Source organism: Agrobacterium sp. A3-95, from assembly GCF_053521785.1.
On record NZ_JBNWDR010000001.1, the window covers coordinates 613,564 to 728,493 of the forward strand.

109 protein-coding genes and 2 tRNA genes (2 of these 111 cut by a window edge) are annotated in these 114,930 nt (G+C 59.0%); 49 read left to right on the plus strand and 62 right to left on the minus strand.

Annotated elements, in window-relative coordinates; translation table 11 throughout:
• The 3 genes from ACQZ5Y_RS03080 to ACQZ5Y_RS03090 form a co-directional block, all read right to left on the minus strand.
• Positions 1-709: the 5' portion of an ABC transporter ATP-binding protein gene (locus tag ACQZ5Y_RS03080; RefSeq protein WP_013635505.1), read on the minus strand. 449 nt of this gene lie to the left of the window's left edge; 709 of the gene's 1,158 nt are visible here — the first part of the coding sequence; it begins with the start codon at positions 707-709; its stop codon lies beyond the left edge, outside the window.
• A gap of 179 nt (positions 710-888) precedes the next feature.
• The gene (locus tag ACQZ5Y_RS03085) at positions 889-1,986 is read right to left on the minus strand and encodes a polyamine ABC transporter substrate-binding protein (protein WP_003515154.1); all 1,098 of its coding nucleotides are present in this window, start codon (positions 1,984-1,986) and stop codon (positions 889-891) included.
• Between the two features lie 151 nt (positions 1,987-2,137).
• Positions 2,138-3,553: a helix-turn-helix domain-containing protein gene (locus ACQZ5Y_RS03090; protein WP_174049187.1), complete on the minus strand. Its 1,416-nt coding sequence runs from the start codon at positions 3,551-3,553 to the stop codon at positions 2,138-2,140.
• Between the two features lie 254 nt (positions 3,554-3,807).
• On the opposite strand from ACQZ5Y_RS03090, the gene aceA reads away from it, so the two are divergent.
• Positions 3,808-5,097 carry an isocitrate lyase gene (gene aceA, locus ACQZ5Y_RS03095; protein WP_013635503.1) on the plus strand — a complete coding sequence of 430 codons (1,290 nt, stop codon included), beginning with the start codon at positions 3,808-3,810 and terminating at the stop codon, positions 5,095-5,097.
• Positions 5,098-5,180: 83 nt separating this feature from the next.
• Positions 5,181-5,438: an SMc00767 family acetate metabolism repressor gene (locus tag ACQZ5Y_RS03100; protein ID WP_003515151.1), complete on the plus strand. Its 258-nt coding sequence runs from the start codon at positions 5,181-5,183 to the stop codon at positions 5,436-5,438.
• 6 nt (positions 5,439-5,444) lie between these two features.
• Here the strand turns inward: ACQZ5Y_RS03100 and ACQZ5Y_RS03105 are convergent, their stop codons facing one another.
• Positions 5,445-6,317, minus strand: a complete 873-nt coding sequence (locus ACQZ5Y_RS03105; RefSeq protein WP_112496688.1) for a LysR family transcriptional regulator — start codon at positions 6,315-6,317, stop codon at positions 5,445-5,447.
• A gap of 83 nt (positions 6,318-6,400) precedes the next feature.
• Here ACQZ5Y_RS03105 and ACQZ5Y_RS03110 point away from each other — a divergent pair, with 83 nt between their 5' ends.
• Positions 6,401-6,748, plus strand: coding sequence for a hypothetical protein (locus ACQZ5Y_RS03110; RefSeq protein ID WP_174049358.1), 348 nt, complete (start codon positions 6,401-6,403; stop codon positions 6,746-6,748).
• Between the two features lie 110 nt (positions 6,749-6,858).
• Here the strand turns inward: ACQZ5Y_RS03110 and ACQZ5Y_RS03115 are convergent, their stop codons facing one another.
• Positions 6,859-8,040, minus strand: coding sequence for a BaiN/RdsA family NAD(P)/FAD-dependent oxidoreductase (locus ACQZ5Y_RS03115; protein ID WP_111799339.1), 1,182 nt, complete (start codon positions 8,038-8,040; stop codon positions 6,859-6,861).
• Between the two features lie 129 nt (positions 8,041-8,169).
• On the opposite strand from ACQZ5Y_RS03115, the gene ACQZ5Y_RS03120 reads away from it, so the two are divergent.
• The 7 genes from ACQZ5Y_RS03120 (at position 8,170) to ACQZ5Y_RS03150 (ending at position 17,104) form a co-directional block, all read left to right on the plus strand.
• Positions 8,170-9,606: a glutamine synthetase family protein gene (locus tag ACQZ5Y_RS03120; protein ID WP_013635499.1), complete on the plus strand. Its 1,437-nt coding sequence runs from the start codon at positions 8,170-8,172 to the stop codon at positions 9,604-9,606.
• A gap of 10 nt (positions 9,607-9,616) precedes the next feature.
• Complete coding sequence (locus ACQZ5Y_RS03125) at positions 9,617-10,903, plus strand: NAD(P)/FAD-dependent oxidoreductase (RefSeq protein ID WP_003515145.1); 1,287 nt, start codon at positions 9,617-9,619, stop codon at positions 10,901-10,903.
• A 26-nt stretch (positions 10,904-10,929) separates the two neighbouring features.
• Positions 10,930-11,280 carry a hypothetical protein gene (locus tag ACQZ5Y_RS03130; protein WP_111794992.1) on the plus strand — a complete coding sequence of 117 codons (351 nt, stop codon included), beginning with the start codon at positions 10,930-10,932 and terminating at the stop codon, positions 11,278-11,280.
• A 137-nt stretch (positions 11,281-11,417) separates the two neighbouring features.
• Positions 11,418-12,893 carry a glucose-6-phosphate dehydrogenase gene (gene zwf / locus ACQZ5Y_RS03135; protein WP_003515142.1) on the plus strand — a complete coding sequence of 492 codons (1,476 nt, stop codon included), beginning with the start codon at positions 11,418-11,420 and terminating at the stop codon, positions 12,891-12,893.
• 10 nt (positions 12,894-12,903) lie between these two features.
• Positions 12,904-13,602, plus strand: a complete 699-nt coding sequence (gene pgl / locus ACQZ5Y_RS03140) for a 6-phosphogluconolactonase (protein ID WP_019564290.1) — start codon at positions 12,904-12,906, stop codon at positions 13,600-13,602.
• A 123-nt stretch (positions 13,603-13,725) separates the two neighbouring features.
• The gene (gene edd, locus ACQZ5Y_RS03145; RefSeq protein WP_003515140.1) at positions 13,726-15,546 is read left to right on the plus strand and encodes a phosphogluconate dehydratase; all 1,821 of its coding nucleotides are present in this window, start codon (positions 13,726-13,728) and stop codon (positions 15,544-15,546) included.
• Between the two features lie 193 nt (positions 15,547-15,739).
• Positions 15,740-17,104 carry a metallophosphoesterase gene (locus ACQZ5Y_RS03150; RefSeq protein ID WP_174049186.1) on the plus strand — a complete coding sequence of 455 codons (1,365 nt, stop codon included), beginning with the start codon at positions 15,740-15,742 and terminating at the stop codon, positions 17,102-17,104.
• A 21-nt stretch (positions 17,105-17,125) separates the two neighbouring features.
• On the opposite strand, the gene ACQZ5Y_RS03155 is transcribed toward ACQZ5Y_RS03150, so the two are convergent.
• The 6 genes from ACQZ5Y_RS03155 to ACQZ5Y_RS03180 all read right to left on the minus strand — a co-directional run bounded on the left by ACQZ5Y_RS03155 (position 17,126) and on the right by ACQZ5Y_RS03180 (position 24,181).
• Positions 17,126-17,482, minus strand: a complete 357-nt coding sequence (locus tag ACQZ5Y_RS03155; RefSeq protein ID WP_034501827.1) for a hypothetical protein — start codon at positions 17,480-17,482, stop codon at positions 17,126-17,128.
• 253 nt (positions 17,483-17,735) lie between these two features.
• Positions 17,736-18,824 (minus strand): ABC transporter ATP-binding protein, encoded by a 1,089-nt coding sequence (locus ACQZ5Y_RS03160; RefSeq protein ID WP_013635492.1) that lies wholly within the window; start codon positions 18,822-18,824, stop codon positions 17,736-17,738.
• Positions 18,825-18,845: 21 nt separating this feature from the next.
• The gene (gene bglA, locus ACQZ5Y_RS03165) at positions 18,846-20,501 is read right to left on the minus strand and encodes a beta-galactosidase BglA (protein WP_038489849.1); all 1,656 of its coding nucleotides are present in this window, start codon (positions 20,499-20,501) and stop codon (positions 18,846-18,848) included.
• A 36-nt stretch (positions 20,502-20,537) separates the two neighbouring features.
• Positions 20,538-21,698, minus strand: coding sequence for a carbohydrate ABC transporter permease (locus ACQZ5Y_RS03170; protein ID WP_003515133.1), 1,161 nt, complete (start codon positions 21,696-21,698; stop codon positions 20,538-20,540).
• Position 21,699: 1 nt separating this feature from the next.
• Entirely contained in the window at positions 21,700-22,713 is a 1,014-nt protein-coding gene (locus tag ACQZ5Y_RS03175) for a carbohydrate ABC transporter permease (RefSeq protein ID WP_162711086.1), read from the minus strand.
• 106 nt (positions 22,714-22,819) lie between these two features.
• Entirely contained in the window at positions 22,820-24,181 is a 1,362-nt protein-coding gene (locus tag ACQZ5Y_RS03180; RefSeq protein ID WP_019564294.1) for an ABC transporter substrate-binding protein, read from the minus strand.
• A gap of 275 nt (positions 24,182-24,456) precedes the next feature.
• On the opposite strand from ACQZ5Y_RS03180, the gene ACQZ5Y_RS03185 reads away from it, so the two are divergent.
• Positions 24,457-25,482 carry a LacI family DNA-binding transcriptional regulator gene (locus ACQZ5Y_RS03185; protein ID WP_013635488.1) on the plus strand — a complete coding sequence of 342 codons (1,026 nt, stop codon included), beginning with the start codon at positions 24,457-24,459 and terminating at the stop codon, positions 25,480-25,482.
• A 9-nt stretch (positions 25,483-25,491) separates the two neighbouring features.
• Here ACQZ5Y_RS03185 and folD read toward each other — a convergent pair whose 3' ends face one another.
• The 29 genes from folD to motA form a co-directional block, all read right to left on the minus strand.
• Positions 25,492-26,391, minus strand: a complete 900-nt coding sequence (folD, locus tag ACQZ5Y_RS03190; protein WP_038489842.1) for a bifunctional methylenetetrahydrofolate dehydrogenase/methenyltetrahydrofolate cyclohydrolase FolD — start codon at positions 26,389-26,391, stop codon at positions 25,492-25,494.
• 77 nt (positions 26,392-26,468) lie between these two features.
• Positions 26,469-28,244, minus strand: a complete 1,776-nt coding sequence (locus ACQZ5Y_RS03195; protein WP_174049185.1) for a GumC domain-containing protein — start codon at positions 28,242-28,244, stop codon at positions 26,469-26,471.
• A 112-nt stretch (positions 28,245-28,356) separates the two neighbouring features.
• Entirely contained in the window at positions 28,357-29,031 is a 675-nt protein-coding gene (locus ACQZ5Y_RS03200; protein ID WP_065688341.1) for a WecB/TagA/CpsF family glycosyltransferase, read from the minus strand.
• Positions 29,032-29,208: 177 nt separating this feature from the next.
• The gene (locus tag ACQZ5Y_RS03205) at positions 29,209-29,745 is read right to left on the minus strand and encodes a hypothetical protein (protein WP_080799389.1); all 537 of its coding nucleotides are present in this window, start codon (positions 29,743-29,745) and stop codon (positions 29,209-29,211) included.
• On the minus strand, positions 29,745-30,113 hold the full coding sequence (locus ACQZ5Y_RS03210) for a hypothetical protein (RefSeq protein WP_003515122.1): 369 nt from the start codon (positions 30,111-30,113) through the stop codon (positions 29,745-29,747). Before ACQZ5Y_RS03210 ends, ACQZ5Y_RS03205 begins: the two co-directional genes overlap by 1 nt.
• Before the next feature lie 29 nt (positions 30,114-30,142).
• Complete coding sequence (locus tag ACQZ5Y_RS03215; RefSeq protein WP_003515121.1) at positions 30,143-30,700, minus strand: rod-binding protein; 558 nt, start codon at positions 30,698-30,700, stop codon at positions 30,143-30,145.
• A gap of 115 nt (positions 30,701-30,815) precedes the next feature.
• Positions 30,816-31,235, minus strand: a complete 420-nt coding sequence (locus tag ACQZ5Y_RS03220) for a hypothetical protein (RefSeq protein ID WP_003515120.1) — start codon at positions 31,233-31,235, stop codon at positions 30,816-30,818.
• A gap of 15 nt (positions 31,236-31,250) precedes the next feature.
• Positions 31,251-32,006, minus strand: coding sequence for a flagellar biosynthetic protein FliR (gene fliR, locus ACQZ5Y_RS03225; RefSeq protein WP_003515118.1), 756 nt, complete (start codon positions 32,004-32,006; stop codon positions 31,251-31,253).
• Positions 32,003-34,090, minus strand: a complete 2,088-nt coding sequence (flhA, locus tag ACQZ5Y_RS03230) for a flagellar biosynthesis protein FlhA (RefSeq protein WP_003515116.1) — start codon at positions 34,088-34,090, stop codon at positions 32,003-32,005. The genes fliR and flhA overlap by 4 nt, the downstream gene beginning before the upstream one ends.
• A 159-nt stretch (positions 34,091-34,249) precedes the next feature.
• The gene (locus tag ACQZ5Y_RS03235) at positions 34,250-34,516 is read right to left on the minus strand and encodes a flagellar biosynthetic protein FliQ (protein ID WP_003515115.1); all 267 of its coding nucleotides are present in this window, start codon (positions 34,514-34,516) and stop codon (positions 34,250-34,252) included.
• Positions 34,517-34,565: 49 nt separating this feature from the next.
• On the minus strand, positions 34,566-35,036 hold the full coding sequence (flgD, locus tag ACQZ5Y_RS03240; protein ID WP_003515114.1) for a flagellar hook assembly protein FlgD: 471 nt from the start codon (positions 35,034-35,036) through the stop codon (positions 34,566-34,568).
• A complete protein-coding gene (gene flbT / locus ACQZ5Y_RS03245) occupies positions 35,027-35,476 on the minus strand; it encodes a flagellar biosynthesis repressor FlbT (RefSeq protein ID WP_003515113.1) in 450 nt (149 codons plus the stop codon). The genes flgD and flbT overlap by 10 nt, the downstream gene beginning before the upstream one ends.
• Positions 35,473-35,817 carry a flagellar biosynthesis regulator FlaF gene (gene flaF / locus ACQZ5Y_RS03250; protein WP_003515112.1) on the minus strand — a complete coding sequence of 115 codons (345 nt, stop codon included), beginning with the start codon at positions 35,815-35,817 and terminating at the stop codon, positions 35,473-35,475. Before flaF ends, flbT begins: the two co-directional genes overlap by 4 nt.
• 34 nt (positions 35,818-35,851) lie before the next feature.
• The gene (locus ACQZ5Y_RS03255) at positions 35,852-36,955 is read right to left on the minus strand and encodes a flagellar hook-associated family protein (RefSeq protein WP_003515111.1); all 1,104 of its coding nucleotides are present in this window, start codon (positions 36,953-36,955) and stop codon (positions 35,852-35,854) included.
• A gap of 3 nt (positions 36,956-36,958) precedes the next feature.
• Positions 36,959-38,437 (minus strand): flagellar hook-associated protein FlgK, encoded by a 1,479-nt coding sequence (gene flgK / locus ACQZ5Y_RS03260; protein WP_003515109.1) that lies wholly within the window; start codon positions 38,435-38,437, stop codon positions 36,959-36,961.
• A 22-nt stretch (positions 38,438-38,459) separates the two neighbouring features.
• Complete coding sequence (locus tag ACQZ5Y_RS03265) at positions 38,460-39,740, minus strand: flagellar hook protein FlgE (RefSeq protein WP_065703824.1); 1,281 nt, start codon at positions 39,738-39,740, stop codon at positions 38,460-38,462.
• 104 nt (positions 39,741-39,844) lie between these two features.
• Positions 39,845-40,516 carry a transcriptional activator Rem gene (gene rem / locus ACQZ5Y_RS03270; RefSeq protein WP_003515107.1) on the minus strand — a complete coding sequence of 224 codons (672 nt, stop codon included), beginning with the start codon at positions 40,514-40,516 and terminating at the stop codon, positions 39,845-39,847.
• A 282-nt stretch (positions 40,517-40,798) separates the two neighbouring features.
• Positions 40,799-41,365 (minus strand): lytic transglycosylase domain-containing protein, encoded by a 567-nt coding sequence (locus tag ACQZ5Y_RS03275; protein ID WP_019564301.1) that lies wholly within the window; start codon positions 41,363-41,365, stop codon positions 40,799-40,801.
• Entirely contained in the window at positions 41,313-42,668 is a 1,356-nt protein-coding gene (gene fliK / locus ACQZ5Y_RS03280; RefSeq protein WP_174049184.1) for a flagellar hook-length control protein FliK, read from the minus strand. Before fliK ends, ACQZ5Y_RS03275 begins: the two co-directional genes overlap by 53 nt.
• Positions 42,665-43,942 (minus strand): chemotaxis protein MotC, encoded by a 1,278-nt coding sequence (gene motC / locus ACQZ5Y_RS03285; protein WP_174049183.1) that lies wholly within the window; start codon positions 43,940-43,942, stop codon positions 42,665-42,667. The genes fliK and motC overlap by 4 nt, the downstream gene beginning before the upstream one ends.
• Positions 43,939-45,225: a MotB family protein gene (locus ACQZ5Y_RS03290; protein ID WP_174049182.1), complete on the minus strand. Its 1,287-nt coding sequence runs from the start codon at positions 45,223-45,225 to the stop codon at positions 43,939-43,941. Before ACQZ5Y_RS03290 ends, motC begins: the two co-directional genes overlap by 4 nt.
• On the minus strand, positions 45,222-45,872 hold the full coding sequence (locus tag ACQZ5Y_RS03295; protein WP_174049181.1) for a hypothetical protein: 651 nt from the start codon (positions 45,870-45,872) through the stop codon (positions 45,222-45,224). The genes ACQZ5Y_RS03290 and ACQZ5Y_RS03295 overlap by 4 nt, the downstream gene beginning before the upstream one ends.
• Before the next feature lie 251 nt (positions 45,873-46,123).
• Positions 46,124-47,416, minus strand: a complete 1,293-nt coding sequence (locus ACQZ5Y_RS03300) for a flagellin N-terminal helical domain-containing protein (RefSeq protein ID WP_019564305.1) — start codon at positions 47,414-47,416, stop codon at positions 46,124-46,126.
• A 306-nt stretch (positions 47,417-47,722) separates the two neighbouring features.
• A complete protein-coding gene (locus tag ACQZ5Y_RS03305) occupies positions 47,723-48,160 on the minus strand; it encodes a hypothetical protein (RefSeq protein WP_003515097.1) in 438 nt (145 codons plus the stop codon).
• Positions 48,161-48,165: 5 nt separating this feature from the next.
• The gene (gene flhB / locus ACQZ5Y_RS03310; RefSeq protein WP_003515096.1) at positions 48,166-49,248 is read right to left on the minus strand and encodes a flagellar biosynthesis protein FlhB; all 1,083 of its coding nucleotides are present in this window, start codon (positions 49,246-49,248) and stop codon (positions 48,166-48,168) included.
• A gap of 126 nt (positions 49,249-49,374) precedes the next feature.
• Complete coding sequence (fliG, locus tag ACQZ5Y_RS03315; RefSeq protein ID WP_003515095.1) at positions 49,375-50,418, minus strand: flagellar motor switch protein FliG; 1,044 nt, start codon at positions 50,416-50,418, stop codon at positions 49,375-49,377.
• Between the two features lie 27 nt (positions 50,419-50,445).
• The gene (gene fliN, locus ACQZ5Y_RS03320) at positions 50,446-50,985 is read right to left on the minus strand and encodes a flagellar motor switch protein FliN (protein WP_003515093.1); all 540 of its coding nucleotides are present in this window, start codon (positions 50,983-50,985) and stop codon (positions 50,446-50,448) included.
• Between the two features lie 64 nt (positions 50,986-51,049).
• Complete coding sequence (locus ACQZ5Y_RS03325; protein ID WP_003515092.1) at positions 51,050-52,009, minus strand: FliM/FliN family flagellar motor switch protein; 960 nt, start codon at positions 52,007-52,009, stop codon at positions 51,050-51,052.
• Entirely contained in the window at positions 52,006-52,878 is an 873-nt protein-coding gene (gene motA, locus ACQZ5Y_RS03330) for a flagellar motor stator protein MotA (protein WP_019564306.1), read from the minus strand. The genes ACQZ5Y_RS03325 and motA overlap by 4 nt, the downstream gene beginning before the upstream one ends.
• Positions 52,879-53,062: 184 nt before the next feature.
• Here motA and ACQZ5Y_RS03335 point away from each other — a divergent pair, with 184 nt between their 5' ends.
• The 17 genes from ACQZ5Y_RS03335 (at position 53,063) to ACQZ5Y_RS03415 (ending at position 67,924) form a co-directional block, all read left to right on the plus strand.
• Positions 53,063-53,842: a DUF1217 domain-containing protein gene (locus ACQZ5Y_RS03335; protein ID WP_003515087.1), complete on the plus strand. Its 780-nt coding sequence runs from the start codon at positions 53,063-53,065 to the stop codon at positions 53,840-53,842.
• A 1-nt stretch (position 53,843) separates the two neighbouring features.
• Positions 53,844-54,578 carry a flagellar basal-body rod protein FlgF gene (gene flgF, locus ACQZ5Y_RS03340; protein ID WP_003515085.1) on the plus strand — a complete coding sequence of 245 codons (735 nt, stop codon included), beginning with the start codon at positions 53,844-53,846 and terminating at the stop codon, positions 54,576-54,578.
• An 11-nt stretch (positions 54,579-54,589) separates the two neighbouring features.
• Positions 54,590-55,996: a flagellar protein export ATPase FliI gene (gene fliI / locus ACQZ5Y_RS03345; protein WP_003515084.1), complete on the plus strand. Its 1,407-nt coding sequence runs from the start codon at positions 54,590-54,592 to the stop codon at positions 55,994-55,996.
• A 3-nt stretch (positions 55,997-55,999) separates the two neighbouring features.
• Positions 56,000-56,572, plus strand: coding sequence for a hypothetical protein (locus tag ACQZ5Y_RS03350; protein WP_013635475.1), 573 nt, complete (start codon positions 56,000-56,002; stop codon positions 56,570-56,572).
• A 238-nt stretch (positions 56,573-56,810) separates the two neighbouring features.
• Positions 56,811-57,203, plus strand: coding sequence for a flagellar basal body rod protein FlgB (gene flgB, locus ACQZ5Y_RS03355; protein ID WP_003515082.1), 393 nt, complete (start codon positions 56,811-56,813; stop codon positions 57,201-57,203).
• A 3-nt stretch (positions 57,204-57,206) separates the two neighbouring features.
• The gene (gene flgC / locus ACQZ5Y_RS03360) at positions 57,207-57,626 is read left to right on the plus strand and encodes a flagellar basal body rod protein FlgC (RefSeq protein ID WP_003515081.1); all 420 of its coding nucleotides are present in this window, start codon (positions 57,207-57,209) and stop codon (positions 57,624-57,626) included.
• On the plus strand, positions 57,623-57,958 hold the full coding sequence (locus ACQZ5Y_RS03365; protein ID WP_003515080.1) for a flagellar hook-basal body complex protein FliE: 336 nt from the start codon (positions 57,623-57,625) through the stop codon (positions 57,956-57,958). The genes flgC and ACQZ5Y_RS03365 overlap by 4 nt, the downstream gene beginning before the upstream one ends.
• Positions 57,959-58,080: 122 nt before the next feature.
• On the plus strand, positions 58,081-58,869 hold the full coding sequence (gene flgG, locus ACQZ5Y_RS03370; protein ID WP_003515079.1) for a flagellar basal-body rod protein FlgG: 789 nt from the start codon (positions 58,081-58,083) through the stop codon (positions 58,867-58,869).
• 20 nt (positions 58,870-58,889) lie between these two features.
• Complete coding sequence (gene flgA, locus ACQZ5Y_RS03375; protein WP_174049180.1) at positions 58,890-59,378, plus strand: flagellar basal body P-ring formation chaperone FlgA; 489 nt, start codon at positions 58,890-58,892, stop codon at positions 59,376-59,378.
• A complete protein-coding gene (locus ACQZ5Y_RS03380) occupies positions 59,375-60,496 on the plus strand; it encodes a flagellar basal body P-ring protein FlgI (protein ID WP_013635473.1) in 1,122 nt (373 codons plus the stop codon). The genes flgA and ACQZ5Y_RS03380 overlap by 4 nt, the downstream gene beginning before the upstream one ends.
• Positions 60,493-61,029, plus strand: coding sequence for a MotE family protein (locus tag ACQZ5Y_RS03385; protein WP_019564308.1), 537 nt, complete (start codon positions 60,493-60,495; stop codon positions 61,027-61,029). The genes ACQZ5Y_RS03380 and ACQZ5Y_RS03385 overlap by 4 nt, the downstream gene beginning before the upstream one ends.
• Positions 61,026-61,742 (plus strand): flagellar basal body L-ring protein FlgH, encoded by a 717-nt coding sequence (gene flgH / locus ACQZ5Y_RS03390; RefSeq protein WP_003515062.1) that lies wholly within the window; start codon positions 61,026-61,028, stop codon positions 61,740-61,742. The genes ACQZ5Y_RS03385 and flgH overlap by 4 nt, the downstream gene beginning before the upstream one ends.
• 28 nt (positions 61,743-61,770) lie before the next feature.
• On the plus strand, positions 61,771-62,271 hold the full coding sequence (locus tag ACQZ5Y_RS03395) for a flagellar basal body-associated FliL family protein (RefSeq protein WP_174049179.1): 501 nt from the start codon (positions 61,771-61,773) through the stop codon (positions 62,269-62,271).
• Positions 62,268-63,005: a flagellar type III secretion system pore protein FliP gene (gene fliP, locus ACQZ5Y_RS03400; RefSeq protein WP_003515060.1), complete on the plus strand. Its 738-nt coding sequence runs from the start codon at positions 62,268-62,270 to the stop codon at positions 63,003-63,005. The genes ACQZ5Y_RS03395 and fliP overlap by 4 nt, the downstream gene beginning before the upstream one ends.
• Positions 63,006-63,377: 372 nt before the next feature.
• Positions 63,378-64,388, plus strand: coding sequence for a flagellin N-terminal helical domain-containing protein (locus tag ACQZ5Y_RS03405; protein WP_174042169.1), 1,011 nt, complete (start codon positions 63,378-63,380; stop codon positions 64,386-64,388).
• 592 nt (positions 64,389-64,980) lie between these two features.
• Positions 64,981-66,324, plus strand: coding sequence for a flagellin N-terminal helical domain-containing protein (locus tag ACQZ5Y_RS03410; protein ID WP_026330633.1), 1,344 nt, complete (start codon positions 64,981-64,983; stop codon positions 66,322-66,324).
• A 262-nt stretch (positions 66,325-66,586) separates the two neighbouring features.
• Positions 66,587-67,924 (plus strand): flagellin N-terminal helical domain-containing protein, encoded by a 1,338-nt coding sequence (locus ACQZ5Y_RS03415; protein ID WP_065703813.1) that lies wholly within the window; start codon positions 66,587-66,589, stop codon positions 67,922-67,924.
• A 196-nt stretch (positions 67,925-68,120) separates the two neighbouring features.
• Here the strand turns inward: ACQZ5Y_RS03415 and ACQZ5Y_RS03420 are convergent.
• A tRNA-Thr gene (locus ACQZ5Y_RS03420) sits at positions 68,121-68,195 on the minus strand.
• Between the two features lie 197 nt (positions 68,196-68,392).
• Here ACQZ5Y_RS03420 and ACQZ5Y_RS03425 point away from each other — a divergent pair.
• The 10 genes from ACQZ5Y_RS03425 (at position 68,393) to ACQZ5Y_RS03470 (ending at position 75,254) form a co-directional block, all read left to right on the plus strand.
• Positions 68,393-68,617, plus strand: coding sequence for a hypothetical protein (locus tag ACQZ5Y_RS03425; protein WP_370647617.1), 225 nt, complete (start codon positions 68,393-68,395; stop codon positions 68,615-68,617).
• Positions 68,618-68,719: 102 nt separating this feature from the next.
• A complete protein-coding gene (gene murA, locus ACQZ5Y_RS03430) occupies positions 68,720-70,012 on the plus strand; it encodes a UDP-N-acetylglucosamine 1-carboxyvinyltransferase (protein WP_025592455.1) in 1,293 nt (430 codons plus the stop codon).
• A gap of 115 nt (positions 70,013-70,127) precedes the next feature.
• Positions 70,128-70,568 (plus strand): DUF2948 family protein, encoded by a 441-nt coding sequence (locus tag ACQZ5Y_RS03435; RefSeq protein WP_013635465.1) that lies wholly within the window; start codon positions 70,128-70,130, stop codon positions 70,566-70,568.
• Positions 70,569-70,699: 131 nt separating this feature from the next.
• Positions 70,700-71,998, plus strand: a complete 1,299-nt coding sequence (gene hisD, locus ACQZ5Y_RS03440; RefSeq protein ID WP_065661368.1) for a histidinol dehydrogenase — start codon at positions 70,700-70,702, stop codon at positions 71,996-71,998.
• 3 nt (positions 71,999-72,001) lie between these two features.
• Positions 72,002-72,475 carry a UPF0262 family protein gene (locus ACQZ5Y_RS03445; protein ID WP_003515052.1) on the plus strand — a complete coding sequence of 158 codons (474 nt, stop codon included), beginning with the start codon at positions 72,002-72,004 and terminating at the stop codon, positions 72,473-72,475.
• A gap of 2 nt (positions 72,476-72,477) precedes the next feature.
• On the plus strand, positions 72,478-72,966 hold the full coding sequence (locus ACQZ5Y_RS03450; RefSeq protein ID WP_065688347.1) for an arsenate-mycothiol transferase ArsC: 489 nt from the start codon (positions 72,478-72,480) through the stop codon (positions 72,964-72,966).
• Positions 72,967-73,176: 210 nt separating this feature from the next.
• Entirely contained in the window at positions 73,177-73,395 is a 219-nt protein-coding gene (gene infA, locus ACQZ5Y_RS03455) for a translation initiation factor IF-1 (protein WP_003493814.1), read from the plus strand.
• A gap of 34 nt (positions 73,396-73,429) precedes the next feature.
• Positions 73,430-74,053, plus strand: coding sequence for a Maf-like protein (locus ACQZ5Y_RS03460; RefSeq protein WP_003515050.1), 624 nt, complete (start codon positions 73,430-73,432; stop codon positions 74,051-74,053).
• 3 nt (positions 74,054-74,056) lie between these two features.
• The gene (yacG, locus tag ACQZ5Y_RS03465) at positions 74,057-74,284 is read left to right on the plus strand and encodes a DNA gyrase inhibitor YacG (protein ID WP_003515047.1); all 228 of its coding nucleotides are present in this window, start codon (positions 74,057-74,059) and stop codon (positions 74,282-74,284) included.
• Positions 74,285-74,432: 148 nt separating this feature from the next.
• On the plus strand, positions 74,433-75,254 hold the full coding sequence (locus ACQZ5Y_RS03470) for a DUF6030 family protein (protein ID WP_174049178.1): 822 nt from the start codon (positions 74,433-74,435) through the stop codon (positions 75,252-75,254).
• A gap of 27 nt (positions 75,255-75,281) precedes the next feature.
• Here the strand turns inward: ACQZ5Y_RS03470 and galE are convergent, their stop codons facing one another.
• From galE to mscL, 3 genes are all read right to left on the minus strand, one after another.
• Positions 75,282-76,313, minus strand: a complete 1,032-nt coding sequence (galE, locus tag ACQZ5Y_RS03475; RefSeq protein WP_174049177.1) for a UDP-glucose 4-epimerase GalE — start codon at positions 76,311-76,313, stop codon at positions 75,282-75,284.
• Between the two features lie 326 nt (positions 76,314-76,639).
• Positions 76,640-77,806, minus strand: a complete 1,167-nt coding sequence (locus ACQZ5Y_RS03480) for a pyridoxal phosphate-dependent aminotransferase (RefSeq protein WP_019564317.1) — start codon at positions 77,804-77,806, stop codon at positions 76,640-76,642.
• Positions 77,807-77,958: 152 nt separating this feature from the next.
• Entirely contained in the window at positions 77,959-78,387 is a 429-nt protein-coding gene (mscL, locus tag ACQZ5Y_RS03485) for a large conductance mechanosensitive channel protein MscL (protein ID WP_003515034.1), read from the minus strand.
• Between the two features lie 216 nt (positions 78,388-78,603).
• Between mscL and ACQZ5Y_RS03490 the strand changes: the two genes are divergently transcribed.
• Entirely contained in the window at positions 78,604-82,113 is a 3,510-nt protein-coding gene (locus tag ACQZ5Y_RS03490; protein WP_003515030.1) for a PAS domain-containing hybrid sensor histidine kinase/response regulator, read from the plus strand.
• A gap of 55 nt (positions 82,114-82,168) precedes the next feature.
• Here the strand turns inward: ACQZ5Y_RS03490 and ACQZ5Y_RS03495 are convergent, their stop codons facing one another.
• From ACQZ5Y_RS03495 to ACQZ5Y_RS03555, 13 genes are all read right to left on the minus strand, one after another.
• Entirely contained in the window at positions 82,169-84,016 is a 1,848-nt protein-coding gene (locus tag ACQZ5Y_RS03495) for a methyl-accepting chemotaxis protein (RefSeq protein ID WP_174049176.1), read from the minus strand.
• 151 nt (positions 84,017-84,167) lie between these two features.
• On the minus strand, positions 84,168-84,869 hold the full coding sequence (visR, locus tag ACQZ5Y_RS03500; protein WP_003515015.1) for a transcriptional regulator VisR: 702 nt from the start codon (positions 84,867-84,869) through the stop codon (positions 84,168-84,170).
• Between the two features lie 58 nt (positions 84,870-84,927).
• A complete protein-coding gene (visN, locus tag ACQZ5Y_RS03505) occupies positions 84,928-85,659 on the minus strand; it encodes a transcriptional regulator VisN (RefSeq protein ID WP_003515014.1) in 732 nt (243 codons plus the stop codon).
• A 372-nt stretch (positions 85,660-86,031) separates the two neighbouring features.
• Entirely contained in the window at positions 86,032-87,714 is a 1,683-nt protein-coding gene (gene fliF, locus ACQZ5Y_RS03510) for a flagellar basal-body MS-ring/collar protein FliF (protein ID WP_003515013.1), read from the minus strand.
• Positions 87,715-87,852: 138 nt separating this feature from the next.
• Complete coding sequence (cheT, locus tag ACQZ5Y_RS03515) at positions 87,853-88,236, minus strand: chemotaxis protein CheT (RefSeq protein ID WP_003515012.1); 384 nt, start codon at positions 88,234-88,236, stop codon at positions 87,853-87,855.
• 14 nt (positions 88,237-88,250) lie between these two features.
• Positions 88,251-88,796: a chemoreceptor glutamine deamidase CheD gene (gene cheD / locus ACQZ5Y_RS03520; protein WP_003515010.1), complete on the minus strand. Its 546-nt coding sequence runs from the start codon at positions 88,794-88,796 to the stop codon at positions 88,251-88,253.
• Positions 88,793-89,182: a chemotaxis response regulator CheY2 gene (gene cheY2 / locus ACQZ5Y_RS03525; protein WP_003515008.1), complete on the minus strand. Its 390-nt coding sequence runs from the start codon at positions 89,180-89,182 to the stop codon at positions 88,793-88,795. The genes cheD and cheY2 overlap by 4 nt, the downstream gene beginning before the upstream one ends.
• Positions 89,182-90,237 (minus strand): protein-glutamate O-methylesterase CheB, encoded by a 1,056-nt coding sequence (gene cheB, locus ACQZ5Y_RS03530; protein WP_013635453.1) that lies wholly within the window; start codon positions 90,235-90,237, stop codon positions 89,182-89,184. The genes cheY2 and cheB overlap by 1 nt, the downstream gene beginning before the upstream one ends.
• Positions 90,234-91,142: a protein-glutamate O-methyltransferase CheR gene (cheR, locus tag ACQZ5Y_RS03535; protein WP_065658355.1), complete on the minus strand. Its 909-nt coding sequence runs from the start codon at positions 91,140-91,142 to the stop codon at positions 90,234-90,236. Before cheR ends, cheB begins: the two co-directional genes overlap by 4 nt.
• 13 nt (positions 91,143-91,155) lie before the next feature.
• Entirely contained in the window at positions 91,156-93,423 is a 2,268-nt protein-coding gene (locus ACQZ5Y_RS03540; RefSeq protein WP_174049175.1) for a chemotaxis protein CheA, read from the minus strand.
• A gap of 16 nt (positions 93,424-93,439) precedes the next feature.
• On the minus strand, positions 93,440-93,805 hold the full coding sequence (gene cheY1, locus ACQZ5Y_RS03545) for a chemotaxis response regulator CheY1 (RefSeq protein ID WP_003493773.1): 366 nt from the start codon (positions 93,803-93,805) through the stop codon (positions 93,440-93,442).
• Positions 93,802-94,101, minus strand: coding sequence for an STAS domain-containing protein (locus ACQZ5Y_RS03550; protein ID WP_013635450.1), 300 nt, complete (start codon positions 94,099-94,101; stop codon positions 93,802-93,804). The genes cheY1 and ACQZ5Y_RS03550 overlap by 4 nt, the downstream gene beginning before the upstream one ends.
• Positions 94,101-95,708 (minus strand): globin-coupled sensor protein, encoded by a 1,608-nt coding sequence (locus ACQZ5Y_RS03555; RefSeq protein ID WP_174049174.1) that lies wholly within the window; start codon positions 95,706-95,708, stop codon positions 94,101-94,103. The genes ACQZ5Y_RS03550 and ACQZ5Y_RS03555 overlap by 1 nt, the downstream gene beginning before the upstream one ends.
• Positions 95,709-96,212: 504 nt before the next feature.
• Between ACQZ5Y_RS03555 and ACQZ5Y_RS03560 the strand changes: the two genes are divergently transcribed.
• The 7 genes from ACQZ5Y_RS03560 (at position 96,213) to mnhG (ending at position 102,697) form a co-directional block, all read left to right on the plus strand.
• Positions 96,213-96,590 carry a hypothetical protein gene (locus ACQZ5Y_RS03560; RefSeq protein WP_003514995.1) on the plus strand — a complete coding sequence of 126 codons (378 nt, stop codon included), beginning with the start codon at positions 96,213-96,215 and terminating at the stop codon, positions 96,588-96,590.
• A gap of 106 nt (positions 96,591-96,696) precedes the next feature.
• On the plus strand, positions 96,697-99,615 hold the full coding sequence (locus ACQZ5Y_RS03565) for a monovalent cation/H+ antiporter subunit A (protein ID WP_174049173.1): 2,919 nt from the start codon (positions 96,697-96,699) through the stop codon (positions 99,613-99,615).
• Complete coding sequence (locus ACQZ5Y_RS03570; RefSeq protein WP_003514993.1) at positions 99,615-99,950, plus strand: Na+/H+ antiporter subunit C; 336 nt, start codon at positions 99,615-99,617, stop codon at positions 99,948-99,950. Before ACQZ5Y_RS03565 ends, ACQZ5Y_RS03570 begins: the two co-directional genes overlap by 1 nt.
• A complete protein-coding gene (locus ACQZ5Y_RS03575; protein WP_162701144.1) occupies positions 99,947-101,593 on the plus strand; it encodes a monovalent cation/H+ antiporter subunit D in 1,647 nt (548 codons plus the stop codon). The genes ACQZ5Y_RS03570 and ACQZ5Y_RS03575 overlap by 4 nt, the downstream gene beginning before the upstream one ends.
• Positions 101,590-102,078: a Na+/H+ antiporter subunit E gene (locus ACQZ5Y_RS03580; protein WP_003514990.1), complete on the plus strand. Its 489-nt coding sequence runs from the start codon at positions 101,590-101,592 to the stop codon at positions 102,076-102,078. Before ACQZ5Y_RS03575 ends, ACQZ5Y_RS03580 begins: the two co-directional genes overlap by 4 nt.
• Positions 102,075-102,356 (plus strand): K+/H+ antiporter subunit F, encoded by a 282-nt coding sequence (locus ACQZ5Y_RS03585; RefSeq protein ID WP_003514989.1) that lies wholly within the window; start codon positions 102,075-102,077, stop codon positions 102,354-102,356. The genes ACQZ5Y_RS03580 and ACQZ5Y_RS03585 overlap by 4 nt, the downstream gene beginning before the upstream one ends.
• Positions 102,353-102,697, plus strand: a complete 345-nt coding sequence (gene mnhG, locus ACQZ5Y_RS03590; RefSeq protein WP_003514988.1) for a monovalent cation/H(+) antiporter subunit G — start codon at positions 102,353-102,355, stop codon at positions 102,695-102,697. The genes ACQZ5Y_RS03585 and mnhG overlap by 4 nt, the downstream gene beginning before the upstream one ends.
• A gap of 246 nt (positions 102,698-102,943) precedes the next feature.
• On the opposite strand, the gene ACQZ5Y_RS03595 is transcribed toward mnhG, so the two are convergent.
• The 5 genes from ACQZ5Y_RS03595 to ACQZ5Y_RS03615 all read right to left on the minus strand — a co-directional run bounded on the left by ACQZ5Y_RS03595 (position 102,944) and on the right by ACQZ5Y_RS03615 (position 109,337).
• Positions 102,944-103,019 (minus strand) — tRNA-Phe (locus ACQZ5Y_RS03595).
• A gap of 285 nt (positions 103,020-103,304) precedes the next feature.
• Positions 103,305-103,727: a hypothetical protein gene (locus ACQZ5Y_RS03600; protein WP_174049172.1), complete on the minus strand. Its 423-nt coding sequence runs from the start codon at positions 103,725-103,727 to the stop codon at positions 103,305-103,307.
• A 169-nt stretch (positions 103,728-103,896) separates the two neighbouring features.
• A complete protein-coding gene (locus tag ACQZ5Y_RS03605) occupies positions 103,897-106,113 on the minus strand; it encodes a 3-hydroxyacyl-CoA dehydrogenase NAD-binding domain-containing protein (protein ID WP_174049171.1) in 2,217 nt (738 codons plus the stop codon).
• 186 nt (positions 106,114-106,299) lie between these two features.
• Positions 106,300-107,508 (minus strand): acetyl-CoA C-acetyltransferase, encoded by a 1,209-nt coding sequence (locus ACQZ5Y_RS03610; RefSeq protein ID WP_025592421.1) that lies wholly within the window; start codon positions 107,506-107,508, stop codon positions 106,300-106,302.
• Positions 107,509-107,540: 32 nt separating this feature from the next.
• Positions 107,541-109,337, minus strand: a complete 1,797-nt coding sequence (locus ACQZ5Y_RS03615) for an acyl-CoA dehydrogenase C-terminal domain-containing protein (RefSeq protein ID WP_065658363.1) — start codon at positions 109,335-109,337, stop codon at positions 107,541-107,543.
• Positions 109,338-109,713: 376 nt separating this feature from the next.
• Between ACQZ5Y_RS03615 and podJ the strand changes: the two genes are divergently transcribed.
• The 3 genes from podJ to ACQZ5Y_RS03630 all read left to right on the plus strand — a co-directional run.
• A complete protein-coding gene (podJ, locus tag ACQZ5Y_RS03620; RefSeq protein WP_174049356.1) occupies positions 109,714-113,487 on the plus strand; it encodes a cell division protein PodJ in 3,774 nt (1,257 codons plus the stop codon).
• Between the two features lie 263 nt (positions 113,488-113,750).
• Entirely contained in the window at positions 113,751-114,677 is a 927-nt protein-coding gene (locus ACQZ5Y_RS03625) for a sulfite exporter TauE/SafE family protein (protein WP_003514964.1), read from the plus strand.
• Positions 114,674-114,930, plus strand: partial view of a TIGR02186 family protein gene (locus ACQZ5Y_RS03630; protein WP_013635439.1) — the beginning only. 568 nt of this gene lie beyond the right edge of the window; only the first 257 of its 825 coding nucleotides appear in the window; the start codon lies at positions 114,674-114,676; the stop codon falls past the right edge of the window. The genes ACQZ5Y_RS03625 and ACQZ5Y_RS03630 overlap by 4 nt, the downstream gene beginning before the upstream one ends.

Below are 114,930 nucleotides of genomic sequence, written 5' to 3' on the forward strand. Positions count from 1 at the left end.
TTGCCACCTGCACCACAATGCCCTTGTCCATGACCGCGATCCGGTCCGACACCGTCATTGCCTCTTCCTGGTCATGGGTGACGATCAGGAAGGTGAGGCCGAGATTGGTCTGGATGTCCATCAGCTCGAATTGGGTTTCCTCGCGCAGCTTCTTGTCGAGCGCACCGAGCGGTTCATCCAGCAAAAGCACCTTCGGCCGCTTGGCAAGCGAGCGGGCAAGCGCCACGCGCTGCCGCTGGCCGCCCGAAAGCTGGCTCGGCTTGCGCTTGGCAAACTCGCTGAGCTTGACGAGCCGCAGCATTTCCTCGACCCGCGAGGATATTTCTGCCTTGGGCAGACCGTCCTGCTCCAGACCGAAGGCAATGTTCTTCTCCACCGACATATGCGGGAAAAGGGCGTAGGACTGAAACATCATATTGGTCGGGCGCTTGTAGGGCGGCACGCCGGAAATATCCTTGCCCTGAAGGAGAATACGCCCATTGGTCGGTTCCTCGAAACCGGCCAGCATGCGCATCAGCGTGGTCTTGCCGCAGCCGGAAGGACCGAGCAGCGAAAAGAACTCCCGTTCGTAAATATCGAGCGTCAGATTATCGACGGCGACGAAATCGCCAAATCGCTTGGTGACGTTTTCAAAACGGATGAAGGGAACCGCATCGGGATTGTCCCAAGGGCTAAATTTGCGTTTGACCGGCCCCAGAGTTTTCGCCATTCACCCTACCCTCAAATCCCGTTGATTTTGTAGATTTGAGCATCGGATTTCCCGAAAACCGCGTCACATTTTTCGGTCCGATGCCATGAGGCGGGCAGCGCCGGCAGGTTGCGTGACCTGCCGGCAAGGTATCAGAGAAACAGGCCCGCCGGCCGTTTCTCAACCAGCGCGCGGAGCTATCAGCTACCGGTCTTTATCTGCGTCCAGACACGGTTCAAGACGCGCTGTTCCTTCGGTCCGTAGGGTGAGATGGTGAAGAGCTTCTTCATCGTCTCGGCATTGGGGTAGACCGCCGGGTTCTTGGCAACCGACGGATCCATCAGCGCCTGCGAGGCAAGGTTGCCGTTCGCATACTGAACATAGTTGGACGCCTTGGCGATGACTTCCGGGCGCATCAGGTAGTTTATGAAGGTGTGAGCTTCCTCGACATTCTTGGCATCCGCCGGGATGGCAAGGTTGTCGAACCACATATAGGTGCCTTCCTTCGGGATGACGTAGTTCACCTCGACGCCGTTCTTGGCTTCTTCGGCACGCTTTTTCGCCTGAAGAATGTCACCCGACCAGCCGATCGTGATGCAGCTGTCGCCATTTGCCAGCTCGTCGATATAGGCGGAAGAGTTGAAGGTCTTCACAAAGGGACGGATCTTCGAATAGACGGCACCGCCCGCTTCCAGATCGGCCGTTTCCTTGCTGTCCGGGTTCTTGCCGAGGTAATTCATCGCGATGGCGAAGGTCTCGTCCGATGCATCGAGAATATTGATGCCACAGGATTTCAGCTTTTCGGCATTTTCCGGCTTGAAGAGAATATCCCAGCTGTCGACCGGAACATCACCGAGAGCCGCCTTCACCTTGGCGACGTTATAGCCGATGCCTGTTGTGCCCCACATGTAGTTCACGGCATACTCGTTGCCGGGGTCGTATTTCGCCAGACGCTCGGAGACATCCGGCCACATGTTCTTCAGATTCGGCAACTTGGACTTGTCGAGTTTCTGGAAAACACCGGCATTGATCTGGCGGGCAAGGAAGGGGCCTGTCGGCACCACCACGTCGTAGCCGGAGCTGCCGGCCAGAAGCTTCGTTTCCACGAGTTCGTTGCTGTCGAATACATCGTAAACGACCTTGATGCCGGTTTCCTTGGTGAAATCGGTAAGGATCGATTCGTCGATATAATCCGACCAGTTAAAGACGTGAACGACCTTCTCCTGGGCCATTGCCGAGCCTGCAGCAACGAGCGCCGTCGTGAGAGCCAAAGTGAAACGGAGCGAACGGTTTTTCATGATTTCTCCTGTTAACGCATCCTCGTGACGGAAGCGTGATCCCCTTTTTCAGTGAGACTAGAAAGGAAAACAAAAGGGAGCAAGCGGGAAATGTGCAGCACAGCATTTTCAACCGAATGTGTTCCACCGGGAAAAAAGTGATGCGAAACCTCTACTGGAAGTCGAAAACACTAAGACCGGTCACCATTTCGTCCAGGCCGAGCGGCCTCGTCAGCGGGGCTTCTGCCCGCGACAGACAGCCCTGCCTTTCACACAGCCGGCACGAGGGACCAATGGCAATGGTCGGCCCACCTGCGCCGGCAGCCCCGTAGACCGTCTCCCCGGCCTGGGCGAGATCGCAGCCCAGAAGCACGGCCGTTCGCCGCACCCTTTCGCCGAAACCGGCCTGCGGGCCTTCAAGTGTGCGCGACACCGTCAGGAAGGCGTCACCGTCAGGCATCTCCACCGGCTCCACCAGCACCTGCCCCGGCTGGGCAAAAGCTGCGTGGATATTAAGACGCGGACAGAGGCCGCCAAACCGTGCCCTCGGGAAACCACCGGCGCCCGCAAGACGGAAACGGTTGCCGGCATTGTCAGTCTCCATCAAAAAGAACGGGATTGCCGCAGCCGTCGGCCTTTGCAGGCTGACGAGCCTGTTGGCGGCCTGCTCGAACGACACATTGAAGCGCGACCGCAGGACATCGAGATCGTATTTCGCGCGCTGGGAGGCACTCAAAAACGCACCATAGGGCATCATTAGGGCGTGGGCGGCATAACGCGCCAGCTCGAAGCGGGCGATGCGCCGTGCCTCCTCCCCCTTCAGGCCAAGCGTCTCCAGCTCAGCGCCAATCTCCTCTCGAAGCGCCAGAAGACAGGTTTCCATCGCCATTTCCCTGAGCTGATCCGGCTGCGACAGGCGCTCGGACAAAAACAGCCGCATGGAATGGCGGTCATAACGCCGCCGCAGATTGGGCATGGCATGGACCGGCAGAGTTCTGACCACGATACCGTGGTTTTTCTGAAGCCATGCGCGAAGGCCCGCGGCGAGATCTTCGCCCGCCGACAATTGCTTGTGGAGTTCTTCTGCCGCCGCATCGATGGAATGGACATAGGCCGGCCGGTTTTCAAAGACGTGCCGCACCTCGTCTATCGGCAGGCGGGTGGAGGAAAGCGCCGTCTCATGTCCTTCGCGCGCCAGAAGATCCGAGAGGTCGGAAAGGCGCTGCGCCTGTTCCCGATACGCCCTGTACAGCTTGACGACGCCACTTGCCGCATTGGGCGCGGCATCTGCCACCTCGATCAGCTCCTGCGGCGACGGCACCTCGCCCACCAAGAGCGGATCGGCGAAGACCTCTCGCAATTGCCCGGCGGAACCGGCACTCTCGCCTTGCAGGTCGTCCAGATCCACCTTGTAGACTGAAGCGAGCTTCAAGAGCAGCTGCACGGTCAGCGGCCGCTGATTGCGCTCGATGAGATTGAGGTAGGAAGGCGAGATCGCCAGCGCCTCGGCCATGGCCGTTTGCGTCAGCGCCAGACCGTTGCGAATACGACGTACGCGCGGGCCAGCAAAAATCTTGTTTTCCGACACAGCCTCAACCTCACATCGAAAGACTCATACAAGTCTGTTACAAAATCGCCGGGCATGAGGCTTTTACAAAATTTACAATTTTACAGCTCCGCCCTGTCATGCACACTACAGCATAACCTCTTTCAAGTCACTGTTTTTATGTTTGTTCTGGCGCTCAAACTCATGAAAATGTAAATGTAGTCACATCGAACGGCACTTCACACAGTTGAAGACAGCACGTTTCTGAAACTGCATTTGTCATGGGAGAGAGAAGTATGACGGATTTTTACAAACTTGTTCCGGGCGCACCGCAGGGACGCTTCGACGGCATTGAGCGCACTTATACCGCCGCCGACGTGGAGCGGTTGCGCGGCTCCGTTGAAATCCGCCATTCGCTGGCCGAGATGGGTGCCAACCGGCTGTGGAAGCTGATCAACGAAGAGAATTTCATCAATGCGCTCGGCGCGCTTTCCGGCAACCAGGCCATGCAGATGGTTCGCGCCGGGCTGAAGGCGATCTATCTTTCCGGCTGGCAGGTTGCGGCAGATGCCAACACGGCCTCCGCCATGTATCCGGACCAATCGCTCTACCCCGCCAATGCGGCGCCAGAGCTTGCAAAGCGCATCAACCGCACCTTGCAACGGGCAGACCAGATCGAGACGGCAGAGGGCAAGGGCCTTTCGGTCGACACGTGGTTCGCGCCGATCGTTGCCGATGCGGAAGCCGGTTTCGGGGGACCGCTCAACGCCTTCGAGATCATGAAGGCATTCATCGAGGCCGGTGCAGCCGGTGTTCACTATGAAGACCAGCTGGCATCTGAAAAGAAGTGCGGCCATCTCGGCGGCAAGGTTCTGATCCCCACGGCGGCGCATATTCGCAACCTGACGGCGGCACGACTTGCAGCCGACGTCATGGGCGTGCCGACGCTGGTCATCGCCCGCACCGATGCGGAGGCAGCCAAGCTTTTGACCTCTGATATTGACGAGCGCGACCAGCCCTTCGTTGATTACGATGCCGGCCGCACCGTCGAGGGCTTCTATCAGGTGAAGAACGGTCTTGAACCCTGCATAGCCCGTGCGGTGGCCTATGCGCCCTATTGCGATCTGATCTGGTGCGAGACCTCCAAGCCAGATCTCGAGCAGGCGCGCAGGTTTGCCGAGGGCGTGCACAAGGTGCACCCCGGCAAGAAGCTCGCTTACAATTGCTCGCCGTCGTTCAACTGGAAAAAGCACCTCGACGACGCGACGATTGCCAAGTTCCAGCGCGAACTCGGGGCGATGGGCTACAAGTTCCAGTTCATCACGCTGGCCGGCTTCCACCAGCTGAATTACGGCATGTTCGAACTGGCGCGCGGCTACAAGGAGCGGCAGATGGCGGCCTATTCCGAGCTTCAGGAAGCGGAATTCGCGGCCGAGGTTAACGGCTACACCGCCACCAAACACCAGCGCGAAGTCGGCACCGGCTACTTCGACGCCGTGTCGCTGGCAATCTCGGGCGGCACGTCTTCGACCACCGCCATGAAGGAATCCACCGAGCACGACCAGTTCCGCCCGGCGGCGGAATAAACTGGAAAACTGCCCTTCCCTTGAACGGGAAGGGCTTGCAAATCGCATCAAGAACCCCAACCAATAAAGAGAGGAGAAATGCCATGAATGCCCATAACCCCATCAAGACCCACGTCAAGGAACGCGCCGAGGAGCAGTCCTCCGCCATGACGCAGGATCAACAGGTCGCCATCCGCATGCTGGCCAACGATCTGCACCGCCTCAATCAGGCCGTCATGAAGGCAGTTGAGGCCGGTGTTTCCGTTGAACTCGTCCGCTCAGCCCGCCATCACGGCGGGGGCGGCAACTGGGGCGATCTTCTGATCCCGGTCATCGTTGCGCAGGGAAGTGCTGCTGCGTGACACCGCTCACGCCGGACGGCTTTTTCGTCCGGCGTACAAATCGGAATGTCGCTTGATGAGACGCGTCATCCGGTCCGCCACCGTCCGTATATCGCGGCGGTGGCGATCGTCATTGTTCATGACGATCCACTGATTGTGACGAAGCGCTTCGATTTCGTCACCCTCACGCATCAGCCGCGCATCGGCATCGCCCACGAAACACGGCAGCACGGCAACCCCTGCTCCCGCCAGCGTGAGATCGAGCAGTGCCGTTGGCCTGTTGACGGTCACCACGATATTGTCCCGCCGGTTTTCATGCGACCAGCGCAGGTAGGCGGAAATGGCGTTTTCTTCCGCCACCGCCAACCACCGGTCTGAAACGGAGCTGGCGGCGTTGCGCAACCTGTAGGGCGCATAGGCCACCTCCCCCGTCTTGACGGCAGCGAGGTTGCGTTCCTCGGGCTCGAAAGCGCGAATGCCGATGTCGTTTTCACGGTGCGCCAAAGACGCCCTCTGTTCGGCGATGAAAAGATCGATGCGGAAATCGTCGCGATCCGTGCAGATGGCGGAGAAATTTACTGCCAGCAGCCAGGCATTCCAGGTACCGACGGCAATGCGCACGACGGAAGAGGCTGATGACGCCTTTTGCCATCCCTCGATATCCTTTGCCGCGTTCTCCATCGCCTGAAGGCGGTCAAACAGCGCGCGGCCATCCGGTGTCAGCGCGTATCCCGTCTGGCTGCGCTGGAACAGCGCCTTACCAATGCGCTCCTCCAATTCGATCATGCGTCGCCCGATAGTCGCAGGGCTCAAACCCGTCAGCGCCGCAGCACCCGTCAGGCCGCCGCTGCGTGACACATCGAGGAAAAGTTGGTATGAATCCCAAGTGACGTTTTTCATTTATGAAAAACGTAGCGCATTTTCTTGTGCAGATAAAACAAAAAACGGCGTGCATCATGGCCCTCCGCAACATGGAGAGTGACATGCACGTATTTTATTCAGCATTGGCCATCATCGAAAACCAGACGCCGCGCTCGCGGCGGGAAGCCATCCGGCAAGAAGAGAAATTCTATGCCGATATGGCCGAGGCATCCTGGCCGTGGCGGCTGTTTACCGCGATTGCTGCAACGGCGAAAGCGAAGAGCCTGACCTTAGTAAAAAAGGGCGATCAGGGCAGCCACGGCACCGGCTGCGATTGCAGTCAGGCGAAAGGCCAACTGCCTGCTCTCGCTTTCGGCGCGGGCGATGGCAATGGCGCGAGGGCGGCGATGTGCGGATCTGTTCATGCGCGGGCTCCTGACGAAAAACTCAACCGACCCATGCCCTGTTAAGAGCCTCCAGCATGACATCATGTACAGCGGAACCACAACGCGATCCGGCTTTGCTGGCATTCTGTCAGGATGACTCCGTGCCTATTAACAAGGTGTTAATACGAGCGGTTTCAGGCGAATTCACCTGCTGCCCGACCGGAGGCCCAGGCCCACTGGAAATTATAACCGCCCAGCCAGCCGGTCACGTCAACACATTCGCCGATGAAATAGAGGCCGGCCACGGTTTTCGCTGCCATGCTGCGGGAATCGAGGCCGGTCGTATCCACGCCGCCAAGCGTGACTTCCGCCGTGCGATATCCCTCGGAACCGGCTGGCTTGATCTGCCAGTCCTGCACCTCATTCGCCAAGGTCGCCAGAGCCTTGTCTGACATATCGGCAAGGTTGCCGGTCAGCCCCGATTTTTCGACGACATGCTGCGCCAGCCGTTTCGGCAGGATTTCCGCAAGAGCGGTCTGGGCCGACTGGCGGCCGTTCTTCTGTTTCGCTTCCTTTAGCAAGGCGACGATATCGCGCGCAGGCTCCAGTTTCAGGCGGATCGTATCGCCCTCCCGCCAAAAGGAGGAGATTTGCAGGATCGAGGGGCCGCTTAGGCCCCGATGGGTAAACAGAAGTGCCTCGTTGAAAGCCGTTTTGGCATGGGAAATTTCGGCTGGCACGGCAACACCGGCAAGGGGGCTCAGCCTTTCCAGGGCCGCAGGATCGAGCGTCAGCGGCACGAGGCCGGGGCGCGTCTCGATGAGCGACAAGCCGAACTGCTCGGCGATCTGGTAGGCAAAACCGGTCGCACCCATTTTCGGGATCGACTTGCCGCCCGTTGCGACCACAAGGCTTTCCGCCTCGATGACGCCGCCGGAGGTCGTCACGCGAAACCGGCCGCCATCATGGGCGACATCGGAAACAGCGGTTTCGAGCCTCAATTTCACCTTTGCAGCCTGCATTTCGCCAAGCAGCATGCGGATGATGTCCTTGGCGCTATCGTCGCAGAACAGCTGCCCAAGCGTCTTTTCATGCCAGGCGATACGATGTTTTTCGACCAGAGCGATGAAATCGCGCGGCGTGTAACGGGCAAGTGCGGATTTGGCGAAATGCGGGTTAGCGGAGAGATAGTTCTTCGGCCCGGCATGGATGTTGGTGAAATTGCAGCGGCCGCCGCCGGAGATGCGGATTTTCTCGCCCGGCGCCTTGGCATGGTCGAGGATGATGACGGAGCGGCCGCGCTGGCCGGCGCGGATGGCGCACATCATGCCGGCAGCCCCCGCCCCCAAAATCAGCACGTCACATTTGTCTGCCATAGTTGTTTTCCGTTTGCTTCTCCCTTTCCTCTTTTCGAAGTGTCGCCCGTTGTCAATGGCGCTTTCCCCCTCGCCAATTGCCAAACTCCGGTTATGATGGCGCCAGTCGAAACACAGACCCGGTGATACATGCCCCCGAAGAAAACCATGCTCCGCCCGAAGAAACAGGCAACCATGGCAAAGAAACCTCCCCTCGACCTTTCCTCTACCCGTGGCGTTTCCTCCTGGCGCGAAGCTTCGCAATGGTTGAGGGCGCGCGGTATTGAGGATATTGAATGCATAACACCCGATCTTGCCGGGGTTGCGCGTGGCAAGATGATGCCGACGGCGAAATTTACGGGCGACACCTCGCTTGCCCTGCCCTCCGCCCTCTATCGCCACACGATCTCGGGCGAATATCCGGATGAGACGGCAAACTTCCGCTATGAGCCGCGCGACAGCGACCTGAAGCTTGTGCCTGATCTTTCCACGCTATCCGTGGTGCCATGGGAAAGCGACCCGACCGCGCAAGTGATCTGCGATGTCGTGGATGCCGAGGGTAATTTCGTTCCCTATACGCCGCGCAACGTGCTGAAAAACGTGCTTTCGCTTTACACCGAAAAAGGCTGGAAGCCGGTCGTCGCGCCGGAAATCGAATTCTACCTCGTCGCCATGAATGACGACCCTGACTATCCGCTGCATCCGCCGAAGGGCCGCTCCGGACGCTCCATTGTCGGTGGGCAGAGCTATTCCATCGCCGGCATCAACGAGTTCGACGAACTGATCGACGATATCTATCACTTCTCCGAAAAACAGGGCCTCGAGATCGATACCCTTATCCATGAGGAAGGCCCGGCCCAGCTGGAAATCAACCTGCGCCATGGCGATCCGATCGAACTTGCCGACCAAGTGTTCCTGTTCAAGCGCACGATCCGTGAAGCAGCATTGAAGCATGGCATCTACGCCACCTTCATGGCCAAGCCCATGCAGGGTCAACCGGGCTCGGCCATGCATATCCACCAGTCGGTGGTGGAGATCGACAGCGGCCGCAATATCTTCTCCAACAAGGACGGTGGCCCTTCCAAGGAGTTCTTCGCCTTCGTCGGCGGCATGCAGCGTTATGTTCCGAACGCGCTGGTGATGCTTGCTCCTTACGTGAACTCCTATCGCCGCCTGACGCCTGACATGGCTTGCCCGGTCAACAATGCCTGGGGTTACGACAATCGCACGACGGCTTTCCGCGTGCCGATTTCCAGCCCGCAGGCAAGGCGTGTCGAAAACCGCCTGCCGAGTTCGGATGCCAATCCCTATCTCGCGCTCGCCGCTTCGCTTGCCTGCGGCTGGCTCGGCATCGTCAACAATATCGAGCCGACCGAACCGACCGCCGATACGGCCAATGAAGGCTCCATCGACCTGCCGCGCGGGCTGCTGGAAGCCGTGGCGTTGCTGGAAGGCGAAGAACAGTTCGAGCGGGTGTTCGGCCATGAATTCGTCGGCCTTTATGCGGGCCTGAAGCGCGGGGAATTCGAGACATTCATGCAGGTCATCAGCCCATGGGAGCGGGAATTCCTGCTTCTCAACGTGTGAGGTCTGAAGCATGACGTGGCAAAGCCCGATAGCGCCGGGGATTTCCTGGTATCAGGCAAGCGCCCAGGAGCGGCCGCAATATCCGGCGCTCGACGGGTCGAAAGCAGTGGACGTCGCGGTCGTCGGCGGTGGCTATACCGGGCTTCAGGCCGCCTTTAATCTTGCCGCCAACGGTGTCTCCGTCGCCTTGATCGAGGCGCATCGTTTCGGCGACGGCGCGTCCGGCCGCAACGGCGGGCAATTCGGCACCGGGCAGCGCTCGTTTCCCGACGAGATGGAAGACGAGATCGGCTTCGAGCAGTCCAAGGTACTGTTCGATATCGCCGAGGATGCCAAGCACTACGTCCTCAACTTCGCCCGCGATCACGGCATCGACATGGAGTATCTGCCGGGGCAGCTCTATGTGGCGCACAAGGCTGCTTACGAAGACGATTACCGCAAAAGCGTCGATGCGATGAACAATCGCTACGGCTATCCGCATATTTCCTACATGGAGCGGGCGGACGCACGCAGACGTGTCGGCTCCAGCCATTATTTCGGCGGCACACGCGATACCGGCACCGGCCATATCCATCCGCTGAAGCTGCTGGTCGGGCTTGCGAAAGCCGCAAAAGAGGCGGGCGCCGGCATCCATGAAATGACGCCCGCCAAATCCATACGCCAGGCGGGCGGCAAGACCATCATCGAAACGCCCTCCGGCACGCTGACCGCAACGCGGGTGCTGATTGCGACCAATGCCTATATCGGCAATCTGGAACCGGTGACGGCGGCCCATATCATGCCCATCCGCTCCTTCATCGGCGCGACCGCACCGCTTGACGCTTATCCTGACATTATTCCCGGCAAGGAAGCCGTGGCCGATTCCCGTTTCGTGGTGCGCTATTTCCGCAAGACGGTCGACAACAGGCTGCTGTTCGGCGGGCGCGAGGCCTATACGGCCGATACGCCGCGCGACATTTCCAGCCATATTCGCCGGCAGATCGCGGAAATCTATCCCGAACTCGGAAATGTCGAGATCACCCATTCCTGGGGCGGCTCCGTCGGCATCACCCTGCCAAGGCGGGTGTTCGTGCGGGAAGTCATGCCAGGGGTCACCTCCATCGGCGGTTATTCCGGACACGGGGTGATGCTGTCGAACTATTGCGGCAAGCTCTATGCCGATCTCGTTCTCGGCAGACAGGATATGCTGGCGCCATTCGCGCGGTTGAAGGTTCCGTCGTTCCCCGGCGGCGCATCGCTGCGGGCACCGCTGCTTTTCCTGGCGCTCTCATGGTACGCATTGCGAGACAGGTTTTAGGAAATCCGCCCACCTCTGGAGATCTGATGGAAAGACCTAGCGACAGGCTTGTAACGATTGCGACCGGTTACGGGATGGCGGAAACCGCCGTGACGTGTTCGTTTCTGCGCGCCTATGGCATCCACACCACCGTGCCCTCGGCCCATATCGTTTCCGTGAATTGGCATTTGATGGTCGCTTTCGGAGGCATGGAAATCCGGGTGCCGGAGTGGCAGCGGCATGAGGCAAGACTGCTGCTGGACAGCATAGATGCCTCGCACAAGGTTGATGAGCCATCACCGCGATCATGGATGGGGAAAATCGCAGCAATCGTCGTTTTTTTCTTTTTTTCCGTTCCGCCGCCGGCCAAAGGCTTGTTCAAGAACCCTGCTTTCTAGCCGGCATCACTCAATGACAATCGGTACGGGTTTTCGACCCGTGAAACCAAAATTCATAATTTCACATAACTGAGACTGGCATTTTTAAATCGATTAGATTATGGATGCCCCAACCCTTGAAGATCGAGAGTATCGATATGAGCAGTCAGATCATTCCTGTTGAAGCTTTTGATTGTGTCGTTTTCGGCGGCACAGGCGATTTGGCAGAGCGCAAGCTTTTGCCGGCCCTTTATCACCGTCAGGTCGAAGGCCAGTTCACGGAGCCGACCCGTATCATCGGCGCGTCGCGTTCGGTCATGAGCCATGAGGAATATCGCAAATTCGCGCAGGACGCGCTGAAGGAGCATCTGAAGGCGGGCGAATATGATGATGCGCAGGTTGCGCTGTTCCTCAACCGGCTTTTCTACGTTCCCGTCGACGCAAAATCCGGCAACGGATGGGACGTGTTGAAGAAGCTGCTCGATGAGGGCAAGGAGCGCATACGCGCCTTCTATCTCGCTGTTGCGCCCGGCATTTTCGGCGATATCGCCGACAAGATCCGCGAACACAAGCTTATCACCCGCTCGACCCGCATCGTCGTTGAAAAGCCGATCGGCCGCGACCTTGCCTCGGCGCAGGAACTCAACGACACCATCGGCCATGTCTTCAAGGAAGAACAGATCTTCCGCATCGACCACTATCTCGGCAAGGAGACGGTGCAGAACCTGATGGCACTGCGTTTTGCCAACGCGCTTTACGAGCCGCTTTGGAATTCCGCCCATATCGACCACGTGCAGATCACGGTCGCAGAAGCTGTCGGCCTTGAGGGTCGCGCCGGATATTACGATACGGCCGGTGCGTTGCGCGACATGGTGCAGAACCACATTCTGCAATTGCTTTGCCTCGTTGCCATGGAGCCGCCCGCTTCCATGAACGCGGAAGCCGTGCGTGACGAAAAGCTCAAGGTCCTGCGCTCGCTGAAGCCGATCAACACCAGCAATGTCGAAAAGCTGACGGTTCGCGGCCAGTACCGCGCCGGCGCTTCCGCAGGCGGCCCGGTGAAAGGTTATCTGGAGGAGCTGGAGGGCGGCGTTTCCAACACGGAAACCTTCGTCGCCATCAAGGCCGAAATCGCCAACTGGCGCTGGGCCGGCGTTCCTTTCTACATTCGCACGGGAAAACGCCTTGCGACCCGCGTTTCGGAAATCGTCGTCACGTTCAAGCAGATCCCGCATTCGATCTTCGACGATGCGGCCGGCAAGATCGAAGCCAACAAGCTGGTCATTCGCCTTCAACCGGACGAAGGCGTCAAGCAGTCGCTGCTCATCAAGGATCCCGGCCCGGGCGGCATGCGTCTGCGTCAGGTCTCGCTGGACATGAGCTTTGCCGAAGCCTTCAATGTGCGCAGCCCCGATGCCTATGAGCGGCTTTTGATGGATACCATACGCTCCAACCAGACACTGTTCATGCGCCGCGACGAAGTGGAAGCGGCATGGGACTGGGTCGATCCGATCCTCAAGAGCTGGGAAGAGCTGGGACAGGGCGTACAGGGTTATACTGCCGGAACCTGGGGTCCGAGCGGCTCGATCGCACTGATCGAGCGCGACGGCCGCACCTGGCACGACGCTGACTGAGGGCGCGGGTATGAGCGAAACAATCCATGTCTTCGACACAGCCGCTGAACTGGCGAAAACCCTGGCGGCGGATGTCGCCGCGCGTCTCGACGCGGCAACGAAAGAATACGGAACGGCAAGCATTGCCGTTTCGGGCGGTTCAACGCCCAAGCTGTTCTTCCAGGCGCTTTCCCATCATGATCTCGACTGGAGCAACATCAGCGTGACGCTGGTGGACGAACGGTTCGTGCCGCCGGAGAGCGAGCGCTCGAACCACCGGCTGGTCAGCGAGAACCTGTTGCAGGACAAGGCGAAGGCGGCCTATTTCGTGCCGCTGTTCCAGCCCGCGGCCTCGCCTGAGGATGCAGCGACGCTTGCGACCGTCAAGACCGAAGCGATCTGCGATCCTTTCGATGTCGTCGTGCTGGGCATGGGAACGGATGGGCATACGGCATCGTTCTTTCCCGGTGGCGACAATCTCTACGAAGCGCTCGACCTTGACGAACCGCGCGGCGTTTTGACCATGGCGGCGGAAACCGCGGGGGAAGAACGGTTGACGTTCAACTTCTCCAGCCTTCACGATGCAGGTTTTCTGGTGCTCCACATCGAAGGTGCAGCAAAAAAGGCGACGCTTGAAAAAGCACAGTCGGGCGAGGATGAGGACGAAATGCCGATCCGCGCCGTGCTGAACCGGGCAGAAACCGCCCTGGATATTTACTGGGCGCCATAACTGGATGCGGTTGCCGCGCAAGCGGCCCCGCGACAGCGCCCGACGACACAAGACGAAAACACGATAACCGGTCCTTCATCTCCCGGAACGCCGGTTCTCGACCAACGAACAGGATGAACGCTCATGTCCGCCGATTCCCGCATTCAGGCCATTACCGCCCGCATCGTCGAACGCTCCAAGCCTTACCGCGAGACCTATCTCGAGCGGCTGCGGCTGCAGGTTTCGAAGGGCGTTCATCGCTCCACTCTCTCCTGCGGTAACCTCGCGCATGGATTTGCTGTCTGTTCCCCCGCCGACAAGGACCTCCTTGCCGGCGACCGGGTTGGTAATCTCGGCATCATCACCGCCTATAACGACATGCTGTCGGCGCACCAGCCTTACGAGACCTTTCCGGCAATCATCCGCGAGGCCGCAGCGCAAGCCGGCGGCGTGGCGCAGGTCGCGGGTGCCGTGCCTGCCATGTGTGACGGCGTAACCCAGGGCCAGCCGGGCATGGAGCTCTCGCTATTCTCCCGTGATGCCATCGCCATGGCTGCCGGCATCGGCCTGTCGCATAACATGTTCGACGCCGCCGTCTATCTCGGTGTCTGCGACAAGATCGTTCCCGGCCTCGTCATCGCAGCGCTTTCCTTCGGTCACCTTCCCTCCATCTTCATCCCCGCTGGGCCTATGACCACCGGCCTGCCGAACGACGAGAAATCCCGCATTCGCCAGCTTTATGCAGAGGGCAAGGTTGGGCGCGCCGAGCTGCTGGAGGCGGAGTCCAAATCCTATCATGGTCCCGGCACCTGCACTTTCTACGGCACGGCGAATTCCAACCAGATGCTGATGGAGATCATGGGTTTCCACATGCCCGGCTCTTCCTTCATCAATCCCGGCACGCCGCTGCGCGACGCGCTGACACGCGAGGCCGCCAAGCGGGCGCTCGCCATCACCGCGCAGGGCAACGAATTCACGCCTGCGGGCGAAATGATCGATGAGCGCTCGATCGTCAACGGCGTCGTTGGCCTGCACGCGACGGGCGGCTCGACCAACCACACCATGCATCTGATCGCCATGGCGCGCGCAGCCGGCATCATCCTCACCTGGCAGGATATTTCCGACCTGTCGGATACCGTGCCGCTGCTTGCCCGCGTTTATCCCAACGGTCTTGCGGATGTGAACCATTTCCACGCCGCAGGCGGCATGGGCTTCCTCATCAAGCAGCTTTTGAAACAGGGCTTCGTGCATGACGATGTCCGCACCGTCTTCGGACAGGGGCTCGAAGCCTACACCGTGGATGCCAAGCTTGACGAAAACGGCGCGGTGACCCGCGAGCCTTCTCCCGAGCAGAGCCACGACCCCAAGGTTCTCGCCAGCATTGAAACGCCGTTCCAGCCGACCGGCGGTTTGAAGATGCTGACCGGCAACCTCGGCAAATCGGTCATCAAGATCTCCGCCGTCAAGCCCGAACGCCATATCATCGAGGCGCCCGCGATCGTCTTTAACGACCAGCAGGAGCTTCAGGATGCCTTCAAGGACGGCAAGCTCAACCGCGATTTCATCGCTGTCGTCCGTTTCCAGGGTCCGAAGGCCAACGGCATGCCGGAACTGCACCGCCTGACACCGCCACTTGGCGTGCTGCAGGATCGCGGCTTCAAGGTGGCGCTGGTAACGGACGGACGCATGTCCGGCGCTTCCGGCAAGGTGCCGGCCGCCATCCATGTCACGCCGGAAGCTTCCGAATGCGGCCCGATCTCGCTCATCCGCGATGGCGACATCATCCGTCTCGACGCCATTTCCGGAACGCTTGAAGTGCTTGTTCCAGCCGCAGAGCTGGCAAAGCGCGAACCGGCGCGCGCCGACCTTTCCGCCAACGAATGGGGCATGGGCCGCGAACTTTTCGCCCCGTTCCGCCGTAATGTCGGCCCTGCCGACCAGGGCGCCAGCGTTCTGTTCCATTGATCGCCCGGAGGCGAAGGCCGGATTCGGCCTCGCCTCCGCACCCTCTTGGCATGACCTGCACAACCCGCGCTGAAACCGCTTTATTTCCCGTCTCTTAAACGCCAAACTTGTCATGCGGCTGTGATGATCGCCCTATAGGGGCTTCTCAGCCAGCCGCGGGACGATGACGCATTTCAAGATGATGGGGCCAGACATGACGATTTTCTCAAGCAAACGCCGTGACGTGCTGAAGCTTATGGCTGGCACCGCCATACTGCCGCTGATGGTGGTGGCAACGCCGGCGGAGGCGCAGGATGTGGCCCTGCGTGCAATCGTGATTTCCGACCTGCATTCGGCCTATGAGCGCATCGGGCAGCTCCTAGCGGCCATAGAAATGCGCATCGCGGCTGAAAAGACGCCCCACATTATTCTTCTGAACGGCGACCTGTTCGAAACCGGCAATGCGGTGGCGACACGGTCGTCCGGCGAAATCGAGTGGACGTTCCTCTCGGCGCTCGCCAGGCTCGCGCCCACCGTCATCAATATCGGCAACCATGAACCGGATATCGATAACGACCTCGCCAATTTCGTCCGTCGTGCCCGCGCGCTCGGCATCACCGTGCTGTCCAACATCATCGACAAGCGCAGCGGCGCACCCTATGCACCGGCCAGTGTGGAGGTAAGTGTGGGCGGACGGCCGGTCGTCGTTGCGGGCCTTGCCACCAACGCGATCAATACCTATCCGAAGGCGACGCGTGAGATGCTGGATATTCCGCAGCCTGTGGAATGGGCCAAGGCGAATCTGCCTGAAATCGTCAAGCCGGAGGCGATCAACATCGTTCTCAGCCACGCCGGTGTTGTTGCCGACCGCGGTATCCTGCCGTTGCTGCCCGATGGCACCCTGCTGGTCGGCGGCCACGATCACCTGAACTTCGTGCATGAACAGGGTGCGACGCGCTATGTCCACACGGGTTCATGGTGCACCTCCATGGCCATTGCGACGATCGAAGCTGCTGGCAAGGCGCCGACGATCGAGACCGTCGCCATCGACAGCGACGCCCCCTCCTCCCCGGCACTCAAAGGCCTGATCGAACAGACGCTCGACAAACATCTGACGGCAGAAGAGAAGGCGGTTGTCGGCAAAACGGAAAAGGCGATGACAGTTGACGAGGCAGGACGCCGTGTGGCGCAGCTGATCGCCACAAAAACCGGTGCGGATGTCGGCTTCATTGGCCACACCTCCTTCGGCGCTGGTTTGCCAAGGGGTGATATCCGCCGCTACGATTTCAACGCCTCGCTGCGTTTCGACGGCAAGCTGATGGTGACGGAAGTGGATGGCGAAGCGCTTGCGCAAATCCTCAAGCGCTGCAACCAGGACGGCGACATTCCGCTTGCTGACCGCACCGGCGATTATCTCTACGCCATGCCGGAAAAACCGGTCGCGAGAGAGCGCTACAAACTGGTCTGCAACGACTGGTCCGCCACCAACCAGAAATCCTATTTCGGCCGCAGCGATCTTGCCTTTGCGGAAGTGCCGGATGTGAAGCTGAAGCAGACGGTTCTGGGTGGGCTTTCCTGAAGCCGGAGATTCTCCAGCCCCTCAGAAAGACCGGATATCGAGCTTCCGGTCCTTATGCGCCGGATGCGTGCTGAACACGAAAATGCGGTCGAGTTCCTTTTGCGTCAACATGCGCAGAAAACGGACGTGGATGGTGTTGTTGGCGTTGACGCGCAACATAACGCAGCCGATCTTGGTGATGCGGGCGTCGGGAATATCCAGATAGAACTGGTTCGGAAGATTGTATTTCGTCAGCAGTGCCAGCACGGCCTCGGTCTGGGAAATGCGAATGACGTCGCAACGGCGAGCGGCCATATGCATGACGGCCTTCTCGGTATATTCGATGCGCGCCGCATTCATGGTGTCTTCCATGCGAAACCGGCCTTCGCGGTCGTACATGAAGGATTCTTCCTTGGTCAGGTAACTGTTCTTGATAACACCCGCACTGCTCTGCACGCCCTGACCTCCATGCTCTTTCAACGTCTCCAAGATTAAAACGTAGTCTTTAACAATTCATATCAGCGTCACCTTAAACAGACCGAAGACGGAACATTTTTGGCATTTTTCCACAGCGGCAAAATATCATGAAAAAACCCCGGAACGGGACGTTCCGGGGCATGTTTCCTGAAGCTCACGGCCATTGTCTCCGCAACTATCTGCGGTAGTTCTTGCCCTCGGCATCAAAGAGATGGAGCTTTGCCTGCGGTGCCGCAAAACGCAGGGTCTGACCCTTGGCGACGGATACGATGCCCGGCACCTTGACGATGATCGGCTCCTGCCCCTTGGGCGCTTCGAGATAAAGCAGGGTCACTTCACCGAGAGCCTCGACGATCGCGACTTTTCCCTCGAAAAGATAATCGTCGCCGGTGACGATGCTCAAATCCTCCGGCCGGACACCGAAGCTCGCGGCCTTGCCCTGCTCGGTTGCAGGCGTGGGAACGACGATGTTCAGCGTCTTGCCTCCGGCAAGTTCGATCGAAGTCCGCTCTCCGGTTACGGCAATTTTTGCCGCAATGATGTTCATGGCGGGCGAGCCGATGAACCGCGCCACGAAGAGGTTGGCGGGGTTTTCGTAAAGTTCCAGCGGCGGGCCGACCTGTTCCACACGACCCGCATTCAAAACGACGATACGGTCGGCCAGCGTCATCGCCTCCACCTGATCGTGGGTGACGTAAATCATCGTCGTGTCTGCCATCTGCTCATTGAGCTTGGCGATCTCGATGCGGGTTGCGACGCGCAGCGCGGCATCGAGGTTCGACAGGGGTTCGTCGAACAGGAACACCTTGGGATTGCGGCAAATGGCACGGCCGATGGCGACGCGCTGGCGCTGGCCGCCAGAAAGAGCCTTGGGCAAACGCTCCAGATATTGCGTCAGCTGCAGGATTTCGGCAGCGGCGCGCACGCGACGGTCGATCTCCTGACGGTTCTCCTTGGCGATCTTCATGCCGAAGGCCATGTTGTCGTAAACAGTCATATGCGGATAAAGCGCATAGGACTGGAACACCATGGCAATGCCGCGACGCGAGGGCGGGATTTCATTGACCAGCTGTCCGTCGATGAACATTTCGCCGCCGGTGATTTCCTCCAGACCCGCAATCATGCGCAGCAACGTCGATTTCCCGCAGCCGGACGGCCCGACGAAAACGATGAATTCGCCCTGTTCGATCTCCAGATCGATGCCGTGCAGGACTTTTACCTGCCCGTATGATTTGCGGATATCCTTGAGAACGAGACTTGTCATGGGTTGTTCCTCCCTGCTCTATCAGGCGTAACGGGCGAAGAAAGCGCCCCATGCCGGAAGTTCTACGCTTCTGCCGTCCACACCGTTTGCAAAGCCGTGGCCTTCGAGAACCTCCCAGTTCCCTTCCGGCAGCGTCGCCTTTGCCGGTGTCGCGGACAGATTGAAGAGGCACAGAACGGTTTCGTTGCCGAGCGTGCGGGTGTAGCTCAGCACGTCGCCCTCCACTGGCTGGAATTCGATGCCGCCCTTGGCAAAAGCGGGATGCTTTTTGCGGAAGGAAAGGAAGCGGCGGTAGTGCTCCAGCACGGATGCCTCATTGCCCTGTTGGGCGCTGACGGCGCGCTGCTTGTGTTCGGCCGGAATGGGCAGCCAGGTCTTGTCCGAGGTCGAGAAGCCGGCCTGCGCATGGCCCGCATCCCACACCATCGGTGTGCGGCAACCGTCGCGGCCCTTAAATTCCGGCCAGAACTGGATGCCGTAGGGGTCCTGCAAATCCTCAAAAGCAATATCGGCTTCAGTAAGGCCCAGCTCTTCACCCTCATAGATGCAGACGGAGCCGCGCTGCGTCATCAACAACGCCGAAAGCACCTTGGCGAAAGCATCCTTATCCTCGACATGCTCGCCCCAGCGGCTGACATGGCGAACGACATCGTGGTTGGAGAAAGCCCAGCAGGCCCAGCCTTCCGGCGCCGCCCTGGCAAAATCCGCCTGGACATCGGCAACACGCTGTGGCGTGAGCGCATCCGGCGCCAGGAATTCGAAGGCGTAGCACATCTGCATCTTGTCGTCGCCGGAGGTGTATTCACCGACGATTTCGAGTCCGCGCTGACTGTCGCCGACTTCTCCGACGGCGGCGATGTCCGGAAACTCGTCCAGCACGGCGCGGAAGCGTTTCAGGAAGGCGATGTTTTCGGGGCGGTTCTTGTCGTAGAGATGTTCCTGGAAATTGTAGGGATTGACCGCAGGTGCCGTAGAGGCGTTGCGGCGCTCCGGCGCCAGCGCCGGGTTGTCGCGCAATTCCAGATCATGGAAATAGAAATTGATGGTATCGAGGCGGAAACCATCGACGCCGCGCTTCAGCCAGAAGCGGGTGATATTGAGCAGTTCTTCCTGAACTTCCGGATTATGCAGGTTGAGATCCGGCTGCGAGGTCAGGAAGTTGTGCATGTAATATTGCATGCGGGTGGGGTCCCACTGCCAGCCGGAGCCGCCGAAGATCGACAGCCAGTTGTTGGGCGGCGTGCCATCCGGCTTGCTGTCCGACCAGACATACCAGTCCGATTTCGGATTGTTGCGGCTGGCGCGGCTTTCCACGAACCACGGATGCTGGTCAGACGTGTGCGACATGACGAGGTCGATCATGACGCGGATACCCAGACGGTGCGCTTCCGCGATCAACCCGTCGAAATCGGCAAGCGTGCCGAACATCGGATCGACATCGACATAATTCGAGACGTCATAACCGAAATCCTTCATCGGCGAGGTGAAGAAGGGCGAAATCCAGATGGCGTCGGCACCGAGACCGGCAATATGCGCCAACCGGTCGGTGATGCCCTTGAGATCGCCGATGCCGTCGCCATTGGAGTCCTGATAGGAGCGCGGGTAGATCTGATAGATCACGGCGCCGCGCCACCAATCCTTGTTGGGCGTCAAAGCGGAAGTCACCGGAGCGGTCATAGTCTCATCCTGTCTGGTATGGGCGTTCATGGATAATCAGCCTCCCTTGACGGAGCCTGAGAGCAGGCCACGCACGAGATAACGTTGAAGGGCAAAGAAGACGCCAAGCGGCACGACAATGGTAACGAAGGCCGAGGCGGTGAGGATTTCCCAGTTGCCGCCGCGCGAACCGAGCAGCGCGTTTAGCGCACCGGTCAGCACCAGCTCATCCTTCTGTGTGCCGAGGAAGACCATGGCGACAAGCAGGTCGTTCCAGGTCCACAGGAACTGGAAGATGGCGAAGGAGGCGAGCGCCGGGAAGGACAGCGGCAGGATGATCTTGACGAAGATTTCGAAATCGCTCGCGCCGTCGACACGTGCACTTTCGATGATCTCTTTCGGCAGGCCGGAAATGTAGTTGCGCAACAGGTAGATGGCGAGCGGCAGACCGAAGGCGGTGTGCGCCAGCCAGATGCCGGCATAGGTCTTGGACGGAACGCCGAAGATATTGCCGATTTCGTTGTAGAGTTTCAGGAGCGGTATCAGCGACATCTGCAACGGTACGACGATCAGGCCCACCACCATCGCAATCAGAAAATTGCGGCCGGAAAAGCTCATCCATGACAGCGCATAGGCGGCAAAGGCGGCGATGAGGATCGGGATGACGGTTGCCGGCACGGCGACTGTCAGCGAGTTGACGAAGGACTGGCCGATGCCTTCCGAGGTCAGGACGGTTCGATAATTGTCGAGTGTGAAGACCGGCGGTGTCGCGACGGAAATATAGACGCGCTTGCCGCGAGAGCCCTCGAAGCTTGAGGCCTTGCTGTATTCATAGGTGCCGTCCGTATTGACGAGCAGCGTTTCCCCGTCGCCGATATCTGCCGCTTCACCGGCTTTGAAGGCCGTCGGCTCCTGCACGCGAACGCCGAAGGCTGCAACCTTGCCCCCCTGTCCGCTTTCAAAAACATTACCTGATATGACGTAGCGGTTCCCGTCCTGCTTCTGCACGGCAGCGTCGGCAAGGCGAACCGCCGCGGTCTGCTCGGAACTGGAAAAGGCCGTCCACCAGCCCGACACGGTGATCTGGTCCTTGTCGCGCAGGGAACTTACGAGAATACCGAGTGTGGGCAACAGCCAGAGAAGCACGACGACCAGCACGCTGGCATGGACGATGAGGCGCGGCAGGCCGACGCGGCGCAGACGTTTTACGATATCCATCTCAGCGGCCCTCCATCTCACGGTTCGCCTGGCGGATGTTCCAGACCATGATCGGGGTGACGGCCGCCATGATGACGAGCGCTATGACCGCACTTCGGCCACTGTCACCACCGCCGCGGAACATCCAGTCGAACATGAGGTTGGCGAGAACCATGGTGTTCCACTGACCGTTGGTCATGGTCAGCACGATGTCGAAAACCTTGAGAACGAGAATGGTGATCGTCGTCCAGACGACGGCGATGGTGCCCCAGATTTGCGGGACCATGATCTTCCAGAAGATCTGCCAGCCATTGGCGCCATCGATAACGGCCGCTTCGATTGTCTCTTCCGGAATGCCGCGCAGCGCTGCCGACAGGATGACCATGGCAAAGCCGGTCTGAATCCAGATGAGGATGACCATCAGAAAAAAGTTGTTCCAGAAGGGCATGGAAATCCACACCTCCGGGCTGCCGCCGAAAAACTCGACGACGGCGTTGAGGAGCCCGATCTGCACCTGACCTTCGGCGCGATACTCGTAAATGAATTTCCAGATGACGGAGGCACCGACGAAGGAGATCGCCATCGGCATGAAGACGATGGATTTGGCGATGTTGCCCCACCAGATGCGGTCGGTCATGACGGCAATAACGAGGCCGAAGAAGGTGCAGGCGGCCGGCACAACGGCCAGCCAGAGGATGTTGTTGAAGATCGATTGCCTGAAGCCGGCATCGAAAAATGCCCAGCGATAATTGGCAAGACCTACGAATTCGGCTCCGGTCCGGTCATAGAATGAGAGGATGAGCGTCGCGATGACAGGATAGACCAAATAGACGAGAAGAAGGACAAGAGCGGGGCCGATGAACAGCCAGGGCCTGACCGACGCGCGGCGGTTGAGGTTGCGGGATGCCTGCAACACGTCTCCCGAGCGGACGGGAAAGATTACCTGCAACAGTTTGTCGGATAGCCAATAATAGGCAGCGCAGGCAAAAACGCCGGCCACCATGACGCCGATGGCAGAAACGAGTTGTTGAGCCATGTTCCCTCCCTTGATCCTCTCCGCGGCGCGCTGATTTTATGCGGTCGACGGCCGTTCCGTTGGCAAAGGCCCGGCGGCATCACCGCCGGGCCAAGCTCTGTTGAGGTTACTTCAGGCCGTCCCAGGCCTTCTGGATATCGGCAGCGACCTGATCGGCCGACTTGCCGCCGACGAAATCGATCATGCCGGTCCAGAATGCACCCGCGCCGATCTTGCCCGGCATCAGGTCGGAACCGTCAAAGCCGAAGGTGGTCGCGGAGGTGAGGATTTCACCCTGGCGCTTCATCTGCTCATTGGCATAGGTATCGACATTCACACCCTTATACGGCGTCAGGAAGCTGGACTGTGCCATCCAGACTTCGTGGGCGATAGGGGTTTTCAGGAAGTCGACGAAAGCCTTGGCGGCGGGCGCTTCCTTGGTGATGGTGACGAGCGTGCCGGCGCCCAGAACCGGCTTGCCGAGTTCAGGCTTTGCGGCATAGGTCGGCATATAGAAGAAATCCACATCCGTTCCGACCTTGGTACCATCAGGGAAGAAGGACGGCACGAAGGACGCTTGATGATGGAGGTAGCACTTCGGCGGAATGTCGAAGAGACCCTTCGGGCTGTCGCGGAAGTCGGTGGAGGCCACAGCCGCAACGCCGCCGCTGACATATTTTTCGTTCTTGGCGAATTTGCCGAATTCATTGATTGCCGCAACTACGGCCGGATCGGTGAACTTCACCTCGTTCGTCGTCCATTTCTGATAGACGTCGAGTGGCTGCGTGCGCAGCATCAGGTCTTCCACCCAGTCCGTTGCCGGCCAGCCGGTCGCACCGCCGGAACCGAGGCCGATGCACCAGGGTGTGCCGCCATCGGCAACGATCTGGTCCGTCAGCTTGAACAGGTCTTCCATGCTCTCGGGCACTTTATAGCCCGCTTCCTCGAAGTTCTCAGGTACGTACCAGACGAGCGACTTCACGTCGGCCTTGAAGGGAAATGCAAAGTAAGCCTTGTTGCCGTCCTTGCCCTTGTAGCTGCCGAGATCAACCCAGGACTGGCCAGCGCCGTAATTGTCCTTGACCCAGTTTGCGGTCTCATCGCCGAGCGGAACCAGAAAACCCTTGGCGGCGAGATCGGCCAGAAGACCGGGCTGCGGCAGGATGGCGATGTTGGGCGGAGAACCCGCCTGCGTATCGATGACGATCTGCTGTTCGTAGTTTTCCGAGGAGGAATAGCGGACGTTCACGCCGGTCGCGTCGGAGAAATAGGCCAGCACCGTCTGGAACAGCGCCTCGTCCTCACCGCGCCAGGGCCCGAAAATCGTCAGCGTCTGACCTTTCAGATCGGCATGGGCCGCCTTGAAGTCTTCGTAGCTTTTCCAGTTGAACTTGGCATCCTGACCGGGCGCGAATTTCAGATCGGCTGCAAAGGCCGAACCCGACAGCAGCACTATAGAAGCCGCCGTCGCCAAAAAGGTCTTCTGCATGTGATTTACCTCCCATCACATAAAAGGCTCAAAGCATCTCCCATAAATCAAAGCGCTTTGGCTGCCTATTCATCTCATTGTCATTGAGAAGGAGTCAAGAGGCTCTTTCGCTGGACATGCCGCATTGTCGTATGAATAGTCATACTTACTTAGAAAGGCGGCTATCGTTTTCGATTGAGAAAACCGGCAGGGACTGGTAAAAAACTAAAGCGCTTTGGGAGTTAGAGGAGAGGCTTTTGCCATTTCCGATGCGCGCGCATGGAGGAAAAACAGACATGAACCTGAAACAGTTGTCGCAACTGCTGGGGATTTCTCAGACAACCGTCAGCAGAGCGCTCAACGGATATCCCGAGGTGAGCGCAGAGACGCGCCGCCGCGTCATGGAAGCCGCCGAAAAGACCGGATATCGCCCGAATGCCGCGGCGCAACGGTTGGCGACCGGCAAGGTCGGCTCCATCGGACTGGTCATGCCGGTTGGCGAACACCACCGCTCGGATGTGCATTTCGGCGAATTCCTGAGCGGTCTAGGCGAAGAAGCGGCTCGCAGCGGATTTCACCTCGTTATCACGCCCACGGAGCCGGAAAAGGAACGGGAAGCCCTGCGGGGGCTGGCGGCGAGCGGCAGCGTCGATGGCATCTACCTCGCCTATATGAAGAAGAACGACGCCCGCATCGCCATGATGCAATCGCTTTCCCTGCCCTTCCTCGTCCATGGCCGCTCCATCGGCGTGGAAGAGGATTATCCCTTTCTCGACGTGGACAATGAGGCCGCATTTCGCGACGCGACCCAGCTGCTGCTTCAGCTTGGCCACAAGCGGATCGGGCTTCTGAACGGGCCGGAGGGCTACGACTTCACCTTCCGCCGCTGTCTCGGGGTGGAAAAGGCGCTGACGGCAAATGGGCTGACATTGCGCCCCGAACACACAAGACACAGCAGCATGACCGATGAGGAGGGTTATCTCGGCATGGAAGCGCTGTTGTCACAGCCGGAAAGACCAACCGCCATTGTATGCGCCAGTACCGCATTGGCACTCGGCGTGATCCGCTCGCTCAACCAGCGCGGCTTGAAACCGGGCAAGGATATTTCGCTGATTGCCCATGACGATGTGTTGCCGCTGTTGAAGCCCGACAATTTCTCGGTGCCTCTCACCACCACCCGCTCATCCCTGCGGGCGGCGGGAGTACGTGTCGGGCAGCGCCTGATCAACCGGATCAAGCTTAACCAGACCGAACCTCATCAGGAACTCTGGAAGGCGGAACTTGTCGTCCGCGCCTCCACAGGACCGGCTCCGAAAGAGTAACTACCGATTTCAGAACTTCGGTGCGGTCTTTCCAAGCGCGCGATAGGCGGCGATGACGGTGTTGGCCATCAGCATGGCAATCGTCATCGGGCCTACGCCGCCCGGAACGGGGGTGATGGCAGCGGCGACTGCGCTTGCCTCATCATAGGCGACGTCACCGACCAGCTTCGATTTGCCTTCACCCTTTTCCGGAGCGGGAATGCGGTTGATGCCGACATCGATGACGGTCGCGCCGGGCTTTACCCAATCGCCCTTGACCATTGCCGCTCGACCCACCGCCGCCACGAGAATATCGGCCGTCTTGCAGACGGTGGCGAGATCCTTGGTGCGCGAATGCGCCATCGTCACCGTGGCGTTGGCATTCAGGAGAAGCTGGCCCATCGGCTTGCCGAAGAGGTTGGAGCGGCCGATGACCACGGCGTTCAGGCCGGAAAGATCTTCGCCGTGAATGCTGCGCACCAGAAGCATGGCGCCGGCTGGCGTGCAGGAGATGAGGCCGGTTGCGAGATCGCCGGTCGCCAGCTTGCCGGCGTTCAGCACGCTCAGGCCATCCACATCCTTCTCGGGCAGGATCGACTGGATGATCTCATCGGAATTGAAGTGTTTCGGCAAAGGAAGCTGTACCAGAATGCCGTGGATGGAGGCATCGGCGTTCAGTTCGCCGACCAACTTCAGAAGCTGATCTTGAGTTGTTTCTTCCGGCAGCGTGTGCTGAACGGAATTGAAGCCGCATTGCTTGGCTGTCTTGCTTTTGGAATTCACGTAAGCGTGGCTGGCCGGATCGTTGCCGACGATGACAACCGCGAGACCGGGCTTCACACCCTGTTCCGCCTCAAGCGTTTCTGCCGATTTGCGGACCGCCTCCGTTACCGAAGCCGCCTTTGCCTTTCCGTCAATCACAACTGCCATGCGTCCTGCTCCTGCTGGATTACGTTGGCCCCGTATGGTGCCGACTTTGCAGGAATGCAAGCAAAAATGCAGCTTCGTCAGGCAGTTTTGCGGTAGTCGTCGCGATGCTCGGCGTAATCGGCGAGGCGCTCCCTCAAGAGCGCCAACTCGCGTCTCAATTCCGCCAATTCCTCGGCTTCGGCCTGCTCATGGTCGAAATGCCCGGCAAGGGCTTCACTGAGCAAGGGCGGCAGCTCCGGTGTCGTCTGGGGGGTATTCCTGACGGTGCGGTTGCCCATCAGAACCTGCCGCACACGCTCGTCCAGCGGAATGTCATCGGTATCGAATCCGCTATCGTTCGCCGCCCCGGCGTAATAGTCCGCGAACTCAGCCTCCGGCTCGAATTCGCTATCCGCGGCCAGTTCTTCCAGATCATCGAACACATCCGGCTCGATCGGCTCGAACTCGGGAACCTGCCCCGATTGCTCAGGCGCTTTTTCGGAGGGCAGAACGTGCGCATCATCAAAGACGAGTGCCTCTTCCTCGTCATGGCGACGGTAGCTCAGGAGATACAGGCTGCCCAGCAGGCCGAGCAACGCGCCACCGCCTGCCAGCATAGCGGCTTGTGTGAGGTCGCGCGACAATTCGCCCGGTCCGGCCTTCCTGGTGAGGCGGGTCTCAACGGCGGTTGTGGTGGATGAGGACATGTCCCGACGCTCGCTCGCCTCAAGGTAGGCATTTCGCGCCGTTTCCAGTTCACCCTGCAATCTGGAGAATTCACCGGGCGTGACACCAAGGCTGCTCAGGCGGTCGAGATGTTTCGTTCGTTCGGCGTTCGCGGTTGCAACTTCCTGTGCGACGCGCTTCTCATCGGCGCGCAAGCCATCGACCAGCTGACGCAATGCGGGAGCGACAAGCGCCTGCACGGCATCTACGGCATTCTGGGCGGCGATGCGGCGGGGATGTTTCGGGCCGTAATCGACCGAGACGCCTGAAAGCGCCATGCTGGCACTTGCATGTCTTTGCCTGATGTCCTCAAGCACAGAGAAAGCAGCGCCTGACGGCAGGGGCTTTGACAATACGTCATTCGGCTTGAGGCCGGTGGCCACCGCCAGATCCGTCTGAAGCGACTGCTGCTGCTGGGTCGTCCCCGCAAGGCTGTCATTTAGGTCGTGCAATTGCTGCTCGAGTTGCTGCACTTCCGCCAGGACGGCCTCGCCGTGGCGCATCTGGAAACCGTTCAAGGCGGCTTCCGCCTCGTCCAACCGGGTGCGCGCCCGCTCCGTCTCGCGCATGGCGGGCGTCATGGTGCCGGCCTTGCCATCCGCCATGACACGCATCGAAAGATAATCCGTAAGCCGCATCGCGGTTTCCGGCGTCGCTGCCTTCGAGGTTACAATCAGCGTGTTTTCATCTGGCGTCAGTTCCAGACGTATCGCCTCGCCCACAGCACCGTTCAATGCTTCACGCGGGGAAAGCGAACGGGTATCCGCCCCGGTCAAAAGGTCGAAAAGCAGGCCAAGTTCGCCCTGATTGCGAACGCCGACCATGTCGGCGGGCTTCAATTTGAGGTCGCCCGCTATACGGTCCAGACCGGACGGAGAAAGCAGGGTGCGGCGGGCCATGGCAAGAAAGCGCGCCGCATCGGGTGCATCGTAGCCGGCCTGGGTAACCTCGACATGCGCCTGCGAAACATATCCGCGAAAACCGGAATCGATGAGCAGCAGCGGAAGTGCAGCCCCCACAACGGTGGCGGCGGCTACGCAACCGGCTGTCAGAAGCCGCAGACAATGTTTGCGAAATTGCGACGCAGGCACGGCAACACCATCCTCATCAGGGCGCGTCGCCATCATATCGGGACTGTGATCAACCATCTGAAGCCGTCTGCCACGCTCGGCGCCGCCCGCAACAGGCGGCTTTCAAAACCTTACGGGAGGTTAAAGGATCGTGGCAAACAAATGGTTAACGGGGCCTTGCCGACCCGCCTCAGCCCTTGCCGAGCGCGATGTGCCAGGGCTCGGCGCAAAGGCTGTAAAGCCAGCTCATATGCAGCTTGCGAAAGATTTCGGGCATGCCAGCCACTTCGGACGCCAGCACCTTGAACAGGGGACCGACCGCGATGGCGAGACGCGCATCATCGCGATTGATGCTGCGATGCAGCCATTTCTCCTGGTTTTCCGCAAGCATGCCCGCCAGCACGACATCCACCTTCACGCCCGAAGTATCCCGGTTCAGCATCACGAAATCATGCCACGGCGCATGTGCGCGCAGCTTGGCGAGGACCTCTCCGACTTGTGCTGCGTCATCCCCCGCAACGCCGATACGTTTCGGCACCGCCATATAGGTCAGAAGTGCCATGACGAAGGCAACGCCATCGATGGTCTCGGGCAGAGGCTTGCCGTGTTCGGCGCGTGCGGCGGCATTCATACCCCTGCCCTGCGGCAGAAGCAGACAGCTTTCCAGAATCTGCCTGTAAGCAATGTCCTTGAGGGACAGTCTGGCATTCTGGATGGTAAGAAATGAGAGCATCGTGTGGCCATCACAAGCCGAAGCCTGGCCGCTGACCATTTCCAGCGCCCCGTTCCAGTCCAGATCACAGACGCGCAGTCCGTGAATATTCCGTTGCGATCCCGTCCGCGCAAAATCTGCCGCGAAATTCATGCCAGCCCCCGAATGCCAAATTCACCGCCGCCAATCCGGCGCATGGTTTGCGGGACGGCAGCTCATGGGTCTGTTTATACAGGTGCTGGTTGAATTTACCCTGAAGGCAACCGATCGAATATTCCGGAAAATAGAAAGGGGCGATTAACCAGACCGGTGGCCTGCACCGCGCCGCCGTTAGTGGCTTGGGGCCGCTTCTTTTCCGGTGTCGACTTTCTCGCCTTCGACAAGCTTGACCGAACGGGGCGAGCCGTTGCCCTTTTGCTCGCGAATATCGGCCTTCGACAGATAATCGAGCTGCTCGATCAGGACGTCCCCGACCACCTCGTCGCCGAGTTTCTTGTTCAGCCCATCGCGGATGCGCTGCTTGAAGACATCAGGGTCGAAGGTGGAGATATTGGCGATGTTGACCATGGAAGAACCCGCCAGAAGCGTGAAGAGTTCGTCGGTCATCAATTGCGTTGCGGGCAGTTCGATCTTCGCCATCTTGTCCTTGTCGACACGCAAGGAAATGCGGCTGAGGAAATAACCGTTCACACCACCGTCATTGATGACGGGGATGGTGATGCTTTCGCCTTTGACCAGCTGCAGACTTGCCTTTTTCGCCCCCGCCTCATCTCCCGACGAGGGGGCCGTCGCCATCTGGACGGAGAAATACACCGCGCCGAGCGTGACGGCGCAAACCCAGACGCCGGTGAGAAGAAGCTTCAACATCAGGAGGCTGCGCCGTACATGAACTGTTCCTGGGAATACGTGCCGTCCGTATCGGCTTCCTGAATCGCGGTCTTGAGAAGATCCGCAACAGCGCGAACCGCATTCAGATGCGCCTCGACGCGGCTGGCGTTGGTCGCGAGCTTGGACTTGATGCCCTGCACCTGATCGAGATGTCCGGCGGCGATTTCCTCATGGGGCGTATCGCGGAACAACATCGTCAACTCATAGAGGCAACGGCTTTTATGGGCATTGGAGACTTTGAAATCGAACTGGGGGTCCTTACCGATATTGTCATTCTCATTGTCGATGATCATTTCAAGACGGCCGAGAACGGATTTGATGCGGTGGTCGTTCGACATAAGGTCCATGCTTGTCTCCTCGTTGTGATTTATCATGCTCAAGCCTCGTCCGTTTTATCATTGGAAACGCCGAGGACCTGCCTTTCGAACTCCGCCACCATCCGAATTGCAGCATTATGGTCTTTGTCATTCATGGATACGTCGGTAATGCCTTTGCTCTCGGCTTTCCGCAACGCATCCTTGTAGGCCTGTTCTGCAATGCCAACGCCGCCATTTCTGGAGATCGTGTCGGCAAACTGTTCCGCCATCATGCTTTTCCAGATCTCGCCGGCGTTGCCCTTGCCGTAGACCTCCTCGCTGTCTTTCGGCAGCATGTTGGCAACGAAGGTCTGAAGCACGGAAGCCTCATACTTGCGATATGTTTCCGGAACTTCGGTACGGGCAGAGCGGATGTTGGTATTGCCGAGACCTGCCTTCGAAGTGGCGCTGTCAAGCATATCAATGGCAGCGCCAAAGCCCTTGCCCGAATCGGCAAGGCTCGTCGCAGCGAAAGCCGCCTTGTTCGCCTTCAATTTTTCCTGGGCGACCTGCACTTCCTGAGGGTCCGCAGCGCGAACCACATCCATCACCAGATCGCTTATAACCGATATCGCCACGTCCAGAACTCCCGAGCTGACGAACGGGCGGCATTAAAACCGGGGCGTTCGCTCAATCAAGAAACACCGCTGAATACGTCTCTCTGGACGCCCAACGATGCAACAACGGGACAGACTATGGATCGCCAACCTTGCTGGAGGCTGGTGTCCGGGATGCGTTCGTGATTTCTAACAGATCATAGATTGCATTGTCGTCGGCCTCGCGATCCTCGAGATCGCGCGCGAGGTGCATCCTGTCCTCCAGCCGGTCGGCCTTGGTCTTTTCCTTGAGCACCTTGTTTTCCTGCAATTGCTGCACGCCGGAGAGCTGGCGATCTTTGACGACAAGGCGGCCGTAACGATCCGAATAGTGCCTGGAGAACGTCTGGTGGACCGGCTCCATGGAACTCATCGCTTCAAGCACGTTCTCCATGGATTGCGCCACTTCGGCACGCACGCGGGTGGTGTCGGCCAGTTCCACCTCGGCCATTTTCTCCATGTGGCGCTGGACCGTTACCAAGCGCTTGAGTTTGGCCGAACGCTTGTCCGAAGCCATGGCGTTTTCTCCAGATCAGAAGCCGATGAAGACCGGGCCGAAACCATCCACGAATTGCCGGATGAGGGCCGCAATCGACAGGTAAAGCATGAAAATACCGCCCGCGAGAACGAAAGGCGTCGATATGAAGTAGACCGGTATCTGCGGCGCCAGCTTGTTGATGAGGCCGACCGCAACGTTGAACATCAGACCGTAAATTACAAAGGGGCTGGCAAGCCGCAGCATGATGGAAAAGGAGGCGCGCAGCGTGTCTGTCAGGGTTATCAGCATCTTCTGGCCGCTGATGAGCGCGCCGACCGGTGTCGTGGCGTAGGAATCGACCAGCGCCCGCAGGACGATATGGTGGAAATCCAGGATGAACAGCACCATGAGCCCACCGAAGGTGATGAAGTTCGATATCTGGTTTTCCTGCACGTCTTCAACGGCATCCGCTCCGCCGGGAGCGCTAAGCCCGATGGATGCGCCGATGAGCGCGCCCGTGAACTGGAAGCCGAGCGTATAAAACCGCGCGATCAGCCCGTACATTGCGCCAATGACGATCTCGGTGAAGATGAGGCCGACAACCGCGCCCTGGCTTGCGCCGGAGACTTTCGGATAGATCGTATCCCACAGTACCGGCAGAAGCGCCATGGACACCGCAACGCACAGGAGAATGCGTATCTGCGGCGAGATGCGCGAACTGGAAAAGCCCGGCATGGTCATGAAGCAGGCGCCGATACGGCAAATTGCAAGGAACAATGCGATAATTGTCCCTTGCGGGTCGGTTATCATGAAATGGCGCCCAGAATCTTGATCTCCAGCCCCTTGGCCAGTTCCACATGCGAGAGAACCGGCAGGGTCGCAAAGAGTCGTTCGATGATCATGCGCACATAGGACCGTGTTTCCGGCGACGTGACAAGGACAAAGGGTAGTCCGCGATCCATGAATTCACGGATAACTTTCGATGCCTGCTCGGAAAATTCCTCGAGATGGCGGGGATCGATATCGAATTCGACGATTTCGCCCTTTTGATCGCGCTTGAGCGCCTGATGGAAGACCATGTCCCATTTGTTGCCGAGGCGAAGCACACGCAATACGCCATTGTCGGCAAGATCGCCGCAGAGCTGCTGCGACATGCGCACCCGTACATGTTCGACGATCTGCTCGGTCTTGCGCACATGCGGGGCAAGTTCGGCGACCGCTTCCAGAATGAGATGCAGGTTGCGGATCGACACACGTTCGGCGAGCAGCAGTTTCAGCACGGCCTGCAGGCCGGAATAGGACATGTGCGAAGAGCAGATTTCGTCGGCAAGCTTCTTGTATTCCGGGTCCAGCCGGTCGATGAGGATCTTGACGTCCTTGTAGGACAGCAATTGCGGCAGATTGTTACGAATGACTTCGCTCAGATGCGTCAGCACCACAGAGACATTGTCGATCGGGTGGAAACCTTCGCGCTTCAAATCCTCGGTGAATGTCTCGAGAATGGAAACGGCCGGCATGCCGAAGGCGGGTTCGCGGATTTCGTCGCCCGGAATGCTCGGCTTGCGCCCTGCCCCCGTCACGACAAGAACATCGCCAACGCGCAGATTGCTCGACGCGATCGTCGTGCCATGGACACGGATCTGGTAGGCCTTTTCCGGGATCATGATGTCGTCGGAGACCTTGATCTCCGGCACGACGAAGCCGTATTGGGTCGCGAATTTCTTGCGCATCTTGCCGACACGGAAAGCCAGTTCCTGATGCGCGCCGAGGAGGCGGGTCGAAACCTGCTTGCCGAGGGCAAGTTCGATTTCGGACGTCTTGAGGACCTGCTTGACGGAGTCCTTTTCCGCTTCGTTGGTCTGGAGAACCTTGTCCTCCTCTTCCTGACGGCGCTGCGCGCTTTCCGCTTCGACCTGGCGCGGAATATACCAGCTGCCGAAGGCCATGATGCCGCCCAAAAGCGTGAAGGGCAGGAAGGGCAATCCAGGCATGACGGCAAGAAGCCCCATCAGCATGGCTGCGACCATCAAGGCACGCGGATATCCGCTCAGCTGATTGATGACGGCCTGATCCGTCGATCCGGAGGTGCCGCCGCGCGACACCAGAAGGCCAGCCGCCAGCGACACGATAAGGGCCGGGATCTGCGAAACGATACCGTCGCCGACCGAAAGCTTCACGAAAACATCGGCAGCCTCGCCGATCGGCATGCCGTGGCGGAAGTAACCGATGATGATGCCGCCGAAAATATTGATCGCGGTGATGATCAGGCCGGCGATCGCATCGCCGCGTACGAACTTCGAGGCACCGTCCATCGAACCGAAGAACGAGCTTTCCTCTTCCAGCTCGCGGCGACGGCGTTGAGCTTCCTTTTCATCGATGATGCCAGCGGACAAATCCGCATCGATCGACATCTGCTTGCCGGGAATGGCATCCAGCGTGAAGCGCGCGCCGACTTCGGCGATACGGGTGGCACCCTTGGTGATAACGATGAAGTTGACGGTGATCAGGATCAGAAAGACGATCAGACCGATCACGAAGTCGCCGGACATGACGAGGCTGGAGAAGCCCGCAATCACGCCGCCCGCCGCCGTCGGCCCCTCGTTGCCGTGCGAAAGGATGACACGCGTCGTCGCAATGTTCAGCGACAGGCGAATCATGGTCGCGATCAGCAGCACGGTTGGAAAAGACGAGAAATCCAGCGGACGCTGTATCCAGAGCGCCACCATGAGGATGAGGACCGAAAGTGCTATGGAAAAGGCCAGACCGACATCCACCAGAACGACCGGAATGGGCAGGAACAGCACGCAGAGGATCGACACGATGCCCAATGCGAAACCGACATCCCGCATGCTCGGGCTTACCTTGGGCAAGGAAATGACTGGTGGTTGCGCCATAAAATCGTCCTGTCTCTTCATGAGAAGGGCGACGGAAAAGCCGCCGCACGGTTCCGCGGCACCGGTTTTCTAAAATCGCTGACGCAATTCAGCCCGATGCTTCAGCCTATCCCTAGTCGCTGAAGCTTGCGCGAGGATGGCATCCAGACGGTACGGGCGTCAGAAGCCCGACTGAACCCGCGAAAAGACGAGATTGGAAAAAAGGGCGATCTGCGCGCCCACAAACGGGGCGGCAACGCCGAGAACGATCATGATCGTTACGATTTTAGGGACAAAGGTCAGCGTCATTTCCTGAACCTGGGTCAGGGCCTGGATGAAGGCGATGGCGACACCAACGATCATGGCCGCGAGAACGGCGGGACCGGCCGCGACGAGAACCGTCCAGACTGCCGCCTGCATGATATCAAGCGCATCGGCCTCGTTCATCGTCGCATCCTTTATTCCGGAAAGGCGGCGTCATGCCGCCTCTTCAATGTCAGGAACCTGCAGGCACGTCCGAATCGGTGCCGCTATCAGGTGTAGTCGCGATCGGACCGTTCGAGAAGGTCACACCGGCCTGCAGCAGCACTTTGTCACCAGCTTCTGTGATGGCGACGACGCCGTCCGAATAGACTTCGACTTCCTTTACCACGCCGGTGACCTTGTCGTCGGCGCTCTTGACCGTTTTGCCAACCAGGTCGGAAGCGCGCGTCAGGGCTTCGGCCTGCAGCATGCTCTTCAGATGGGTGTTGGTCTTGATCGTCTGCTCAACCTGCGAGAAGCTCGCAAGCTGCGACATCTGCTGGCCGGCATCCATCGGGCTGGTCGGATCCTGGTTTTTCATCTGGGCGATGAGAAGCTTCAGGAAGCTGTCGTAGTTAAGCGAGGCCGCGCTTTTGTCGTTGCTGCTCGCCCCGGCATTTGCCCAGGGGTTAGAGGCTGCCGACGTGACTGCATCTACCGCCATGGTGCGATCTCCTTGCGAATCTGCTCGATCGTTGCGGGGGTCATTTCCTGATTGTTGAGGATCTTTTCCTCGGTCGGGTACAGGCCACGAATGGCCTTCAGCGCTTCGAAAGCCTTACCCGAGGCAACCAGACCGTCGATACGCTTGAGTTCGGCAAGAATCTCCTCATGCTGGAAGCAATTCAGCAGCATGCTCACGGATTTGCGGAACAGGTTCGTCGACTGTTCGCGTCCTTCCGGGTTGATGAGGATCATCTGGGCGATGAAATAAAGCTGTCTGAGCGGCGTCGTCGCCTGCTCCGGCTGCAGGACGTGGTTTTCAAGCAGGAACGTGACATCGTTCAGGAATTCGAGGGCCACCTTGCGATCCACCCGCAAAACCGCGCCGTTGATGAAAATCTTTTCGCCCGATTTCAGCGAGATTCGAAGTGTACTTTTCATTTCAGTCCATCCCTGATGATGGTTGTCACGTCAATTATACCCTGGAAATTCGTCGACTGACGTTTCCGGATCAGTTCGCACTCTTTCAAAATCCAGATCGCGATCGAAATCAGATTTGCCCTGAGTTCCATGGCCAGCTGGTTTTCGGGCTGCTTGAGGTCCTCAATGAAGCGGATCCAGACCCGTCGAGTGTAAAAAAGCGCTTCGATCGTGTGGCGCTGGGAAGAGGAATCCTTTGCCTCCACCAGTAGATCGATCGATTTTGTCAACGCCTGCCGCTCGCGATCCTTCGCGTCTGCGACACCATCCTCCATGATTTCGGCGTAGGAAAACTGGTACATTCATGTATCCTTTATCTGCCGCCACCCCTGTTCATCAGAGGTAGTTTACCAGACTCATTTTTTGCAGACGCGACGTAAGGCTGTAGGCAATTTCAATCTGCTGCTGGAGCAGATCCAGGCGTGTCTTCACCTCGTAGGTATCGATCCCCTCGATATCCAGCAGATGAGTCTCGATGATCTTTTTCTGGGCGGCGAGCGAGTCGTTCGCTTTCGAAACACGGCTTTCGGAAAGGCCGAGCTGGCTCTGCTGCTGGTTCAAACCACTAATGACCGTGCCTATATTGGTCACCGACCTGGTTGCCACCAATTCACGAACGTCGCTTGGGACCTTGTCATCAAGGAACGTCATCGCCGTCATTGCTGTCATCGCGAAATAACGCATGCCCTGCGAGTTGCTGTTGGTCGATGTCTCGACCACCTCGTTCTGGCTGATGCGGCTCGTCATGTTCGTGTCGCTCGCCTTCGACCCATAGGTCGTCCAGAAATCGTAATTCTGGCCGGCCGTCAGATCGCTGTGCGGTGGGTTCGTAACCGGCGTAGTACCGTTGAACACGCCTTCGATACGGGTCATGAACGCCGCGGCCTGATCCTTGGACAGGTCGGCAATGTTACCGACCGCAGGTGTCTGTGCCGCCATGAACGCGTTCAGCTCAACCTCATAGGCTGCTTTCAGCGTCGATCCTTCGGCAAAGTAGTCATCGATAGGCTTCACATCCGTATTGATGCCGGAAAACAGAAATTCGCCACTGACTGCCGTATTGGCAAAACCGGTGAAGGTGTTGAACGCATTCGAAATGGTTTTGGCGACCGTTGCCAGCGTTGGTGCTGCGCTGCTGGTATTCGGAACAAGAACCTTCTGAATTTCCTGGGCGGCCTTTGCCATGCCATCAAGTGCCGCCTGAGAGGACTTGAGGCGCTGCGTGGCGATGGAATTGACGCTGACGAGCGAAGAGAGACGATCGACATCGCGATTAAGGTCAAGACTGCGGGCCGTGTTGGCACCCAGCGTCACGCCCAGGTCCGCATGTTTGCCCGTGGTCAGCTCGGTATTGAGGTTCGTCATCTCAAGCTGGGCCTTGAGGATGGTGCTGCGCATGCTGTTCTGCATCGCCAGCGATGAAATGAAGGACGTTTTCATCTATTACCTCACCATATCCATCAGCGACTTGAGCATGTCGTCGATGGTGGTCACCAGCTTCGTGGCGGCCTTGTAGGATTGCTCGATATCCATGAGCAGCGAAAGCTCCTCATCCAGGCTGACGGCAGTATTGTTCGAATAGGAGGTGGCGGAGCGCTCATAGAGCGCGCTTTTCGCTTCGTTTGCCGAAGTTGCGCCGGATCGTTCCTGTTCGAGCCACCCCACCGAGTTGGTGCCGTATTTCAGGATGCTTGTATTCGTATCGATACGTGTCGACGCGGCAAAATTCATGGGCGCGTCAAAAGCAGTGACATAGCTGTCGATCAGTGCGGAAAACCCGGTTCCGCCTGAAGTTGTGCTGTTGATTACATAAGCGGTACCGTTGATACCGCCGTCGCGCAACAATTCCGGGTTTCCACCTTTGGAAATAATTAACGCAGGGTTGACGGTAATGCTCGCAGCGAGCCCGGGAGAGACAACACCGCTTGCCGGAATGGTTGTGGCCGCAGGCGAGCCGTAGGTGAAGAGGCCTGGCATCTTCGGCAGCGTGCTGGTCGGGCTGGCCGGCTTTTCCGCAAACATGGTGATGAGGCCGCGCGCAATTTCGTCGAGCTGGCTCTGCATGGTTGGCGCCAGGTCGTCACGAACCTGCATCAGACCCTGAAGCGAACCTTCCGCTGTCGTGTTGCTGCCGCTGCTCGCCTTGATCGCGACGCCATCAACGTAGATCGCGTTCCCCGTGACCGTCGCGTCGTAGCCCGGCTGCGCCTTGAAAGTAACCTTGCGCGGCACGACTTCGAACAGGGTCGCGCCATCCGCCGTGTAGAGCGCCACGTCGTTGTTTTCACGATTGACGACGTTGATCCCGATGATGGACGAAATGTCCTTCAGCAGCGTCTCGCGCTGGTCGAGAGCATCACTTGGATTGCCGCCGATCGCGGTCTGCGCCTTGACCTCGTTGTTGGCTTCCTCGAATTTCGCGAGCAGGCCGTTCAGCTTGTCGACCTGAAGGGACATTTCCTTGTCGGCACGCAGGCGCATCGCCTGCAGTTCGGACGAAGCCTTGTTCAGGGAATTGGCGACGTCCACGGCGGATGTCACCGCCGTCGCAGCAAGCGCGGAATCGCTCGGCTTTGAGGCGTAACCGTCAAGGCTCTTCAGCAGTTCCTTCATATAGGTGGCAGGCGAACTCTCGTAATCGTTGCCGCCGAAAAGGCTTTTCATCTCCTCGAGCCCGGTCAGAACGGTTTTCTGGCCGGAAGCGAGGGATGCACTGGAGATCGTCTGCCTCAGGAGGCTCTCATTCTGGGCACGGCCGTTGGCGACAATACTTGCACCTGACATGGTCGTGCCGAGAATGGCGGTTCGCTTGACGTAGTTCGCATTACCCACATTGGCAATGTTTTTCGAAGTAACGTCCGTCTGCTTACCTGTATTGTTGAAGATCGACTGCGCAGTATTCATTGCTGACGTGAGCGACATTCATTTGTCCTCGTGAGAATTACTATCTCTTCAGATTGATCAGGACATCCATCAAATCCGACCCGGTCTGGAAGACTTTCGAATTCGCTGTATAGATACGCTGGGATTCAATCATATCGGTGAGTTCGCTGGCGATATCGACGTTCGAGCCCTCAAGCGCACCCTTCTGGATGTAACCGAAGCTGCCCGTCTGCGGGAAACCGATGGTGACGACGCCCGACTCGTTGCTCGGCAGATAAACGTTGCCGTTCTGAGGGGAGAGGTTGTCGACGCTCGGCACCGTGGCAACCGCCAGCTGGTAGATGTTGCGGCGGCCACCATCCTGATAGACTGCAGTCACTACGCCGTCCTTGCCGATTTCCACGTCCTTGATCTGGCTCGGGCCGTTACCGTTCAGGATCGCGGTGCCGGGCGTGAACTTCGTCGAGAACTGCGACATGTCGGACAGGTCGATACTTATTGCCTGCGGGACGCCGCTGACCGTGTCGTTGATGGTGATCGACTTTGGAGAGGTAGGTGTGAGCTTATTGGTCGCCGGGTCGAATGCCAGCGTGACTGATTCCTTGACAAGGTTCGCTGCTGGGGTCGCCGTGTAAGGGAAGCCGCCATTGGTCGACTGGTCCTGACGATAGACTGCCACTTCCCAGGTATTGGCGCCGGTCTTGGTGTAATAGAAATCGTAGAGAACCTTCGCGCCACCGCTGTCGTACGCCGTCAACGATGTCTTGTTACCGATCGTCGATGTTGCAAGGTTGTCGCTCGGACGCGAGCCCGCCGCAACAGCGGCTTCATCGCGATTGAGGTTGGCCGGGAAGCTGCCCTGCGTGGAGGGCGATGCTGTCAGGCCGAAATTATTGACGTTGACGGCCTCAAGGCCGGTAAAGCCGTTGACGACGGCAGCTGGCGCATTTGCCCCGTAGGGGTAACCCATCAGCTGGAAGCCCGCTGCGTTTTCCAGGTAGCCTTCCGCATTCTTCACGAACGAGCCGGCACGTGTGAGATAAGGCGTGCCGCCACCATCCTGAACCACGAAGAAACCGTTGCCCTGAATGGCAAGATCGGTGCTCGACGTGGTGTAGGACAGGTTGCCCTGCTCTGAAATGCTGTAGCGAACGTTGGACTGCACGCCGCCGGAGGCATAGCTGCCCGACGAGGAGGGCAGAACGAGCGAGGAGAACGACGTCGATGCGCGCTTGTAGCCGGTGGTGCTTGCGTTGGCGATGTTGTCGCCAACGGTTCCCAGCTTGTTAGCCTGTGCATTCATGCCGGACACACCGGTTCGCATAGTGCCGAAAATACTCATTCAAAAACCCTCGTGGTCATCTTCAGGGAGAAGGTAAAGCGTTTGGCTTGCGTGAAGCTGTCTGAAATACCGCGTTTGAAAAAGACCACGCGGATGAATGAATATTATTGCCAATCAATGCTGTAACCGAGGAAACGCTTGGAATCGACCGGATCGTAGCCGAGCTTCTTGCGAAGCTTCTTGCGCAGCTTGCTGATATGGCTTTCCACGACGTTCTCTTCGACGTCATCATCGAAGATGCCGTAGATGGCATTGAAAATCTGCGCCTTAGAAACGCGGCGTCCGCGATTGGCAATCAAATATTCAAGGATGCGGCGCTCGCGCCGCGGCAAGGCAAAGACCTCGCCACCAACTTCGGGATCACGACCGTCGGAGAAAACCCGGATCGGTCCCGCATCGGTGAAATTCGAGATAACCTGCAGGCGGCGACGGATCGCCGCCGCACGCGCAAGGATTTCACGGGGGTGAACCGGCTTGCGCACGACGTCATCGACGCCGCTGTCGAACAGCGCCAGAGTCGATTCCAGCGAGGGCTGGTCGCTGACCGCGATCACCGGTGCCGTCGTGCGATCCCTGATCGCCTTCGGCAAGGAGAAGCTCCGGTCGCCCTGACCGATCAGGAATGCCTCTACGGCCGCCAGATCGCTGTCCGCTGCCGTCGAGACCCACTCCCCGAATTCGACCGGATCGAAACCGGTCGAGGGGATGCCCTCACGCCCAAATAGAGAAGTATAGCCGTCTTTAACGAGCTCGCGCTCATCAACCACTACGATCATTCGTCCGCCTCCGAATCAGTGTGGTGTTTTCCAATGCGGCATTGGTACGAATCGGGGGATTCAGCGACAACTGTAGGAAATCATCGATAGTTATTAATAATTGATTAACCATTTTGTGCCGATTTGATCTATATATAGTGGTTGTTAACCATATACGGTACAAAATTTTTGTGTAAAAATTTCAAAAATCCGAAAAAATCGCTTGCGACGCCTTTTTTAGGGCTTTCTCTCGCCACATTTCAAATTGCGAGTCCTTGACCGCATCAAAACAATCGATGGTTGTTATCCGTCGCAGAAATTTTTCGCGTTGGCGGTCCATTTTCCGTAGCCTGTCGCCACCAGATTGGCGATCACCCGGCAGACATATTTCTTTTGAGCCGGGTCGTTGTTGGGCCCGGCATGATAGCGGGCGACCGCCATGGTCCAGGTTTCGTGCCTGTTGTGGAGATTGCGCAGGAACATGGCGGCATATTCGACATTGCGGCGCGGATCGAACATTTCACGCGCGGATGTGAAGTTTTCGCCATGGAAATAGTGGTTTATCTGCATACATCCGAGGTCGATCAGCTTGGCGCCGTTGCGCTTTGCCGTCTCGAAAGTGGTCAATGCCTCCTCGGTGGAGGAGGCAAATACCGGTTTTCCCTCAATATTCATGGCGTTGGGGTCAAGCCGACCCTTGCGACCGGTCTCGGTCAGGCCGACAGAATAGAGAATTCCCTCCGGCACGCCGTATTTGCGGGCGGCGGACTGAATTTCCCTTTCACAGACACCTGACGTTGCCGAAGCGGAGGCGTTTTCAGAGGTAAACGCCGTTGTCAGCAGAAGTGCGGGCAGAGCCAAGAGCGCCATCCATGCCTTCATTATGCACCCCCAAATTATCACCATTGCCCTGCCGTCCGCCGCGTGTGCCGGACTCGTCACGGTTGCGCCCTGCGGCGGCCTGTTGGCCCTGCTGCTGCGCCTGCTGATTTTGCTGATTGTTGGCTTGTGTGCCCGTTTGGTCACTCTTGTCAGAAGAAGCAATGCTGATCGTGATGTTATCGACCGTCAGACCCTGCGCCTTGAGGCCCTCGAGGATGCTCTTGCTGTCCTGCTGAAGCTTTTTGTAGGCGGCCACGTTCTCCACCGTCATGTGAACGGCAAGCTCATCGCCGGCAAGACGCAACGACATCGTCACCGATCCCAGCTCGATCGGCGTCATGTGCAGCTTCAGCGTATGGACGACTTTGCCGGTGCTGCTCTGGGCCGCCTCATTGGACAGCGACGAGCCGGGCTGCATGGCGCTAACCCATTCAGAATCATTGGCGATGAGGCCGGTCAGAGCCGAGGCGTTGGATGAAGGTGCCAGACCAATGAACCGCCGCGAATCGAGAACGGTAATCGTCTCGGTCGCCTTGCCACTGCTTTCCCGGGCATCGAACTCGACGCGGCCATCCCGCTGAACCGTACTCATATCGAGAGCGCGGGCTGTGCCGGAACGAGGAGATGCGAAGCGGAATGCCGAGGCGTCGCCTTCAGTGCCCGATCCGGATCCGGCTTCGTTTCCGGCAAGCTCGGTCCGTGCGTGCATGTCCTTCGCCAGAGGCTCAGCCTTGCCCCTGACAGTTTCGACCTTTTCGGATTTGACATCGGCCTTGCCGGCAATCGCCTGCGCAATTTCCTCAAGGGGCGTCTTGGCTGTCACGATATCGCCGACATTGGCCGTGAGCGTCTGCAGCTCTGCCAGCTTCGGATCGATTGCATCCGCCGCCGTCTGGCTCTCCTTGTCGGCGTCCTTGACCTTCTTGCCAGGTTTGCCGTTTTCAGGCGATGTATGCGCCGTCTTAATCGCATTCTGAAGTTCCGCCAGCGCCTCGTGACCATGGCCTTCTCCGGAATGGTCCTTGACGATCACGTTCAGGAAGCTCGGGGGCCGCTTGACCGGCACATCCGTCTTTTCCGCATCGTCATCCGGTTGAGCATGCTGCTCCTCAGCCGATCCCGCTTCCTGCTGATGACGCGAATGCGGTGCCTGCGGCGGGCGCTCGTCCCTGACCGTCGCGAGAGTGTCGCCGAAACTTCCGCCTTTGGCGTCGTCCCTCACACTGGCGCTGCCAGCGCGCGGATCGTTATATGGCGCATTCACTATCGCGTTGATGGTTGCGTCGATCATGGTGCCCCCTCGCCTTTCTTCAAAAGGCTGTCGATTTCATCGAGCTTACTGCGGCCACTCGTCACGAGTTGCCGGACGTTCTCGCCCTCATCCTCAGCCTTGTGGTTTTCAACTCTCCATATGCCCTTGGTCTCGGCACTGGCCGCCTCATTCGCGGGCGCGCCAGACCCGGCCCCCTGCCCTGCCGTGACACCGGGGTCGGCGCCAGGCTGCGGGGAAGGCGGACGAACCACCTGGTCGGCGATTGCCCTTGCCGCGTCCCGCAGGGCCCTGTCGCGATCCGAAAGCTGGGCCTCGGGAATTTGCCCGATTGTTTCAATCGCGCTCACCACATCGGGCGTGCCGATATTGGAAAGGCTTTCATAGAGATTTGCCTGAACTTGCGGCTGGTCCGGCATATCCGGCGACAGTGCTTTCGCCTTCAACGCCGCCATGCGCGCCAGGGAATCCTTGCCGCTGATCGCCGCGAGACGGGACAGGCGCAGATAAGCTTCCTTCTGCCTCTCCGCGTCCATCATGGCGAATGTTTCCTCTATCGTGTCGTGCCCGATGGAATCGACACGTTTGACCACCAGTGAGACCAGAAGGTCCGCGAACTGGCTGGCATAGGGCGAATGCAGGAACCGCCGCGCGTAACGCTGTGCATATTCGACGCCACGCCCGGCATCGCCGTCTTCAACGGCGATAGCAAGCGAGCGGCGGAGTGCAGCCTCCTCCACGATGGTACCGGGCGCTTCGAGCCGGGCTATGTCATAGAAACCGAGGGCAGCCACCGGATCGCGGGGGATCGTCACATTGCCGCCGATCAGTGCAAGATAGGCGCCAATTCTCGTGCCGCGATACTCGGGCACCATGGCAGCTATGCTCTGAGCGACCAGCGTTCCCTTGCCGGACAGATATTTGCGCAGAATATCGGCGACGCGGCTGTCGAAATTGCCGTCTACATCCCGCGCGACGAGCAATTCGAGCGTGGCCGGATTGCCGCCGCTCATCGCGTAGACAAGCGCCGCATCGACATTGCGCGGATCCTTGAAGATCGCCGAAGGTGCGCTCTTAAGCCGCTCGTCGATCGTCTGGAGCAGAAACCGCTGCATTTCGGTTGCCGAATGGTCTCCCATGGTGACCGAATCCTGCACGAACTGCAGGGAACGCAACATGGAATAGGGCATGAGGTTGTCTTGCGATTGCGCAAAAACCTTCGCCGGTTCGGCACCGAGACCACACAGTGTCGCCGCAAGAAAAACCCAACGTTTCGAGGATTTCGTCACACTCACCCCCCATCGGCCTCAAGCAGGATTTCGATACGACGGTTCGCATTCGCCAGTGGGTCTGCCGGCACCTGCAATCTGCGATCCGCAAAACCCGAAACCTGTTTCACCCGCTCTTCCGACAGGCCGCCGCGAACCAGCATGTAATAGGCGCTATGCGCGCGGTCCATGGAAAGCCGCCAATTGTCATTAGCCTCACCCTTGAACTGGCGTCCATCGGTATGGCCGCGGATCACCACGCTGCCGCCACGCTCCTGAAGCAACTTGCCGATCTTCTCCATGGCCAGGACCATTTCGCCGCGGGGCACAGCCGATCCGACATTGAACATCGGCGTTTCCGTCTGGTCGGAAATGGTCAACAGCAATCCGCCTTCGGCGGGCGTCACCACCAGACCTTCGGCGAGCTTGCCGCTAATGCCGGATATCTGCTTCTCGATCTCTTGGCGCAGCTCTTTGGCCTCTTCCTTCTGCGCAGCAGTACCTGGCTGCTGCTGCTCCGGCTGAGGCTGCGTAAGTGCTGCCTGCTCTGCGGCACCCGGCCGCTGCTGCGGCACCACGGCGGCGACTTCCATGGCCTTGCCGTGATCTGCACCATCGGCTGGCTGCTGAGACGATTTAGCCGCAACCGCTTCATTATCCTTGGCAGCGTCCTGCTGCTTGTTCTCGGCAGATTGCTGCTGTTCGACCGGATTTTGCTGCTGGTCCGCACGTGTGATCTTCACCTGCTGGGTCCAGAAATCGGGATCGAAGGGATCGCGGTAAGCCTCACCGCCGCTCGCACCCGTCGCCGGGCCGGAATCGGCAGCACCACCTTCGCCCTTGGCGCTGACATTGGCCTGTTGCCCGACCTGCTGGGCAATTTCCGCCAGAACGGAATAGGGATTCTCGAAAAAGTCCGCTTCTGAGAAGTTCGACTGCTCCCCGGTCTGCGAGGTCAGGTCTTCACCTGTCGCAGCGGCCGAACCCTGGGTGACCTTTTCCGCCTTTATGTTGGACTGGTCTTTCTTCTCGACGCCCTCTTCCTTGTCCACGGGTTTTTCCAGCCCCTTGGACGAGGGTTTCTCATCGGACAGCTTTATCGGATTGAAATAGCTGGCGACCGAGGCCTTGGTTTCCTCGTTTGCGGCATTGACCAGCCACATGACGAGGAAGAACGCCATCATGGCCGTCATGAAGTCGGCGTAAGCGATCTTCCACGCGCCGCCATGGGCGCCATCGTGCCCGCCCTTGTGGCGTTTGACGATGATGATCTCGTTCTTGCCGTGGTGGTGATTTTCGCCTTCACTCATTTCATCACCTTGCGAAGACTGGACGCCCAGGCGGACATGCGCGTGACGAACACGCTTTCACCCAACTCAACGGAGAGGTCGATATCTGCCGTCTCGGTAAATTTCATCGTCTCTTCTTCAAAGCCCGGCTGCGTCTTCAGCTGCTCAAACAAATCTTTCGGGCCTTTCACGACAAGGGTCACGGCCTCGCCATCCGGCATGGAAGCACGAACGACATCCGCAAGCGCCGAAACCGCCTTCAGCGACAGCTCTTCGGTCAGAATCGGGGCAAGGATATTGGCGGTCTGTTCGCTGAGATTGGTGGCGATCGCATCGATGCCTTCACGTAGCCTTAGCGACAGGAAAACGGCAATTTCTTCCAGATAGACGGAACGTAAGCCTTCGAGTTCTGCGGCATGAGCGGCAAGAAGCTCCTCGCGCTCGGCCTGCATTTTGTCCGTGATCTCGCGGGTCGCATCCTCGTGACCACGGGCATAGGCGGCCTGTTTTTCGCTTTCGACGTCGAGCGGCTCGAATTCATCGAAACCGGACGCAATATCGCCAAAACCGGAAATGCCGTCGACATCCGCCAACGGTTCGCCGAACGTCAGTCCCGCGGGCTGCACGTCACCGAAATCCTTGAGATATCTTGCAATGGACGCGCTCATGCCGGCCCCCGGCAAGACAGGCCAAAGGGGCGAGACATGTTTCGTTGCCTGCGATCAAAGCCGTTTGGCGGCACCACCGTCATCCTTGCTACCCTGCCCGTCTCTTCAATTGTTTCCGGCCGGATCACGCCATGCGATCCACCCGATATTGCCCCGACGTTAGGTGTTCAAACTTGTGCGAGGATGAAGGCGGGCCCCGTTTTCAGAAACCTTGCAACCAACTCCCCCGAACCCGCCGGACCGACGCCGGTTTACTTGAAGAGCTGAAGGATGTTTTGCGCGTTGGCATTGGCGATCGAGAGCGCCTGGATGCCGAGCTGCTGCTGTGTCTGCAGAGCCTTCAGCCTGGTCGATTCCTCGTTCATATCCGCATCCACGAGACGGCCGATACCCTTGTCGATCACGTCCATCAGGCTTGAGACGAAGTTTTCCTGCATGTTGATGCGGCTCTGTAGTGAGCCGAGGCTGGAGGCCGTACTGGTCATGGCTTCGAGCTGCTTGTCGACAAAACTCATCATCACATCGATGGCGTCGGAAGCGGTGTAGTTCGTGGTGCCACCGGAAAAACCGCTCATGGCTGCCGCCACGACATCGAGATTGTCGAGATCGAGCGTGGAGACGGAAAGACCGAGGGATCTGGCAACGGAGGTCGGCGCACCGGTCGTGTCATAGAACCAATCGTTGCTGCCTGTGTCCCGATAGGCCGCCGCGACGGTGGTGGTGCCGCTCGAAGGGTTGGTCGCCGTCACCTTGACCCAGGTATTCTCGGACAAACGAAGATAATTCACCGTTCCGTTGCTGTAGACGCTCGGGTCGGCATTCGTATCCGGCGTCGCCGCATTCAGCGTGCCGATTTCCGCGTCCGTCAATTTCTTGACGACGTAACCCGCATTGGTGGTCACGCCGGCTGTCGTCGATGTTTGAGTGATCTGTTGTTCCGTCTTCGCGACAAAAACGGCGCTCTTGTCGAGAATACCGAGTTTTCCGCCGCTGAGGTCGAAAAGCACGGCACTGCCGTCCAGCACATAGTCAACCGTGGTGACGCCGACATTGCCCGAACCGGTGCGCGTGAAGGACGCGACGACCTTTTTGGTGATGGGTTCTACAACCGGCGGCGTGCCACCATTGCTGATGCTGGCCTGCAGCCAGTTCTCGCCGGAGAAGGAGGCAGATTCCGACGTGCTCTTCAGCTGTTCCTGAAGCTGCTTGATTTCGTCCTGGATCTTGCCGCGGTCAGCCCCGACGCCATAGGCGGCGACAAGCTTTTCCTTGATTTTCTTGACGACCTCGATCGAGTTCGCAAGGGCGTCATAGGCCGTATCAACCTTGGCGGCGCCCAGTCCCAATGCATCCTGCACGGCCGAGAGCGCTGCATTGTCGGAGCGCATGGTTGTGGAGATAGACCAGTAGGCGGCATTGTCCGCCGCTGTTTCGACACGGTAGCCGGACGACACACGCGCCTGCGTCGTCTCGAGATTCTTGTCGATCATGCGCAAGGTTTGCAGCGCGGCCATCGCCGCCGCATTGGTCAAAATGCTGGTCATTGGGTCCACCCAATTGGTACTGTCAGGAAAAATCCGGCGCTGCGCCGAAAACGAGCAGAGGCATCATGCGCATCAGCGATGGTAAAAAGAGCCACCGCGACCTGCCGTTCGTTAACAAATCGTTAATTCGATAGGTACCAAACAACAACGCTGATTTGCAAGGCGTTCCTTGCCTTCACAGGCCGGTTTTGCATAAACCGACACGCTTCAGGCAAGGTCGGGTGAAAAAGTGCCCGAATGAAGCCATCGCGCCCGTGAATTCGGAAGGCGCAATGGATAATATATGAAAATGTCCGCTGGACTGGCTCAGGCAGCTTCGCCCTGGCGCGCCGACACGAATCGGGCAGCCGTCAGGCTCTGACGGAGAAATTCGGTGTTCTCGTCCGGATTTTCCGAAGGGTTCTGAAACGAAACATGATTGATCTCAACCGCAGCATGCTCGTTGGCCAGAATCAATTGCGCATAAACCGTCGCGCCGTGCGGTTTCAGTTCGAGATCGAGGACGATCTCCGGCGCCCCTTCCCATTCGAGCCTGTATTCGCCACCGGCACCGAAATTGATCGTACCCGGATGATAATAAAGCTCCGCGGCCGACGAGACGAGGTCGGCAATGCTGCCGTAGCACTCGAATCTGAGCAATGAAATCAGGTCGGCCGGATCGAGCAGGCGCAGTTCGGTGGCGATCGGGTTGATCGCCTCTGCGACGATCATTTCCCGCTTTTCAGAATAGGCGGATTTTTTCATTGGTTTTATTGAACCCGTATTTTCGATGACTTCATGGCGTAAACCCGATGAACGAGCTCAGCTACAGCCTTGTAAAAAGCTGGTGGAATCACACTATCGATCGAGACTTGCGCAAACATGGAGCGTGCGAGCGGCGGATCTTCAAAAACGGGGATATTATTTTTTTCCGCAATTTCGCGGATTTTCAATGCGATAAGGTCCTGACCCTTGGCAACGACGACAGGCGCGTCGCCTTCTTCGCGAACGTAACGCAACGCCACTGCAAAGTGTGTCGGGTTGGCAATCACCAGTGTCGCGCGCGGCACATTGTCGATCATGCGGCGGCGGGCGCGGTCACGGGCGACCGAACGCTGACGGGCTTTGACCACCGGGTCGCCCTGCGATTGCTTGTATTCTTCCTTCACCTCATGCTTCGTCATTTTCAGCTGGCTGAACCAGTGGTGGCGCGTCCACAAAAGGTCGACGGCGGCAAGCAGCGCGGTCGAAAAGAGAATCACGACCATCATCTTTTTGGTGAGCTCGACAACCCTGACGAAAATGACCTGCGGGTCGGAGAACATCAGGTCGATGAGACTGTAGAAATCGCCGCGCAGAGACAGGAACATGATGATCGAAACGATCAAGATCTTGAACAGCGATTTGCCGAATTCCACAAATCCCTGCTTGCTGTAGATGCGGCCGAACCCCTTTGCAGGCGAGATGCGCGACCATTGCGGACGCACCCTCTCAAGCACCGGCGACGGCAGGTTCTGGAAAAACGAGGAGGCAAGGCCGAAGACGATGAACATGATCATGGCCGGCATGAGCAGATAGGCCATGGACGTGCCGAGGAAATAAAGCAGCGACAGGGCATCCGGCCTGGTGCTGAGGTTCCATTGTTCGGGCTGGCCGAACAGGTCCTTCAGCGTTACGCCGAGGCGACCGGCGCCGTCGGGCAAAAAGAAAACCAGATAGCAGTAAAAGGCGAGTGACGAAGCAAAGATCGGCACCTCGCGGGAAAAGGGAAGATTGCCCTTTTCCGCCGCATCACGGAGTTTTTTCTCCGTTGGGTCTTCTGTTTTACTGTCCTTGTCCTGATCGTCTGCCAAGGCACGTTCCCGGGATAAAAAAAGGCCCGCCGATCGCGGCAGGCCGTCATTCCGAAACTAGCGCCCGAGACCAGCCATCGCAATGGCCGGCATTACCTGTAAGGCGGGTTATCAACCGGCTTCCGCTCAGGCTGCTGCGGATTGTTCCTCTGTGGAGGCTTCCTTCAGCTGAATCTGACCGGAATTGGCCAGCCGGATCGCTTCCTGCGCCACGGCGCGGCGTGCAATCGCCACTTCGCGGGTGTTGATAGAAGCCTGCGGCACGGCGAGGTCCGATTCGATCATGCGGCGCTGGCGCGGACTGATGCTGGACAGCACACATTCCTTGATTTCCATGGTTGCGCCACGCAGCGCCATGGTGAGAACGTCCGCCGAGACATCGTTGAGCAACAGGACGCGGCTGCGCTGCGGCATGAACATGAGATCGTCGAAGAGGAAGATCTTCGGCTTGACCTTGTTGGCAGCTTCCTTGCTGAGCGTTTCGAGCGAGCTGAGCAGCGTATCGACCTGCGGCTTTTCCATTTCGTTCATCAGGTCGGCAACCTTCGTGGAGCCGCCCGCATTGCGCTCTGCTTCGATCTCGTTGATGAGGTTGACCACACGCTTCTCGATGATCTGGGCAGCCGTGGGGCTGACTTCCTTCATGTTCACCGTGCGGTTCATGATATCGGCGCGCTGCTCTTCGGGAATGGTCAGAAGGACCTTGGCACCGAAGGACGAGGGCAGCATGGAGAGGATATAGGCGATAGTCTGGGGATGCTCGCGCAGCAGGAACTTGCCGACGAATTCCGGCTCCGCTTCCTGCAGGCGATCCCAGATCGACGCTTCATAGGCCTGGAAGGCTGCACGACGGCCGAGAAGGCTGTCCACCTCCTCCGGTGTCAGGCCCTCTTCGAGAATGCTTTCAATCGCCTTGGCATTGTCCATCAGACCCGTTCCTTCCGTGAACAGGTCTTCGAACTCCGCCACGATCTGGGCGAGTTCGTCAGGGGGAATGACACGCAGCGTCTGGGCCGAGGAAATGATCATCTGCAATTCGTGCTGCGTGAAAAATTTCAGCAGCTTGCCGGCGACGCCCTTGCCCATGGCAAGAAGCACCGCGGCCGCCTTGTCGGCCTGAGACAACGGTTTCCCTGCCAGCGGGTTACCGAAATCCTCGAAGTCCATCATGGTCTTTCCTCTCCGTCCCCACAGGGATCAGGCTTTTCTCGTACTCATTACTTCAATCAATTTTACGCCGAAGCGCGTATCGTCGTCTTCAAGTACCGTTATTTCACCGCGCGCAATACGGCGGCCATTCACCATGATCTCGACCGGTTCACCGATCTTGCGGTCAAGCGCGATCGTTGCACCCTCTTCAAGGCTCATCAGACCCGAGACGAGCATGCGGCTGGTGCCGAGAACGATCTGGACATCGATCGGGATATCCATGATCAGGTCCATATTGTCGGACAGGCCACTGCCGAGCGGCGCCTTGATGCCCGCGACCTGTGGGGTGGCCGCGAAATCGTTCATTGCAAAATCGCCCGCTCCACCACCGAAGGCGGAAAGGTCGCTGTCGGCGGAAGCGTCGTCAACGCTCCCGAAATCCCCGAAGTCGCCAAAGTCGGACAGCGAACCTTCCGCATCCGTCTTGAGGACGCCACGCAGATCGCCGATAGCCTGGTCGAGCTCACCGCCATCTTCAAGCGACGGCAGCGCCATATCATCGGTCACAGGTGTTTTCTTCGTAGCCATGCGCTGATTATTCCCTTTGAAACTTGCGTCAGCCTGCCCAGAACCCAAAAAAGGTGGACAGGTTTTAACCCATCAGATGTCGCAAGATCTCGTCGTCCGTGCTGACATTGTTCTTTACCCGAACCATGTAGCGGTCGCCGGACTTGCCGAATTCACAATTATAGAGCTTGGAGCCGTTGGCGCTGACCTCGACGCCGATGTCGTCCTGCTTCAGATCCTGAAACGGAATGACGTCGCCGGCCACCAGCCTGGAGATCGTCCGCAGGGTCAAGGTTTCGAGCTTGATGCGCGCCTCAAGCGTTACCTGCGATCTCTTCACCTGCTCAGAGATCAAATCCACCCATTCCGCCTGCTTCTTCAGCGCCTGGGCTGAAGCCTTGGGAGCGGCGATGGAGGTCTTGAGCAGGGGCCGCTGCGGCACGATCAGCGCGAATTCCGAAGAAACCTTGCCGATGGCGATCTTCATGCGGACTGTCACGCCGTAGAGGCCGGCGATCATCTCCTCGAAGGCGCTTTTTCCATTGGCCGTAAAGGGCGGGTCGATCGTCGCCTCGAAACCGCCCGGCGCGTTGACGCCCGACCGCAGGACACCCCCGATGCGCCCGAGAACCATGGCCGCCAGGTCGAGTTCGATGTGGGACAGGCTGCGCTCGTCCGGCTCGCCGATGGTGTCGGCGGCGGCGCCCAGCATGCGCTCCATGAGCGCGATGACGAAGCCGTTGCCGACCGCCATCATGAAATTGGGGCACCAGTTGCGCAGAGAACAATCCGCAACCGAGAAATTGCCGCCGATATTGGCGATGAGATCGGTCATCAGCCCCGATTCGGAGCCGATATATTCGACGTCTATCGCAATGCCGGTCTCGCTGTGAAAGATATCAGGCAGGAATTCGCTGTAGAGATGGCCGATATCGGAGCCGACCTTCGCGATTGTCTTGCGGTCGGAAAGCCCGCCGGTGAGTTTCGCGAGCAGCGACGTGTCGATGACGGGTGCTCTTTGCTGTGCAGCTTTAGCCATGGTCATGCCGCCTTGTTTTCGCCGCCGGGGTTCATCATCTCCTGTTCGACGGCGTCGATGGACGGACGCTCGTAGTTGGAGATGGTCTTGCGCCCGTATTCAAGCGCGACCTGCGGCACCGAGCCGTTCATGTAGGCGATCAGCGTCTGCTTGACGATGATGTAGAGGCGGTGCTGCTTGGTGCGGACGATCTTGACCTGCGAAGCGAGTGGGTTGCAGATCGAATAGGACAGGATGATGCCGAGCATGGTGCCCACCAGTGCGGCGCCGATGAGGCCACCCAGCACTTCGGGTGATTCGTTGATCTTGCCCATGGCCTTGATGACGCCGAGAACCGCCGCGACGATACCGATGGCGGGGAAGGAATCGCCCATGGTGGTGATCGCGTGGTAAGGTTTCAGCTTGTCGTGCAGGATGGTCTCGATTTCCTCGTCCATCAGCGCTTCGATTTCGTGGCTGCGCGCGTTGCCGATGATGATGAGGCGGACGTAGTCACAGATGAACGACGTCAGCTCCTTGTTTTTCAGCACCGAGGGTGCGCTCTGGAAGATCGAGGATTCTTCCGGATTGTCGATATGCGCCTCGATCTCGTTGCGCGATTTCGTGCGCAGGTCGCGCATCAGCGAATAAAGTACGCCGAGTACGTCGAGATAGTTGCGCTCCTTCGGGACCGAGTGCTTGAAGGCCTCGCCGAGCGCCTTGCCCGAATCCTTCACGACCTTCATCGGGTTCGCCATGATGAAGCCGCCTAGGCCGGCACCGCCGATAATCAACAATTCGAACGGCTGAACCAGCACGTTCAGATGGCCGCCCATCGCCATGTAGCCGCCGATGATGCAGCCGAAGGTGATTATAAGTCCAATTACAATATTCATTGATCGACCACGCCCGAACAGTGTTCCATGCCGCCATCTCTAGAAAATGTGGCTTGCGTGAACCTGTCCGCGGAGCCTCTGTCCCTCGTCGCCGCAGCCAGTTTCGCACAAGCAACATCCGGCATTATCCCGACAAAGGCGGACGTGCGCCTTGGTATCGGGATCAAACGAGAGCGGCGGTTCAGTGACTTCCACCTACACCAGCTACAGACTGATCAGTCAGGACATCGGCAAATCGCTTGAGCGTGTGTCGAAGCAACCCGACGTGGCGCGCGAAACCGAATATTACCGGTCGAAGATCGGCAGCGTGAAATCCGTCGACGACTTCATGGCCGATACCCGTCTTTACAATTATGCGCTGAAAGCCAACGGCCTCGAGGACATGGCCTATGCGAAAGCCTTCATCCGCAAGGTGCTGACCGAAGGCACGGCCGACAAGAACGCCTTCGCCAACAAGCTTTCCGACAGCCGCTATTCGGACCTTGCGAAATCGCTCGACTTTGCAAGTCTCGGTGCAGCTGCAACTGCGACCGAAGCGGCCCAGTCCGGCATCATCAGCAAATACACCCGCCAGACGCTGGAGCAGGAGGCGGGCGGCGACAATAACGGTGTCCGGCTTGCTCTTTACTTCGAGCGCAAGGCACCAACGATCAAATCGGGTCTCGATTTTCTAGCCGACGACGCGCTCGCGCAGGTGTTCCGCACCGCCTACAACCTGCCTGACGAAATTGCGGCAGGAAGCGTCGAAAAACAGGCCGCGCTTATCGAAAAATCCATCAATATCAAGGATCTGCAAAATCCAGAAAAGGTCGGCAAGCTGCTCGAGCGTTTCACCATCATGTGGGAAATGCAAAATCCCTCCACGACCTATGATCCTCTGGCCGTTTTCGGCTCCTCCAGCGGCTACGGCATTTCCCCGGACCTGCTGATCTCCATCAACTCCCTGAAACTCGGAGGCAAATGATATGCAATCCGGACTATACGTCGCCCTTTCCTCGCAGATTGCGCTGGAGCGTCGTCTCACCACCATTTCCGACAATATGGCGAATGCGAACACGGTGGGTTTCCGCGGTTCCGAAGTGAAATTCGACGAAATGGTCGCCAAGAACCACAATGACATGAATGCCAAGGTGGCGTTCGTATCGCAGGGTAACGACTATCTCTCCACCCGTCAGGGTGCCTTCGAACAGACTGGCAATAGTTTCGATTTCGCCATCAAGGGCGATGCCTGGTTCGCGATGGACACACCCGACGGCCAGATCCTGAGCCGCGACGGGCGTTTCACCATGCGTCCGGACGGCGCACTCATCTCCTCAAGCGGTTATCCGGTTCTCGACGCCGGCGGCGGTCCGATCCAGCTCAATGCGAATGGTGGCCCGATCACCGTCAGTCTCGATGGTGCGATCAGGCAGAACGACAACATCGTTGCCACGCTCGGTATCTTCCAGGCGGATTTCTCGAAAGGCTTCCTGCGCCATCCCAATAGCGGCGTGAAGCCCGTGGCCCCGCCGACGCCGGTCGTCAACAATCACGAGGTCGGCGTCGTTCAGGGTTATCTCGAGCAGTCGAACGTCAACGGCATTTCCCAGATGACGCAGCTCATCCAGGTCAACCGGGCCTTCGAGAGCATTTCGTCGCTGATGCGCGATACCGAATCCACTTTCGGCGATGCCATCAAGACGCTTGGCGGCGCACGTTAAGGAACTGAGCGATGACAATGCCGGAATCCACGCTCACGGTCGAGGCGATTTCACCGAAGCTCGCCCAGCTCGCCAGCCTTGCCGGGCACTATGCCGATCCGGAGTTTTCGGTGGCGCCGGGCGGCCATGTCCGCACCATCGCCGCCGGACACTACACGGTTTCCGGCCTGTCGCGGCATGTGAGGCTGGGCGAGTTCGTCGCCCATCGCAGCGCGACCGGTATCCATCTCGGCGAAGTCGTGCGCGTGGAACCCGATATCTGCTACGTCTGCCCCATCGAACCGGGCGAGCCGATTGGCATTCACGACACAGTCATCCGCAAAGGTGCCTTCCGCGTTGCGCCTGACGACAGCTGGTGCGGCCGCACCATCAATGCGCTTGGCGAACCCATCGATGGCAAGGGTCCGCTTGCATCAGGTACGGAGCGCCGTCCGATTTCCAGCAATGCACCGCCGTCGATGACGCGCAAGCGGGTGGAGACGCCCTTCAAGACGGGTGTCCGGGCAATCGATATTTTCTCGCCTCTCTGCCTTGGCCAGCGTCTCGGCATCTTTGCGGGCTCAGGCGTGGGAAAATCCACGCTCCTATCGATGCTTGCCAAGGCCGATGCCTTCGACAAGGTCGTCATCGGACTTGTCGGCGAGCGCGGTCGCGAAGTGCGCGAGTTCATCGAGGATACGATGGGCGAGAATATGGGCAAGTCCGTCGCCGTTGTCGCGACCAGCGACGAAAGCCCGATGCTGCGCAAGATGGCGCCGCTTTCGGCCGTCACCATCGCCGAATATTTCCGTGACAGGGGCGACAACGTCCTTCTTATCATCGACAGCGTGACCCGTTTTGCCCATGCGATCCGCGAAGTGGCGGTCGCTTCGGGTGAACCGCCGGTGGCACGCGGCTATCCGGCCTCGGTCTTCACCGAATTGCCGCGCCTTCTGGAGCGGGCGGGACCCGGCGCCGAAGGCAGCGGTACCATCACCGCCATCGTCTCCATTCTGGTGGACGGCGACAACCACAACGATCCGATTGCCGATTCGACCCGCGGTATTCTCGACGGCCACATCGTGCTGGATCGCAGCCTTGCAGAAGAAGGCCGCTATCCTCCGATCAATCCTCTGGCCTCGATCTCGCGTCTCGCCAAGAAGGCATGGACACCGGATCAGGAAAAGCTGGTGTCGCGTCTGAAAGCGCTGGTGCACCGCTTTGAGGAAACGCGGGATCTGCGCCTCATCGGCGGTTATCGACCCGGCACCGATCCCGATCTCGACATGGCGGTGAAACAGGTTCCGATCATCTATGAAACGCTGAAACAGCTTCCGAATGAACCGGCGGCGCAGGACGCTTACGCCGATCTGGCGACCGCGTTGCGCGGTGGAGTGCAAAATAATCAGCCACAGGTAAACCCGAGAATGAGAGGCTGACCCGTGAAAAAGAAACAGATCGACAAGATCGACGATAGCGACCTCGAGAACGTACAGCCGCAGCCTCCCTTCTTCACGCCCGACCGTATTCTGGCGTGGACGGGAATAGGACTTGCCGCCGCCGCCGCATTTTTCCCCTGGTACGTGTTCTTCAACGAGGACAAGTTTGGAATGAGAGTGGCAGACGGCGACCGCACGCGCGACCTGCCCCATACCGGTCCGCGTGAAGTCTTCAGCGTTTCGCCCCTAGCCATGACCAATCGCAACAAGGAAGACGCGCCAGCGCCCGGCGAATTGCCGGACATGCTGACGACGGCGACGGTCAGCGAAAAGGGTAAGGAAAAGCAGAACAATCTCGCCGCAGGGCTTGAAGACCAGCCCTTCCCCGGCCAGACCTCTTTCCGCCTGCTGCATGTCTCCAACGGCCGCGCCCTCATCGAGGACGGATCGGGCATGTATATGGTGCGGGTGGGCTCCACATTACCCGACAATGCGCGCCTGACCAAAATCGAGCAGCGCGACGGCGAGTGGATGATAGAGACCTCTTCCGGTAAAACCTATCATCCCGAGAAGTAGTCAGACCGGCACTCTGCTGAAGTCTGCTGCCGTCGCCGGATCCAGTCCGGCAGGACGGAGACGTCTTCGCAATTCACTATTCGATCCTAGGGCGTGCCGCATTTGCCGGCGCGCCATTTTTGTTTTCGCAATCGCCTCCGGGATCAGATTCTCCAGTGCTTCCGCACCTGCGCCCCTCACCGCAAGTCTGACGCAAGATTAGCACCGTAGGTTCGGGCCATACGAGATGGAGAAGTCTATGCAACCGATTCAACTGTTCGATCTGGCCTCCCGCCAAGCGGAATGGCTGAGCGTGCGGCAGGAAGTCGTGGCGACCAACATCGCCAACGCCAACACACCCAAGTTTCACGCCAAGGATGTCAGTCCTTTCGAAGCGGTCATGCAGGCCACCAGCCAGCAGGTCGGCATGGCGAAGACCCATCCCGCCCATTTCGGTGCTAGCGAGCTCAGCGAAAATATCGCGGTGCGCGACAACCCGATCAATAACGAGATCGGCATGCAGGAGTCCGGCAATTCGGTCGCGCTTGCTGAGGAAATGACCAAGACCGGCGAGATCAAGCGGCAATACGACCTGAACGCCAGTCTCGTCAAATCCTTCCATCGCATGATGCTGATGACGGTAAAGAGGTAAACCATGGATCCCTTGAGTGCGGCGAGCAAGATCGCGGGCAGCGGCCTGGAAGTGCAGTCCACCCGACTGCGTATCGTTTCGGAAAACATTGCCAACGCAAGATCGACCGGCGACACGCCCGGCGCCGACCCCTATCGCCGCAAGACCGTGACATTCGGCTCCGAGCTTGACCGCGTAAGCGGCGTGCAGCGCGTGACGGTAAAGAAGCTTGGCGTCGACCGCGGCGATTTCGTCCACGAATACGACCCCGGCAATCCGGCCGCCGACACCAGCGGCATGGTCAAGATGCCAAACGTCAACGTCCTGATCGAAATGGCGGATATGCGCGAAGCCAACCGCAGCTACGACGCCAACCTTCAGGTCATCCGCCAGACACGCGACCTCGTCGCCTCCACCATCGACCTTCTGAAAGCATCGCAATGATCGACGGCATCAAACAACTCGGTTCCCTCTCGCTCACGCGTGGCACGAGCAACGTCTCTTCGCTGACCGACAGCATTTTCGGCAGCCAGCAGACGACGCCCGCCCAGCAGACGGGCGCAAGCTTCGCAAGCGTTCTCGGCAATATGTCAACGGATGCGATGAACAACCTGAAGAAGGCGGAAGTGGCCTCCTTCGAAGGTATTCAGGGCAAGGCAAACACACGCGAAGTGGTCGATGCCGTGCTTTCGGCCGAGCAGTCGCTGCAAACGGCCATCGCGTTCCGCGACAAGATCGTGTCGGCCTATCTCGACATTACCAAGATGCAGATCTAGAGCGCGTCCGGTTTGACGCCAATCGTTGGCCGCGCTCTAGGCCTTTGTTTTTAAGCACTTTCCGGACGCAGAACCGCTCCGCGCCTTTACTGGAAATGCTCTAGCCCCGCAGGAAAAATGACATGAGAGCTCTTGCCATCGCTGCCACCGGTATGGACGCCCAGCAGACCAATCTGGAAGTCATTGCCAACAACATCGCCAACATCAACACCACCGGCTATAAGCGCGCGCGTGCAGAGTTTACCGATCTTCTGTACCAGACCGAACGCATGCAGGGTGTGCCGAACCGTGCCAACCAGGCGATCGTGCCTGAGGGAGCCAATATCGGCCTCGGCGTGCAGACTTCCGCGGTGCGCAACATCCACACCCAGGGCAACCTGATCGAAACCGGCAACAAGCTCGACGTGGCAATCATCGGCCAGGGCTGGTTTCAGATCGAGGCGGCCGACGGTTCGACGCTCTACAGCCGCGCCGGCGCCTTCAACAAGAATGCTGACGGCAACCTCGTGACGGTTGATGGCTACAATGTCATCCCGAACATCAATATCCCAACCGACGCGCAGGACATCACCATCACCCGCACGGGTCAGGTGACCGCCCGCATCGGCAACGCTGCGGATTTCACTGAACTCGGCCAGTTGACCATCGCCAACTTTGCCAACGAGGCGGGTCTGAAGCCGCTCGGCGACAATCTCTTTTCCCAGACGCCGGCCTCCGGCGCCGCCGTTATCGGCGTGCCTGACGATCCGAGCTACGGCTACATCAAGCAATCTTACCTCGAAGGCTCGAACGTCGATGCCGTCAAGGAAATCACCGACCTCATCACGGCGCAGCGCGCCTACGAGATGAATTCAAAGGTCATCACCACAGCTGACGAAATGGCTTCGATTGTCAGCAAGAACCTGAAGTAAGAACGGAAAGGCAGGCGGACATGAGGTTTGGCCGGGAACATAGCAGCTGCAGAACGGCACTCGTCCGTATGTGCCTTGCGTCTGCCTTTTCACTGGGTGCCATGGCACCCGCTTTTGCACAGGCACCGACGGCGCTGGTTCCTACTCGCACGATCTATCCGGGCGAGACGATCACGCCCGAACAGGTGAAGCCGGTGGAAGTGACCAACCCCAACATTTCCGCTGGTTACGCGAGCGATATCAGCGAAGTGGAAGGCATGATCTCCAAGCAGACATTGCTTCCCGGCCGCACAATCCCCATTGCAGCGCTTCGTGAACCGTCACTTGTGGTGCGCGGCACGAGCGTCAAACTCGTTTTCCACATCGGCAACATGACGCTGATGGCGTCCGGAACGCCCATGAGCGACGGCTCGCTCGGCGAGGTCGTAAGGGTACGCAACATCGATTCCGGCGTGATGGTCAGCGGTACCGTCATGAAGGACGGAACCATTCAGGTTATGGCGAAATGAAAGTGCTTCGTATCCTCTGTGCGGCTCTGGTCATTTCGGCCCTGCCCTTCCTCTCGACGCCGCCAGCCCAGGCAGACACGTCGCGTATCAAGGATATCGCATCCCTGCAGGCCGGACGCGACAACCAGCTGATCGGATATGGTCTCGTCGTGGGCCTACAGGGCACCGGCGACAGCCTGCGCTCTTCACCCTTCACCGAACAGTCCATGCGCGCCATGCTACAGAACCTCGGCATCACCACGCAGGGCGGCCAGTCCAACGCCAAGAACATCGCCGCCGTGATGGTGACGGCCAACCTGCCGCCATTCGCCAGCCCCGGCAGCCGTGTAGACGTGACGGTCAGCTCGCTCGGCGACGCCTCCTCGCTTCGCGGCGGCAACCTCATCATGACATCGCTTTCCGGTGCAGACGGGCAGATCTATGCGGTCGCGCAGGGAGCACTGATCGTCAACGGCTTTTCGGCACAGGGCGATGCAGCGACATTGACGCAGGGCGTAACGACCTCGGCGCGTGTGCCGAACGGCGCGATCATCGAGCGGGAACTGCCGTCGAAATTCAAGGATTCGGTCAATCTGGTCCTTCAGCTGCGCAATCCCGATTTTTCGACCGCGGTGCGCGTCGCCGATGTCGTTAACGCCTTTGCCCGCGCCCGTTACGGTGATGGCATCGCCGAACCGCGCGATTCGCAGGAAATCTCGGTGCAGAAGCCCCGCACCGCCGACCTGACGCGGTTGATGGCGGAAATCGAAAACCTGACGGTCCAGACGGATACGCCGGCGAAAGTCGTGATCAACGAGCGCACGGGCACGATCGTCATCGGCGCGGATGTGCGTATTTCCCGCGTGGCGGTGAGCTATGGAACGCTTACCGTGCAGGTGACGGAATCGCCGCAGGTCATCCAGCCGGCGCCCTTCTCGCGCGGCGAGACGGCGGTGCAACCGCAGACGGATATCATGGCACTGCAGGAAGGCAGCAAGGTCGCCATCGTCGAAGGCCCTGACCTTCGCACGCTGGTTGCCGGTCTCAACAGCATCGGGCTCAAGGCGGACGGCATCATCGCCATTCTGCAAGGCATCAAATCCGCCGGCGCCCTTCAGGCGGAGCTCGTGCTGCAATGATGGAACTTCAGAAGAAAACTGCTTTCAGGAATGGCTTTGCCCGGTTCGCGGCCGTTGCCTCGCTGCTTTTCCTGTTGCCCGCCGCCGGCGCCGAAAGCCAGCAGAACGTGGTGTCCGAACTCAGCACGCAAGATGAAATCCAGAAATTCTGCACCAATATTGCCGATGCGGCCCGCGACCAGCGCTATCTCATGCAGAAGCAGGAGCTGGAAAAGCTTCAGGCTGACGTCAACGAGCGCATTTCCGCGTTGCAGGACCGCAAGGCGGAATATGAGGACTGGCTGGCACGCCGCAATCATTTCCTCGAGCAGGCGAAAAGCAATCTGGTCGATATCTACAAGACGATGAAGGCGGATGCCGCAGCACCGCAGCTCGAGAAGATGCATGTGGAAATCGCGGCTGCCATCATCATGCAGCTTCCGCCACGTCAATCGGGCCTCATCCTCAGTGAAATGGATGCTCAGAAAGCCGCAATCGTCGCCGGCATCATGTCGCAGGCAATCGACAAAAACACTTCGAAGGATCCTTCATGACCCCGCGTCTTCCGGCCCTCCTCCTGCCGCTTGCCCTGCTTGCCGGCTGCCAGAACAACCAGACCCTGAAGGAAATCGGCAACGCTCCCGCGATGAGCCCGATCGGCAGCGGCCTGCAATTCAGCCAGACGCCGCAGATGGGCATGTATCCGAAGCAGCCAAAGCACATGGCGAGCGGCTATTCGTTGTGGAGCGACAGCCAGGGTGCACTGTTCAAGGATCTACGTGCGCTTAACATCGGCGACATCCTGACCGTCAACATCCAGATCAACGACAAGGCCGATTTCGACAACGAAACCGAGCGCAACCGTACCAATTCCAGCGGCCTGAACTGGAAGGCAAAGGCGGAAATCTTAGGTTGGACGCCGGAGGCAGATTCCAACATCAAATACGGCTCCGATACAGACACCCAGGCCAAGGGCAAGACCAAGCGTTCCGAAAAGCTGACGCTGATGGTGGCGGCCGTGGTGACCGGCATTCTCGAAAACGGCAACCTCATCATCAGCGGTTCGCAGGAGGTGCGCGTGAATCACGAAATCCGCATCCTCAACGTCGGCGGTATCGTCAGGCCGCAGGATGTCGATGCGCAGAACATGATCTCCTACGAGCGCATCGCCGAGGCGCGCATCTCCTACGGTGGCCGCGGCCGCCTGACGGAAGTGCAGCAACCCCCGGTCGGTCAGCAGGTCGTCGACCTGTTCTCGCCGCTCTGACGCCGACATGCGAAAGCGGGACTGACCCATGGAAAACGAACAGACTGAGGGCAAGAAAAAATCCTCGCCGATGGTCATGACCATCGCTGGCGTTGCAATCCTCACCCTGCTGGGTGCGGGCGGCGGCTGGTTCGTGGGCGGCATGCTCGCCCCGAAGATCGCCGGCGCCGAGGCGCATGCCCCGGCTGCCGCCGGCGAACATGGCGAGAAGAAGGGCGAGGGCATCGATAAAATCCCGGCAGAGGCGAACGGTATCGTCCAGCTCGATCCCATCACCACCAACCTTGCATACCCCTCCACGAACTGGGTGCGGCTTGAAGTGGCGCTGATGTTCAAGGGTCCGGTCGAGGTCAATCTCGCGGAGGATATCCATCAGGATATCATGGCCTACGTCCGCACCGTTTCCCTTCAGCAGCTGGAAGGGCCGCGCGGCTTTCAATATCTTAAGGATGACATTCAGGAACGAGTTGACCTGCGCTCTCAAGGGCGCGTATCCAAGGTCATGTTCCGGACCTTTGTCATCGAATGATTCGATTTCTTGTTACCATCGCTGTTCTTCTGGCTTTGCCGGGCCTTGCCAACGCCCAGCAATTTCCGACCGATCTGTTCAATACACAGATAGACGGATCCGTCGCCGCATGGATCATCCGCACCTTCGGCCTTTTGACGGTCTTGTCAGTCGCGCCGGGCATCCTGATCATGGTCACGAGCTTTCCGCGCTTCGTGATCGCCTTTTCGATCCTGCGCTCCGGCATGGGGCTGGCCTCGACCCCGTCGAACATGATCCTCTTGTCGATGGCGATGTTCATGACCTTCTACGTCATGTCGCCGACCTTCGATAAAGCCTGGACAGACGGCGTGCAGCCGTTGTTGCAGAACCAGATCAACGAACAGCAGGCGATTGGGCGCATCGCCGAACCCTTCCGTACCTTCATGAACGCCAATACGCGCGACAAGGATCTGAAGCTGTTCGTCGATATCGCCCGCGAGCGCGGACAGGTCGTGATGACCGACAATGTGGTCGACTACCGCGTGCTCGTTCCGGCCTTCATGCTTTCGGAAATCCGGCGCGGTTTCGAGATCGGTTTCCTGATCATCCTGCCGTTTCTGGTCATCGATCTCATCGTCGCCACCATCACCATGGCCATGGGCATGATGATGCTGCCACCCACCTCGATTTCCCTGCCGTTCAAGATCCTTTTTTTCGTGCTGATCGACGGCTGGAACCTGCTGGTCGGCAGCCTTGTGAGATCGTTCAACTGACGGCAACTGTGCCGAAATAATCTTCGTTAATCCTGTTTGTTAACCCCGCAGCCCCACGGCTGCGGGGTTTTCGCGTTTTAACCCTTTGGTTACCGTTTTTGCTAGGGGTCGGATAACTATAATTTTAAATTAAAAACTTACCAATTAAATATACTTCGCAGTAACCATAAGTATTTTCTAGTATTTCTTAATGCTCAAATTAACAATTGGGCAATTCTTTGCTGCCAAATTCTCCCTACACACAGCGGGTTTGGTTTCCAAAGGCAAGTAATTCGGAACCGAGTGGCATGAAGCCGAAACGTTGTGACCGGTAATACAAAGTCCGGAATGTCCCCAACTCCAGTATCTCGTAAAAACAAGGGACAAAATACTATGGCAAGCATTCTCACCAACGCCTCCTCTATGGCTGCTCTCCAGACGCTGCGTTCGATCGGCAACAACATGGAGACCACGCAGGGTCGTATCTCGACCGGCCTGAAGGTAGGCTCTGCCTCCGACAACGCCGCTTACTGGTCCATCGCGACCACGATGCGTTCGGACGCTTCGGCGCTCTCCACCGTTTCTGACGCACTCGGCATCGGCGCAGCCAAGGTCGACACCGCGTACTCCGGCATGGAAGCGACGATCAAGGTCGTTCAGGAAATCAAGGACAAGCTGATCCTTGCCCAGGACCCGACTGCCGACAAGAAGAAGATCCAGAAGGAAATCGGCCAGCTCCAGAAGCAGCTGACGTCGATCGCCGACTCCGCGACCTTCAACGGTGAAAACTGGCTGAAGACGAAAGCATCCAACGACGGCGCAGCATTTGTTGTCGGTACTGACGATGCGGCTATTGCCAACCTGAAGAAGCAGGTTGTTGCTTCCTTCACCCGTGACTCCGCTGGCGCCGTCAAGGTTCAGCGCGTCGATCTGCAGCTCAGCGGCTCGAACGTTCTGTTCGATACCGGCGCTGTAACAGACGGCAAGGGTACGGGCATCCTCGACAAGGCAGCTGTCGCAGACGGCGTTAAGCAGTCGGTTTCGAACCTCGATATTTCCGACCTGAGCATCTACAAGGGCGCTGGTGCCACCATGCTCGGCACTGCCGCTGCAACGGACAACGACATCCTCGACAAGCTCATCACTCACGTTGACAAGCAGCTTGAAACCCTCAACAGCGCTGCTGCCGATCTGGGCGCGGTCTCCAACCGCATCTCGATGCAGGGCGACTTCGTTTCCAAGCTGACGGCAACGATGGAAAAGGGTATCGGCCGTCTGGTTGACGCCGACATGAACGAAGAGTCGACCCGCCTCAAGGCTCTGCAGACGCAGCAGCAGCTGGCAATCCAGGCTCTGTCGATCGCCAACAGCGACTCGCAGAACATCCTGTCGCTCTTCCGTTAATCGGACCGAAAATTACAAAAGTCGAGCCGCGCCCGAAAGGGCGCGGTTTTGCATTTGTGGAGTGCTCCGCAAACGGGAAGATTTCGTTTACCATCCTTGCTTTGAAAGCATTTACCACGATTTGAGCGAAGCGCCGGGAGCGCCCTGAAATTAGGGAATTGGAAAGCACCGGCTGTCAGATTTTGGGCATGGACAAGCGGATAGCCGCTGGCCTGAATGACACTACACGCAGGATCGCAAGCGGAGGCTGACCGTCTTGCAATTGCGTGAAACAGGCAAACGTGACGGAGGCTGACCCAAGCGTATTGCCCTTTTATCAAAGCCGCATCCGGAAACGGGTGCGGCTTTATTATTTTTTTAAACATTTCAGGCTACGCGCGCATGCGCGCGAAGATTGCATAATAAAATCTCAGCGTGTGTATTTTTTTGCGACCCTTAGCTCTTCATTAACCATATGAAGGTTAGCTAGAGCCATCGAAACGGCGAGCTAACCATTAAAAATCAGCAGGTTAGCAGGCATGATGCTGTGCGCTGTTCCCGGTGAGACCGGAATGTCCCTTCGTTAATCAGCCATTCAAGGGGCAAATTTACTATGACGAGCATTCTCACTAACGTAGCAGCTATGTCTGCACTCCAGACCCTGCGCTCCATCGGCCAGAACATGGAAACGACGCAGGACCGCGTGTCTTCCGGCCAGCGCGTCGGCGAAGCTTCCGATAACGCCGCTTACTGGTCGATCGCGACCACCATGCGTTCCGACAACGGCGCTCTTTCTGCTGTTCAGGACGCGCTCGGCCTCGGCGCCGCAAAGGTCGACACTGCCTATTCGGGTATGGAATCGTCCATCGACGTCGTCAAGGAAATCAAGAACAAGCTGGTTGCCGCCCGCGAACCCGGTGTCGACAAGTCCAAGATCCAGGAAGAAATCACCCAGCTGCAGGATCAGCTGAAGTCGATCTCCAGCTCCTCGTCTTTCTCCGGTGAAAACTGGCTGCAGGCAACCGTCAGCAACGGTGCTGGCGAACTGAAGAACGTCACCAAGCAGATCGTTGGCTCCTTCATCCGCGACGCTGCCGGCAACGTGTCCGTAAAGACCGTCAACGTTGACCTGAGCCGCAACACGGTGCTTTTCGACACGTCTTCGGGCGCTGCAAAGGACAAGCAGGGCGTCCTCGACTCCTACGCCTATTTTTCTTCCACGGGCAGCTACAAGCTGTTCGAAATCACCAATGACTCGGACGGCGTAGGCGCTGCCCAGCCGGTGACCAAGGTTGCAGCAGCCAAGGTTTACACTGAAGCCCAGCTGAAGGGCCTGAAGGAAGCAACTGCCGGCACCCCCGTCACCTTCACAACCGCTGCTGCAACGGGTATCGTCACGATCGCTAACGCCGATGCGACAGCCCCCGACGTCAACGGCACCTACTTCAATCTTGGCAACGACCAGTATGTGAAAATCAACACGACTGCGCCGACCTCGCCGGCAACCAAGACCAACATTGCAGTTGGCCTCGACGGCACCACCAAGATCTACCTGGAAGAAGGCGCAACCGCCCAGCTCGCAACGCAACTTACCTACTCCCTGACGTCTCTGGACATCACCAAGGACCTGACCGGCACGTTCAAGAACAGCGACGGCTCGGCAGTCTCGGAAAACCAGTACCTCGACGCCATGGTTTCCTTCGTTGACAAGCAGCTCCAGAGCATGACGTCCGCCGCTGCCGACCTCGGCTCGGTCAAGATGCGCATCGAACTGCAGGAAAACTTCGTCAACAAGCTGACCGACTCGCTCGACAAGGGCATCGGCCGTCTCGTCGACGCTGAAATGAACGAAGAATCCACCAAGCTGAAGGCTCTTCAGACCCAGCAGCAGCTTGCTGTTCAGGCCCTGTCAATCGCCAACAACGACTCGCAGAGCATCCTGTCGCTCTTCCGTTAATCGGAAAAGACATCGCCAAAAAATCGAGCCGCATCCGAAAGGGTGCGGCTTTTTCCGTCATGGTTAAGAGAAATTATTATTTCCTAATTTTTATTAACAACAGTTTAGGCTTTGTTAACCATTCGGGCCCTAAAACCTAGGCATCGAAACGATTGGTTAACCAAGACGAAAAAGAGGTTAACAGGCATCAAGCCGCGCGATCGTTACCGGCGGCAATCCGGAATGTCCCTTTTCATTTAAGCCAATCAAGGGGCAAATAATTATGACCAGCATTTTGACGAACGTCGCGGCAATGGCCGCCCTTCAGACCCTCCGCGCAATCGGCAGCGACATGGAAGAAACGCAGTCGCGTGTCTCCTCCGGCCTGCGCGTCAAAACCGCCTCCGACAACGCCGCCTACTGGTCTATCGCGACCACCATGCGTTCGGATAACGGTGCTCTTTCCGCTGTTCAGGACGCCCTCGGCCTCGGCGCCGCAAAGGTCGATACAGCCTATTCCGCCATGGAAACCACTGTCGATGTCGTCAAGGAAATCAGCAAGAAGCTGGTTGCCGCCCGCGAGGCCGGCGTCGACAAGGCAAAGATTCAGGAAGAAATCCGTCAGCTCCAGGACCAGCTGAAAAGCATCGGCGAATCCGCCTCCTTCTCCGGCGAAAACTGGCTTAAGGGCAAGATCAGCGACGCATCCGGCAACCTCACCCCCATAACGAAGCAGATCGTCGGCTCCTTCATCCGTGACGGCGCGGGCAATGTTGCAGTCAAGACGATCAACGTTCAGGTCGACAACAAGACTGCCCTTTTCGATACCTCGACCGGTGCGGCGAAAAACGGTATCCTCGATAGCGCCGCCTATTATTCCGATACAGGCTCCCTGCGCAATTTCGAGATTACCACGACCACACCCGCAGGTGTTGCCACAAACACGCCCTCTACCGCAAAGGTGTTCACGCAATCCCAGCTTCTGGGTTTCCCATCGGGGACGACGACCACAGTTTCTGCTCCAGACGCAGTAACCGGCCTCGTAACCGTTGCTGCGGCGACAACCGCACGAAACAACGGCACCTACTTCAAGATCGGCGAAAACGCAGCGGGTGAAGCCCTCTACGTAAAAGCCAACAATACCGCGCCGATGCCTGCAGGCACCACTGTAACGGCAATCGGAACCGGCGGTTCGTCCAATAACAATATTTACCTCGAAACCGCCGCCGCAGATTCCCAGATGGCACAGAAGCTCGGCTACTCGCTGATCGATCTCGACATCACCAAGGATCTCAGCGGTTTGCTGGACGCCAAGGGCCAGCCGTTGACGGACAATGACGGCCTCGACAACATGATCCAGTTCGTCAACACCAAGCTGGAATCGCTGATCAGCGCGAGCGCCGATCTCGGCTCCATCAAGATGCGCCTCGATCTTCAGGAAGATTTCGTCAACAAGCTCACAGACTCCATCGACAAGGGCGTCGGCCGCCTCGTCGACGCAGACATGAACGAAGAATCCACCAAGCTGAAGGCTCTGCAGACCCAGCAGCAGCTGGCAATCCAGTCGCTCTCCATCGCCAATACCAGCTCCGAGAATATCCTGTCGCTATTCCGCCAGTAAGCGGCGCCCGTTGGCTACGGGCGGTTTCGTCCCGCTCTGGCAGCAACAGAATATTCGGAAATGGAAACCGCGCTTCGCAAGAGGCGCGGTTTTCACATTTACCGAGACCAGTGCAGAATGTTGCGAAAAAGCAAGCCGACATCGTGGACAAGACCCACCGTCACGTTGCGTAAATTTCTGATTTTATTGGGGAAAATGGTGCTGCTAGAGAGATTTGAACTCTCGGCCTCTCCCTTACCAAGGGAGTGCTCTACCCCTGAGCTATAGCAGCATCCGGTGCCGAAGCGTTTGCTTCAGCATCAAGCGTGGCGGCCTATTGCCATAGGTTTTTGACGAGCGCAAGTCGCAAAACGATATTCTTCAACAAGCGGGGCAAAAAAGCGTTCCCCCTGTTGAAAAACGTATTTTTCGGATATTGCTGAATTTATGAACGAACATCATGACAAACAGGCAAAGGCGGCGTTTTCCGTGAACGCTTCAGAAGACCCCGTTGCCCTTGCGGCAAGCGGCAACGCCCAGGCTGGTCCCGGCGAGAAGGCGCGGCAACGCGAGGCGGAGCGCAAGGCGCGGGCAGCGAAGAAGCTGCGTGAAAACCTGCAGAAGCGCAAACAGCAGGTTCGCGCGCGCCGGGCCGGCGATGCGGATGAGACGATTGGCCTGCCTGCCGCAAAAACGGACGAATCATCCTCATAGAGAATTCACCAGCATCATTTGAAACGCCGCGGAAACTCGTCTAAGGACGCGCATTTCCGCAAGGCATGATTAAGAAAGGCGGGCAAAGGCCCGTAGGGACGCATGGATCGCATCAGAATTACGGGTGGTAACAAGCTCAACGGCATCATTCCCATCTCCGGCGCGAAAAACGCCGCTCTGCCTTTGATGATCGCTTCGCTTCTGACCAGCGATACGCTGACGCTCGAAAACGTGCCGCATCTGGCGGACGTCGAGCAGCTCATCCGTATTCTCGGCAATCATGGCGTCGATATTTCGGTCAATGGCCGTCGTGAAAGCCAGGGCGAAGCCTATTCCCGCACGGTCCACTTCACCTGTCGTACCATTGTCGATACCACCGCACCTTACGAGCTGGTTTCCAAGATGCGCGCCAGCTTCTGGGTCATCGGCCCGCTTCTGGCCCGTGAAGGCCGTGCGCGCGTTTCACTGCCCGGCGGCTGTGCCATTGGCACCCGTCCGGTGGACCTGTTCATCGAGGGCCTGCAGGCACTTGGCGCAACGATGGAGATCGATGGCGGCTATATCAACGCCAGCGCTCCAAAGGGCGGCCTTATCGGCGCTGTTTATACCTTCCCGAAAGTCTCCGTCGGCGCGACGCATGTGATGCTGATGGCCGCGAGCCTTGCAAGAGGCACCACCGTCATTCACAACGCCGCCCGCGAACCGGAAGTCGTCGATCTAGCGCACTGCCTGACTGCGATGGGCGCGAAGATCGAGGGCGCTGGCACCTCCACCATCACCATCGAGGGAGTCACCTCGCTTTCCGGCGCACGCCACCGGGTGCTGCCTGACCGTATCGAGACCGGCACCTATGCCATGGCCGTTGCCATGGCTGGCGGTGATGTGGTGCTGGAAGGCACGCGTGCATCGCTGCTCGACAATGCGCTGGACACGCTGCGGCTTGCCGGAGTGTCGATCAGCGACACGGAGACCGGTCTGCGCGTCGTGCGCAACGGCAACGGCATTCAGCCGGTCGATATCGTCACCGAACCCTTCCCCGGCTTCCCAACCGACCTCCAGGCGCAGTTCATGGCGCTGATGACCCGGTCGCAGGGTGTATCCCACATTACCGAAACCATCTTCGAAAACCGCTTCATGCATGTGCAGGAACTGGCCCGTCTCGGCGCGAAGATTTCGCTCTCCGGGCAGATGGCCCGTATCGAAGGCGTTACCCGCCTGAAGGGTGCGCCTGTCATGGCAACCGATCTGCGCGCCTCGGTGTCGTTGGTCATTGCGGGCCTGGTGGCGGAAGGCGAGACCATGGTTTCGCGCGTCTACCACCTCGATCGCGGTTTCGAACGGCTTGAAGAAAAGCTCACCCGCTGCGGTGCGCTGGTCGAACGCGTCAGCGATTGATCCTTTCATCGCCGCTCATTCGTTTTCTCCCCGTTGCAGAGCGGGCCGCGACTGCCTATTTCCTGTACAAGGAATAGACATTGCGGGCGCGGCCCCGCGGAAAAGGAAGAAAACGATGAGCGGCCTGAAATTGCTCGCGCTGGATACTGAAGATCTCTCCGTCATTTCGACGCACATGCAGGACAGCGTCTTCAAACTGAAGGACGTTGCATTCGAGGCAAAGCAGGGCCAATTTACACTTTCCGCCAATCGTTTCGTCTGGGAAAACGCGAATAAGAAGAACCTGCCGCCGGAGCGATGCCGCAGCGTGGTTTTCCTGAAGCGGGTCTCCGCTGTCCGCTCGCACGGCATCAATCGCACTGATAAGGAACAGGTGCTTTCGCTCCTCGCAATCCGCTTCGTGCAGAACGGCGAAGGTCCTGATGGCGCCGTCGAACTGACGCTTTCGGGCGGCGGGGCTATCGCACTCGATGTCGAATGCATCGAGGCGCAGCTGACGGATGTGAGCGGCGCCTGGGAAACTGCCGCCAAACCGCATCATCCCGATAGCGAATAAGCTCTCCACGCCATTGCAACGGTTGCCTTTCGTCACTGTTTCGATTTATGCCACATACCAGAGCCGCATTTTTCTGCGGTGAGTTCGTGCACCTCGCGGGATCGCCGCGAGGAAAATGAGAGGGTAATGGCGTGGCAATCTGGCTGGAGCGGGCATCGGCTGATTTCGAACAGAAATTTGCTGCCTTCCTGACAACCAAGAGGGAAGTTTCGGAAGACGTCAACGCGACCGTTCGCGACATCATCGATGACGTCCGCAATCGCGGCGATGCGGCCCTTGCCCACTACTCCATTAAATTCGACGGCATCGATTTCTCGAAGGTCTCGATGCGGGTGACAGCGGAAGAGATCGATGCGGCCGTCGAAGCCGTTGACAGAAGTGTCATCGAAGCTCTCGAACTCGCAGCGAGGCGCATTGAAAAACACCATGCGCGGCAGATGCCGAAGGACGATATCTACGAAGACGAGATCGGTGTGGGCCTCGGTTCACGCTGGACGGCGATCGAAGCTGTCGGCCTTTATGTGCCCGGCGGCACCGCGAGCTATCCAAGCTCCGTCCTTATGAACGCTGTCCCGGCCAAGGTTGCCGGTGTAGAGCGTATCGTCATGGTCGTGCCGGCGAATGGCGGCGTGATAAACCCCGCCGTTCTTGCCGCCGCGCGCATTGCAGGTGTTGAGGAAATCTACCGCATTGGCGGCGCACAGGCCGTGGCTGCACTCGCCTACGGCACGGAAACAATCACGCCTGTCGCCAAGATTGTCGGCCCCGGCAATGCCTATGTGGCGGCCGCGAAACGGCATGTCTTCGGAACTGTCGGCATCGACATGATCGCCGGGCCCTCCGAAGTGCTTGTCATTGCCGACAGGGACAACGATCCTGACTGGCTGGCCGCCGATCTTCTCGCGCAGGCGGAGCATGACCGTGGCGCGCAGTCCATTCTCATCACCGACAATGCCGAACTCGGCAAGGCGGTGGAGGCGGCCGTGGAACGGCAGCTGAAGCGGCTGTCGCGCGCCGAGACGGCAGCGGCGAGCTGGGCGGATTTCGGTGCGATCATTCTCGTCGAAAAGCTCACCGATGCCATTCCCTTGGCCAACCGCATTGCCGCCGAGCATCTGGAGCTTGCCGTTGACGATCCGGACGCGCTGATGGCGCATATCCGCAATGCCGGCGCGATCTTCGTCGGGCGCCATACGCCTGAGGTGATCGGCGATTATGTCGGCGGCTCCAACCACGTTTTGCCGACGGCGCGCTCAGCGCGCTTCTCTTCCGGCCTTTCAGTGCTGGATTTCGTCAAACGTACCTCGATCCTGCGTCTCGGGCCTGAGCAGCTGCGGCAGCTTGCGCCGGCGGCGATCACCCTTGCCCGTTCGGAGGGGCTGGACGCGCATGCGCGCTCCGTCTCCATTCGCCTCAACCCGGAAAGTTAAGAGATGGCTTCAGGCGATTTCCGGCTCTGCGATGTGGTTTTGGACGATAGCATCGGCCGGTCCACGCCGGACGTGGAGCATGAACGCGCCGTCGCCATTTTCGATCTGATTGAGGAAAACACGTTCGAACCATTCGGCCATGAGGGCGGCCCATACCGGCTGCACATATCGCTGGTCGATGCCAAGCTGGTTTTCTCGATCAAGACCGAAGACGAGAAGGATGTCTCGACCCATATCCTGTCGCTGACGCCGTTCCGCCGCATCATCAAGGATTATTTCCTGATCTGCGAAAGCTATTACGAGGCGATACGCTCCTCCACTCCAAGCCAGATCGAGGCGATCGACATGGGCAGGCGGGGCATTCACAATGACGGCTCGCAGACTTTGATGGACCGGCTTTCCGGCAAGATCAAAATCGATTTCGATACTGCGCGCCGTCTTTTCACCCTTGTCTGTGTGCTTTATTGGCGGGGTTAGAGATGAGAGATCCCGCCACGGCTCCAAATGGGGGACAGGCTCCCAAATCGGTCCTCTTCATGTGCGGTATGAACTCCATCCGTTCTCCCATGGCCGAGGTCATCGCCAAACGACTGGTGGCGCCCGGCATCTACATCCAGTCGGCCGGCGTGCGTGCGGGCGAGCGTGACCCCTTTGTGGATGCGGTTCTGGAAGAACAGGGATTTTCGCTCGGCAAACACAAACCGCGTACATTGGACGAGATCGAGGATGATTTTTTCGATCTGATCATTACATTGACACCCGAAGCTCATCACGCAGCACTTGAACTGACACGCTCGAACTCGCTCGACGTTGTCTATTGGCCAACCATGGACCCAACCGTCATCACCGGCACGCGGGACCAGATTCTGGATGCCTATCGCGAGGTGCGGGACCATCTTGCCAGGCTGATTACCGAACGCCTGCCAGGAAGGCCGCAGCCGGCGGCGGATACGCTTTCAAAAGACTGAGGTTGAGTGTCCGTTTCGATCGGACCAGACACTTCAAACGCCGCACAGGACAGGCATTTATTCGATCCGCACCTCTCACCTGGCGAAAATCGGTTCCGATTTTCGCCGTGATGCTTTAGAGGTTCACAAATGTGCCGGGATTGTGTAGTTTCCGCGCAATTTTCCCGGACACGACAGGTCCGGCACTATCAACAGGAAGAAAACCCTTACATGACAAAAGAAGAAGTCCTCGAATTCCCGGGCATCGTAACCGAATTGCTGCCGAACGCAACATTCCGCGTGAAGCTTGAGAACGAACACGAAATCATCGCCCACACTGCGGGCCGCATGCGCAAGAACCGTATCCGCGTTCTGGCGGGCGACAAGGTGCTGGTCGAAATGACGCCTTACGACCTGAGCAAGGGCCGCATCACCTATCGCTTCAAGTAATCCGTTTTCGGCATTCGGAAGCCCGGGCAGCGCAATGACCAACTCAAAACAAAAGCTCGTTCTGGCATCCGGTTCGCCGCGGCGTCTGGAACTATTGCACCAGATCGGCATCGAGCCGGCACGTCTGATGCCGATGGATATCGACGAAACGCCCGTAAAGCTTGAGCATCCGCGCACGCTGTGCCGTCGCCTGTCGCTACAGAAGGCCGAGGCTGCGCATGCGGCGCTGAAGAGCGAGCAGACGTGGAAAGACGCCTATGTTCTCGGCTCCGACACCGTGGTGGCCGTGGGTCGCCGCATTGTCGGCAAGGCGGAATATACCGAGGAGGCTTCCGCAGCGCTGCATCTTCTCTCGGGGCGCAGCCATTGGGTCTATACCGGCATCTGCCTTGTGACGCCCGGCGGCAAGATCCGTCAGAAGGTTGTGGAAACCAAGGTGCGTTTCAAACGCCTTACCACGCGCGAGATCGACGCCTATATCGCCTCCGGGCAATGGCGCGGCAAAGCCGGGGCCTATGGTATCCAGGGCATTGCCGGCTCATTCGTGCAGAAACTGACCGGCTCCTACACCAATGTCGTCGGCCTGCCGCTGTATGAGACCATGTCGCTTCTTTCCGGTGAAGGATTCGAGGTGACGTCGGGCTGGCTCGAAGGATAGACCATGACAAAATCATCTCCTGAAGGTTCGGGAAATGTCACGCCGCTTCGGAAAACGAAGCCATGTCCGGAGTGCGGGCGGCCCTCGACACGGGAAGACTATCCGTTCTGTTCGGATCGCTGCCGCTCGCTCGATCTCGCCCGCTGGCTGAACGGTTCCTACGCCATTCCTGTCGCCGACGACGAAAGCAGCGCGGACGAGCAGGACTCGTTCAAAAATTCCTCCGAATAACGTTGCGCCGCCGGAAAATCCGGCGGTGGAATACAGAATATTTTTAATGACCTTCAGCTCGCAGTACATTCACCGGGTTACCGACAGCCCGAAAGCCATATCAAAAACCGGTTGACGCCCCTCCCCCGGCAGCCATTAGGGTTCCCCGATGGACGCAAGCCTGCAAAAAAGAGTAAGGCCTGGCGCGCTGCTGTTTGCGGTGCTGGCAGTTTGTCTTGCCATATTGGCAACGGTGCTGCTTGCCAATGACAAGAAACATCTCAAAAGCCTGCTGAGCTATCTCAACCTTGCGCCTGCCACACGCTCCGCCGAGCAGCCAGCCCGGATGAAGCCCGTCAAGCGGCATAAGGTTACCGCCCAAAAACTCAATCTACCGCCGCATCTGCTGAAATTCGAGCAAGGCGGCAACAGGGCATCCTTTGCCCGCGACTTCGTTCTTTCCGGCAAGGACCTATGCGACCGCTTTACCGCGGCGGGCTTTTCCAACCCGCAAGGCTGGCACGCAAGCCCGGTGAAGATCCGCAATTTCGAATGCATGGCCGATCTTGTGGTCGGGGACACGGCGAACGCGTCGGAACGGGCATCGCTTTTTCTAGACATCAGAGGCGAGGCGTCCGACGAGGTTCGCTCTATCAGGATGAAAGTGGTTGCGCCGCAGACACCTGATGGTGCCGTTATTCTGACAAAGCTTGAGGACGCGTTGGCGATGATCATCGAGCAGACGCGCTGGGCCGACCTTGCCAGCATGCTTGAGCCGGCACGCAGGCTGCAACCCTATCAGGCAGAGCATTTCGGCATTTCCGTCTCCCTAAAGCCGGAGCCGTCTGCGCCACATCGGCTGAACCTGATTTTGCTGGCAACGGAACAATTGCCGGGACTGAAGCTCACGCGCAGCTTTTTCGACAGCGAGAAATGGCTTCCCGCTGCCACTCTTTCGGATCGACCGGTCCTCTATTTTTCCGTCAGGTAGAACCGCATCCCGAAAACCAACGGCTGCTCAGCCTATCGCTGCCAGTTTATGCTGCCCAGGCAGAATCCTGTCGCTTCGCTGGGCTTGACGTTTAGCCTCCCACTGAAGGGCCGTGCGAACGATGGTTGTGAGATCATTGAAACGCGGCGACCATCCGAGTTCCGACTGGATACGGCTCGAATCCGCAACCATCGTGGCAATGTCGCCGGCGCGGCGGGGACAATGGATAACCGGGAAATCGTTTCCGGATTCCCGCTGCACGGCATGCAGCACGTCCAGTACCGAATAGCCGACGCCATAACCGCAATTGAGCGTTCGTGTGCCGCCACCAGCACGCAGATGCGCCATGGCGAGCATATGCGCGTCGATCAGATCGCTGACATGGATATAGTCGCGAACGCCGGTGCCGTCAGCGGTCGGATAATCCGTTCCGTAAACCTCAACCTTGTCGCGCCGGCCGGTTGCCGCTTCGCACGCTACCTTGATGAGGTTCGCCACACCCGTGGGGGACGGCCCGGCACGGCCCTTCGGGTCGGCGCCGGCAACATTGAAATAACGCAGCGCCACATAGTTGAAATCATGTGCCTGCACGACATCGCGCAACATGATTTCTGAGGCGAGTTTCGACAGGCCGTAGGGATTTTCCGGGCTGAGAACTGCCGTTTCCGGCACCGGGCCAACAAAGGGTTGGTTCCCATAGACCGCGGCAGTTGAAGAGAAGATGAAATTGCGGATACCATGACCGACTGCCGCCGCAACAAGGGCGCGGGTCGTGCCGGTATTGTTTTCGTAATATTCCAGCGGCTGGCTGATCGATTCAGGGACGCTGACGGAGCCAGCGAAGTGGAAAATGGTCTCGATCTGGTTGTGTTCGAAAATTTGGCCGAGCAAGTCGCGATCGGCGACGTCGCCTAGATAGAAACGCGCCGCTGGCGCGACCGCCCAACGTGATCCCGTCGAAAGACGGTCGACAACAACGACGTCTTCACCGGCGTCGAGCAAAGCCCACACCATGTGGCTTCCTATATAACCGGCCCCACCGGTGACCAGAACAGCCATGACATTACTTCCCTGTTTGCTTTTGTTGCGTCCATCAAAGCCAATAATTCTTCATCATTGATTACTTGCACAGCAAATACCCCACCTATCCCTTGCCCCTATGAAAAGGTGGCTTACGATTGGTTAGCGCAATGAAGTGTGTTTTATTTATTAGATGAAAATGTTCTCATAAATGGAACACAAGGCGCATAGCACAGAAAAGCCCGCACGTCGATTGGTACGCCTTGAGGTTGTAGTTTTAGCGGCTTGCCATGACTCTTTTGGCAGAAAATCTGCCTGCCGCGGCCAAATTCGGCGCGGCAGGGCGGGCTATCGCAGGATCGCGGTTATCTGCCGAGAATATAGGACGCAAGCCGATCGGCTGCGTCTTCGATCTGCTTTGGGTTGCGCAGGAAGCAGGCGCGGAGAAACAGCTCTCCGCCTTGGCCGAATGCGGTGCCCGGCGCGAGGCCGACGCCGGTCTTGTCAACGATATCCAGAGCCGTGGCGCGGCTGTCGGTCACGCCGTCCACCTTGAGGAAGGCATAAAGAGCGCCATCCGGCTTCAATGTCTCCACGCGGTTCGTCGCGATCAGCGCATCGCAGAGAATGTCGCGGGATGTCAGAGCGCGTTCGTAGTTCTCGCGGACGAAACCGTCGCCATGGTCGAGAGCCGCGACTGCGCCGCGCTGCATGAACTGCGCCACGCCGGAGGTGGAATATTGAATAAGATTCTCGATCACCTGCCCGATGACGGGTGGCGCCACGAGCCAGCCAACACGCCAGCCCGTCATGGACCAGTTCTTCGAAAAAGAATTGGCGAAGACGATTTTGTCATCCGGTTCCATCACGTCGAGGAACGACGGCGCACGGGTGCCGGTATAGTGATAAAGTGCGTAAATCTCATCCGCCACGATCCAGAGGTCGTGCTTGCGGGCGAGTGCCAGAACATCGCGAAGATTGTCTCGCGTTGCGGTCCAGCCGGTCGGGTTGGACGGCGTGTTGATAAAGAGCGCCTTCGTCTTACCGGTGATCGCACTTTCCAGCTTGCCGATATCGAGATCCCAGCGACCATCGTGGAAATCGATGCCGGCTGCGACCGCCTTTGCGCCCGCCACGCCGATGGCGGCAACAATATTGGGCCAGGTGGGCGTGAGATAGATCATCTCGTCGCCCGGCGACGTCAGCGCTTGCACCGCAAGCGCAATCGCCTGCATGCCGGAACCTGTTACGTAAAAATGATCTGCGGATAGAGAGGCTGAAAAGTGACGCTCGTAGTAGCTGCTGAGCGCCTGGCGCAATTCGGGAATGCCGCGTTGCCAGGTATAGAAGGTCTCGCCATTGTTGAGCCCGTCGATGGCCGCCTTGTTGATGAAGTCCGGGCTTGGCAGATCGCCTTCGCCGACCCAAAGCGGCAGAAGATTGTCCCGTCCCCGGGCATAATTCACGACCTCGACAATGCCGCTCTCGGGAGCCGCCAGAGAGCGCGCACTCAGACTGTTCAAAATGGACATTAAAGACACTCCGTTTGGTGTCTTCTTATCGCATCGAACGGGCGATATGCATGATATTCCGTGCAACAGTCATGGATTTTCTTTATGGATGGATGCCCGGCGAGAGGGAGCTGACCCATGGTCAGCAATATCGCGCCGGGACAATCTAAGCTTCAACGCGTCTTCAGCAGATCGCGGATTTCGGTGAGAAGCTTGACGTCTTCCGGCGGCGGAGCCGGTTCCGACTTTTCCTCGATCTTTTTCCGGTCGACAGAAGCGCGAAGCTTGTTGACCCCTTTGACCATCAGGAAAATGATCCAGGCGAGAATTAGGAAGTTTATGAGGACCGTGAGAAAGTTACCATAAGCGAAGACAGCGCCCTGATCGCGCGCGGCGGCAAGCGAGCTTGCGGTGACGCTGGAACTGAGCGGCAGGAAGTAGTTCGAAAAATCGAACCCGCCGAAAATCGCACCGACGATCGGCATGATAAGGTCGTTGACGACGGAATCGACGATCTTGCTGAACGCCGCCCCGATAATAACACCCACGGCCAGATCCATGACATTGCCACGGGCAATGAAGGTTTTAAATTCGTTAAGCATCAGATGGTCCCTCTCCTGCTTCGCGAGCTGAAGCTATGTGACTGTCCCTACGGGTTCAACCATATAGATTCCCTGTCCCATTTGGAATTCGTCAAGATTGCATTTATTAGGCTTTTTGCACGGTAGTCTTGAACTTTATGATCAGACCGCGCTCATTCTCAACGGCCCGGAATTCGCCTATGCTCGTTTTCAGGGATTGTTGCATGGGGAGGATGCGTGCTTCCTGGGTGGATCATATTCGGTTCGGCCTTCGCTTATGTCCTGCTGCTGTTTGCGGTTGCAAGTTATGGGGACAGGAACAGCCGGAAAAGAAACGCTCCCAAAAAGGGGCGGCCGTTCGTCTATGCGCTTAGCCTGGCGATCTATTGCACCTCTTGGACCTATTTCGGCGGCGTCGGGCTTGCGGCGGACAAGGGGCTGGAATTCCTCGGCATCTATACCGGGCCGATCCTTGCCTTCACCATTGGCATGCCGATCATTCGCCGGATCGTGGAGCTTGCCAAAACCGAAAAGCTGACGTCGGTTGCCGATTTCATTGCCGCCCGCTACGGCAAGAACTCCACCGTGGCGATGATTGTCGCCATCATCGCGCTTGTCGGCGCCATTCCCTATATCGCGCTGCAATTGAAGGCCGTTTCCAGTTCGGTGGCGACGATGGTCGATCCCGGCGATTACGGCATTGGCAGCGGCAACCTCTATTTCCTCGATCTGCCGCTGCTCGTCACCATCGTCATGGCGGGCTTCGCCGTCATGTTCGGCACCCGGCATACCGACGCCACCGAACACCAGGACGGGCTTATTCTGGCGATTTCAATGGAATCGCTCGTCAAGCTCGTCGCCATGTGCACCGTCGGCTTTTACGTTCTGTTCGTCCTCTTCGACGGCCCCTCGCATTTGTGGGAACTTGCGTCGGGCAATGAACGGGCCATGCGGGCCATATCCTATCACACGCCCATCAGCCGCTGGATCGTGATGACCCTGCTTTCCGGTTTCGCGATCATCCTGTTGCCGCGCCAGTTCCATGTCACCGTGGTTGAAAATCGCACGCCGGAAGAGCTGCGCATGGCGGGGTTCCTGCTGCCGCTTTATCTGATTGCGATCAACATCTTCGTGCTGCCGATAGCGCTTGCCGGAATTTTGACCCTCGGCGCCAATGGCAACGCCGATCTTTACGTCCTGCAATTGCCGCTTGCGCATCAGATGCCGGTCGTTTCGCTGATTACCTTCATTGGCGGATTTTCAGCGGCGACCGCCATGGTGATCGTTGCCTCGGTCGCGCTGTCGATCATGATTTCCAACGACATCGTCATGCCGATCTTTTTGCGGCAGAAGCTGTTGAACCGTTCGCCGCACCGGGACAACTTCGCCAAAACGCTTCTCAACATCCGCAGAACAGCGATCTTTGCGGTGATGCTTCTGGGCTACGGCTACTACCGTGCGGCCGATAGCGCCACCGGGCTTGCCTCCATCGGCCTCCTGGCATTTGCCGCCATCGCCCAGATGGCACCTGCCCTTTTCGGCGGGTTGTTCTGGCGGCGCGCCAATGCGCGCGGTGCGATTGCCGGTTTGAGTTCAGGCTTTTTTGTCTGGGCCTACCTGCTGTTTCTGCCGAGCTTCGGCGGGCCTGATAACTCAGAGGTCGCGGCCACCGTTCTCGGCTTCCTCTTTTCTGGCAGTACGGTCTTTAACGGTCCCGAGGCCGACCCTTTTGTGAACGCGGTCATCCTCAGCCTGCTCGTCAACAGCATGGCTTTCGTGCTTGGCTCGCTTTCACGCAACCCACGACCCGTGGAGCGCATCCAGTCCGGCATCTTCGTGAAGCGCCATTCGAAATCACAATTCGCCACGCGCGGCTGGAAAACCCGCGTCAGCGTCGGCGATCTCAAAAGCGCGATTGCCCGTTATCTCGGTGAAGAGCGCATGCTGCGCTCATTGGCGACCTATGAAAAGACGGCGGGCAGGAAGCTCAATGACGACCAGCCCGCCGACATGGCGCTGATCCATTTCTCCGAACAATTGCTGGGCAGCGCCATCGGCTCCTCCTCAGCCCGCCTCGTGCTTTCGATCATTCTCCAGAAGGCGGAGGACACCAGCGCCGACACGGCCTGGCTGCTGGATCAGGCAAGCGAGGCGCTGCAATATAATCAGGACATGCTGCAAACGGCGCTGGCGCAGATGGACCAGGGCATCGCCGTTTTCGACAGCTCGCAGCAGCTGACGATCTGGAACCGGCGCTTCCGCACCCTTCTCGATCTACCTGAGCAATTCGGGCAGGTGGGGTTGCCGCTGACGGACATCGTTTCCATGCTGCAGGAGCGCGGCGACATGCCGCCGGGCGACACGGAACAGCTGATCACCAGTTTCCTGACCATGGACCTGCCTTTCTCGCTGGTGCTTGGCGGCGGCGAGCGCATCATTGAAGTGCGCTCCAACACCATGCCGGACAAGGGTATCGTCGCCACCTTCACCGATATCACGCAGAGAGTGGCGAGCGATCAGGCACTGAAACAGGCCAATGAAACGCTGGAACAGCGGGTGGCGGAACGAACCGTCGAGCTTACCCGCGTCAACCGCGAACTTGCGGAGGCAAGGGCATCCGCCGACGAGGCGAACATCGGCAAGACACGGTTTTTTGCTGCCGCCGGCCACGATATCCTCCAGCCGCTGAATGCCGCGCGGCTTTATTCCTCCTCGCTGGTCGAGCGGCTTGGCGCCTCGGGGGAAAGCGATCTCGTCCAGAACATCGATTCGGCGCTCGAGTCGGTAGAGACCATTCTCGGCGCGGTGCTCGATATTTCCCGCCTCGACACCGGTTCGATGAAAGCGCGCATGACATCGGTGCCGCTGAACGAGCTGCTGAAACGCATCGAAACCGATTTCGCGCCGATGGCGCAGGAAAAGAACCTCGATCTCGTGGTCATGCCCACCTCGCTCACCGTCCGTTCTGACCCCAACCTGTTGCGGCGGCTGATACAAAACCTCGTCTCCAATGCCATCAAATACACGCTGAGTGGAAAGGTCATCGTTGGCGCGCGCCGCCGGGGAGGCGATGTCGTCATTCAGGTGACGGATTCCGGCATCGGCATTCCCGCATCCAAATTCCGCACGGTTTTCAAGGAATTCGCTCGGCTGGATGAGGGTGCAAAAACGGCCTCCGGCCTCGGACTTGGCCTTTCAATTGTCGACCGGCTGTCGCGCATGCTGCACCATCCGGTACAGCTGATCTCCACACCCGGAAAAGGTACGACATTCCGTATCCACCTGCCGCGCGAGGCAGACCGCCTGACGCCAGCCAAGGCCGCTGGCGGGATCGCCAATCCGGTGGCGAGCGACCGGCTTGCCGGCGTCAGGGTACTCTGCATCGACAACGAGCCGAAAATCCTCGAGGGCATGACGTTATTGCTGACGGGATGGGGCTGTGAGGTGTTGCCCGCAGGTTCGGTGGCCACACTCGAAGAACCGTTCCTGACAATGTCAGCGGCGCCGGATGTCATCATTGCCGATTATCATCTCGACGACGGCGACGGTATCAGCGCCATCCGCCTGATCAGGACATTCTACGGCAAAACGATCCCTGCCCTGCTTGTGACGGCGGACCGCAGCCCGGAAGTGCGCAGCGATGCGGAAAAATATGGGATTTCCGTCCAGCATAAGCCGGTCAAACCGGCGGCGCTGCGGGCCTATATCAACCAGATATCCAGCACGGCCCGCGCAGCGGCAGAATAAAAAAGCTCCCGGACCTTGCGATTCGGGAGCTCTTCGACTTTCAAAAATTCCAATGTCAGGCTGCGCGGCTCAGTCGATCCTGGCCAGTCGCCGAGCCCTGCTCCATCTGAAAACGCTGAACCAGATCGAGCAACGCTTCCACTTCGCCCGACAGCACCCTGCTGGCTGCGCTCGACTGTTGGGCAAGCGCCGCGTTCTGCTGGGTCATCTGATCCATCTGGTTGACGGACCCGTTGACATTGTGGAGCGCGGAGGACTGATCCTGCGTCGCCGTCGCGATGGTTTCGACATGCTGGCTGACGGCGACAATCTGATGGCTGATGGCTGAAAGGACCGTGCCCGCTTCCTGCACCAGCTTCGATCCGGAGCTCACCTCATGCGTTGACTGGTTGATGAGCTGCTTAATTTCACGTGCCGCATCCGCGGAGCGTTGTGCAAGTTCACGCACTTCCTGCGCCACGACCGCAAAACCTTTGCCCGCCTCGCCCGCACGCGCAGCCTCGATGCCGGCATTGAGGGCGAGAAGGTTGGTCTGGAACGCGATGTCATCGATGACCTCGATGATCTGCTCGATCTTGCGCGAGGCGTCTTCGATACGGCCCATGGCGTCCACGGCATTGCTGACGACCGAACCGGAACTGTCGGCGCTCTGTTTGGTGATGCGGACGGCCTCGTTGGCTTCGCGCGCCCGCTCGGCCGACGATCTGACCGTTGCGGTGATTTCCTCGACAGCGGCTGCCGTCTCTTCCAGCGAGGCTGCCTGATTCTCCGTGCGCTTCGACAGATCGACCGACGATTGCTCGATTTCAAAACCGCTATGCTGGATGACCAGGGTGCGCTCGCGGATTTGCCCCAGCGCATCGCGCAGGTTGAGAAGGGATTCGTTGAAGTCCGTGCGCAGACGATCCAGACGGCCGTTAAAGGGTGTCTCGATCGTGCGGCTCAGATCACCGCGCGAAAGCCTGCCGAGGCCGGACGCGATCTCGCTGACTGCGAATTCGATCTGGCCGTCCAGCTCCTGCTTCTCGGCATCGTTGCGGTGACGCTCCGATTCCGCCATGGACCGTTCCTCGGCGCTTTTGCCCTCGATCGCGAGTTTCTCAAGCGCATTCTCGCGGAATATCACGAGAGCGCGGGCGATGTTGCCGAATTCATTGGTATTGGTGGCATAGGGGATCGGCGTATCGAGATTGCCGTCCGAAAGAGACTTCACCGCATCGGTAAGCTTGCCTAGAGGCTGCAGGGTGCGCCGGATGACGAAATAGGCGAGCAATCCCACGCCGACCATGGCGAGCGCGCCACAGATCAGCATCAGGTCGCGTAGGCCGAAAATCTGGGCTTCGTAGACGGCCATGGGAACGCCCACGAAAAGAATACCGACGGTTGCTCCGGACTTGTTGAGAACCGGCATGTATCCGGTCATGTAATTGGTGCCGAAAAGCGTGGCGGCGCCGAAATAACCCTCACCCTTGGAGACCTTTTCGAAAGCGGGATGGTCGGTGGCGAGCTTCGTGCCCGCTGCTCTCTCGCCCTTTTCGTTCTTCAGATTGGTGGTCATGCGAATATAATCGCCGGCCTTGGCTTCAAAAACCGTCGCGATGCCGCCATTACCGGCAGCCGTGCGGTCGACGAGATCATTGTCGCGCAGTGTCCCGATGCTGGCGCGGCCGATACTCTTGAGCTCTCCATCCACCATTTCGAGGGCCACGCCGCCGACCTTCATCTCGTAAAGGATCGCCATGCCGCGCATCGCGCTGTGCGTGTCACGCAGCGCAGTGGTGATGATATTGTCCTTCAGGCGAATGTATGTCGAAAAACCAACTGCCGCGACGCTGAGCGCAATCAGGCCGATCGTCAGCACGACGACCTTACCCGCAACGGACTTAAAGAGCCGGTTGTGCATGAAACAGTTCCCCAAAACCAAACTTATAAAAGTTCTAGTTGGCAACTGTTAAAAAAACGCGAAGTACCGATAGCAGCTTTTAGAGTGGATTACACAAGCCGCGCCGGCGCCTGCCGGCTTACAGGGACGGGAAAGCCCGCCCCCTCCTCAATCAGTGGATATAGCCGAGCCGGATGGCCTTTGCGATCGCCTGGATACGGTTGACGGAATCGAGCTTGATCGTCGCTGAACCCAGATAGGCGTTGACGGTGTGTACCGAAAGCCCGAGCTTCACCGCGATTTCTTCGCTGATACGGCCATCACCCGCCAGTTGCAGACAGGCGATTTCCCTTTCACTCAACGCTTCAGACGGTGCCACCTTGCGCTCATCCAGCGCCAGCATATCGACCATGATCTCGCAGCATTTGATGTGCTGTTCGATGACGACCTCGTTGTCGAGAACGAGGTTGCTGCCACAGAAAACGATGTAGCCGTTGCCGATCGTGCCGAGCCGCACCGGCAAAGCCAGTCCCGCATAGGGCAATGTATCGTTCTCGATCCGGCGCATCAAAGCCGGCACGTCAGGAAGATCGGCAAAACCGCCGGCGTTCTTGTTACGCCAGATGACCGGCAGCAGCGATGTCTCGATATGATCCAAAAGAATATCGCCGACCGCGCGGATGAACTGCGCGCTCTGTTCGGCGGCATTCATGCCCCAGTTCTCCAGCTCGCAGGTCAGCTTCTTCTTGTTGGGGAAGCCGGAGGCGGCAGCCTTCGTCACCACGAAATTACGTGCGCCAACCAGTTTCTGCATGGCGACCAGCTTCGGAAACAGATCCGACCGGCTTGTCACAACAGGGCTGCGGTAAAACATACCGCTGCTTTGACTCGTACCCTCATTATCTTTCGTCTGTACCATGGGTCCCGACCATCTATACGAGGTTGTTGCGCACGGCGTAGGCGATTGCCTCCGAGCGGGTTTTCGTCGCGGTTTTCCGCATCACACTTGTAATGTAATTATTGATCGTATTGCGCGAAATGCCAAGTATCATCGCAATTTCGTCGCTTGTCTTGCCTTCCGCGATCCAGAACAGGCACTCAAGCTCACGTTCTGTGAGGTCGATGTCACGCACGGCCTTTGCTTCGCTGGCAATGCCGAAGCTGACGCAATAGCCGGTCAGAAGCGCGATTTCGCGCAGACGATCCGGCGAAGGAACCGAGTGTTCAGGAAACAGCAGCAGAAGCGAAAGACGAATGCGACCCACACAGAAGGAAAGCGCCGAATATTGCCGGTCGATGCCGAAAGGGACAGAAACGTCGTCCGGAAGAACAAGCAATCGCGGCTGCAGAAGCGAAAGGCACTTTTCCATTTCGCTCGATCTGTTCTGGCTGTTGGCGAGTTCGGCACCAAGCCTGCGCACCAGATCGAAAGGCCAGTCGGATGTGATGATGAATTTCAGTCCGGTTTCTTCGAGAAGATCCTCCCGCGCCAGCAGATAATGCGAGGCGCCGGCGTAGGTTACGAGCAGATCCAGCGCGCCTGAAACGTTGCCGGCAGCGGCCGAGGCTGCGACGTTCTTGGCAAGCTGGTCGCGTGGCAAGGGCTTACCCATGCCCTCCATAGGCTTGGCAGACAGCCTGCGGATATCAACATCGACTTTCAATCGCCTACGCCCTCTTGCTCCCAATGGGGAGATTATACCTCGGGATGGAATCATTCCATTCGAGAAGCTTACCAAAATGGGATGGTGAGCCCCCGGAGACCGAATCACTTCATTTTATGGAACGGACTGGGATTTGCCATTACCTGACACCAGCCTTTCCACGTATTTCCTTGTTCGTCTATTCCTAAAAAACATACTGAAAAGCTGACCAATCCATAAACGGCATTCTCAGCCTATTCCCAGCAAACTGTATCGTTGCTGAATTTTTTGTAAACAGTGTCCCAAAGCGGGAATGCGACGGCGCGCGGCGCCAAGATACCAAAGAACCCGGAAATGCGCAAAAGGCCGGGATAACCCCGGCCTTTTTCAAAATCATGCAGCTTTTTCCACTGCCCATTTGCGAAGTATCTTGGCTGCGCGTTCTTCGCTGATTTCCACCATGCGGGAGAGCCTGCGCTCGGGTCCTTCGCGAACCCGGCGGTTGAAGGTGCCTTCGCTGTCGCCGCCTGCCAGAAGATCGTCGGTGCTGTCGAAGCCGAAATCCGCCCCAAACCCTTCCATGAGACCACCAGCACCCGCATCCATGCCGGGAGAGAAATCCGGCAGTTCGAGGCCTGCGGTCTCCTGGCTGATCTGGCCTGCTGCCGCGCCGTTGCCAGTGACCGTACGAACCAGAGGGCGTACACCGAGCCAGACGACGAGGAAAGCAACAGCGACGAAGGCGAGCGAATTGATGATGCCTGCCGAATTGCGGCTGAGCACTTCCATGATGCCCGGCCCGCTTGCGGCTTCGTCGAGCAGCTGCGTTTCGAGGAAGTCCATCGCCGTTAGCGTGACGATATCGCCGCGATCGGAGGAAACCCCCGCAGCCGAGGTGACGATCTTCTGCATTTCGGCAAGATAGGCGTCGATCTTGGCCTGGTCGACGGGTTCGCCGACCATCTTGGCGATGCGACCCTTGTTGACGACCACGGCGACCGAAATCTTCTCGACGGTATAGCCATTCTTGACGGTGGCGACCGTTTTGGAATTGATTTCGTAGTTGGTCTGCTCTTCCTTCTTGGCAGACTGGTCGGAAGACTGCGGGCCGCCTGCGCCGCCCTGGGGCGCTGCCTGCGGTACGTTCTGTTCCACGGTCGCGGCCGTATCGGGCTGCGTTTCCTGGGACTTCTGGTCTTCCTTAACGGTGCGGACGGAGCGCTCGACGCGCGATTCCGGATCGTAGACGGTTTCCTGAATCTGCCGGCTGTCGGTATTGAGCTGCGCCGTCACGCTGGAGCGGAAATTGTCCATGCCGAGGAAAGGCGCCAGCGCCTTGTCGATATTGGTGGTGATTTCCTGCTGAACGTTCTGCGCCAGCGTCAGCGAGCGGTTCATGGCGGCGTTGGTGACGTCGTCACCGGAAGCGAGAAGCTGGCCGGTGGAATCGAGCAGCGTCACGTCATCGACTTCAAGGCCGGGAACGGCCGAGGCGACGAGATGACGGATGGAAGCGGACGCTTTGCGCCCGGCGGTGGCATTGGCTCGAATCATGACCGATGCGGTGGGCTTCTGCTCACCGCGGCGGAAATTACCGACATCCGGCATGACGATATGGACGCGTGCGGCCGCAATTCCGTCGATCTGCTGAATGGAGCGGCTGATCTCACCCTCAAGCGCGCGAACCCGGGTCACTTCCTGCATGAAGGAAGTCAGTCCGAGAGAACCGACATTGTCGAAAAGCTCATAACCGGCATTGGCACTGTCAGGCAGGCCGCGCTCGGCCAGAAGCAGCCTTGCCTTGCTGGTGAGGCCGACCGGAACCTGGAGGCTGGCGCCATCCGTTCCAACCTGAAAGTCCAGCCCCGCTTCGGCGAGTGCAATGCTGATCTTGTTGAGGTCGCTTTTTTCAAGTCCCACATAAAGGGTCTCGTAAGCGGGACGGTTCACGTAAAGTGCTGCTGCAAGGATAATGGCCATGGACAAAATGCCCACGCCGCCCAGCATCAACAACCGTGTCTGACCCAGCGCCGCGAAATTCTTCAAGACCTGAGGGATTTGATTTAACAGATTCATTCTGTTCCGCACCGTCATTCATAGAGTCCGAGACCTTTTGGCCCCGTAATGACAATAGGGTGCGAAGCTTGCGCGAGCGTTGCCGTTATCCGCAATCCGCAATCCGCGAAAGGAAGGGAACGGCCAGATGAATGCTGTCTAGAACAGATCGAAGTCGCCGGCGACCTTGTCCAGCGGCTGCGAATGGCCATGGCGGATGGCTGCGCCCAGCGCCTTTTGCATTTCTGCCAGCTTGACGAGGCTGAGCGCGGTCGAGACATCCACGATCCAATCACCGGGAATGGAGCCGGTGACGGTATCGATGAACTCGGCAAGGCCGCGGGTTTTCTGGACGGCAAGGTCGATGCCCTGCAAGAGCTTGACGCCATCGCTGGACAATTCGCCGCTTGTCGCTTCCAGCAGTTGCGGCTCGATGCGCTCGATCAGATAGGCGACATCGTGCAGTTCCGATACCACGCGCATCAGAACGTCGGGCAAGGCTTCTTCGAACGGAGTGGTGCCGGTGTTGTTTGCAATCTGCATTGGAAACTCCGTGACTAGAAAAATTCGATGTCGTTGGCGACGGGCTTGGGGGCCGGCACCGGACGCGTTTCCATGGCGACCGTCTTCTGGGTTTCCGCGCCGCTCAGCGGATGCTGTCGTGCACGGCCCGAAACCGGCCAGAACTCGATCTTGCGGCCATGATCCCCGCCCGTGGAGGAGCTGATGACCGGTATGCCTTCATCCTTCAGAAACTGCATGGCAAAGATGGCGTTCTGCTCACCGACATTGGAGAAGCTGGCAATCGTTTTTGCGCCGCCGAAAACTTTCGCCTCCAGCCGGTCGCGGCGTGCGCCCTTCTTCAGAAGACCGTTGATCAGCAGTTCCATGAGATGCACGCCATAACGCGTCGCATCCCCACCGGTCACGTTGCCCGTTCCCGGCAGCAGGAAGTGGTTCATTCCTCCAATGCCGGCAACGGGGTCTCTCAGACAGGCGGCCACGCACGAACCGAGTATCGTCGTCATGACCACGTCGGGATCGCTGACAACCTTGTACTCGCCCTGAATGATATGTACGCGCTTGGCCGCAGCTTCAATCATTTCAGCGATCCGAAAACCGCTTCGATGGCTGCGCGCATCTTGTCGATGGTGAAGGGCTTGGCCAGCACGTTGTTTGCGCCGAGCTGCGCTGCCTTTTGCACCAGCGCACGGTCGCCCTGTGCGGTGAGGATGATGAAGGCCGCCTTTTTGAGGGTCGGGTTGGCCCGCACGGCGTGCAGGAAACCGAGACCGTCCATCTTGGGCATGTTGAAGTCGGAGATAACGAGATGATGGGGCTGCTGCTCCATGATCTTCAATCCCTGCTCGCCGTCGCCAGCGGCAGTGATCTGCTTGAAGCCGAGCTGTGTCAGCGCATCGCTGAGCAGCAGCCGGCTGGTCACCTGATCGTCGACGATCAGAACTTTGATCTTTTCTGCGAGAGACATTAGTCAGCACCTTCTTTGCGGGCAGTGGTTAGTTTCAGGATTTCTTCGCCGATTGAGGCCAGCGGCAATTGCAGTTCAACGGCGCCAAGTTCAAAGGCCACTCTGGGCATGCCGTAGACGACACATGTTTTTTCGTTCTGGCCGACGGTTCGCGCACCGGCATGCCGCATTTTCAGCAGCCCGGCCGCGCCATCCCGGCCCATGCCGGTGAGAATGACGCCGACGGCGTTGCGTCCGGCAAGCTCGGCGACCGAATCGAACAGCACATCAACTGAAGGGCGATGGCCGTTGACGGGATCGCGCTCGATAAGCCGGCAGCAGGGCGCGTTACGATTGGAAATCTGCAAATGGCGTTCACCGCCCGGCGCAAGGTAGATCTTGCCGGTCTGCAGGCGCGCGCCATCGGTTGCCTCTTCCACGACGGGCGCGCAGATGCGGTTCAACCGTTCCGCGAAACTCTTGGTGAAAGTCGGCGGCATGTGCTGGGTGATGACCGTCGGCGGACAATTGGCCGGAAACTTCTGGAGCACGGCAATCAGTGCCTCGACGCCGCCGGTGGAGGAGCCGATGGCGACGACTTTGCGGCCGGCACGATAATCGCTGACCGGGGTCGGCTGGGCTGCGACAACGGGTTCCGGGCGCGCCGCGCGGTAAGCTGCGTGTTGCGACCGTGCGGCGGCCTTCACCTTGTCGGCCAAGTCGCCGAAGGGACGCGCATCGCCTGGAGCCGGCTTGCCGACACAGTCGAAAGCACCGATTTCAAGCGCGGCGAGCGAGGCATCCGCGCCGCGGTGCGTCAGGGACGAGACCATGATGACCGGCATCGGCCGCAGTCGCATGATCTTTTCGAGAAACTCGAGGCCGTTCATTTCCGGCATCTCGATGTCGAGCGTCACGACATCGGGATTGAGCTGCTTGATGGCGGCGCGCGCTTCCATGGCATTGCCGGCCTGCCCAACCACCTCAACCTCCGGATCGGCCTTGAGGACGGCGGAAATCAGGCCACGCATGGTGGGGGAATCATCGACGACGAGGACCCGTGCGAGTGCGCTCATGCCTTCCTCCCGGACGTGTGACCAATGTAGCGGTAGGTGGTGATGCCGGTATTGTCGAACAGGTTCTTGGCGTCGCCGGACACTCTTTCGGAATGGCCGATGTAAAGATGACCGCCTTCCGGCAGCAGGCCTGCAAAACGCGTCCAGATACGCATCTGGGTCGGCTCGTCGAAATAGATGACGACGTTGCGGCAGAAGATGACGTCGAAATTGCCCTTGAAGGGCCATTGCGTCATCAGGTTCAGTTCATTGAACGTGATGAGGCGCTTGACCTTGTCATCGATGCGGAACTTGCGGCGACCGCCGGCATCAACTTCCGTGAACCATTGCTTGCGCATCGCGGAAGACACGGTTTCGAGAGCGTTGTCATCGTAAACGCCTGCACGGGCCTGCGCCAGGATCTTCGGATCGATGTCCGTCGCCAGGATCTTGAAATCGTAGTCCGCCGCATTGGGAAACATGGCGAGCACGGTGAGCGCAATCGAATAGGGCTCCTGCCCGTCTGAGCAGGCGGCCGACCAGATGCGGACGCGCCCGCCAGTCTTTGCCCTTGCAATGAGGCCCGGCAGGACCTCGTCGCGCAGGTGTTCGAAATGGTGGTTCTCGCGGAAGAAGCGCGTGAAATTCGTCGTCAGGTGCGACAGCATTTCGCGGCGCGCAGCCGCTCCATCGGGCGATGACACCAGTGCGCAATATTCCCGAAACCCGGCCAGTCCGAGATTGCGGATATGCTTGGACAAGCGCGAATAGACCAGCGACGCCTTGGTGTCGTTGAGATAGATGCCCGCATCCGCGTAGATCATCGCAGCGATCTCCGACAAATCGCGTCTCGTCAGCGGATATTCGCCGCTGGCAAGAACGTCATCGGGAGACTGTCGCTGATCGCTGAGATTAAGTGCTGCCATTGGATATCCGCCTTCAACCCGCCGCCGCGAGTGACATTTCCTGTTTCAGTGGCTGCCCGCGCGAAGCGCTGACGATGGCGTCGACATCCAGAATGAGCGCAACGCGTCCGTCACCCAGAATGGTGGCGGCGGCAATGCCTGGAACATGGGTATAGTTGGCTTCCAAAGACTTGATGACGACCTGGCGCTGTCCCTGGATCGCATCGACCATCAGGGCGCGCTGGCCGCCGCCTTCCGATTCCACCAGAAGCGCCACGCCTTCCACAGGATCGGCCTGGGTCGGACGGAAGTTCAGAACGCGTCCCACGTCGACCAGCGGGCAGAAAGAGTTGCGGATGGAAATCAGCCGCTGGTTGGCGCCGAAGGAGTGAATGTTCTTCGCTTCCGGCTGCAGGGTTTCCACGATTGCCGTCAACGGAACGACAAGCGTCTGGCCGGCCACGGTTACCACCATGCCGTCGAGAACGGCAAGCGTCAGCGGCAGGCTCATGGTGAAGGTCGAGCCAAGACCGGGGCGCGAGGAGATGTTGATGCGGCCGCCGAGCGCCTGAATGGAACGCTTGACCACATCCATGCCGACACCACGGCCGGAAATGTCGGAAATCTTGTCCGCGGTAGAGAAGCCCGGCGCGAAGATCAGATTGTCGATCTCCTCGTCCGTGAGGTTCGCATCGGCGGCAATGAGATCGTTGTCGATCGCCTTCTGGCGAACGCGCTCGCGGTTGATGCCCGCGCCATCGTCCTGAAGCTCGATCAGGATGCGGCCCGACCGGTGCTTGGCCGAAAGCTTGATGGTGCCTTCCGGGTTCTTGCCAGCGGCTTCGCGTTTTTCCGGCGTTTCGATGCCGTGGTCCACCGCATTGCGGATCATGTGCGTCAGGGGTTCGGCCAGCTTGTCGATGACCGTCTTGTCGACTTCCGTGTTCTCGCCTTCGGTAACGAGGCGGATCTGCTTGCCGATCATGTCGGCAACTTCGCGAACGATACGCGACATGCGCTGGAAGACAGGCTTCACCGGCTGCGCACGGATCGCCATGACGCTGTCCTGGATTTCGCGCGTCAATTGCTGGAGTTCGTCGAGACCCATGTTGACGGCAGACGTGCCGCTCGCATCGTTTTCGATGACGCTCTGCGACAGCATCGCCTGATTGATGACAAGCTCGCCGACGAGGTTGATCAGGCGGTCAACACGGTCGAGATCGACACGGATGGTCTGGCCGGCGCTTGCATTGGCCGCGGCATTGGCATTCGCCTGCGCTGCGGCCGGCGCTGCCGCAGCCTCACGCTTTTCGATGGCGGCGTTGACGCTCTGGGCGATCTGCGTCGTTGCGACGGCAGCCTCGACGACTGCGGCAACGTAGGGCTCTTCCGCCCCGGCGGTCACAACGGCCGGTTCCCCTTCCGCATCACCGTCGAGAGCCGACAGGTCGAACGGAACCGGGATCATCGGCAGCTCTTCCGCATCCGCGGCAGTTTCCGAAAGAATCGGGGTGATTTCGAGATCGCAATCCCATTCGGCGAATTCGAAGACGCTGCGGATACCCTCTTCACCCTTGTCGGTCGAGATCGAAACCGTCCAGGAGAAATAGGACGCTTCTGGATCGAGCTTGTCGAGCGAGGGCAGTTCCGACAGGTCGCAATTGACGCTCATCTCACCGATGCGCGAGAGATCGCGCAGGAGAAGGGCTGCTTCATTGCCTTTCGAATAAAGCGATGCGTGCGGCTTGAAGGTTATCTGGAAAGACGGCGTCTCCATCAACGGCGTCGTTTCATCGGCAAAGTCCGAGAAGGAGAACGGGATCGGCTCGAAACCGCTATCGTCCGTCGGCTTGGGCGCGACGGGTTCCGGCATCTTTGCGACAACCGGCGCTGCCACCGGCGCGGATGCGTGGACGGTTTCGCCGTTGGCCAGGGCTTCCAGTTCCTTGACGAGGCCACGGGTGCGGCTTTCGTCGACGCTGCCGCCGTCTCTTGCCGCATTGGTCAGGTCCGCCAGCACGTCGGCGGAACGCAGCATGACTTTCAGGACGTCCTGTGTCGGTTCCAGCTTGTTGGAGCGAACGCAGTCGAGGGTCGTTTCAAAAACGTGGGCGAAGGCCACGAGATCATCCAGACCGAAGGCACCCGCCCCGCCCTTGATGGAATGAACGGCACGGAAAACGGCGTTGACGGTTTCCGGATCACGGTCACCGTCATTCAATTTAAGAAGCCCCGATTCCAGTTCCGCGAGTTGTTCCTCGCATTCCTGGAAAAAGATTTCCTTGATTTCGTTCATATCCATCGTGAAATGTCCCGTATCAGGCAGTTACGCGTTCAATGGCATCGATGAGCTTCGCAGGATCGAACGGCTTGACGATCCAGCCGGTCGCACCGGCCTGACGGGCGCGGTTCTTCTTCTCTGCGTCGCTTTCGGTCGTCAGAACGAGGATCGGTATGGCCCGGTACTTCTCGTTGCGACGCACACCCTCGATGAAGCCGAAACCATCAAGACGGGGCATGTTGATATCGGTCACGATGACGTCGGGGTTGCTCTGCTCCAGCACTTCAAGACCCTCAATGCCGTCTTCGGCCTGAATTGTCTCGAAACCGGCATTGTTGAGCGTGACCAGGAGCATGTTCCTGATCGTTCTGGAATCATCCACGGTAAGAACTTTTTTCTTCACTTCTTGATCTCCTTCAGGAGCAAATGATCGATTTCGACGCCTATCAGTTTCATGGTCTTGTCGAATGCATCGGACACTCTGGCAAAACCGAACGGCTTGCCGTCCTCTTCCCAGGATTTCGCACCGGCCATCAGGACCTGGGCGCAAAGCGCACCGATACGTTCCACCTCGGACGCATCCACCGACAAAGGTGCTCCTCTCAGCGTCATCAGCTTGCCGTGCAGCGCCGATGCCTCGTTGAGATCCAGCACCGGTGACAGTTTCAGCGTCGCCTCAGCTGCTTTTCTGGCTGCCATTACATGACTCCTTGGCGTCTGAATTGTTGGTAATCCTGGCCGTAATCCGTGCGGTTATCCGCACGGGCCACAAATGATGTGTCCTGCCGAGCCGTAGCGGCGACAGCTGCCGCCTGTCCCTGACGGGCAATGCGGAATTCGCGAATGGTGCGGCCGAGTTCCAGAATGACAGTGTGAAGCGTATCGGCCTCCGAGGAGCCATTGCCCATATCGGTAAGGTTCCGGTCAGCCTGTCTTTGCTGTTCACCGATGTCGGCAGCGACCGATTGCAATTCGCCGGCGTGCTCTGCCGCGTGCCGGGAGACCTCGGTGATCATGTCGTTGATGCCGGATACCTGCCGGACGACACCGCCGATTGCGTCCTGCGTGCGGTTGACCATGTGCACGCCGCCTTCGACCTGCTTTTTCGTGGAGCCAACGAGGCTTTTGATCTCTCTTGCAGCGTCTGCGGAACGCTGGGCCAATGCCCGGACCTCCTGCGCGACAACGGCAAAACCGCGTCCGCTGTCACCGGCGCGTGCTGCCTCGATGCCGGCGTTGAGGGCGAGAAGGTTCGTCTGGAAAGCGATCTCGTCAATCGTGCCGATGATCCGTCCGATCTGCTCGGCGGATTGCTCGATATCCGACATGGCGTTTATCGCCTCGCCGATTGCCTTGCCGCTTTCGACCGCCGCCTCACGGGCATGGGAAACCGCCGTCTCCGCCGCCGAAATGCGGGCGCCGTTTTCGGCCACATCCCCGATCATCGTCTGGATCGCACGGGAGGTCTCGGCAAGGGCTGCGGCCTGCTGGCGGGAGCGCTCCGCCATGGAACGGCCAATGTCGGCAAACCGCGCGCTCAGCGCCTCGGCTTCACCGATGCTGTTTTGCGCCGATGTCAGTGACGCGCCAATCGTCTCGAGTGCCGCATTGAAAGTGGCAGCAACGTCGCGGTAGGCGTCGGGCACGTCGCCGCCGATGCGGGCCTGCAAATCGCCTGCGGCAAATGCCGTCAACGCTTCGCCCAGCAACCTTGCGGCTTCAGAGCGGTCATTGTCGCGCTGTTCTGACAGTTCCCGGCCATGGCGCAGGCGCAATTCATTGAATCGCAACGATACGGCAATCTCGGTATCGACCATCACCAGACGGACGACGTTCTTGACGGCTTCCGCCAGTTCGCGGCTCTTTTTACGGTTGCCGGGCAGGATGGAGCGCGGCGCGTGCTCAGTCACCAGACCGCCCAGCAGATGTTCCAGAACGACGGCATGGCTGGCGATCTGCCAGCGAGGATCGAGACCCATGCGACCGGCATTGTCGGAAAGCACTTTCACCCGTTCGGCATAAAGCCCATCGAAACGCGCATCGGTCAGCACGCTCCAGTGCGAGGATTGCAAATCGTGCAGGCGGTCGAGCTGGTTTTCGCTTTCGAAAGACGGCGAACAGTCCGGCATAGACTGGAAACGGTTCATCACATCGCGCAGGCCGGCCTTAACGTAAGGCTCCAGCATGCTGCGATAATTGCGCAGGAAATCGGATTGCGTCTCGTCGAGGCCGGCAAAGCGCAACCGCCCCGCCAGGCTTGCGCCTGCCGATCTCCGCGCTTGTTCTGATGGCAAGTCCTGCCCCAACCGACGACCCCAATAATATGACGGCCGGTAAAACCCGGCCAAATGGCAAGGTTCAGAACGCCAGCACCCTTAAGGGGGATTTTTGAACGAACATACCCATCGCGGACGATGCGGCATCGACGCTTGCCTGACCTTCTTGAACCAAGAAACGAAATACCGGATCGGGCCCGGTACGGCAGTGCGGCGTCATGCCTGGAAGGGGAGATAACCCCATTCCGCCGTGGAAATACCATCAATCTTTATGGTTAATTCCTTGCTTGAAAGTTAAGAAACATCAGCACCGGCGTCAAACGGTAAAATTTGTAAAAGCTTTTAGCCATTGTCGCCCCTACTTTGCCGCAAACGGGCAAAAACGAAAAGGAATCGGACGCGACGGGCGGTTTTTCCAGCCTGTGCGCTGGACAAGCGTGTCCGCCTTCCCCTAAAACAAATCAACGGGATATTCGCTCAGCGGTGATGCTTTAGAGAGACCTTTACGATCAAGGAGACGCCAACTTGTTACGGATGGAGAAATGCCGCTGTTCAAGGCGCCATCCGCAAGTGTTGATCGGTCTTGTGGTTGCAAGCCTGCTCGTCATCATCGGCTTTCAGGCGCCATCCGGCATCAAGGCAATCTCAAAGACCAGCCGTCTGGAACGATTGCAGACGGCTGACCTAAGCCACTCCCCCTCGCTTCGCGATAAGGACTGCACCACCGGCGACGATCACGGCTGCAAGGCTCACAACGGTGCTTCGGGGCTTCGCCCCGTCGGTTTTCCCTCGACCATCCTGCGGATCGTGGCTGACGCCAAACCGGCCGTCACGCCTGTTGCCATCGCGCCACAAACTTTCCGAGACTTTGCGAACGTGGTTCCAAGAGCACCTCCGCATATTATCTCTTAGTCATTCCGGCGGTCCTCATCATTCGGTTCATTGCGAACCTTGAGGGATCGGAGTCGTCGGAAACCCGCCGTAGGCTCCAATTCCAGAGAGAAAACCGCCGCCGCATATGACACTTGCAACCGTTCTACCATTTATTGTCGCATTGCCGTTCGTCGGCGCTCTCATAACGGCCTTCATGCCGCGCGAAGGCGCGGCCGCAAGCGCGGCCTACGTAGCAAGCGCCGTAGCCCTCTTCGGCCTGGTCGGCAGCATCCTTCTTTATCCAAATGTCAGTGGCGGTGGCGTGCTGAAATACGATGTGGAATGGCTGCCGCAGCTGGGGCTTAATTTTACCCTGCGGCTGGATGGCTTCGCCTGGATTTTCGCGATCCTCATTACCGGCATCGGCCTGCTCGTGGTTCTCTACGCCCGATATTACATGTCGGCCCAGGACCCTATTCCACGGTTTTTCGCCTTTCTGCTCGCCTTCATGGGCTCGATGCTCGGCATAGTGCTGTCCGGCAACGTCATTTTGCTGTCGATCTTCTGGGAAATGACCAGCATCTTCTCGTTCCTGCTGATCGGCTACTGGCACCAGAATGCCGGCGCGCGCGATGGCGCCCGCATGGCGCTGACCGTGACCGGCATCGGCGGGTTCAGCCTGCTCGCCGGGCTTCTGATCCTCGGCCACATGGCGGGAAGTTACGATCTGGACAAGATCATCGCGGCCGGTGCCGATATCCGCGCCCATTCCCTTTATCTGCCCGCACTTATTCTCATCCTTGGCGGCGCGCTGACGAAAAGCGCACAGTTTCCGTTTCATTTCTGGCTGCCCAATGCAATGGCGGCGCCCACGCCCGTTTCCGCCTATCTGCACTCGGCCACCATGGTGAAGGCCGGGGTTTTCCTGCTGGCGCGGTTCTGGCCGGTGCTGGCAGGCACGCCGGAATGGTTCTGGCTGGTGGGTGCTGCAGGCGTCATCACCCTGCTGCTCGGCGCCTATTTCGCCATGTTCCAGCAGGACCTGAAAGGCTTGCTCGCCTATTCCACCATCAGCCATCTGGGGCTCATCACCACGCTTTTGAGCCTCGGCAGCCCGCTTGCAGCGGTTGCGGCGATCTTCCACATGGTCAACCACGCCACCTTCAAGGCATCGCTGTTCATGGCGGCCGGCATCATCGACCATGAAACCGGCACGCGCGACATGCGGCGACTGAGCGGGCTTTACACCTATATGCCGGCAACCGCGACGCTCGCCATGGCGGCGAGCGCTGCAATGGCCGGCGTACCCCTGTTCAACGGCTTCCTCTCCAAGGAAATGTTCTTTGCCGAGGCCGTCGAAACCCACGCAGACTCGCTGCTCGACCGGGCTTTGCCATACGTCGCGACGTTGTCAGGCGCCTTCGCCGTCGCCTACTCGCTACGCTTCATCCACACGGTCTTCTTCGGCCCCAAGCCGGTTGACCTGCCGAACCCCAATCCGCATGAGCCGCCGCGCTGGATGCGTTTCCCGATCGAGTTCCTGGTTTTCGCCTGCCTGATCGTCGGCATCGTTCCGAGCCTGTCGATCGGTCCGTTCCTGCATTCGGCCGTGCTTTCCGTTCTCGGTCCGCAAACGCCCGTCTACAGCCTGTCGATCTGGCACGGTTTCAACCTGCCGCTCATCATGAGTATTGCGGCACTCGGCGGCGGCGTTGCCATCTATGCCCTGCTCGGCGGCTATTTCTCCCGCTGCGACGACGGCCCGCCGATCTTCCGGCATCTTCGGGGACAGCGCATCTTCGAGCGCATTCTCGTCACCGTGTCCTGGAAGTGGGCGCGGTGGCTGGAAAGCACGCTCGGCACCCGGCGCCTGCAGCCGCAGCTGAGGCTTCTGATCCTCGTGGCGATTCTTGCCGGTTTCTCGCCGCTTTTCCTCTCGGAATTTTCATTGTCGCTGCCGCGCGTGACGTCCTTCGATCCGATCTTTGCCATTCTGTGGCTGATCGGCATGATCGCTGCGCTGGGTGCCGCCTGGCAGGCGAAATATCATCGTCTCGCCGCACTCATCATGCTCGGCGTTTCCGGCCTTGTCACCTGCCTCACATTCGTCTGGCTTTCTGCACCCGATCTCGCGATCACCCAGTTGCTGGTCGAAATCGTCACCACCGTTCTGATCCTGCTCGGTCTCAGATGGCTGCCGAAACGCTTCGAGAAGGTGGACAGCAGCGATGAATTGCCGGCGCAGCTTCGCCGCGCCCGTGACTTCCTGCTGGCCGCAGCAAGCGGCATTGGCATGTCCGTCATCGCCTATGCGGTCATGACCCTGCCCGTGCCGAACGCCATCGCGACCTATTTCCTCGAGCGCGCTTATTCGGAAGGCGGCGGCACCAATGTCGTCAACGTCATCCTCGTCGATTTCCGCGGCTTCGACACGTTCGGCGAAATCGCGGTGCTGGCGATCGTGGCGCTGACGGTCTTTGCGCTGCTTCGCCGTTTCCGCCCTGCGCATGAAAGCATCGGGGTGCCGGAACAGCAGCAGATGCAAAACGCCTTCGATGCGGAGCGGCCCGACCGCAGCAAGGGCGATACGGTGCGCGATTATCTCTATGTACCGTCCATCGTCATGCAATGGATGTTCCCGGTTATCGTCACCTTTTCGATCTTCCTGTTCATACGCGGCCACGATCTGCCCGGCGGCGGCTTTGCGGCCGGCATCACCATGGCAATCGCGTTCCTGCTGCAATATCTCGCCGGCGGCGCGCGCTGGGCGGAGGATCGCATCCGCATCCTGCCGCTGCGCTGGATGGGCTTCGGCCTTCTGATGGCGGCGGCAACCGGCATGGGGTCATGGTACTTCGGCTATCCGTTCCTGACCTCTTATTTCCAGTACACGGAGATACCCTATATCGGCAAAATGCCGACAGCATCCGCCTTGCTGTTCGACCTCGGCGTCTTCTCGCTGGTCGTCGGCTCCACCGTTCTTATTCTTATAGCACTGGCACACCAATCGTTGCGTAACTACCGCGTTCGCACGCCTGAAGCCGCAAAAGCGGAGGACGTGTAATGGAACTCATTCTTTCAATCGGCATCGGCATCATGACTGGCTCCGGCGTCTGGCTGATCCTGCGCCCGCGCACTTATCAGGTCATCGTCGGGCTTTCCCTGCTGTCCTATGCCGTCAACCTGTTCATCTTCGGCGTCGGCGGCATCAAGACCAATGCGCCGCCGGTGCTGGTAAACGGCGTCGACAGTTCCACGCTTGCCGACCCCGTGCCGCAGGCGCTGGTGTTGACGGCAATCGTCATCGGCTTTGCGACGACTGCGCTGTTCCTCGTCGTGCTTTTGGCCGCCCGTGGGCTTACCGGCACCGACCATGTGGACGGGAGGGAATCGAAATGATGTCGTTCCCCTTCCACATCGTCATCGCGCCCATTCTGGTGCCGCTGATCACCGCAGCCCTCCTGTTGTTCTTCGACGAGCGCCAGCGCGTGGCGAAGGCCGCCATCAGCCTTGCCTCGACCGTGATATTGCTTGTTGTCGCCATCCTGCTGTTTCGCGAGGTGAACTCGACGGTCAATACCGAGATCGCGGCGGTGGTTTCGAGCGGGGTCTATCTGCTCGGCAACTGGCCGGCGCCCTTCGGCATCGTGCTCGTTGCCGATCGCCTCTCCGGGCTGATGGTGCTTTTGACGGCACTGCTTGCCATTCCCTCGCTGATCTATTCGCTGGCGAAATGGCATAAGGCAGGCGCGCATTTCCATTCGCTGTTCCAGATGATGCTGATGGGCGTCAACGGCGCTTTCCTGACCGGTGACCTCTTCAACCTCTTCGTTTTCTTCGAGGTTATGCTCGCGGCATCCTATGGTTTGCTGTTGCATGGCTCCGGTCAGCAGCGCGTCAAGGCGGGGCTGCATTACATCGCCATCAACCTCGTCGCCGCATTGTTCTTCCTGATCGGCGTTAGCCTCATTTATGGCGTCACCGGCACGCTGAACATGGGTGACCTTGCCCACCGCATCGACGGCCTCAACCCGGACCAGCGCATGCTGCTTGAAACCGGCGCTGCGGTTCTCGGCATCGCGTTCCTGGTCAAGGCTGGCATGTGGCCGCTGAATTTCTGGCTGCCTTCCGCCTATGGCTCGGCTTCAGCACCTGTCGGCGGGCTGTTTGCTATCATGAGCAAGGTCGGCATCTATGTCATTGCCCGCCTGTCCTTCCTGCTTTTCGGGCAGACGGCCGGGGAATCGGCCGGTTTTGGCCATGATGCCCTGCTTGTCGGCGGGATCGCCACCATCATCTTCGGCGCAATCGGCGTACTCGCCTCGCAGGCGCTTGGGCGGCTGGCCGGGTTTTCGGTTCTGGTGTCCTCGGGAACGCTTCTCGCGGCCATGGGCACCGGCAATCCCACGGTTGCAGCCGGCGCGCTCTATTATCTCGTCAGTTCCACACTCACCATCAGCGCTTTCTTCATGCTGATCGAACTGGTGGAACGCGGGCAGGATGCCGGCGCGAACGTTCTTGCCGTAACCATGGAAGCCTATGGCGAGGGCGAAGAGGAGGAAGAGGAAGAAGAAGTCGGCGTAACCATGCCCGGCACCATGGCAGTGCTCGGGGCGTGTTTTGCAGCCTGCGGCATTCTCCTCGCCGGTCTGCCGCCGCTCTCGGGCTTCATCGCCAAATTCTCCATGCTGACCGCCATTCTAAACCCTTCAGGGCTGGGGGCCAATGACACCGTCTCCACCCTTTCCTGGTGGCTGGTCTTCCTGATTGTCTTTGCAGGTTTCGCCTCTCTGATCTCGATGACCCGCGCGGGGATCCGCACCTTCTGGGCCTCCCTCGAAGGCACAGTACCGCGTGTTCTCGTCATCGAAATAGCGCCCATCATGCTGCTGCTGGGACTGACACTCGCCATGACCGTGCAGGCGGGGCCGGTGATGCGCTACATGCAGGAGACGGCGCGTATTCTCGATCTGCCGGCCAGCTACATTCAGGGCGTCATTTCCGCCCCAAGAGCGGGAACCAATCCGGAGGCGCAGCCATGATAAGCCGTGTCCTGCCCTATCCGCTGCTGACGGTTTCGCTGATCATCTTCTGGATGACGATCAACAGCTTTTCAGCCGGACATCTGCTGCTAGGCACCGGTGTGGCCCTCATCGCCTCCTGGGCTATGGCGTCGCTCCGGCCGGCAAAACCGCGCATCCGCAACTGGCACAAGCTCGTCAAGCTGATCGCGATCGTGCTTTACGACATCGTCCTGTCCAATATTTCCGTCGTGAAGATCATTCTGTTCCAGCGCGAGAGAGACCGCAAATCCGGTTTCCTCGCGGTGCCGCTCGATATTCGCGATCCGATGGGATTGGCCGTTCTGGCGACAATCCTCACCTCGACACCGGGAAGCGCCTGGCTCGAATATAATTCCAGCCAGGGCACGCTTCTGCTTCATGTTCTCGACGATGAGGATGAGGCGGCCTGGATAAGCCTCATCAAGAACCGATATGAAAAACTTTTGATGGAGATATTCGAATGAGTTCGATTATCCTTTTCTGGTCCTTTTCGCTCGCGCAGCTGATGCTCGCCATTGCCATGACGATTTCCGTTTACCGCATCGCCATCGGCCCGCGCGCCCAGGACCGGGTGCTCGGCGTCGACACGCTCTATGTCAACGCCATGCTGCTTCTCTTGACCTTCGGCCTGCGCACCGGCAACGACATCTATTTCGAGGCCTCGCTGCTCATTGCGATCCTCGGCTTCGTCTCCACCGTTGCCCTTTCCAAATTCATGATGCGTGGCGAGGTGATTGAATGAACAATGCCGCAGAATTTCCGCTCTGGGCCGCCATTCTGGTGGCGTTCTTCGTCCTTCTGGGCGCCTCGCTGACGCTGATCGGCACCATCGGCTTTGCCAAGCTCAACAGCTTCTACGAGCGCCTGCACGCACCGACGCTCGGCACCAGCTGGGGCACCGGCGGCATCGTCATGGCCTCCATCATCTATTTCTCCGTCTCCGGCGACCGCTTCGCCTTCCACGAGATCTTCATCGGCATCTTCGTGACGGTGACGACGCCAGTGTCGCTGATGCTGCTGGGGCGTGCCGCACTTTATCGGGACCGGGCGGAGCAGAATACGGATAACCGGGAGCATCTGTAGCACCGCGGACTCAGAAGAGTTTTGCGTGAATTACCTTCCTGAAGGTCAAGGAAACTCTCCTGCGACGGGTCTTATCCGATGATCCACTTGCGGGCAGCTTTCCGATTGTTGGACAAGTAGGCAGACGTAACGCATCGAGTTACATCGTCCGCGCTAAAAAACCGATGACAACGGAAGCAATCTAATCTTGCCAGCGCGGAGGAGGCAACACGCATTCAATTCAGGAAAAAATGAAATTAAGAAGAATGGTGCCCGGAGGCGGATTTGAACCACCGACACGCGGATTTTCAATCCGCTGCTCTACCAACTGAGCTATCCGGGCACTTCAGGTCCTTGAAGAACCTCCGCTTTTGGCGGGCGGGGCTGTTTGGTGCCCCGAAAGTGAGCGGGGTTATAACATCTTGTTCGGACATGGCAAGCGCCAGAGCGAAGTTTTTTGACAGTTTTTTCACGGCGCCTGTGGATGGCTGGAATACGTGCGCTGTGAAGGCCTTATCGTGGCTGGAAACGCGCTATCGGCAAACCGCCAGACCTGATCAACATCAGTCGGGTGGCGGATTCAGGCGCGGCTGATCCGGGCGAGCGGCGGTTGGGCGGCTTGGGGCAATTATGCCCCTTCCCTGCGCCGTGCGGCAAGTCCAAGCGCAAAAGGCACCACAGCTACCAGAGCCGCCATGACGGGTGAGGACGCGAAGATGCGGCTGGCAAGCGAGGTAACGGCAACGGAGCGCACAACCATCATCAGGCGCGAATTCTCGTGGTCTTTCTCGTGCCTGAGATCTGAGGGTTTGTGGCGGGTCGGATGGGATGCGGATTCCAGCTTTTTCACATCGCGGCGCAGCTTTTCCAACTGTTTGCGGAGTTCGTCCAGTTCCGCGCGTATCGACTGGTCCACCGTAGTGGAAGCACGCGCCTCTCGGACAGCGGGCTTTTCTGCCTCTTTCTCCGCAGCTTCTTCATCAAGTTCAGCCAAGTGGTCGTCAAGGTCCGATGGTTTGTCGAAACCATGGGATCGCAGCGATGTCTTCATTGCAGTCTCCTGAAGTGTCCTGAATTGCGGCACCGGGCGCGCATCGCCCGTTCACGCCTTCTCAACGCCCCAGCCGGGCAAAGGATGCACATAAAGCGACGGTATCGGCACGATAGGCCGATAAAAAAACAGGCCCCGAAGGGCCTGTTCATTTGTGTGTCTTGAAGGCTTATGCCGCTTTCGCGGTGCTGCCATAGGGATCGAAGCGACCGTAGAAGGTCTCGCCCTTGGCCGCCATCTCCTTCAGAAGCGGCGTCGGCTTGAAGCGTAGGCCATAGGTCTCGCTCAGCTTCTCGGCCAGCGCCACGAAGGTCTTCACGCCCATGCCGTCGATATAGGAGAGGGCGCCGCCGGTGTAGGGCGCAAAGCCGAAACCGAGGATGGAGCCGACATCGGCCTCACGCGGATCGGTGACAATGCCCTCCTCCACGGTGCGGGCGGCTTCCAGCGCCACGGTGACCAGAAAGCGCTGTTTCAGCACTTCCATATCCACATCCTCCGGCTTCTGCTGAGGATAGAGATCCTTCAGGCCGGGCCAGAGGGACTTCTTGGCAGGCTTTGGCGGGTAGTCGTAAAAGCCCTTGGCGTTCTTGCGGCCAAAACGGCCCTCGCCTTCCACCAGCTTCTTCACCAGTTCCATATGGCGCGGATCGACAGCCTTTTCACCGAGATCGGCGACGGTTGCTTTCAGGATCTTGTAGGAAAGATCGATTGCCACTTCGTCGTTCAGCGCCAGCGGGCCGACCGGCATGCCCGCGAATTTCGCGGCATTCTCGATCATGGCGGGCGGTACACCCTCGATCAGCATGTCGTAGCTTTCCGCCATGTAACGCAGCACGCAGCGATTGACGAAGAAGCCGCGCGTATCGTTGACGACAATCGGCGTCTTCCTGATCTTGGCCACATAATCCAGCGCGACGGCCAGCGCCTTATCGCCCGTTTCCTTGCCGAGGATGACTTCCGTCAGCATCATCTTCTCGACCGGCGAGAAGAAGTGGATGCCGATGAAATCCACCGGGCGCTTGGAGTTCTTCGCAAGCCCGGTGATCGGCAAGGTGGAGGTGTTGGAGGCGAAAATTGCGCCTTGCGGCAACACGGCTTCCACGGCCTCGATAACGGCCTTCTTCACGTCGCGGTCTTCGAAGACGGCCTCGATGACGAGATCGGCGTCGGAGAGCGCCGCGTAATCCGCTGTAGGGGTAACGAGGTCGAGCAAGGCCTTGCCTTCATCCTGCGTCAGCCTGCCCTTGCCGATGGCGGCCTTGACGCTTTCCTCGCAATGGCCCTTGCCCTTGTCGGCGGCTTCCTGATCGCGGTCCACCAGCGTGACGGGGATACCGGCTGCGGCAGTGACATAAGCAACGGCGGCGCCCATGAAGCCCGCGCCGACGACGCCGACCTTTCTGAACTCCGTCTTCGGCTGACCGGACGGGCGGCGCGCGCCCTTGCCCAGTTCCTGCATGGAAACGAACAGCGAGCGGATCATGCCGAAGGCTTCCTTCGAACGAAGGATTTCGGTGAAATAACGCTGCTCCACCTTCAACGCCGTATCGAACGGCAATTGCAGACCCTCATAGACGCATTTCAGGATAGCAAGTGCTGCCGGATAGTTGCCGGCGCTTTCACGGCGCAGGATCGCCGGAGCGGCCGGCCAGAGCTGGGCAGCGGCCGGCGTCCAGATGCCGCCGCCGGGGGCCTTGAAGCCTTTTTCATCCCAGGGGGCAACCGGCTTCAGGCCGTCCTTGATCATTTGCTTGGCAGCGGAAATGAGCTGATCCGGCTCCACCACCTGATGAACCAGCCCCATGGCCTTAGCGCGCGCACCGGTCAGCGACTGACCGGTGGTCATCATCTGCAAGGCGGATTGCGCATCGGTCAGGCGCGGCACGCGCTGGGTGCCGCCGGCACCAGGGAAAATGCCGACCTTGACTTCAGGAAGGGCTATCTTGAGGCTCTTGGCATTCGACGCGACGCGACCGTGGCAGGCAAGCGACAGCTCGAAAGCGCCGCCCATGCAGGTGCCGTTGATGGCTGAGACCCAGGGCTTGCCGTTGGTCTCCAGCTTGCGGAACAAGCCGGTCATGCGGCCGACCAGTTCGAACAGCTTGGCGGCTGCCTGATCCGGGTCCTTCGCCTTCTCGTCATTGTAGAAGGAGAACATCGACTTGATCATCGAAAGATCGGCACCGCCGGAAAACGTGCTCTTGCCGGAGGTGAAGACAACACCCTTGACGGCAGCGTCGGCGACAGTTGCGTCAACGATGGCGTTCAGTTCGTCCATCACCTCGGAAGTGAAGACATTCATGGACTTTTCCGGCATGTCCCAGATGACGAGGGCAATGCCGTCTGCGTCCGTCTCGATGGTGAAATTGGTATAAGTGCTCATTTTGGGATTCCTCTTCCCTGAATTTCGTTTCGCCGAACTTCCCGATCCCTCATTCCTGTGCCTGTCACAGGAACCCAGTCAGCCCAAGTCTTTGGGCTGGAAGACTCTCGCGCGCCGCAGACGCGGCGCTGCTGGAATCCCTGTGACGAGCACAGGGTGAGGAGCCTGGGGTTAGCCCTCCGTAACTCAAACCCGCTCGATAACGGTCGCTGTGCCCATGCCCGCGCCGATGCAGAGCGTGACGAGCGCGGTGTTCAGATCGCGCCGCTCCAGCTCGTCAAGCACCGTGCCGAGGATCATCGCTCCTGTCGCACCCAGCGGATGGCCCATGGCGATTGCGCCGCCATTGACGTTCATCCTATCGTGGCTGATGTCGAAGGCCTGCATGTAACGCAGCACGACGGCGGCGAAGGCCTCGTTCAGTTCGAAAAGATCGATATCGGCAAGCGACATCCCGGTCTTTTTCAGAAGCTTCTCGGTCACATCCACCGGGCCGGTCAGCATCAGCGCCGGATCGGAACCGATATTGGCGAAAGCCCTGATGCGGGCACGCGGTTTCACGCCCATAGCCTCGCCGCCCGCCTTGGAACCAACCAGAACGGCGGCCGCGCCATCGACGATACCGGACGAATTGCCCGCATGGTGCACGTAGTTGATACGCTCCACTTCCGGGTGCGCCATGATGCCGACGGCTTCGAAGCCGCCCATTTCACCCGGCATTTGGAAAGAGGGGTTGAGGGAAGCCAGCGCCTGCATGTCCGTACCGGGTCGCATATGTTCGTCGCGGTCGAGGATCGTCAGGCCGTTGCGGTCCTTCACGGGGATAACGGACTTGTTGAAATAGCCCTTTTCCCAGGCATGCGCGGCGCGCTTCTGGCTCTCGACGGCATAGGCATCGACATCGTCCCTGGAGAAACCGTATTTCGTGGCGATGAGATCTGCCGACACGCCCTGCGGCATGAAGAAGGCGGGGAAGTTGACCGAAGGGTCCATGTACCAGGCGCCACCAGACATGCCCATGCCGACGCGCGACATGCTTTCCACGCCTCCGGCAATGACGATATCGTCGGAGCCTGCCTTGACCTTGCCGGCCGCGAAGTTGATGGCATCGAGACCTGAAGCGCAGAAGCGCGAGATCTGCATTCCCGGTGCCTTGTTGGAATAACCGGCCTCGAAGGCGGCGGCTTTCGGGATAACTGCACCGGCATCCATGACAGGATCGACACAGCCCATGATGATGTCGTCGACAGCAGACGTATCGAGCCCGTTGCGGTCGCGGATGGCTTCCAGCGTCTTGGCGGCAAGGCGAACGGAGGGCACCTCATGCAGGCTGCCATCCTTCTTGCCGCGTCCGCGCGGGGTGCGGACATGGTCATAAATGTAAACGTCGGTCATTAACTCTCTCCCTCGGCGCGTGACACGCCCTGTCAGAATGCTTCCGCAGCCAGTTCCATCATGGTGTCCGCGCCGGTTTCGATGCGGGCCTTGCGTAGCGCCGTTTCCGGCATGATGCGCTCCATATAAAACTTCGCCGTGACAAGCTTGGTCTTGAGGAAATCCTCGTCCGAAGTGCTACCTGCCGCAAGGGCTTCGCTCGCCGCCTTCGCCATGCGGGCCTGCATGTAACCCAGCACCACGATACCGAAGAGGTGCATGTAATCGGTCGAACCGGCACCGGCATTGTCTGGCTTGGCCATGGCGTTCTGCATGAACCACATGGTTGCGGCCTGCAGGTCGTTCAAGCCCTTCTTCAGGCCCTTTGTGTAAAGGCTGAGCTTTTCGTCGGCGCGGTTTTCCTCGCAGAAATCGCCGATTTCCTTGAACAGCGCCATGACGGCACGGCCGCCATTCATGCCGAGCTTGCGGCCGACCAGATCGAGCGCCTGAATGCCGTTCGCACCCTCATAGATCATGGTGATGCGGGCATCGCGGACATATTGGCTCATGCCATGTTCCTCGATATAGCCGTGACCGCCGAAGACCTGTTGCGCCATGACGGCATGGTCGAAGCCCTTGTCCGTCAGCACGCCTTTGAGGATCGGCGTGACGAGACCGAGCAGGTCGTCTGCCGTCTGACGCTCTTTCTCATCGGTCGACCGGTGGGCGATATCGGATTGCAGCGCGGTCCACAGAAGGAAGGCGCGACCAGCCTCGTTATAGGCCTTGATAGTCATCAGCGTACGGCGGATATCCGGGTGCACGATGATCGGATCGGCCTTTTTATCGGGGAATTTCGCCCCGGAAAGTGAACGGCCCTGAATGCGCTCGCGGGCATATTCGACCGCATTCTGATAGGCGATCTCACCCACGGACAGGCCCTGAAGGCCGACGCCGAGGCGGGCTTCGTTCATCATCACAAACATGGCGGAGAGACCCTTGTTCTCCGCACCCAAGAGATACCCCGTCGCATCGTCATAGTTCATGACGCAGGTGGCGTTGCCGTGGATGCCCATCTTGTGTTCGATCGCGCCGCAGGTGACGCCGTTGCGCTCGCCGAGCGAACCGTCCTCCTTCACGAGGAATTTCGGCACGATGAACAGCGAAATACCCTTGGTGCCTTCCGGCGCGCCCTCGATTCGGGCAATCACCAGATGGACGATATTGTCAGTCATGGAATGTTCGCCGGCCGAAATGAAGATCTTCTGGCCGGAAATCTTGTAGCTGCCGTCGCCCTGCGGAACTGCTTTTGTGCGCAGCAGGCCGAGATCGGTGCCGCAATGGGGTTCCGTCAGGTTCATGGTGCCGGACCATGTTCCCTCGACCATCTTCGGCAGATAGGTTTCTTTCTGCTCCTGCGTGCCATGGACGAGGACGGCAGCGATGGCGCCCTGCGTCAGGCCGGGATACATCATCAGCGACAGGTTGGCGGACGACATATACTCGCCAATCGCCGCATGCAGCGTATAGGGCAGGCCCTGCCCGCCGAATTCCGGCGGTACGGCGAGGCCGATCCAGCCGCCTTCACAATAGGCGTCGTAAGCCTCCTTGAAACCATCAGGAACGGAAACTGAACCATCATCTGCACGCTTGCAGCCCTGTTGATCGCCAGACAGGTTCAGCGGGAAAAGCCGCTCCTCGGCAAGTTTCGCCGCCTCGCCGGTAATAGCCTCGATCATGTCGGGGGTTGCATCCTCGAAGCCGGGCAGGTTGTTATACCGCTCGAGGCCAAGAACGTCGTTCAGAATAAAAAGCGTGTCTTTAACTGGGGCCTTGTAAACAGGCATTACCGATGTTCCTCCGCATCGTGAAAGCCGGAGCCGATCCGGCCGATATGGGATGACAATATTTGACGTGCGCGTAAACGTCAAATAAATTCCGGTCGAATGTCATGGCCCTTTTTCCGCGCAATGCTTGGCCAGCCCCACGCGAAAGCGTTACGCGCCGCAAAAGTTAAAAAATTCCAACCATAGTTAACCACTTCTTTACCACGTTTCGTGAATTCTCCGACACGAGGTAACTGCTTCGTCAATCGAAGCATTTTCCTCCATGGGGGCAAATACCGGCTCTAGAATTGCTGCATGTTGTGCGACGGCATTATCAGGCGGGTAGCCGTTGCAACAAACACCGGGCACGCCGGACGGAAGCGAAGCGAGCGAGAAGATGAACGGATTGCGATCGAAAAACCAAAGCCCGAGCGACAGGTCGTCTCTTGATGCTCTCAATCGCACCATTGAAGGCCTTGAAGCCCGCATCGAAGGGCTGATGAGCCAGAAATTTCCGCGCGACCCCCGCGCCTCGATAGCTGAGCCGAAAAACGAGGCCCATGCCGCGCCGCGCGAGCCACGCGCCACCGTCACCCCGCCGCAACTCGACCCGGTCAACGAAATCCGCCAGCGCCAGCGCCTGCTTGAGGCAAGCTTCCAGCGCCCGCAGGAGCCCGTTGCGCGCCCGGAACGAACCATTACCAGACCGCTTGCGCCTGAATACCGGCCGAACGACGTGCAGAACGCGACGGCCAACCCCGCCCCGCGCGCGCGCTCCATCCCGCCCTATCAGGAGCAGCAGCGAAACGACGCGGCCTTGCAGGAGATCGCGCAGGCGCTCGTCAACCTGCGGCATGAGCTGAAGCACGATATTTCAGAAGGCGTGGCGCGCGAAGCGCAAGGGCTGCGAGCCGAAATCCGCAATATTCGCGCGATCGCGGAAGACCAGCAGTTCATCGGCGACCTGCGCGACGATATTGCAAGGCTTGCCGGCAGCATCGACCAGCTCGGCAATCTGGCCTCTCCCGATGCCTACGGGCTGCGCAATGAATTCGATGACCTGCGCCTCACCATCGACCAGCTTGCGCGTGAAGACAGCGTACATCGGATAGAAAGCCGCTGGAACACCGTGGAAGACACGTTGCGCGGCTTCGACACGGCCTCGCTGCAGGACGAAATCGTCTCGCTCGCCTATCGTCTCGACGACATCAAGACCCAGCTCGGCGGCATGAGCAACAATCCCGCCGTGCGCGTGCTTGAGGAAAAGCTGATCACCATCGCAAGCGCAGTGGAGCAGCTCGGCAAGCATATGCAGCCGAACGAGGCTGCCTTTACCGAACAGTTTTCCGGTCTGGACCAGCGACTGGATGAAATCAGCCGCGCCATTGCCGCTACTGGCGCCCGCTCCAACAATGCACAGGCCACCGACAACGCACTGGCACAGCGGCTGGAAACCCGCCTGAACGGCCTTGCCGAACAGCTCGGCGATATCAATCGTATTGCCGCCGCAAAGCCCGATCCTGCTGTGGATCTCACCGCCCGTCTTGAAACGCTGGCCGCCAAGATCGACGAATTGAGCACGGCGCGCGACGCGGCACAGCTGCACGAGCGGCTGGACCAGCTTTCCCTGCTTCTGGAGCGTTCGCAGCGCCCCTCACAGCAGGCGGAACTGACATCGTTCCTCAGCGACATTTCCCGCAAGATCGACGCGCTGGATCACGGCACCGTCAATGACGGCCTGGCGGAACGGCTCGACACGCTTTCCCGGCGCATCGAAGACCTCGACTATCGCTACAGCCAGCCGCAGCCCGTTGCTGGTTTCAACGAAGGCACTTTTTCGCGCCTGGAAGAACGGCTTGGCGATATCGCGGCCCGTCTGGACGAGACCGCCCATGCCGCACCCGCCGACAGCGGCGCTTTGCTCAGCCTCGAAAATCAGATCGCCCATCTCTCCTCGCTAATCAGCCAGCCGGGTCATCACCAGCCGGCGGGCATGTCGCCAGAACTCGATGCCCGCATGTCGGCGATCGAGGACTACATGGCGTCCAACGATGAATATATCATCGAAGCGGCTCGACAGGCGGCCGAGGCCGTTCTGGACGCCTTTACGCGCAACAATGTCTCCTCCGGCGCAAACCTCCCCGATATGACGATGCTGACCGATCTTGCCACCGATCTTCGCAGCCTCGAGGCGCTGAGCCGCAACACGGAAGAACGCACGCACCGCACCTTCGAGGCGCTGCACGAAACGCTGGTGCAGATTGCCGGTCGACTGGACAGCCTTGATAATCGCGCTCCCGCTCCCGCCTATCGCGAAGAGGCAGCGCCACGCAACGTCGCGCAGCATATGATTACGCCCGCCCGCGAAGACGTGGCCATGCCGGCCGCCATCTTCCCGCAAGAGGGCTACATCACCGAAGAACAGCTTATTCTCGAAGACACGCGCGATGTCGGCGAAAACGGCGCGGATGCGATGGCAATCGTGCCGCCCGCCGCTGCAAAACCCGCAAAAGCAGAGAAAAAGAGCCTGCTTGCCGGCCTGACCAAGCGTTTCAAAACCGGCACGGCGAAGACCGCCAAATCGGCAGAAGAACCCGTATCGGCAACCACCACCCGCACGCAGGTGGAACCCGCCCCCTCGCTCGATCCGATCGACGTGCTGCCCGCGGGCCAGGAGAACGAACTTCTGGAGCCCGGCTCTGGCGCACCTGATATCAAGAAAATACTGGAACGGGTGCGCGCCAGCCAGGTCGCTTCCAGCGGCAAGGCGGCGGATGCAGAAGGCCGCACGGATTTCATCGCCGCCGCCCGTCGCGCAGCGCAGGCTGCCGCCATGGAAACCTCCCCGGAGAAGCTTGAGACCGGCAAGAAAAATCGCAAGCCCGACGCTTCGGCGCTTTCACGTTATCGTCGCCCGCTGCTGCTCGGCATCGGCGCCATTCTTCTTGCGATGATGGCCATGCCGCTCGTCAAGACGATGATGGGCGGCACGGAAGCCCCGGCACCGGTCATCGAAGAGAAGATGGGCGATGCCCCGGTCTCCGCACTTCCCGAGACCGGCGACAAGGCCGTGACCATTCCGTCCGAACTGGCTATCGATCCGCAAGAGGCAGCATCCGCCGACAGCATCGAAAACGCAGCACCATCGGAAAACACCATCGATCCGCGTACCATTGGCGGCGCGCCGCTTGCCAATGAACCGCCTGTTGCCGATGCGCCCGCTGTGGATGCGGCGACATCAGGCACTGTCGCACAGAGTGAGCCGCAGGCACCGGTGCAGGCCGCTACCACGGCTGCCGCCGCCCAGGGCGCGATTGCGGTTCCCGCCGGTATCGAGCCGGCATCGCTGGCGGAAGCCGCAGCGAAGGGCGACACGCAGGCGCTGTACGAGATCGCAGCACGCTACACCGAAGGTCGCGGCCTTGCCGCCGATCGCGCCGAAGCCGCCAAATGGTACAAGATGGCTGCGGATCGCGGCCTTGCTCCCGCACAATATCGTCTCGCCAACCTTTACGAGAAGGCGAATGGCGTCGAGCGCAACCTTTCCGAAGCGAAGCGCTATTACACGCTGGCAGCCGAACAGGGCAATGCAGGCGCCATGCACAATCTCGCTGTCCTGCTCGCCTCCGATGCGGCCGGCCAGCCGGATTTCACCACCGCCGCGCAATGGTTCATCAAGGCTTCCGAACTCGGCGTCCGCGACAGCCAGTTCAACCTTGCCATTCTCTACGCGCGCGGAAGCGGCGTGAAGCAGGATATCGAGGAGTCCTACAAGTGGTTCTCCATTGCAGCCAAGGACGGCGACACGGACGCTGCCCAGAAGCGTGACGAGGTTGCGGGAGCGATGAACCCGCAGCAGCTTCAGAGCGCACGTGCGAAAGCCGACGCGTGGAAGGTCAAGCCGCTTTCGGAAGACGCCAACAGTGTCAACCCGCCCGAGGAATGGGCTGGCAAGGACGGCGTGAAGACTGCCTCCGTGGACATGGAAAAGGCTATCCGCAACATTCAGGCAATCCTGAACAAGAACGGTTTCGATGCCGGCCAGCCCGACGGCAAGCTTGGCAAGAACACGGTTACCGCCATCAAGGATTTCCAGAAATCCGTTGGCCAGACACCCGACGGGCGCATCACCAACGAGCTGGTGACAGCGCTGCTCGCCCGCAACAAATAACCGTTTCGCAACGGACGAGGCGGCCTCCCCGGCCGCTTCCCCGCAGTTTGGCGCCGGAATGTGGCGCTGCTCCCACGCCTGATCGCTATCTTTCCAAATTATCAACGTATTTACCGTTGAATGTTGACACGTCGGACCCTCGCGGGCATGACGGATGAAGGCTGGGCATGCCCGGTCTTTTCAGACAGAAAATGTAAATCGCGGCGCGGCCCCACACCCGGACAAGCCCTGCCGCCCGGAACCATTTGCCCGAGGTCCGAGCCGTGACTGTCTATCTGCCGATTGCAGAACTGTCGGTGAACATTTTCATCATTCTCGGCATGGGCGCGGCCGTCGGTTTTCTTTCCGGCATGTTCGGCGTGGGGGGCGGTTTTCTCATCACCCCATTGTTGATTTTTTACAATATTCCGCCCGTAGTGGCTGTGGCGACGGGCGCAAACCAGGTGGTGGCCTCTTCCGTCTCCGGCTCGATCACGCATTTCCGGCGCGGAACGCTGGATGTGAAGCTTGGGAGCGTCCTGCTTGTCGGCGGTCTTGTGGGCGCTACGGTGGGCGTGTGGATATTCTCCTTCCTGCGCAGCATCGGCCAGCTCGATCTCATCGTTTCGCTGCTTTATGTCATCCTGCTCGGCACTGTCGGCACCTTGATGCTGAAGGAGAGCATTTCCGCCCTGCGCCGCGCTGCCCGTAATGAGACGGTGACGCTGCGCCGCCCCGGCCATCACAACTGGGTTCACCGCCTGCCGCTGAAAATGCGGTTCAAGAAGTCGAAGATCTATCTCAGCATCATTCCCGTCGTCACGCTGGGTTTCGGTATTGGCATCCTGACCTCGATCATGGGTGTCGGCGGCGGCTTCATCATGGTGCCGGCCATGATCTATCTTCTGCGTATTCCGACCAACGTCGTTGTCGGGACCTCGCTGTTCCAGATCATTTTCGTTACCGCCTATACGACCATCGTTCAGGCCGCGACGAACTATTCCGTCGATGTTGTGCTGGCCTTCATCCTGATGGTCGCGGGCGTCATCGGCGCGCAATATGGCGTGCGCGTCGGGCAGAAACTGCGCGGCGAACAACTGCGCGCGCTTTTGGCGCTTCTGGTGCTTGCAGTCGCCCTTCGCCTTGCCGTGGCACTGGTTGTTCGCCCCGAAGACCTGTTCTCGGTCGCCGTCGGAGGGTTAGGTTATTGACCCACCGCCTGCTGCTTTGCGCCTTTCTGCTTATCGGTTCCTGCCTTGCCTTTACCGCTTCGGCGCAGACACCGCCGCTTGCTCTGCCTCCCGGCACACAGCAGCGGTCCTTGCAGGAAAATATCGAAATCGGCGCATCGACGACGGAGATTCCGATCACCTCCGATTTTCGCGGGGCGGATTTCACGCTTTTCGGAGCTCTAAACAATACCGACCAGTTGCTGCTCGCTATCGGCCAATATGATATCGTCGT

Bases quoted from the DNA above. Each gene is read 5' to 3' on its own strand.
- ACQZ5Y_RS03085 (WP_003515154.1), bottom strand. From the start codon at position 1,986: ATGAAAAACCGTTCGCTCCGTTTCACTTTGGCTCTCACGACGGCGCTC.
- aceA (WP_013635503.1), top strand. From the start codon at position 3,808: ATGACGGATTTTTACAAACTTGTTCCGGGCGCACCGCAGGGACGCTTC.
- ACQZ5Y_RS03100 (WP_003515151.1), top strand. From the start codon at position 5,181: ATGAATGCCCATAACCCCATCAAGACCCACGTCAAGGAACGCGCCGAG.
- ACQZ5Y_RS03105 (WP_112496688.1), bottom strand. From the start codon at position 6,317: ATGAAAAACGTCACTTGGGATTCATACCAACTTTTCCTCGATGTGTCA.
- ACQZ5Y_RS03110 (WP_174049358.1), top strand. From the start codon at position 6,401: ATGCACGTATTTTATTCAGCATTGGCCATCATCGAAAACCAGACGCCG.
- ACQZ5Y_RS03115 (WP_111799339.1), bottom strand. From the start codon at position 8,040: ATGGCAGACAAATGTGACGTGCTGATTTTGGGGGCGGGGGCTGCCGGC.
- ACQZ5Y_RS03120 (WP_013635499.1), top strand. From the start codon at position 8,170: ATGCCCCCGAAGAAAACCATGCTCCGCCCGAAGAAACAGGCAACCATG.
- ACQZ5Y_RS03125 (WP_003515145.1), top strand. From the start codon at position 9,617: ATGACGTGGCAAAGCCCGATAGCGCCGGGGATTTCCTGGTATCAGGCA.
- ACQZ5Y_RS03130 (WP_111794992.1), top strand. From the start codon at position 10,930: ATGGAAAGACCTAGCGACAGGCTTGTAACGATTGCGACCGGTTACGGG.
- zwf (WP_003515142.1), top strand. From the start codon at position 11,418: ATGAGCAGTCAGATCATTCCTGTTGAAGCTTTTGATTGTGTCGTTTTC.
- pgl (WP_019564290.1), top strand. From the start codon at position 12,904: ATGAGCGAAACAATCCATGTCTTCGACACAGCCGCTGAACTGGCGAAA.
- edd (WP_003515140.1), top strand. From the start codon at position 13,726: ATGTCCGCCGATTCCCGCATTCAGGCCATTACCGCCCGCATCGTCGAA.
- ACQZ5Y_RS03150 (WP_174049186.1), top strand. From the start codon at position 15,740: ATGACGATTTTCTCAAGCAAACGCCGTGACGTGCTGAAGCTTATGGCT.
- ACQZ5Y_RS03155 (WP_034501827.1), bottom strand. From the start codon at position 17,482: ATGTACGACCGCGAAGGCCGGTTTCGCATGGAAGACACCATGAATGCG.
- ACQZ5Y_RS03160 (WP_013635492.1), bottom strand. From the start codon at position 18,824: ATGACAAGTCTCGTTCTCAAGGATATCCGCAAATCATACGGGCAGGTA.
- bglA (WP_038489849.1), bottom strand. From the start codon at position 20,501: ATGACCGCTCCGGTGACTTCCGCTTTGACGCCCAACAAGGATTGGTGG.
- ACQZ5Y_RS03170 (WP_003515133.1), bottom strand. From the start codon at position 21,698: ATGGATATCGTAAAACGTCTGCGCCGCGTCGGCCTGCCGCGCCTCATC.
- ACQZ5Y_RS03175 (WP_162711086.1), bottom strand. From the start codon at position 22,713: ATGGCTCAACAACTCGTTTCTGCCATCGGCGTCATGGTGGCCGGCGTT.
- ACQZ5Y_RS03180 (WP_019564294.1), bottom strand. From the start codon at position 24,181: ATGCAGAAGACCTTTTTGGCGACGGCGGCTTCTATAGTGCTGCTGTCG.
- ACQZ5Y_RS03185 (WP_013635488.1), top strand. From the start codon at position 24,457: ATGAACCTGAAACAGTTGTCGCAACTGCTGGGGATTTCTCAGACAACC.
- folD (WP_038489842.1), bottom strand. From the start codon at position 26,391: ATGGCAGTTGTGATTGACGGAAAGGCAAAGGCGGCTTCGGTAACGGAG.
- ACQZ5Y_RS03195 (WP_174049185.1), bottom strand. From the start codon at position 28,244: ATGGTTGATCACAGTCCCGATATGATGGCGACGCGCCCTGATGAGGAT.
- ACQZ5Y_RS03200 (WP_065688341.1), bottom strand. From the start codon at position 29,031: ATGAATTTCGCGGCAGATTTTGCGCGGACGGGATCGCAACGGAATATT.
- ACQZ5Y_RS03205 (WP_080799389.1), bottom strand. From the start codon at position 29,745: ATGTTGAAGCTTCTTCTCACCGGCGTCTGGGTTTGCGCCGTCACGCTC.
- ACQZ5Y_RS03210 (WP_003515122.1), bottom strand. From the start codon at position 30,113: ATGGACCTTATGTCGAACGACCACCGCATCAAATCCGTTCTCGGCCGT.
- ACQZ5Y_RS03220 (WP_003515120.1), bottom strand. From the start codon at position 31,235: ATGGCTTCGGACAAGCGTTCGGCCAAACTCAAGCGCTTGGTAACGGTC.
- fliR (WP_003515118.1), bottom strand. From the start codon at position 32,006: ATGATAACCGACCCGCAAGGGACAATTATCGCATTGTTCCTTGCAATT.
- flhA (WP_003515116.1), bottom strand. From the start codon at position 34,090: ATGGCGCAACCACCAGTCATTTCCTTGCCCAAGGTAAGCCCGAGCATG.
- ACQZ5Y_RS03235 (WP_003515115.1), bottom strand. From the start codon at position 34,516: ATGAACGAGGCCGATGCGCTTGATATCATGCAGGCGGCAGTCTGGACG.
- flgD (WP_003515114.1), bottom strand. From the start codon at position 35,036: ATGGCGGTAGATGCAGTCACGTCGGCAGCCTCTAACCCCTGGGCAAAT.
- flbT (WP_003515113.1), bottom strand. From the start codon at position 35,476: ATGAAAAGTACACTTCGAATCTCGCTGAAATCGGGCGAAAAGATTTTC.
- flaF (WP_003515112.1), bottom strand. From the start codon at position 35,817: ATGTACCAGTTTTCCTACGCCGAAATCATGGAGGATGGTGTCGCAGAC.
- ACQZ5Y_RS03255 (WP_003515111.1), bottom strand. From the start codon at position 36,955: ATGAAAACGTCCTTCATTTCATCGCTGGCGATGCAGAACAGCATGCGC.
- flgK (WP_003515109.1), bottom strand. From the start codon at position 38,437: ATGTCGCTCACGTCAGCAATGAATACTGCGCAGTCGATCTTCAACAAT.
- ACQZ5Y_RS03265 (WP_065703824.1), bottom strand. From the start codon at position 39,740: ATGAGTATTTTCGGCACTATGCGAACCGGTGTGTCCGGCATGAATGCA.
- rem (WP_003515107.1), bottom strand. From the start codon at position 40,516: ATGATCGTAGTGGTTGATGAGCGCGAGCTCGTTAAAGACGGCTATACT.
- ACQZ5Y_RS03275 (WP_019564301.1), bottom strand. From the start codon at position 41,365: ATGGCGCTCTTGGCTCTGCCCGCACTTCTGCTGACAACGGCGTTTACC.
- fliK (WP_174049184.1), bottom strand. From the start codon at position 42,668: ATGATCGACGCAACCATCAACGCGATAGTGAATGCGCCATATAACGAT.
- ACQZ5Y_RS03290 (WP_174049182.1), bottom strand. From the start codon at position 45,225: ATGAGTGAAGGCGAAAATCACCACCACGGCAAGAACGAGATCATCATC.
- ACQZ5Y_RS03295 (WP_174049181.1), bottom strand. From the start codon at position 45,872: ATGAGCGCGTCCATTGCAAGATATCTCAAGGATTTCGGTGACGTGCAG.
- ACQZ5Y_RS03300 (WP_019564305.1), bottom strand. From the start codon at position 47,416: ATGACCAGCATTTTGACCAATGCGGCGGCGATGGCCGCGCTGCAAACC.
- ACQZ5Y_RS03305 (WP_003515097.1), bottom strand. From the start codon at position 48,160: ATGAAAAAATCCGCCTATTCTGAAAAGCGGGAAATGATCGTCGCAGAG.
- fliG (WP_003515095.1), bottom strand. From the start codon at position 50,418: ATGATGGACTTCGAGGATTTCGGTAACCCGCTGGCAGGGAAACCGTTG.
- fliN (WP_003515093.1), bottom strand. From the start codon at position 50,985: ATGGCTACGAAGAAAACACCTGTGACCGATGATATGGCGCTGCCGTCG.
- ACQZ5Y_RS03325 (WP_003515092.1), bottom strand. From the start codon at position 52,009: ATGACCATGGCTAAAGCTGCACAGCAAAGAGCACCCGTCATCGACACG.
- motA (WP_019564306.1), bottom strand. From the start codon at position 52,878: ATGAATATTGTAATTGGACTTATAATCACCTTCGGCTGCATCATCGGC.
- flgF (WP_003515085.1), top strand. From the start codon at position 53,844: ATGCAATCCGGACTATACGTCGCCCTTTCCTCGCAGATTGCGCTGGAG.
- fliI (WP_003515084.1), top strand. From the start codon at position 54,590: ATGACAATGCCGGAATCCACGCTCACGGTCGAGGCGATTTCACCGAAG.
- flgB (WP_003515082.1), top strand. From the start codon at position 56,811: ATGCAACCGATTCAACTGTTCGATCTGGCCTCCCGCCAAGCGGAATGG.
- flgC (WP_003515081.1), top strand. From the start codon at position 57,207: ATGGATCCCTTGAGTGCGGCGAGCAAGATCGCGGGCAGCGGCCTGGAA.
- ACQZ5Y_RS03365 (WP_003515080.1), top strand. From the start codon at position 57,623: ATGATCGACGGCATCAAACAACTCGGTTCCCTCTCGCTCACGCGTGGC.
- flgG (WP_003515079.1), top strand. From the start codon at position 58,081: ATGAGAGCTCTTGCCATCGCTGCCACCGGTATGGACGCCCAGCAGACC.
- flgA (WP_174049180.1), top strand. From the start codon at position 58,890: ATGAGGTTTGGCCGGGAACATAGCAGCTGCAGAACGGCACTCGTCCGT.
- ACQZ5Y_RS03380 (WP_013635473.1), top strand. From the start codon at position 59,375: ATGAAAGTGCTTCGTATCCTCTGTGCGGCTCTGGTCATTTCGGCCCTG.
- ACQZ5Y_RS03385 (WP_019564308.1), top strand. From the start codon at position 60,493: ATGATGGAACTTCAGAAGAAAACTGCTTTCAGGAATGGCTTTGCCCGG.
- flgH (WP_003515062.1), top strand. From the start codon at position 61,026: ATGACCCCGCGTCTTCCGGCCCTCCTCCTGCCGCTTGCCCTGCTTGCC.
- ACQZ5Y_RS03395 (WP_174049179.1), top strand. From the start codon at position 61,771: ATGGAAAACGAACAGACTGAGGGCAAGAAAAAATCCTCGCCGATGGTC.
- fliP (WP_003515060.1), top strand. From the start codon at position 62,268: ATGATTCGATTTCTTGTTACCATCGCTGTTCTTCTGGCTTTGCCGGGC.
- ACQZ5Y_RS03405 (WP_174042169.1), top strand. From the start codon at position 63,378: ATGGCAAGCATTCTCACCAACGCCTCCTCTATGGCTGCTCTCCAGACG.
- ACQZ5Y_RS03410 (WP_026330633.1), top strand. From the start codon at position 64,981: ATGACGAGCATTCTCACTAACGTAGCAGCTATGTCTGCACTCCAGACC.
- ACQZ5Y_RS03415 (WP_065703813.1), top strand. From the start codon at position 66,587: ATGACCAGCATTTTGACGAACGTCGCGGCAATGGCCGCCCTTCAGACC.
- murA (WP_025592455.1), top strand. From the start codon at position 68,720: ATGGATCGCATCAGAATTACGGGTGGTAACAAGCTCAACGGCATCATT.
- ACQZ5Y_RS03435 (WP_013635465.1), top strand. From the start codon at position 70,128: ATGAGCGGCCTGAAATTGCTCGCGCTGGATACTGAAGATCTCTCCGTC.
- ACQZ5Y_RS03445 (WP_003515052.1), top strand. From the start codon at position 72,002: ATGGCTTCAGGCGATTTCCGGCTCTGCGATGTGGTTTTGGACGATAGC.
- ACQZ5Y_RS03450 (WP_065688347.1), top strand. From the start codon at position 72,478: ATGAGAGATCCCGCCACGGCTCCAAATGGGGGACAGGCTCCCAAATCG.
- infA (WP_003493814.1), top strand. From the start codon at position 73,177: ATGACAAAAGAAGAAGTCCTCGAATTCCCGGGCATCGTAACCGAATTG.
- ACQZ5Y_RS03460 (WP_003515050.1), top strand. From the start codon at position 73,430: ATGACCAACTCAAAACAAAAGCTCGTTCTGGCATCCGGTTCGCCGCGG.
- yacG (WP_003515047.1), top strand. From the start codon at position 74,057: ATGACAAAATCATCTCCTGAAGGTTCGGGAAATGTCACGCCGCTTCGG.
- ACQZ5Y_RS03470 (WP_174049178.1), top strand. From the start codon at position 74,433: ATGGACGCAAGCCTGCAAAAAAGAGTAAGGCCTGGCGCGCTGCTGTTT.
- galE (WP_174049177.1), bottom strand. From the start codon at position 76,313: ATGGCTGTTCTGGTCACCGGTGGGGCCGGTTATATAGGAAGCCACATG.
- ACQZ5Y_RS03480 (WP_019564317.1), bottom strand. From the start codon at position 77,806: ATGTCCATTTTGAACAGTCTGAGTGCGCGCTCTCTGGCGGCTCCCGAG.
- mscL (WP_003515034.1), bottom strand. From the start codon at position 78,387: ATGCTTAACGAATTTAAAACCTTCATTGCCCGTGGCAATGTCATGGAT.
- ACQZ5Y_RS03495 (WP_174049176.1), bottom strand. From the start codon at position 84,016: ATGCACAACCGGCTCTTTAAGTCCGTTGCGGGTAAGGTCGTCGTGCTG.
- visR (WP_003515015.1), bottom strand. From the start codon at position 84,869: ATGTTTTACCGCAGCCCTGTTGTGACAAGCCGGTCGGATCTGTTTCCG.
- fliF (WP_003515013.1), bottom strand. From the start codon at position 87,714: ATGAATCTGTTAAATCAAATCCCTCAGGTCTTGAAGAATTTCGCGGCG.
- cheT (WP_003515012.1), bottom strand. From the start codon at position 88,236: ATGCAGATTGCAAACAACACCGGCACCACTCCGTTCGAAGAAGCCTTG.
- cheD (WP_003515010.1), bottom strand. From the start codon at position 88,796: ATGATTGAAGCTGCGGCCAAGCGCGTACATATCATTCAGGGCGAGTAC.
- cheY2 (WP_003515008.1), bottom strand. From the start codon at position 89,182: ATGTCTCTCGCAGAAAAGATCAAAGTTCTGATCGTCGACGATCAGGTG.
- cheB (WP_013635453.1), bottom strand. From the start codon at position 90,237: ATGAGCGCACTCGCACGGGTCCTCGTCGTCGATGATTCCCCCACCATG.
- cheR (WP_065658355.1), bottom strand. From the start codon at position 91,142: ATGGCAGCACTTAATCTCAGCGATCAGCGACAGTCTCCCGATGACGTT.
- ACQZ5Y_RS03540 (WP_174049175.1), bottom strand. From the start codon at position 93,423: ATGGATATGAACGAAATCAAGGAAATCTTTTTCCAGGAATGCGAGGAA.
- ACQZ5Y_RS03550 (WP_013635450.1), bottom strand. From the start codon at position 94,101: ATGGCAGCCAGAAAAGCAGCTGAGGCGACGCTGAAACTGTCACCGGTG.
- ACQZ5Y_RS03560 (WP_003514995.1), top strand. From the start codon at position 96,213: ATGGAGAAATGCCGCTGTTCAAGGCGCCATCCGCAAGTGTTGATCGGT.
- ACQZ5Y_RS03565 (WP_174049173.1), top strand. From the start codon at position 96,697: ATGACACTTGCAACCGTTCTACCATTTATTGTCGCATTGCCGTTCGTC.
- ACQZ5Y_RS03570 (WP_003514993.1), top strand. From the start codon at position 99,615: ATGGAACTCATTCTTTCAATCGGCATCGGCATCATGACTGGCTCCGGC.
- ACQZ5Y_RS03575 (WP_162701144.1), top strand. From the start codon at position 99,947: ATGATGTCGTTCCCCTTCCACATCGTCATCGCGCCCATTCTGGTGCCG.
- ACQZ5Y_RS03580 (WP_003514990.1), top strand. From the start codon at position 101,590: ATGATAAGCCGTGTCCTGCCCTATCCGCTGCTGACGGTTTCGCTGATC.
- ACQZ5Y_RS03585 (WP_003514989.1), top strand. From the start codon at position 102,075: ATGAGTTCGATTATCCTTTTCTGGTCCTTTTCGCTCGCGCAGCTGATG.
- mnhG (WP_003514988.1), top strand. From the start codon at position 102,353: ATGAACAATGCCGCAGAATTTCCGCTCTGGGCCGCCATTCTGGTGGCG.
- ACQZ5Y_RS03600 (WP_174049172.1), bottom strand. From the start codon at position 103,727: ATGAAGACATCGCTGCGATCCCATGGTTTCGACAAACCATCGGACCTT.
- ACQZ5Y_RS03605 (WP_174049171.1), bottom strand. From the start codon at position 106,113: ATGAGCACTTATACCAATTTCACCATCGAGACGGACGCAGACGGCATT.
- ACQZ5Y_RS03610 (WP_025592421.1), bottom strand. From the start codon at position 107,508: ATGACCGACGTTTACATTTATGACCATGTCCGCACCCCGCGCGGACGC.
- ACQZ5Y_RS03615 (WP_065658363.1), bottom strand. From the start codon at position 109,337: ATGCCTGTTTACAAGGCCCCAGTTAAAGACACGCTTTTTATTCTGAAC.
- podJ (WP_174049356.1), top strand. From the start codon at position 109,714: ATGAACGGATTGCGATCGAAAAACCAAAGCCCGAGCGACAGGTCGTCT.